Below are 115,343 nucleotides of genomic sequence, written 5' to 3'. Positions count from 1 at the left end.
AGGCGTTTTTTGTCACTTCAAGAAGCGTTGCAAGAATTCCTTGGTGCGGGCTTCTTGTGGGTTTTCAAAGATTTGAGCGGGGGTGCCTTCTTCGGCGATAAGTCCCTTGTCCATGAAGATGACACGGTCTGAAACATCGCGGGCAAACTCCATTTCATGGGTAACGATAATCATGGTCAATCCAGACTTGGCCAAATCTTGCATGGTCTTTAGGACTTCGTCAACCATTTCAGGGTCTAGGGCTGAAGTAGGTTCATCAAAGAGGACAGCCTCAGGGTCGACGGACAGGGCCCGAGCGATAGCCACACGCTGTTTTTGTCCACCGGAGAGTTGCTTGGGTTTGGCTTGCCAATATTGCTCGGTCATGCCGACACGGTTTAGGTTTTCCTTGGCGATGCGCTCAGCCTCAGAACGCTCTCGCTTGAGGACAGTCGTTTGGGCCACAATGGTATTTTCTAAGACGTTGAGGTTTTCAAAAAGGTTGAAAGATTGGAAAACCATGCCCATTTTTTCGCGATAGGTCGTCAAATCGAACCCTTTTTCAAGAACATTTTTTCCATGAAACAGAATCTGTCCATCGGTAGGTTCTTCTAGCAGGTTAATCGAACGCAAGAAGGTGGATTTTCCAGAACCTGATGACCCGATGATGGAGATGACTTCCCCCTGATTGACACTGAGGGAAATATCTTTAAGGACCTCGTTTTTACCGAAGGATTTTTTTAAATGTTTAATCTCTAAGATGTTAGCAGCCATTAGTTGCCTCCTTCGATGGTGTAGGTGTCTTGGTCAAAACGGCGCTCAACATAGCGCAAGAGGCGTGTGACCGTAAAGGTCAAGACAAAGTAAATCACAGCGATAATCATAAAGGTTTGGAAATATTGGTAGGTCTGTGTCGCCACGGTATTTCCTGCGAAATAAAGCTCGACCACGGAGATAACATTGAGGACGGAAGTGTCTTTGATGTTAATGACGAATTCATTCCCCGTTGCTGGTAAAATGTTGCGGACAACTTGTGGCAGGACAATCTTACGCATGGTTTGGTTGTGAGAAAATCCTAGAGCAGTAGCTGCTTCGAATTGTCCCTTATCCACAGCAAAGATTCCTCCACGGACGATTTCACTCATGTAAGCCCCTGTGTTGATGGAGACGATGACAATAGCCGCCCAGGTGCGGTCGATGGAAATGCCAAAAGCTTGAGCGGTGCCGTAGTAGATAACCATGGCTTGAACAATCATAGGCGTGCCACGGAAAATCTCGATATAGACATTGAGGAACCAACCAAAGGCAGTTTGTAGGCCAGCAAGAAACTTGTTCGCCGCTTTAGGTGCGGTGCGATAGACCCCGATAAGCAGACCGATGATGAGACCTGCGACAGTCCCAATGATGGAGATGAGCAGCGTAATCCCAGCCCCTCGTAGGAATTGACTCCAGTTGCCTTTAAGGATTGTCCACATTTGTTGGACGAAGTTGCTGCTGGCTTTGTCATCAGATGAGTTGTCAGCAGGTTGTTGGGCAATCATACGGTCCATGAGTTTGATGCGGTCTGATTCAGAAATCCCAGCCAAGACTTGGTTAACGGTTTCTAATGTTGCGGTTTCATCCTTACGGAGTCCGACAGCGATAGCTGTATCTGATTCAGAAACGCTGAAGCCCTTACCATCTGAAAAGGCAATCATTTTGAAATCTTTGTTGGCATTTTGGGCAGAGATGGCATCAGGTCGCTCGGAAATGTAACCATCAATAACACCAGAGGACAAGGCTTGTCGCATCTGAGCAAAGTCGCCCATAGCCGTTTGTTTTTTGACGTCGGGGATTTGGCTGATGAGATTATAGAGATAGACCCCTTGTTGTGAGGTGATTTTGGCGTCTTTGAAATCAGCTAGGCTAGTGGCTTTGGCATAGTTACCACTGCGTTTAACGACGATAACAGGATTGGAGGTGTAGTAGCTATTGGAAAAGGCAATTTCTTGACGGCGCTCAGCAGTTGGGCTCATCCCAGCCGCAATCATGTCAATTTTTCCAGACGTTAGAGCAGGAATCAGGCCAGACCAAGACGTTTTGACCACTAAGAGCTTTTTGCCCATCGCTTTGGCAATTTTTTTGGCGATTTGCACGTCATAGCCATTGGCGTATTGGTTGGTGCCATCAATTTTCACAGCGCCATTACTGTTGTCATTTTGCGTCCAGTTAAAAGGGGCGTAGGCTGCCTCCATGCCGACCCGTAGGTAATCGTCAGCTGAGACGCTGGTTGTCTGCATGCCCACTCCAAGGCCAAGGCCGATAAAGAGTAGACAGCTTAGGAAGAATTTCTTCATGGGAACTCCGTTCATTTTTAGGATGTCTAAAGTCAGTAACTTAGTAGCTTGCCTGACAAGCTAACTGATCGTATCTGTGATTATTCGGCGAATAGCCCCTTATTGCCTCCTGCTGAAAAAGTAAGGCTAGAGGAGGCGGGTAGCCGATCACCAAAATTTGACTCGTTTTATATTCTACTAAAAAACGGATAAGTATTCAATAAAGCTAGCTTTAAGATTAGAGCTAGGGTATAATAAAGAAAAAAGTCACGCATTTTAGAAAGGAATACAGGCGATGAAAAAGCAATGGTTTTTGTGGTTGCTGACGACCTTACTGCTTGGTTTTTTATGGACTGGCCAGGGCGTTTTAGCCGATGATGTAGACTACAGCATCCCACGTTACGAGGGCCACCTCATTATCCATGAGGACAATACGGCTAGCTACGTGGAGCAAGTCACGTATAACTTTGACTCCTCCTATAATGGCCAGTATCTGAGCTTGGGAACTGGAGGCAATATGCCACAGGGCTTTGCTATCGGTCGTACGCCAACGGTTCAAGTCCTTCGCAACGGGGAAAATATCACAGACAGTGTCAGAACAGAATTTGAAGACCTGTCTAAAGGCGTGCGATTGAAAATCTATAACGGGGGATCGTCAGGTGACCAAGTGCAAGTGACGGTGACTTGGACCTTGACCAATCTCTTAAATGTCTACCAGGATGTGGCCGAACTCAACTGGGTTCCTATCAGTAACTGGGATGAGACGCTAAGGGATGTACGTCTGACGGTGACGACAGATAAGAGCGTTTCAGAAAGCCAACTCTGGGGCCATCGGGGTGGGATGCATCCCAAGGCATCGGTGACAAAAGACGGGAATTCTTACACGCTCACAGCTAAAGATGTCTCTGGTCTTATCGAATTACACGCTTACTGGGACCGCAGTGTGGTCAGCGTGGCACCGACAAAGGCTGGTCAAGCTAAGGACAAGATACTAGCAACCGAACGAGGGATTGACCACAGGCGTGAGCTATTGATGGAGCTATTGACGCTATGGATTCCTTTAGGAGCTATACTTTTGACTGTTGTAGCAGTTTGGGTCTTTCATCGCGCGAAAAAACGCTTGCTACCTTTTTCTGAGGATAAGGGTTATTCCTTTGCATTGCCATCAGACTTATCGCCACTTTTGGTAGCCAAACAGGTCAATGGCTTGGAACTGGAAGAATTGTCACCGCCAGATGCGATACATGGGGCTGACATCAAATTGGAGAATTACATCCAAGCAGAACTCCTAGACCTGATAGCCCAAGGCAAATATGTCCTATCCTCTGATAAAAAGCAGTTGCTACAAAAGCCCGACAAAGCTTTGACTGCCTACGAGTCAGCGTTTTTGACCTATCTCTTTGGTGAGGTGAGAGAAAGCTATACCTTATCATCTGTATTTGATGACTATCAGGCTGACCGAAAGACTATCCTCGCTTCAGATCTTAAGGGAGCAGCTAAAAAGCATGAAATCACTGCCCGTGGCGCGGCTATCTTACGACGCTTGCAGAATCGCGTTACGAAAGTGGACCGGGCCGTGGCACAAGCCTTCCGAACAGAAGGTTTGCCAAACTACCGTAAGCCCTTGTCAGTTCAGGATAAGTACCCACTGATGCTGTCCAACGCTTTCCTTGTCGGTTCAGCCCTCTGTTCAGTTGGTGCAGCAGCCTATAGTTTATCTCAGGGCTATCTGAAAGGCATGGTCGTCAATGGCTTTATCTTAATCATCACTGCCCTGACTTTCTGGTATGTCATAAGCCAACAACAAATCCTCTCTCATGAAGGAAAGATTAATCTGGCCCATCAAACGGAGTACCGGCTCTGGTTGGGCTTCCGCCATATGTTGCAGGACATTAAGACCTTTGACCGTGCGGAGCTAGAAAGCATCATCGTCTGGGAAAAAGTCTTGGTTTATGCGACACTCTTTGGCTATGCCAAGCGTGTCCAAGAAGCCTTGACGGTGAAAGGTTTGACCTTACCAAGCGAGCAGTTGGCAAGTGTTGATGCCATGGATGTCATCACAACTGCTTACTTCAGTCATTCCCTCCAACGCATCAGTACCTACAGTCAAGCTGCTAATCAAGCCGTAAACTTCAACTTGCCATCGTCAGGTGGCGGAGGAGGCTTCTCTGGTGGTGGTGGTGGAGGTGGCGGCGGTGCCTTTTAAAGCTGCCTAACTTTTGCTATAATGAATCTACTTGTTTGAAAAGGAGACCTGCATGCTGTTTGATTTGCTTAAGGCTATCATCCTTGGAATTATCGAAGGTATCACGGAGTGGCTACCGATTTCAAGTACGGGCCATTTGATTTTAGCAGAAGAATTTATCAAATTTTCCGCTCAAAACCAAACCTTTATGGATATGTTCAATGTCGTCATCCAATTGGGAGCTATTTTAGCGGTTATCGTCATTTATTTTAAAAAACTCAACCCTTTCCAACCTGGAAAGACACCGCTAGAAGTGCGAAAGACCTGGCAGTTGTGGACTAAGGTGGTGATCGCCGTCTTGCCATCAGTTATCATTGGTTTGCCACTAGACGATTGGTTTGACGCGCATTTTTATAACTTTATTTCCATCGCCTGCATGTTAATCCTTTATGGCTTTATCTTCATTTGGGTGGAAAACCATATTGCGCGGGGCGGCCTAAAGCCCAAGGTAACCAGTTTGGCCAAACTCCCTTATAAAACGGCCCTGATTATCGGGCTCTTTCAAGTCTTGAGTCTCATGCCTGGGACCAGTCGTTCAGGGGCGACCATCATCGGGGGGCTTTTGGCGGGGACCAGTCGGAGTGTCGTGACGGAGTTTACCTTCTTTTTGGGGATTCCAACCATGTTTGGGGCCAGTCTGCTTAAAGTTGCGAAATTTGTGCTTAGTGGAAGCAGCTTAGCCTTAGGGCAATGGCTGGTCCTGTTGGTTGCTTGCTTGACAGCCTTTTTCGTGTCCATGTGGGCCATCCGCTTTTTGACCGACTATGTCAAGAATCATGACTTCAAGATTTTTGGGAAATACCGCATTATCTTGGGGATTGGTCTGCTCTTAGTGGCAGCCCTCCAAGCGATTTTCTAAAGATGCTGTCAACCGTTGTATGAGAGAGTGGGTTGTGCTTTTGGCCTGATCACACTCTCTTTTTTGCGGAGACTGAGTGCTTTCTTGCTTGCTTAGCGCTTTTACAGTATAATGAAAAGAACGATTGCTACGAGGTAAAGAGATGAAATTGACACAAGTAAATGATACGACTATTCGCATCACGCTCTCCATGGAGGATTTGGCGGAACATGGTATGGAGCTGATGGACTTTCTAGCGCCACAGGAAAAAACGGAAGATTTTTTCTATACTGTGATGCAGGAGTTGGACCTACCAGAAGGTTTTGGCGAAACAGGCATGCTCAGTTTTCGGGTGACCCCAAAACCAGACCGCATCGAAGTTTACGTCACGCAAGCTGAGGTGGGACAAGACATGGAGGATCTAGAAGAGTATGCGGATTTGACCAAGGCTCTGACTGACCCTGAAAATGTCACGCCGGAAGAAGCTTTGACCATGCTGGAAGACCTGTTGAAAAATACAGGAGCAACAGACGAAGACCTGGATGAACTCGACCGCCTCCGTAAGGAAGTCGATGCCTTCAAGGAAAAATCAGAAGAAACGGAAACCGCTGAATTGCCAGAATTTATCCACTATGTCTTGGGATTTTCCGACATCCCTGAAGCTGTTCGCTTTTCGCAAACCATCCAACTCCCTATCGAAGCTTCTGAACTGTATAAGTTGGATAAGGGGCACTATTACATGACTGTTTTGGTGAATGCCATGGACAAAGAAAAAGACTTTGCCAATGAGGCCCATGGCCTGCTGTTAGAATACGCCAAAGATGCCGATCGGACGAGGGCTTACCTACAAGAACATGCCACTGTCCTGATGACTGAGGGAGCTGTCGACTTTTTGAAACGGCTAAGGGTTGCATAAGATGACAGGCATTCAACAAGCAGCTCCGCTGATGATTGAAATCATCTTGGTTTTGATTGGGACTTTCTTAACCTCGCTCATCTTGACCCCTTTAGTGCGTTTTTTGGCTTTTCGGATTGGTGCCGTCGATAATCCCAATGCCAGACGGATCAATAAGGTTCCCATGCCAAGTGCAGGGGGGCTTGCCATTGTGGCGGCCTTTGCTCTGGCCTGTCTCGTATACATGCCTTGGGCCTTGCAAGGGCATGCGGCGGGCGGCCGTTTTCTGCACTATGTCGCTCCCATCCTTTTAGCCGGTGGCGTGATTGCCCTGACAGGTTTGGTTGATGATGTCAAAGAACTGGCACCACGGATGAAGTTAGCAGGTATTACCCTAGCAGCAGTGTTAATATGGTTTTTGACGGATTTTCATTTTGACAGTTTCAAGGTACCCTTTGGGGGGCCTATGTTGCACTTTGGTCCTTTTGTAAGTTTTTGCTTTACGATTTTGTGGATTGTTGGGATTACCAATGCCATTAATTTGATTGATGGTCTAGATGGCCTGGTCTGTGGGGTGTCGATGATTTCCCTAGGAACCATGGGCTTGGTATCCTACTTCTTCCTCTTTGGGAAAGACCTGATGCTGACCATGACCATCTTTTTACTCTTGTCAGCCATCTTAGGATTTTTCCCTTATAATTATCACCCAGCTATTATTTATCTAGGGGATACAGGGGCACTTTTTATTGGGTTTATGATTAGTGTCTTGTCCCTGCAGGGGCTAAAAAATGCAACAGCTGTGGCAGTCATTACCCCAGTCATCATCTTAGGGGTACCTGTTATTGATACGGCCTTTGCCATCTTAAGACGAAAATTGTCAGGCAGGAAAATCTCCGAAGCAGATAACCGCCATCTGCATCACCGCTTGTTAGCCATGGGCTTTACCCATCGCGGGGCAGTTTTGGTCGTCTATGGCATCTCAATCTTTTTCTCACTGGTTTCTCTCTTGCTCAATGTCTCTAGTCGTGTTGGCGGGGTGCTCTTGGTTATTGGCCTAGTTATCATGGTCGAACTATTCATTGAACAAGTTGAAATCATGGGACCTAATCGGACACCATTACTGAGTTGTCTGAAATTTATCGGAAATTCCAGCTACCGTCAAGAAGTGGTGGCTAAATGGAAGGCGAAACACTAGTTTTCAATCCACAATAAAGCCCTCTGGGGCTTTATTTGTTATAATGAAGAGTAAGGACTGAAAGGAGCTATTATGTCAACGTTAGAAATCAAAGACTTGCATGTCTCGATTGAGGAGAAAGAAATTTTAAAAGGGGTTAACCTGACGCTCAAAACGGGAGAAATTGCAGCGATTATGGGGCCAAATGGGACAGGGAAATCAACCTTGTCGGCTGCTATCATGGGAAATCCTGCCTACGAGGTGACCCGTGGTGAAATCCTTTTTGATGGCGAAAACATCCTGGAGATGGAAACGGATGAAAGGGCACGCTTGGGGCTCTTTTTGGCTATGCAGTACCCATCAGAAATTCCGGGGATTACCAACGCAGAATTTATCCGGTCAGCCATGAACGCTGGTAAAGCTGATGAGGATAAGGTCAATGTCATGGAGTTCATCACAAAATTAGATGAAAAAATGGCCTTTTTGGGAATGAAGGAAGAAATGGCTGAGCGTTACCTCAATGAAGGTTTCTCAGGTGGTGAGAAAAAACGCAATGAAATCCTGCAACTATTGATGCTTGAACCAACTTTTGCCCTCTTGGATGAGATTGACTCAGGTTTGGACATTGATGCCTTGAAGGTTGTCTCTAAAGGGGTTAATGCCATGCGTGGCGAAGGTTTTGGAGCGATGATTATCACCCATTACCAACGCTTGTTAAATTACATTACGCCAGATGTTGTTCATATCATGATGGACGGGCGGATTGTCGTCTCTGGCGATGCCAGCCTAGCGGCGCGCTTGGAGACTGAAGGTTATGCTCAAATCGCTGAAGAATTGGGACTGACTTATGAGGAAGACGTTTAAGCGGTTTTCACCATATAAATGACAGAGAAAGAAGGAGGAAATCGTGACACAAGAAGCTATTAAAGCCTATTCTCAAGCCCACGCAGAGCCAAGTTGGCTCCGTGATTTGCGGCTAAAGGCCTTTGAGCAAATCGACCACCTAGCGCTTCCCAAAATTGAGCGCGTGCGTTTTCACCGCTGGAATTTTGGCCAAGGGGAGTTGGCAGATAATGAGCCGTCAGGTCATGTCCCAGATTTTACGGTCTTGGGAGATGCCCCAAAATTAGTGCAAGTCGGGACACAGACTGTTTTGGAACAGCTAACGCCGGACTTAGTGGCTAAAGGTGTGATTTTCACGGACTTGTACAGTTTTATTGACAGCCATCCTGAGTTGGCAAAGGAATATTTTGGTGCTGCCCTGGCCTTTGACGAAGACAAGCTGGCGGCTTATCATTATGCCCATTGGAATAGTGCAGCTGTTCTTTATGTGCCTGATGCTGTCGAAGTTGACCAACCCATTGAAGGGCATTTCTATCAGGATTCTGATAGCGAGGTTCCTTTTAACAAGCATGTGCTGATTTTAGCGGGTAAAGACGCTAAGTTCTCTTATTTGGAGCGTTTTGAAAGTATTGGCAATGGCGATGTCAAGTCCACAGCAACCATCAGTGTGGAAGTCATCGCTCAAGCAGGTAGCCAAATCAAGTTTTCAGCTATTGACCGCTTGGGCAAACACCTGACGACCTACATGAGTCGCCGTGGGCGCCTAGGTAAGGATGCTCGGATTGACTGGGCCCTCGGTGTCATGAATGAGGGCAATGTTATCGCTGATTTTGATTCAGACTTGATGGGACAAGGTAGCCACGCTGAGCTAAAAGTGGTCGCTCTATCCAGTGGCCGTCAGACTCAAGGGATTGACACACGGGTGACCAATTATGGCCGTCATTCCGTTGGTCATATCTTGCAACATGGGGTAATTTTGGAAAGTGGTACCCTTACCTTCAATGGTATTGGGCACATTATCAAAGGAGCCAAGGGCTCTGATGCCCAACAAGAGAGCCGTGTCCTCATGTTGTCTGACAAGGCGCGAGCAGATGCCAACCCTATTTTGCTCATAGATGAAAATGATGTGACAGCAGGCCATGCGGCCTCTATCGGACAAATCGACGAACAAGATATGTACTATCTGATGAGTCGTGGCTTGGATAAGGAAACAGCAGAACGGTTGGTAATCCGTGGCTTCCTCGGTGGGGTTATTGCTGAGATTCCTGTCAAGGCTGTTCGAGAAGAGCTCATGACGGTTATTGACAAGCAGTTGGACAAACGATAGGAGTGTTTATGCCCTCAATTGATGCAGCAAACTTACGTAAAGATTTCCCTATTTTAGATCAACGCGTTAATGATGAGCCACTTGTCTATCTGGATAATGCGGCGACCACGCAAAAACCAGAGGCTGTGCTCCAGCGTTTGTTGGCCTACTACCACACAGACAATGCCAACGTGCACCGTGGGGTACATACGCTGGCAGAGCGGGCGACTGCTGATTATGAGGCCAGTCGGGAAAAAGTGCGTGCCTTTTTGCATGCTGCTTCGACCAAGGAAGTCCTCTTTACCAGGGGGACGACGACAGGGTTAAACTGGGTAGCTCAATTTGCCCGCCAGGTTTTACAACCAGGTGATGAAGTACTGATTTCGATCATGGAACACCATTCCAACATCATTCCTTGGCAGGAAGCCTGCCGTCTAACAGGTGCCAAACTCGTTTACGCCTATCTCAAGGATGGTCAGTTGGATATGGCAGACTTAAAAGCTAAGCTGAATGCCCGCACAAAGTTTGTCAGTCTAGCCCACGTTTCCAATGTTCTGGGGGCTATCAATCCTGTTAAGGAGATTGGCCAGTTGGCTCACGCTGTCGGTGCCTATATGGTGGTTGACGGGGCCCAATCTGCGCCACATATGCCAGTAGATGTTCAAGACCTGGATTGTGATTTCTACACCTTGTCTGGGCATAAAATGCTAGGTCCGACTGGTATCGGAGTCCTCTATGGAAAAGAAGCCATCCTTGAAGAGATGGCACCAGTCGAATTTGGCGGAGAGATGATTGACTTTGTCTACGAACAAGAAGCTAACTGGAAGGAACTTCCCTGGAAGTTTGAGGCGGGAACCCCTAATATTGCGGGGGCCATCGCTTTTGGCGCTGCCTTGGATTATTTGAACCATCTGGGTATGTCAGCTGTCCACGCCCACGAACAAGAACTGGTCGCTTATGTGTTACCCAAACTGCAAGCCATCGACGGTGTAACGGTTTATGGACCGCAAGACCCCAGTCAGCATGCAGCTGTTCTGGCATTTAATATCGACGGCCTCCACCCTCATGATGTCGCAACAGCGCTGGATTATGAGGGGGTTGCGGTGCGTGCAGGCCACCATTGTGCGCAACCTTTGATTCAGTATTTGGGGATATCTTCAGCGGTGCGTGCGAGCTTTTACCTATACAATACCAAAGAGGATTGTGACAAGTTGATTGACGCCATCCTCAAGACGAAGGAGTTTTTCAATGGCACTCTCTAGACTAGATAGTCTTTATATGGCCGTAGTGACCGACCATTCAAAGGCCCCCCACCACCATGGACGTATTGAAGATGTTAATCATATCAATATGAACAACCCCACTTGTGGAGATGTTATCAGCTTATCCGTGCAATTTGATGCAGATAGAATTGCTGACATCAAGTTTGCTGGTGAGGGCTGTTCGATTTCGACAGCTTCATCTTCCATGATGACGGATGCTGTTTTGGGTAAAACCAAGCAGGAAGCCCTTGAAATGGCAGATATTTTCTCCAAAATGGTGCAAGGCGAGCAAGACAGCCAGCAAAAAGTTTTGGGGGAAGCAGCCCTTCTTGCTGGTGTGGCTAAATTTCCCCAAAGGGTTAAATGTGCGATGCTAGGGTGGAATGCCCTAAAACGTGCCATCTCTGAAGATGATGCGACGAAAGAAAAGTAACCAAATAGAAAGGTAACCATGGCAGAAGAAAAAGAAGAATTATTAGCCAAGGATTTGGACTTTGGTGATTATAAGTATGGTTTCCATGACGATGTTAAGCCTGTTATTTCGACTGGGAAAGGGTTGAGTGAGGCTGTCGTTCGTGAAATGTCCGCTGAAAAAGGGGAACCTGAGTGGATGTTAGACTACCGTCTAAAGGCCCTAGAAGCATTTTACAAGCTTCCCATGCCAGACTTTGGGCCAGATTTGTCAGATATTGACTTTGACGATGTTATCTACTACCAAAAGGCCGCTGAACACGTGACACGAGACTGGGATGAGGTCCCTGAAAAAATCAAGGAAACCTTCGAACGTATCGGGATTCCTCAGGCCGAACGGGAGTACTTAGCGGGTACTGTCGCCCAGTATGAGTCTGAGGTAGTTTACCATAACATGAAGGACGAGTTTGAAAAACTCGGCATTATTTTTACAGATACGGATACAGCTCTCAAGGAATACCCAGAGCTCTTTAAGGAATATTTCTCGACGGTCATCTCACCCTTTGAGCACAAGTTTTCAGCGCTCAATAGTGCGGTCTGGTCAGGAGGGACTTTCATCTATGTTCCTAAGGGGGTACAGTGTGATTTCCCTGTGCAGACCTATTTCCGGATTAATAGTGAAAATGCCGGTCAGTTTGAGCGCTCCTTGATGATTGTGGATGAGGGAGCTTCTATCCACTACGTGGAAGGGTGTACCGCACCAGCTTATACGACCAATACCTTGCACGCGGCCAATGTTGAAATTATTGTTAAACGCGATGCGACTTTCCGCTACACGACCATGCAAAACTGGTCAGACAATGTCTACAATCTTGTCACAGAGCGTGGGACTGTAGAAGAAAATGGGACCTTGGAGTGGATTGACGGGAACTTAGGTTCCAAGGTAAATATGAAGTACCCTTGTTCGGTGCTCAATGGGCCTTACGCACGGACCTCAATCATTTCGATGGCTTTTGCCAATGAGGGTCAGCATTTAGATGCGGGTGCTAAGGTTTTCCACAATGCGCCTAACACTTCCTCAACCTTGATCTCAAAATCGGTTGCCAAGGATGGTGGTCGGACCGACTACCGTGGCCAGGTGAAGTTTGGACGTAATTCTAAAGGCTCCAAATCGCATATCGAGTGTGATACCATCCTGATGGATGACAAATCCAGCTCAGACACGATTCCTTACAATGAAATTCATAACTCCGATGTGACCTTGGAACACGAAGCTAAGGTGTCCAAGGTTTCCGAGGAACAACTCTACTACCTCATGAGTCGGGGAATTTCAGAAGAAGAAGCCACAGCGATGATTATCAATGGTTTCATGGAACCTATTTCTAAAGAATTACCGATGGAATACGCCGTCGAGCTCAACCAGCTGATTGGCATGAGTATGGAAGGTTCCGTTGGCTAACACCTAAGGATGAGTCTGAGACAATGTCTCAGGCTTTTTTCATGGTTTTTAGTCGGGGTAAAACAGGCATTCTCTATTCCCAAAAAGCTCTGTGCCAGTTGGTGTGACATTTTGCAACAATTCGTCAAAAAATTTCCCGGAAAAGTGGCATAAATCTCTCTGATTTGTCTTGAATTTGTTTGGACTTGTCGATATAATATAAAAGCAATATCATCATAAGACAAAGGAGCCTAAGATGGATGTTCTAAAGAGTGCCTCAGGTGGAGCGGTGCTGGGAGCGATAGCCGGTGGTGCGGGTGCACCCTTACTACAGCTGCAAGATTTTGTCTGCGTAGCAGTCGGTCTTGCCCTCGGTGGTTTGGCCGGTTACGCTTACCAAAAGGTCCGTGGTTAAGCTTGAAACTCTTGGAAGATTCACGAGGCTTTTTTGACGGAGAGGCCTATTGCACCATCGTGCTAGCCCGATAACTGACTAGCGAACGATTTGATAAGACACCGAAAAGACGTGATGTTTCATCACGTCTTTTCACTTTATGGTTTTATCAGGCGATGCTCACTCAGAAAAAGCTAGCCATGTAGCGGTTAAGCTGGTATTGACCCAGTTGACAAAATGGTTCCACCACACCTTAAGGAAAATGCTGCGTTTGACGCTTGTCTTGGTGACAAGTTTGACCTGTGGACGAGCGTTTTCTAGGTAGCCAGTCCCCACGAGGTCGCTATCTTCAAAGGTGAGGCTGCCTGCTGAGCTGCCTTTTTTAGCAGGTGCTTCTAAAGTTTTTGTTTTTAGGGTCAGTTTAGGGGCATCTGTGGCGTTCTTGCGTGTGACAACCTTAAAGTCATTTTGAGCGACAGCTGCGACACTGGCTTGTTTGCCATCAGTGATTTTGGCTTGAGACTTGTTGTAGCTAGCTCCTTTTTTGAGGAGGGTTTGCAGTTGCCAGGTGCTGTAGACATAATTCATCAAATCGTTGGTTGCACTAAAACGCGCCATGGTATTGTTATCGGCATCGTCAGCATGTAGGATAACAGTAATGATACGCATACCATTTTCAGTTGTCGTTGCGACAAAAGAAGCGCCAGCTAGTTCTGTGGTACCGGTCTTGAGGCCGTCAACGCCTTCGCGGGTGTAGGACATTCCGGAAAGCATTTCATTATAGGTTTGTAAAGTCGTTGACCCATCAAAGTCCATGCTGGTCTGACTAGTGATTTTTAGGACATCAGGGTAGTCAGTAATAAGGTGACGGGCAATAATAGCCACGTCTAGTGCGGACATGGTATTTTCATCTGAGGCAGAAGACCCCGGATAGATGTTGCTACCCAAATAGCTGTTGTTGAGCCCTGAAGCATTGACCAGGCGCGCATCGGTAATTCCCCAGGATTTGAGTTGAGCTGTCATCATATCGACAAACTTGGTTTCACTACCACCGATTTTTTCAGCGAGGGCAATCGCAGCACTATTGGCAGAGGCAATCATGGCGGCATCGACTAACTGCTTGACGCTATAGGAACGGGCTTCCATGGGAACATTTGAGGCATCGGAGTTGGCTGTCAGATTGTAGGCGTAGTCCGAAATAGCCACTTGGTCATCCCATTTGAGCTTGCCTTCATCAATTTGTTTGTAGACCAGGTAGACAGTCAGTATCTTAGTAATGGAGGCAATGCCAGCTGTACTGGTAGCGTCCTTTTCATAGAGGATTTTTCCTGTTGAAGCCTCGACGGCGATGGCATGGCTGGCTGCAGCATTGAAGTCATCTGCTTGAACAGTCAAACCAGTCAAGAGGAAAGCCAGCGAGGCCAGTAGGGCATAAAGTGTTTTAGACAAATAGTTCATGCCCTTATTATAGCATAAAGACTGCTGGGCTTGGCGGGCATTTTATGAGGACTTGTTCGCTTTTGTCGGCTGCCGTCTCTTTTGCTTTTTGTGGGTCCATAGGACAAAAATAAGGGCGAAAACAAGCGTCAAGAGTATCAGATAGACCTTAGAGAGATGGCTCCAGAGGGATAAGGCCAAAAGACAGAGTAAGAAGATGAGTAAGGTGAGAGTGTAATATTTCAACATCAAAAGCTCCTTAAGTGCAACTAGCTATAGTTTATGTCTAAGTAAAACCGCTGTCAATCCCTGTCTTAGTGACAATTTGGTGCATAATATGTTAAAATAGGTCTATCTTGAGGTATGCTGGTGGCGATTTTGCAACAAGCTGTCAAAAAAAGATGCGCTATTTGTAGTGCCATCAGCTGCTTGTATCTTAAGAGATGTCAAAAGGAGGCAACATGGCTAAAACGACACGACAACGTATTATCACCGCCTTCTTTCGTTTAGCGGAAAAAGAACCCCTACGCTCTAATTTTTCTTTTTCTGAAATTGCTAAGGAAGCAGGTATCGCAAGACAGACCATCTATCGCAACCACTACAATAGTTCTGAGGAAATCATCCTAGACATCCATCAGGAGATTGACCATAAGATTAGTAGTCGTCTGGCGCATTTTGAAGGTAATGGCAAAGAGGCTATCGCTTTTTTTGCCAGCGAGATTATCCCCTTGCTCTATCAGGACAAATTGTGGTTGCGTTACTTGTATTCAACGGCTGCTGACCCGACCTGGCGCCCTTTTTTGAAACGGCATTACCGTCATTGGCTCTCTCAGCACTTGCACATCAACGGTAACATGGCCGATTTAGACCAGCAGCTCGCACTGGATATCGTGGTGACGACCATGCTGGCCATCATAGAATCCTGGATTACACAACCCGTGCCTGTACCACCAGAACTCTTTGGCGAGCAATTTAAAAAAATTGTCGGCCATGCCTTGGTGGATTTTGTCAGTGAGGATGAAAAAGACTCGTGATTTTTTCCTTGAAGGAGCTGGTCTTGTCTGACGCCTTAGTGAGAAGGATTTGTGAATAGAAAAATGCGTTTGGTCGAAGGACCAAGCGCATTTTAGTTTTCGTGTAATTCTAAGGCGTAGGAGATGGCGCTGAGGGCATAAAGCGGTGCAGTCTCTGCCCGTAAGATGCGAGGACCAAGGCCGATAAGCTTAGCTCCCTGGTCTTGGAAAGCTTGGATTTCCTTTGGCGACAAGCCGCCCTCGGGACCAAAGATAAGCAAGATCTGCTGTCCTGCTTGAACTTGCTCCAAGGTTTGGGCCAGTTGACTGCTTTCCCCTTCCTTGGCGGACTCTTCGTAGGCGACCAGGACCTGATCAAAATCTGATAAACTGCTTAGAAAATCCTTTTTTTGATCAAAGAGTCGGACCTGAGGGACCTGGTTGCGTTTGGATTGTTGCGCTGCGCCCAGAGCGATTTTGGAAAATTTGTCTTGGCGTTTAGCCAGTTTTTTGCTGTCCCATTTGACCACAGACCAGTCACCCGGAAAGCCCCAGATAGCGCTAGCGCCCAGCTCTGTTGCCTTTTGGCTAATCAGGTCCAACTTGTCCCCTTTGGAAAAGCCACAGGCAATGGTGACCGCCACAGGCAGTTCATTGTTTTGGTCTAGGGGTTCCAGAAGGTCTAGCTGGCCCTCTTCGGGATTGGTGACGCAGTAGCGCCCCTTTTGACCATCCTGAGCCACCAGGGTGACCTCATCATCAGCTTTTAAGCGCATCACAGTAAACATATGCTTAAAACTGTCCTTGTCCGTGATAGTGACTGTTGTCGTGAGCTGGTCTTGGGGGATAAAGTATTGTTGCATCTTAGCCTCCAATCACACCTGACACGTCATCGGTTTTACGAAAAATGCAGGCGTTCCACTCGCCTTGAATCATATGGGTTTCAAGGAAAAGACCGGCCTTTTCAGCGCTGTCTTTGACCATTGGCCATTTTTCAGAGATAATCCCTGACATAATCAGAACACCTTCATCCTTGAGCAGGCGGTAAGCATCATCTGTGAGGTGGATGAGAATGTCAGCTAAAATATTGGCCACGATGACATCGGCTTTTTGGGTGACCCCACGGAGCAGGTCGCCTGTCGCCACCTGGATGTTACCCATGTTAGGGTTCATGGCGATATTTTCCTGAGCGACACGGACAGCGACTTCGTCCAAATCATAGGCGTAGATGTCCTTGGCCCCCAAGAGGGAACTGGCGATAGAGAGGACCCCAGAACCCGTTCCCACATCTAGAAGGGTTTCTCCGCCCCGCAGGACTTGTTCCAGAGCGTAGAGGCTCATCTTGGTCGTCGGGTGGGTCCCTGTCCCAAAGGCCATGCCTGGGTCCAGCGTGATAATCTTTTCCCCAGGGGCTGGGCTGTAGTCCGTCCAAGAGGGCACGATAGTCAGGTCATGGGTGATGCGAGCTGGCTGAAAGTATTGCTTCCAATTTTCTGCCCAGTCTTCTTCCGCTAGGTTTTCCTGTTGTAAGCTGACCGTTCCCGTCTTGAGACCGGCTTTCTCAAAATCCAGGATGGCAGCTCGGACGGCAGTCTCAATAGCTGGTAAATCGGCTGTATCTGGGAAATAGGCGGTTACCGTGACTTGGTCGCTGGGTGTGACCTCGGGAAGAATTTCACCGAAGGAGTCCTTGTGCCCTAAAATGTCCTGACTGTCTGAAATAGCCACCCCCTGAGAGCCCAGCTCAATCAAGCAGTTGGAGAGGGCCTCCTGCGCCTCTCGGTCAATCGAAATACAAAATTCTTGCCATGTGTCCATAAGCTTGCCTCCTAATATCTCGGATAAGGGTAACTATCCGTCTCAACCAGCTCTGCCTTGCCTTCTTCAAAGACAGCCGCATTCCAAGTTAGTTCAAAACTCTCAGCTTCAGGGTCAGCCAAAAAGTCCATCAGGTCGTCTAGACCTTGGGTGGCTGTGTCGTTGAGAAAATTGGCCAAGTAGGCCAAAAATTCACGGCTGAGTCCCTTTTTGCCATCAAAAGGAATGGTGGCTAGAAAATCTTCGCTGACAAAGCGACTCTTGCCTGTCTCGTAAAAGAGAATGGCGTCCTCAAAAGCAATATCCTGACTGTTTTCTTGGCCATCTTCATCGATCAAACTGATGCCTGCTTGGTTTTGCACATCTAGGATAAAACTCAGCTCTAGCGCATGGTTTTTCTTGTCCCATTCAAACGCATAGTCGTACTGGAAATGCTTGTCCATTTCCTCTTCTAATACTGTAAAAAAATCTAATTTTGCCATGCCCTTATTATACCACACCCATAGTCAATCCTTGGGGGCCAGGGCCAAAGGTGATATAATAAAAAGATAAGTGGCAAGCTGTTTGCTGGCCAAATCCGTAATTTCCCCTTGAAAGGAGGGCATAGTGACAGATAATCTCGCCCTGCGCATGCGCCCTAAAACCATCGACCAGGTAATCGGCCAAACGCATCTGGTCGGACCAGGAAAAATTATTCGTCGTATGGTGGAGGCCAATCGCCTGACGTCCATGATATTGTATGGGCCACCCGGTATCGGGAAAACCTCTATCGCCTCGGCTATTGCTGGTACGACTAAGTTTGCTTTTCGGACCTTCAATGCGACGACGGACAGTAAGAAACGCCTGCAGGAAATCGCTGAGGAAGCCAAGTTTTCAGGTGGTCTGGTCTTGTTGCTAGATGAGATTCATCGGTTGGACAAAGGCAAACAGGATTTCCTTTTGCCCTTGCTGGAGTCCGGCACCCTGACCATGATTGGAGCTACGACGGAAAATCCTTTCTTTTCAGTCACTCCGGCCATCCGCTCACGGGTGCAGATTTTTGAACTGGAACCCTTGTCAGTGGCAGATGTCAAAAGGGCGCTGGAGATTGCCCTAAGCGACCCTGAACGTGGTTTTACAGAGGCCGTCACCTATGATGAGGCGGTCTTGGATTTCATTGCCAACAGTACCAACGGCGACCTGCGAGCTGCCTTGAATTCTTTGGAACTGGCAGTTCTTTCGACCAAACCAGATGACAAAAAGGAACGCCATGTTCGGCTTGACGATGCTGAAAATAGCTTGCAACGGTCCTATGTCAGTATGGATAGAGATGGTGACGCCCATTATGACGTCTTATCGGCCCTGCAAAAATCCATTCGTGGTTCAGATGTTGATGCCAGTCTCCACTATGCGGCAAGGCTCATCGAAGCTGGGGATTTACCCAGTCTAGCAAGACGGCTAACCGTCATCGCCTATGAGGACATTGGCCTTGCCAATCCCGACTTGCAGGTGCGGGTGGTGACAGCACTAGAGGCGGCTCAGCGTATCGGGTTTCCAGAAGCACGGATTCCTATCGCTAACATCGTGGTCGACCTGGCTCTCTCACCCAAGTCCAACACAGCCTACCTTGCCATGGACCAGGCCTTGGCAGACTTGCGCTCATCAGGTGCTCTCCCCATTCCTCGGCATTTGCGGGATGGGCATTATAGTGGCAGTAAAGAACTGGGAAACGCCAAGGACTATCTGTACCCTCATCATTATCCCAACCACTGGGTGGCTCAGGATTACTTGCCAGAAAAGCTCAAAAAGGCGCGTTATTATCAGCCTGAGGCAACGGGTCGCTACGAGAATGCCTTGCTAGGAAGATACCAGCAAATTCAAGAATGGAAACGCCAACAAAAAAAGTGAACTTACCTCTTGAAATTTTCAAAAAATAGGATATAATAACAATAGTTGCTGTGGTATACGAATCTACACCAATGTGTTGACCGACTAAATCTTTGTATTTCGGGAGACAAAAGTCATCTAACAGTATGCAGGCCGTTTCACGCGGAGCAACTTCAGTTAGAGCGAGTCGCCCACCTGCTTAATTTTGCGGGTTCAATACAAAACGTAGATCACCGGTACCAATACAGCCTTAGCCTCCTTAGCTCAGTTGGTAGAGCAGTAGACTCTTAATCTATGGGTCGCAGGTTCGAGCCCTGCAGGGGGCATAGAAATAGAGAAGAAAAAGCCTGATTTGACGGGCTTTTTTTGCTTGTTCTGGTAAATTTTGTCACGTTTTACCAAAGAACTTTTAGTCGACACACGTCTTTTGGAAATTTTTCCAAGAAAGGGTTTACAAGTCTGTCATCCTGCGTTATAATAGAGACAGTTAACGCAAGCGTTTGCATAAATTCTAATTCAAAGGAGATGCTCTTATGAAGCAGATGTACAAAAATCTGACCAGTTTTGAATTTTGGCAAAAATTCGGGAAGTGTCTGATGGTCGTGATTGCCGTCATGCCTGCGGCTGGTTTGATGGTTTCTATTGGGAATTCCTTGCCGATGATTGACCCGACCAACACCATTTTAACAACGGTTGGGAATATGATTGCCCAGATTGGTTGGGGGGTCATTAACAACCTGCACATTTTATTTGCGCTGGCTATCGGTGGGAGTTGGGCCAAGGAAAAGGCTGGCGGTGCTTTTGCGGCTGGGATTGCCTTTATCCTCATCAACCTCATCACAGGGAACTTCTACAGTGTAACGCTGGACATGCTGTCTGATGACAAGGCCTATGTGCACAATATCTTCGGTGGGCAAATGCATGTTTCAGACTATTTTGTCAATGTGCTCAACCAACCAGCACTTAATATGGGGGTTTTCGTTGGGATTATAGCAGGTTTTGTGGGGGCTACTGCCTATAACAAATACTACAATTTCCGCAAACTGCCCGATGTGCTCTCTTTCTTTAATGGCAAACGCTTTGTGCCTTTCGTGGTGATTTTCCGTGCCACCTTGGTTGGTCTTTTTATGGCCATGTTCTGGCCTATCGTCCAATCTGGGATTAATGGGTTTGGCATGTGGATTGCCTCTTCTCAAGACACTGCTCCATTCTTGGCGCCATTTGTCTATGGAACGCTGGAACGCTTGCTCTTGCCATTTGGTTTGCACCACATGTTGACCATTCCGATGAACTATACCTCCTTGGGAGGCACCTATACAATCTTGACAGGGGCAACTAAGGGAGCTCAGGTCTTTGGTCAAGACCCACTGTGGTTGTCTTGGGTTACTGACCTGGTTAACTTCAAGAGCGCTGGTAACACGCAAGGCTACAATAACTTGCTGGCTAGCGTGACACCGGCTCGCTTTAAAGTTGGTCAAATGATTGGTTCAACGGGTACCTTGATGGGCTTAACCTTAGCCATGTACCGCAATGTTGACCCTGATAAGAAACAAAAATACAAAGCCATGTTCATCTCAGCGGCGGCGGCAACCTTCCTGACAGGGGTAACAGAGCCTATCGAGTACATGTTCATGTTCTCTGCTTTGCCACTTTATTTGGTCTATGCTGTTATCCAAGGGATTTCCTTTGGTTTTGCCGACTTGGTGTCTCTGCGTGTGCACTCATTTGGTAATATTGAACTCTTGACCAGAACGCCTGTAGCTATCCGAGCAGGCTTGACCATGGACCTGATTAACTTTGTTTGGGTTTCTCTGCTCTTTGGGGTATTGACCTACTTCATTGCAAACTTCATGATTAAGACCTTTAAATTGGCAACACCTGGACGTATGGGCAACTACGATGATGCTGACAACTCAGAAGAAACCGGTGAGCCAAAAGGGGTAACCGATGCGAATTCTCAAGTTGTGCAAATCATTAACCTTTTAGGTGGTAAGGCTAATATCGAAGATGTCGATGCTTGTATGACCCGCCTGCGTGTGACGGTTAAAGACATTGACCGTGTGGGACAAGAAGACCAATGGAAAAAAGCAGGGGCTATGGGGCTCATCCTCAAAGGTTCTGGCGTGCAGGCAGTCTATGGCCCTAAGGCAGATGTCCTCAAGTCTGACATCCAAGACCTCTTGGACTCAGGTGCAGACATTCCAGTTGTCGATTTGGCACAAGCGCCAGTAGCCAACGAAGTTCCTGAAAAGGTTAAGGGTGTGACCGATGAGGTGGCGACTGTTGCAGATGGTCAGGTCCTTCCAATTACGGAGGTGGACGACCCTGTCTTTTCTCAAAAAATGATGGGCGATGGCTTTGCTGTCCAACCAGCCAATGGGAACATCTATGCACCTGTCAGCGGTGTGGTTACCAGCGTCTTTCCGACCAAGCATGCCCTAGGAATTTTATCGGATAATGGCCTAGAGGTTTTGGTCCATGTTGGCTTAGATACTGTAGCGCTCAATGGCGTGCCATTTTCAGCCAAGGTAGCTGACGGGGACCGTGTCCAACGCGGGGACCTCCTCTTGGTAGCTGATTTAGAAGCGATTGTGTCAGCTGACCGAGAAACCACGACCATTGTGGCATTCACCAATACAGCTGAAATTCAAGCTGTCCATCTGGACAAGACGGGCGAGCAAAAGGCCAAGACTGTGGTCGCTCACGTTGATTTATAAAGCTAAAAATGAGAGTGTCCGACCGTTTCGTCACTCTCATTTGTTGTAGCAACACGGAAAGGTACTATGATGAAAATCCTCACCTTAAACACCCATAGCTGGATGGAGGAACATCCTCAAGAAAAGCTGGAGCAGTTAGTAGACACTTTAGCAGAAAAAGCCTGTGACTTGATTTTTCTACAGGAAATCAATCAACTCATCTCCAGTGAACCAGCAGAGGTTACCCCGGGCTATGTGGCGGTGTCAGACAGCCCAGCCATCCATGTCGATAACTATGCCTTGCTTTTGGTCACGGCCCTTCGTGAGCGGGGGCTTGATTATTACTGGTCTTGGGCTTATAACCATATCGGTTATGACAAATATCAGGAAGGCGTGGCCATCTTATCACTGACCCCTTTGCACCCTCGGCTTTTACGGGTGTCAGACAGTACAGATGAGACGGATTACCGCACCCGCTGTGTATTGTTGGCGCAAACGCATCTATCCGGTCACCCTTACCTGGTGGCCAGTGTCCACCTGTCATGGTGGGAAAAAGGGTTTGCAAGGGAATGGCTACGTCTAGAGCGGGCTTTGGAAGAAGCCCAGCTACCTGTCATTGTGGCGGGCGACTTTAACAACCCCGTTGCTGGTCCAGGCTATCAGCTCATGACCTCTGGCCCCTTAGAACTGGCAGACAGCCACAAGCAAGCGCGGGTGGTCAGTGGTGAGCATACCATTCAAGCGGCTATTGACGGTTGGGAAGGCAATCGTCAGCAGCTCAAAGTGGACCATATTTTACTCAGCCAAGGTATTCCTGTTAGTTTGTCGCAGGTAGTTTTTGATGGGGGAAATACCCCGCAAGTGAGCGACCATTTTGGAGTCTTTGCTGTGCTGGATGTGTAGTCAAAAAAACCGTTTAGAAGAGCCTTTCTAGACGGTTTTTCTCTGCTGGCAAACGTCCTATCCAAAATCTGGAGAAAAAAGCTTGGTGGGACTGTTTGACATAGTTGGTTTATGTGACAATTTGATGACAAAAATTTAGCTAAGCCCTTGAAACCCTTGAATAAGCTTGCTATACTTAATATATGGTAAGGTACAAGGCAACCATCGCCTATGATGGCACAGCATTTTCGGGTTTTCAAAAGCAACCAGGCCAGCGAACGGTTGAGGAAGAATTGACTAAGACCTTGGTCAAAATTTCTTCGGGGACTGCCCAAAAACTTTTTGCGGCAGGGCGCACCGATGCAGGGGTGCATGCCTATGGGCAAGTTGTGCACTTTGACCTCCCACAAGCCCGTGATGTGGAGAAATTACGCTTTGCCTTAGATACTCAGTCGGCTCCCGACATTGCTTGTGTGCGTGTCGAGCAGGTTTCGGATAGCTTTCATGCCCGCTATGACAAGCATGAAAAGACCTATGAATTTCTGGTTGACACTGGGCGCCCTAAGAATCCCATGATGCGTAATTATGCAACAGCTTACCCCTATGCTTTAGACTTAGAGGCGATGCAAGAGGCTATTCAGGCGGTTGTTGGACAGCATGACTTCACAGGCTTTACAGCTACAGGGACAGCGGTTCAAGATAAGGTCAGAACCATCAGCCAGGCCAGTGTCACTTATCAAGCAGACAAGCATCTGTATACGTTTCGCTTTACAGGAAATGGGTTTTTGTACAAACAGGTTCGCAACATGGTAGGCACCTTGCTAAAAATTGGGAATGGACGAATGCCTGTTGAACAGATGGCGCGTGTCATTCAAGAGAAAGACCGGCATTTGGCAGGGCCGACAGCAGGACCTCAGGGGCTTTATTTGAAAGAGATAAGATATGATCAATGATAACATTTTAACGATTTCAGGCTCTGATATCCTAAGCGGTGGTGGGGCGCAGACGGATTTATCTGTTTATGCCCACCATGGGCTTTTTGGTTTTTTGGCCTTGACCAGTCTGACGACCTTAGAAGACGAGCAACTAGTTCTCCATCCGGTAGCCAACCGTCTCTTTCGCCAAGAGCTGGATAGCCTGCTCAAAGTCCCTTTTGGAGCCATCAAGATTGGTCTTTTGCCAACTCCCGGGGCGGCTTCTAATGTCAAACGTTTCCTTAAAAAGAAAGTCAATACGCCAGTCGTGCTAGACCCTGTTTTGGTCTTTAAAGAAAATAAGGACGCGACTGTGACAGAAATGTCAGAGAAATTGCAGGAACTCTTTCCCTATGCAGACCTAGTGACCCCTAACCTGCGGGAGGCAGAAATTCTCACAGGACGCACGATTGCAACGGTCGCTGACTTGATTGCAGCGGCTTGGCAACTAAAAGATATGGGGGCTCGGCAGGTGGTCATCAAAGGGGGGATTCGTCTCGGACGAAATAAAGCCATTGACGTCTACTGTAACGGTCTTTTTTGTTACTTGATTGCCCGCCCTGTTTTGGAAAAAAACGCCAATGGTTCTGGCTGTGCTTTTTCATCAGCTCTGGCAGCGAATCTAGCCATGGGACGCGATGTCTACCGTGCTGTCCAAAATGCAAAAGAATACACTTATCAAGCGATTAACGCATCAAATGCCTATGGAGTAAACCCAAAATGAGAAATCAAACGGTTCAACGTATCAGTAGCCTTGCTGTTTTGACGGCACTTTCTGTCGTTCTAGGCTACTTTGTCAGAATTCCAACGCCGACAGGGATGTTAACACTTCTAGATGCCGGTATTTTTTTCACGGCTTTTACCTTGGGGAAAAAAGAAGCAGCGATTGTCGGTGGCTTGTCTGGTTTTCTGATTGACTTGATATCAGGCTATCCGCAATACATGCTGGTTTCTCTCTTGGCCCACGGTCTGCAGGGTTACTTTGCTGGCTGGACAGGCCTGCGTCGTCCTTTAGGTGCCTTCTTGGCCTGTCTTAGTATGGTAGTCATTTACCTGATTGCAGGAGCTTTACTGTATGGCATTGGCGCCTCTGTGGCAGGTGTTTGGGGCAATATTGGGCAAACGGTTTTCGGTCTCTTGGTTGGATTTACCGTCTCAAAGGCCTATGAAAAAGTAGCGCATTAAGGGAGGACAACATGGTGGTTGAAAAGCTAAGGCAAGAAACGCAAGCCATCGTAAGCGATTTGGTGCAACGCAGTGGCCTACAAAAAGGGCAGGTATTTGTCCTAGGCATGTCCTCTAGTGCAGTGGCGGGTGGCGTGATTGGCAAAGCCTCTAGCCGAGAGATTGGCCAGGTCATTGTCAAGGCGATTTTGGATACCCTCAGGCCACTCGGGATTTACTTGGCGGTTCAAGGTTGCGAGCATGTGAACCGCGCCCTGGTGGTTGAACGGGACTTAGCTCTGCGTGACCGACTAGAAATCGTCAGTGTCTTGCCGACACTTCATGCAGGAGGGTCTGGACAACTGGCAGCTTTTGACTATATGGTTGACCCTGTAGAGGTTGAATTCATTCAAGCGCAAGCAGGCCTTGATATTGGGGATACGGCGATTGGTATGCATGTCAAACATGTCCAAGTTCCCTTGTTGCCCCTGCAAAAAGAACTCGGTGGGGCCCATCTGTCTGCACTGGCCAGCCGGCCTAAGCTTATCGGAGGAAGCCGAGCAGCCTACCCAACCGATAGCATTCGAAAATTCTAATCAATTTTAAGGAATAAAACCCCTGAAAGATATGGCTTTCAGGGGTTGTTTGCTTATTGTCCAAAAAGAGAGGGTGAGGTGGCCAGGCTAATGCCCTGTGTCCGGAGGGCTTCTTGGTAGAGCTGGTAAAAGGTATGGTAAGTATCTATCTGCTTACCACTTTCTGTAAAAATAGCTACTCTAAAGAAGAATTGACCTGTTGTCGCTGAGGTTTGCGGTCCTAAAATGTTAGGAAAACCGACAATTTCAGGGTGGTTGGGAACTTCGACTTGGTTGACCTCTGTGATGATCTGGGTAACTTTTTGGAGGTCGACGTCAGCACTCAAGGGGAGGTCGATTAGTGCCCGCATATCGCCACGGGATTTGTTGCTTACGATGGTGATATTACGGTTGGGAATGAAATTCAAGGTACCATCAGCACTGCGAACTTGTGTGGTGCGGATACCGACGGATACCACATTCCCTGAGACAGTTCCGATTTCGACTGCGTCCCCGACATCGTATTGGTTTTCTAAAAGGATGAAAAAGCCATTTACCACATCTGTCAAAAACCCTTGGGCACCAAGGCCGATGGCGACCCCGGCAATTCCGGCACCAGCCAGTAGGCTAGAAACGGGTAGCCCAATCACATCTAGGGTCCAATACAGCAGGAGAAAATACAGGCAATAATTGATGAAACTATTGCTTAAGCGCAAGATGGTTTTTTGACGGCCTGAAGTTTGTTTGGTGAGCTGGACAGATTTTGAGAGGACCTTATCAAAAGAAAAGGTGATGGCGCGCTTGCCTAGAAAAAAGAAAAAGTAGAGAACAATCAGCGAAATTCCTTTTGAAATCAAGCTATTGACCAAACCCTCTAGGTTTAATGATGCGATGTAACGTTCGATAATGGCCATATCCTGCCTCCTTTGTGTAATACAGTTTACACAAAAAGTTAGGACTTGACAATTGCCGAAAGAAAAACTTTCAAACTGCTAGATTTTATGATAAACTAGAGTGAAATTATATTTTTTAAGGAGAATGAGATGTCTACGTCATTTGAAAATAAAGAGACAAACCATGGGGTAATTACCTTTACCATTGCTCAAGACAAAATCAAACCAGCTCTTGACCAAGTCTTCAACCGTGTGAAGAAAGATTTGCAAGTTCCAGGATTCCGTAAAGGTCACTTGCCACGTGCCGTTTTCAACCAACAATTTGGAGAAGAAGCTCTTTATCAAGACGCTTTAAATGCCTTGGTTCCAGAAGCATATGAAGCTGCTGTAGCTGAATTGGACTTGGATGTCGTGGCACAACCAAAAATTGATGTAACGTCAATGGAAAAAGGTCAAGAATGGGTCTTGACAGCAGAAGTTGTGACAAAACCTGAAGTAAAATTGGGTGACTACAAAGACTTGACGGTTTCAGTGGATGCTGTTAAAGAAGTCACAGACGCTGAAGTTGACGAACGTGTTGAACGTGAACGCAACAACTTGGCAGAGTTGGTGCTTAAAGACGCTGCTGCTGAAAACGGCGACACAGCTGTTATCGACTTCGTGGGTTCAATCGACGGTGTTGAGTTTGACGGTGGAAAAGGTGAAAACCACAGTTTGGAATTAGGCTCAGGTCAATTCATTCCAGGTTTTGAAGACCAATTGGTTGGCCACAAGGCTGGCGAAACAGTTGACGTTAAAGTCACTTTCCCAGAAGATTACCAAGCAGAAGACTTGGCTGGAAAAGAAGCCCTCTTTGTGACAACTATTCACGAAGTAAAAGCGAAAGAAGTTCCAGCCTTGGACGACGAGTTGGCTAAAGACATCGATGACGAAGTCGAAACTTTGGATGAGTTGAAAGCTAAATACCGCAAAGAACTCGAAGACCAAAAAGAAGCAGCTTACAAAGATGCTGTTGAAACAGCAGCTATCGATAAAGCTGTCGAAAATGCTGAAATTGTTGAATTGCCACAAGAAATGGTTGATGCTGAAGTTGATCGTGCCATGAACGAAATGTTGGGCAACATGCAACGTCAAGGTATTTCACCAGACATGTACTTCCAAATTACTGGTACAACAGAAGAAGACTTGCGTAAACAATACGCTGATGATGCAGACCGTCGCGTGAAGACTAACTTGGTCATCGAAGCAGTTGCTAAAGCAGAAGGTTTTGAAGCATCTGAAGAAGAAGTCAACAAAGAAATTGCTGACCTTGCTGCAGAATACAGCATGGATGAAGCACAAGTGCGCAACCTCTTGTCACCAGACATGTTGCAACATGACATCGCTGCGAAAAAAGCAATCGAATTGATTACAGGCACTGCAACAGTTGCCTAATGCCTAAATTGAAGGCAGAGAAAAGAAAGTTCAGTTTTCTGGCTTTCTTTTTTTGTCAATTGAAGAAAGTCTTTTGACTATTGGACCAAATTAAAGTAAAATAGGAATAACGACATTTTAAGGAGTAAGGACTTGGAATTAGAAGTATTTGCAGGACAAGACAAAAATGAGCTGTCAATGGTTGAGGTCGCTCACGCTATTTTAGAGACGCATGGACGCGGTCACGAAATGTACTTCAATGACCTGGTCAATGCCATTCAAAACTACCTCGGAAAGTCTGACGAAGCTATCCGTGAAGCTCTGCCAGGCTTTTATACCACATTGAATGTGGATGGAAGCTTCATCCCGCTAGGGGATAACAAATGGGGCTTGCGTTCTTGGTATGCGGTTGATGAGATTGATGAAGAAATTATCACCCTAGAAGACGAAGAGGAAGGCACTCCTAAACGTAAACCTAAACGGGTCAATGCCTTCATGGATGGGGATGAAAATGCCATCGACTACAACGACGATGACCCAGAAGACGAAGACTACACAGCGCCAGCAGCCGATGACAACTATGACGATGAAAATCCTGATGATGAGAAAGAAGAAGCAGAAAGCTACGACTCTGAAATCAACGAAATCATCCCTGAAGAGGCTGACTTAGAAGCGGTAGAGCTTGAAGAAGGCGACGAAGACGATTTAGACGAAGACTAAGCGTTTAGATATGTCACTTATAAAGACTTTTGTCTTTTAGCTGAATCAACAGTTAATCATTGACAAACGGTCTGCTTTGCGTTAATATATTTATCGGGCACCTCTTTAAGAGGTCAAGAAGGCTCCCTAGTTTTTAGGGGGCTGTTTTATTTTTTTGTAGGTAACCAGGGGTTAGCACTTGTTTCTGGCCCGGACCTGCAGGCTTCCCGACTAGTCTTTTCAAGGAGTTTTTGATGACAAAGTATATTTTTGTAACTGGTGGTGTGGTTTCTTCTATTGGTAAAGGGATTGTGGCGGCTTCCTTAGGGCGCTTGCTGAAAAATCGTGGTCTTAAGGTAACCATTCAAAAATTTGATCCCTACATCAATATCGACCCAGGTACCATGAGCCCTTATCAACATGGTGAAGTATATGTCACAGATGATGGAGCGGAAACCGATCTGGACTTGGGTCACTATGAGCGCTTTATCGATATCAACCTCAATAAATACTCTAACGTGACAACAGGGAAAATCTATGATGAAGTCCTGCGTAAAGAGCGTCGTGGGGAATACCTGGGAGCTACAGTGCAGGTTATCCCACATATCACAGATGCCCTCAAGGAAAAAATTAAGCGCGCAGCAACAACGACGGACTCTGATGTCATTATCACCGAAGTTGGTGGGACCGTGGGTGATATCGAAAGCTTGCCTTTCTTAGAAGCCCTGCGTCAAATGAAGGCTGATGTTGGCGCTGACAATGTGATGTACATTCACACCACGCTCCTTCCTTACCTGAAGGCTGCTGGCGAAATGAAGACTAAACCAACCCAACATTCCGTGAAGGAATTGCGCGGTTTGGGTATCCAACCCAATATGCTGGTTATTCGGACAGAAGAACCTGTAAGCCAAGGCATTAAGAACAAGTTGGCTCAGTTCTGTGACGTGCAACCTGAAGCTGTCATCGAGTCCTTGGATGTTGAGCACATTTACCAAGTGCCCCTCAACATGCAGGCTCAAGGCATGGACCAAATCGTTTGTGACCATCTCAAATTGGATGCGCCAGCAGCTGACATGACCGAATGGACAGCTATGGTAGACAAGGTTCTCAACCTTAAAAAGACGGTTAAAATCGCCTTGGTTGGTAAATATGTGGAATTGCCAGATGCCTACTTATCTGTGGTTGAAGCGCTCAAACACTCTGGTTATGTCAATGACTCTGCTATCGACCTCAACTGGGTCAATGCCAACGACCTGACAGCTGACAATGTTGCCCAAGTCTTGGGCGATGCAGACGGTATTATTGTACCAGGTGGTTTTGGACATCGAGGCACAGAGGGGAAAATCGAAGCGATTCGTTATGCCCGCGAAAACGATGTCCCAATGTTGGGGATTTGTCTTGGTATGCAATTGACCTGCGTTGAGTTTGCCCGTCATGTCTTGAACCTGGCCGATGCCAACTCAGCCGAGCTGAACCCAGAAACACCTTACCCAATCATCGACATCATGCGTGACCAGATTGACATTGAGGACATGGGGGGAACCTTGCGTTTGGGACTGTACCCATGTAAGTTGAAACCAGGTTCTAAGGCTGCACAAGCCTACGATAACCAAGAGGTTGTTCAACGCCGTCACCGTCACCGTTATGAGTTCAACACCAAGTTCCGTGAACAGTTCGAAGAAGCTGGTTTCGTCTTCTCAGGGGTATCTCCTGATAACCGTTTGATGGAAGTTGTTGAGTTGCCAGACAAGAAATTCTTTGTGGCAGCCCAATACCACCCTGAATTGTCAAGCCGACCAAATCGTCCAGAAGAACTCTACACCGCATTTGTAACAGCAGCGGTTGAAAATGCAACCAGCAAGTAAGCCCAGGTGGTCTGCTTGTAACTCATTAGCAAGGAAAGTCTAGAAAAAAGTTCTAGGCTTTTTTTGCTTGTCTCAGGGACTTTGTAGCACATCGACAAATTAAGCTCTTGCTCAACTAAAAACTTTATGTTATAGTTAAGGGGTCTTCAGGGCAGGGTGTAATTCCCTACCGGCGGTGACTAGGTTGTCTTCCTAGAAGTCCGCGAGCGCAAGCTGATGTGGTGCAAATCCACAACCGACAGTGATAGTCTGGATGGGAGGAGACGAAGAGTTGAATAACTTGGCGAGTGCTAGCTTTCCTGATTTCAGGATTTTTTGCGTACGCTAAACTAAATTGAACTCCTAGGCTCCTCCAATTTGTTAAAAATTGGAGGATTTTTTTATGACAAACACACGTAAGTTGGTGCTTATCGCCATTCTTTCAGCCCTTTCTTTTGTACTTTTATTTGTGCAATTTCAGTTGATTCCAGGGGCGAGCTTTTTAAAGCTGGACCTCAGTGTTCTGCCTGTTTTAGTGGCTTTGGTTCTCTTTGATTTAAAGAGTGCCTATGCTGTTCTTTTACTGCGGACGGTTCTGAAGTTCTTGCTGAATTTTGAAGGTCCCAACACTTGGATTGGGATGCCGATGAATGTGATTGCCCTGGGTATTTTTGTGACAGCTTTCGCCTACTTCTGGGTGAAAAAGCCAGGGCTAAAAAATTATACTTTGGCTGCGGTAATTGGGACTGTCGGTCTGACTCTGGGCATGATTCTTTTAAATATTGTTTACGCCGTGCCCTTATATGCACAGTTTGCAAATTTTGATATTAATACCTTTATTGGTTTGGGGAACTACATCTGGGGCATGGTGCTACCATTTAACCTCTTGGAGGGGGTTATCCTATCGATTATCATTTACCCCATCTATCTGGCTTGCAAACCTATTTTAGATAGCGTAAAATAGGGAGCATGAAAAATAAACGTTTTTACCATCTACAGGCAAGTTTTGCAGCGCTGATTTTTGTGATTTTGGGTTATGTGGTCAAATTTTACCCTGATGCTTTAAAACCGTTTGACCACATGATTCAAACCGCTGTTCGCGGGCAACTGCCAGCTATGGCAACAGCCTTCTTTAGCCATCTGACCGTTCTGGGAAATACCTCTACTCAGGTGGTGCTCATCGCTCTAATTGCCCTGCTGTTTGCTAGCCCTTGGGTCAAGTGGTATGCAGAGAGTCTTTACCTTCTGGCCAACGGGCTAGTAGGGGGTCTCTTGATTTTGACCTTGAAAAATATTTACCAACGGCCAAGGCCTAGTATCAGCCATTTGGTAGAAGCGTCGGGTTATTCCTTTCCGAGCGGACACTCCTTAGGTTCTATGGTGATTTTCGGAACGCTTGTCATTGTTTTTTGGCAACGTTTTGGCAAAAGTATCTGGGGCAAGTGTCTGGTCTTGTTATTTGCTAGCCTGATTGGCTTGATTGGCCTGTCTCGTATTTATGTCGGTGTGCACTACCCAAGTGATGTGCTAGCAGGCTTTGTTTTAGGCTACGGGCTTCTCTGTTTCGGTTTTCCGACCTATGACAGCTGGCGTTTCAAATGGCGCTTTCAATCAAAACAAAACTAATCAAAGGCTTCGCGATTCGTTTGCGGAGCTTTTTTGGCTTATCGATAGGGAGAAACATTGTGTCACATGGGTGCCCAAGTGATTTAAAATATGCTAAAATAGGACCATGCAAAAACGATACAATACGCTAAATGCCTATTACCGACAGGTTTTTGGTGAGAAAATTTTTAAGGTTCCGATTGATGCCGGTTTTGATTGCCCCAACCGTGACGGGACAGTGGCCCATGGGGGCTGTACCTTTTGCACCGTATCGGGTTCTGGAGATGCTATCGTTGCACCCGAGGCACCGATTCGTGAGCAATTTTACAAGGAAATCGACTTTATGCACCGCAAATGGCCACAGGTGAAAAAGTATCTGGTGTATTTTCAAAATTTCACAAACACGCATGACCGTGTCGAAGTTCTCAGGGAACGCTACGAACAAGCCATCAATGAACCAGGCGTTATCGGGATTAATATCGGTACGCGTCCAGATTGTCTCCCTGATGAGACCATTGCCTACTTAGCGGAGCTGGCTGAGCGCATGCATGTGACGGTGGAACTAGGATTGCAGACGACCTATGAAGACACCTCTGAGCTTATCAACCGCGCCCATTCTTACGACCTTTATGTGGAGACGGTCAAACGGCTGCGGGACTTGGCGCCTAAGGTTGAGATTGTCAGCCATCTCATCAACGGCTTGCCTGGGGAAAGCCATGAGATGATGGTGGAAAACGTTCGCCGTTGTGTGACGGATAATGCTATTAACGGTATCAAGCTCCACCTTCTCCACCTGATGACCAATACGCGCATGCAGCGCGATTACCATGAAGGGCGTCTGCGACTCCTCAGCCAGGAGGAATATGTCAAGGTCATCTGTGACCAATTGGAAATCATTCCTAAGCACATGGTCATCCACCGAATCACTGGGGATGCCCCTCGGGAGATGCTGATTGGCCCCATGTGGAGCCTGAATAAGTGGGAAGTCCTCAATGCCATTGACCGTGAAATGGAAAAACGTGGGAGCTGGCAAGGGTGTAAGGCCTAGACAAGTAGCCTAAGTTTCCGCAACTTTTTCACGAAGCTACCAGGCCTGTCCGCCCCCTTTTGACACACAAAGATAAGGAACATGTTATGATGAAGCGCCCTCTGGAATTATCCCATGATTTTTTGGCTCAGGTCTTAGATGACCAAAGTGTGGCCGTCGATGCGACCATGGGCAATGGCTACGACACGCTTTTTTTAGCCCAGCAGGCCGGCCAGGTCTATGCCTTTGATGTGCAAAAAAAAGCCTTGCAAAAAACGCAAGAACGTTTAGATAAAGCAGGGGTAACCAATGTTCAGCTGATTTTAGATGGCCACGAAAATCTGGGTCTTTACGTCCCCTCGGCTGTGACAGCAGCCATTTTTAATTTAGGCTACCTCCCTAGTGCAGATAAGTCTGTGGTGACGCAAGCGCAAACCACCTTATCGGCTATTGACCAGTTGCTAGAAAGATTGGTTTCTGGCGGAAGAATAGCACTTATGGTATACTATGGGCATCCTGGTGGGGAAAGTGAAAAGCAGGCTGTTTTGGCACATGTCTCAGCCTTGGACCAGCGGGTATTTACCGTGATGACCTATGGGCCCATCAACCAAATCAACACCCCGCCCTTTCTCGTTATGATTGAAAAAAAGTGAGGAAAAAATATGTTTAAAGAAATGTTGGCTTTTGTGCGAGCAGAAGACGATGCAACAGACCATCGAAAACTAGAACGGATGAAGAAAAAACTAGCTAACCTAGAGGTGGAACGTTGCCAACGCAAGCTAGCTCAAAAGGATTTGGCAGCTATTGATGACCGAATCAATAAAACAAAATTATTGTATACAAAATGTTGCGAAGAGACACACGTGTTCGACCAGGATGCTGGTAAATTGGCCCAACTCAAAAAGATTAAAGAGGCTTGCCAAGAAAAAGCACACCAGAAGGCGTGAGGTGAAGTGACATGCATTTGGCTGTCCTGGTATTAACCTATCTATTTGCTTTAATTATTTCTAATATACTCAATCGCATGTTTCCGCGCATTCCTCTGCCCTTGATTCAGATTGCTTTGGGGTCGCTGATTGCCTGGATAACCGCTACAGGGCTTATCGAGTTTGAGTCAGAAATCTTTTTGGCCTTTGTTATCGCCCCTTTACTCTTTCGTGAGGGGGAAGAAAGCGACATCACCAGTGTCTTGCGCCACTGGAAGCTCATTTTGTATCTCATTTTCCCCGTCGTCTTTGTGACGGCGGTCGCTATTGGCTGGTCGGTAGAGCGTCTCAGTCAAGGGGCTTTGCCTTTGGCTGCCTGTCTGGCTTTGGGAGCGGCTTTGGGCCCGACAGATTTGGTGGCCTTTAGTGCGATTTCAGAGCGCTTTAGCTTTCCTAAGTACATTGAAAATGTTTTACAGGGGGAAGGCCTACTTAATGATGCCAGCGGTTTGGTTTCTTTCCAGGTCGCTGTCACAGTGTTGACGACAGGTATTTTTTCGGTCACTCAAGCCAGCTTTAGCCTTTTTATCTCTGTAATGGGTGGCTTTTTGGTTGGGCTAGTGGTTGCTCTGGTCAACCGCCTGCTCTTGTCTGTTTTGGACAATGTGGATGCCGCGGATGTCCGCGGCGCCTTGTTGCTGGAGTTGGCCTTGCCGATTGTGGCCTATTTTTTGGCCGAAGAAATCCATGGGTCTGGGATTATTGCTGTTGTCGTTGCGGGCATCTCTCAGGCCAGCCGGTTCAAAAAAATCACGCTTTTTGATGCGCGGCTCGACCAGGTCACCACGACCATTTGGCGGACGGCAACCTTTATGTTAAATGGTTTGGTCTTCATTTTACTTGGAGAAGAGTTGACCATTTTGGCTCGCCCTGTTTTTGCCAACGAAGCGATTAGTACTTGGCGTATCCTTGGGCTGATTGGGATTGTCACCGTGATTTTGTTTACGACACGCTATCTCATGCTGAGTCTGTTTTTCTTTTGGCGGAGTAAGCGGAGTCATCGGCCTTTTCGCCGTTACCTCAGGGAGATTGCCATCTTGACTTTTTCAGGGGTCAAGGGAACTGTCTCAATTGCCACCATCTTGCTCTTACCAGCCATGGCGACCAACCAGTATAGTATCTTGCTCTTTATTGTGGCGGGGACGACCTTGTTGAGTTTCTTGACAGGGGTGCTGGTCTTGCCACATTTGGCTCAAGCCAAACAAGACGAACGCCCGATTTATGCGGAAATTGGAATTTTGACAGAGGTTGTTCAAGAATTGCACCGCGATATGGCAACAACGCTGGATAAGGTATCGCTTTATGCGGTCATTGATAGCTATAACCGGCGCATTGAGGACCTCATCATCGAACAAGAATCTCGAGAGATTAAGGCAGATATGGCCATGATTCGTTTGATGACCTTGGGGATTGAGAGCGATGGTTTGGAACACGCCTTTGTTTCTCAGGAATTGGGCATCAAGGAGTACCGTAGTTACCAACGTTATCTGCGGTCACTGGAGCGACAAATCAATCGCAATTTTGTCTCTAACCTCACCTATACGGTGGCGGTTGCTTTTCGAGCGATTCCAGCCCTTCTCCATGAGTTGGTGACTTTTGGTGCCAATATCCGCCGTTTCTTTCGTTTGCGAGAGTCAGGCGGTCTGCGCCTGACAGATGACGAACGGTCACGCATTCGTGATCTTTACCTGACCAATAGTCAGTTGATCATCGAATCTTTGGACCAGTTAGATGGGATCTATAACAGTGAATTGATTGCCTATCTCAAACGGGAACGTCGGCAAGAGATGGCTGTTGCGGGTTCTGTCAGCTTTCGTGACCGGATCTTGGCTCGGGTAACGCCACCGCAAAAGACCGAAGTGCTTCGTGGTTTTTACTTGGAGCGTAAGGCGATTGCAGAGTATGAAGCCAAAGAATTGATTTCTCACCGTTACAGTAAAGTCCTGCGACAACAGGTCAATGCTTTGGAAAACTATGCCCTGAGTGAAAAAGCCAACACCCTCACTTATGACATTATGAATTTTGCTCGCCAAAGATAGGCGACTGCTGGGCCTAGGACCTTGTCCTAGGCTTTTTTTTGAGCCAACAAACGGCTGAAAGACATCAAAGGGCCTGTTGACCGCATTAAAGTCATTGTGAGGAATTGGATAATTATGCTATACTAGTAAAAAATATATGAGGAAGCAGTGTATGAAAGAACCATTTATCAGCCGAGAAGCCTTAGCGGAGATTACTGAAAAGTTCCCGACGCCTTTTCATCTTTATGATGAAAAAGGGATTCGTGAGACAGCCCGAGCGCTCAATCGCGCCTTTTCTTGGAACAAGGGCTTTAAAGAATATTTTGCAGTGAAGGCAACGCCCAATCCTGCCATATTGAAAATTTTGCAAGAAGAAAATTGTGGGGTGGATTGTGCCACTGAGGTGGAATTACTGATGGCCCATAAATTAGCATTTAACGAGATTATGTTCTCATCCAACGATACCCAAGGTCGTGAATTTCGATATGCGCGTGAAGTGGGCGCCATTATCAATCTGGATGCCTATGAACACATTGCATTTTTAGAAGAGCAAGCGGGCCTTCCTGAAACGGTCTCTTTGCGCTACAATCCAGGCGGGGTCTTTGCCTTAGGCACAGACATTATGGATAACCCTGAAGAATCCAAGTTTGGTATGACCAAGGCTCAGATTTTGCAAGGTTTTGCGGAACTGAAGGCCAAGGGGGTCAAACGTTTTGGGCTACATTCCTTTTTAGCTTCCAATACGGTTACCAATGCCTACTACCCTGAGTTGGCCCGCCAACTCTTTGAACTCGCAGTGACTATCCAAGAAGAAACGGGTGTTGCTTTGAGTTTTATTAACTTGTCTGGTGGTGTAGGGGTAAATTACTTGCCTGACCAAGAGCCAAATGATATTGCCGCCATCGGTGCAGGTGTGCATCAGGCCTTTGACGATGTTTTGGTGCCGGCTGGTCTAGGAGATGTGGCCATCTTTACAGAGTTGGGCCGCTTTATGTTGGCACCGCATGGCCATCTGGTGACCAAGGTGTTGCATCGCAAAAAGACCTATCGGACTTATATCGGTGTCGATGCCTCAGCGGTCAACCTGTTACGGCCAGCGATGTATGGGGCCTACCATCACATTACCAATATGGACAATCCTGACGGTAGGCCAGAAGTTGTCGATGTGACCGGCTCCTTGTGTGAGAACAATGATAAGTTTGCTATCCAAAGGGAGTTGCCTGAGTCTCGAGTGGGGGATACCTTGGTGCTTCATGATACTGGAGCGCATGGTTTTTCGATGGGTTACCAGTACAATGGGCGTTTGCGGTCTGCAGAAATTCTTTACCAGGAGGACGGCAGTGCCCGCCTCATTCGTCGTGCCGAAAGACCCGAAGATTATTTTGCAACTTTGTATGGTTTTGACTTTGAAAAATAGTTGCAATAGCTAGCAAAAACCTGTATAATAGTTTTTTGTGAGTACACCTCACTTGCCTGCACAAGGGTGTAGGCCATTAGTCCAAAAGGAGGAGCATATCAATGGCTAAATACGAAATTCTTTATATCATTCGTCCAAACATTGAAGAAGAAGCAAAAAACGCTTTGGTAGCACGCTTTGACGCAATCTTGACTGACAATGGTGCCACTGTTGTTGAATCTAAAGATTGGGAAAAACGTCGCCTCGCATACGAAATCCAAGATTTCCGCGAAGGTCTTTACCACATCGTTAACGTTGAAGCAACTGACGCTGTCGCTCTTAACGAGTTTGACCGTTTGTCTAAAATCAACGGTGACATTCTTCGTCACATGATCGTTAAACTTGACGACTAAGAAGGTAGATTATGATTAACAATGTTGTTTTAGTAGGGCGGATGACGCGTGATGCCGAGCTTCGCTATACGGGAAATAACCAGGCCGTTGCAACGTTTACCTTGGCGGTTAACCGCAACTTTAAAAACGCTCAAGGAGAACGCGAAGCTGATTTCATTTCATGCGTGATTTGGCGTCAGCAGGCAGAAAACCTAGCGAACTGGGCTAAAAAAGGCACCTTGGTGGGAATCACAGGCCGTATCCAAACACGGAACTATGAAAACCAACAAGGGCAACGGGTCTATGTGACTGAAGTTGTGGCGGATAATTTCCAAGTACTTGAAAGCCGCACGCAACGTGAAGCGTCTGCTAATTCAGCTGGCTTTGGTGGCAATAGCTACGGCTCTGCTCCACAAGCCAATCCAACATCTGCTCAAAGCACACCTGATTTTTCACGGGATGCTAGCTCACCATTTGGTGGGAGCAATCCGATTGACATTTCAGATGACGATCTGCCGTTTTAAGGGTAGACGAATGACAGAAGAGGGCAATCCCCCTCACCTGAAAACTATAAAGGAGATATACTATGGCACAACAACGTCGTGGCGGTTTCAAACGCCGTAAAAAAGTTGACTACATCGCTGCTAATAAAATTGAATACGTTGATTACAAAGACACTGAATTGCTCAGTCGTTTTGTCTCAGAACGTGGTAAAATCTTGCCACGTCGCGTGACAGGAACATCAGCTAAAAACCAACGTAAAGTGACAACTGCTATTAAACGTGCACGTGTAATGGCTTTGATGCCTTACGTTAACGAAGACTAATCTTTGTTGAAGAAACCAGGCGAACGGTCCTGGTTTTTTTCTTGTTCTCAGCCTCAGCTTTAAGGGCAGTAAGGCTACCCAAGCCCCTAGGTTTGTGGTAAAATAAACAGGATAAGAAGGCTTCATTTGCCTTGAAAGGAATTGGAATTCATGACAGATAACACGTTCTACATTACGACACCGATTTATTACCCATCTGGGAAACTGCATATCGGTTCAGCCTATACGACCATTGCCTGTGACGTTTTGGCCCGCTACAAACGCTTGATGGGTTACGACGTCTTTTATTTGACGGGTTTGGATGAGCATGGCCAAAAGATTCAGTCTAAAGCTGAGCAGGCTGGTGTTAGCCCACAAGCTTATGTCGATGGGATGGCTGAGGGGGTCAAGGAACTCTGGAAACTGTTGGATATTTCTTATGATAAGTTCATTCGGACGACAGATGATTACCATGAAGCAGTTGTTGCAGACATCTTTGAACGGTTGCTAGCTCAAGGGGATATCTATCTTGGTGAGTATACCGGTTGGTACTCGGTGTCAGACGAGGAATTCTTTACAGAAAGCCAGCTTGCAGAAGTTTTTCGTGATGAATCAGGTCAGGTTATCGGTGGGATTGCGCCATCAGGTCACGAAGTGGAGTTGGTTTCTGAAGAGTCCTATTTCTTTAAACTGAGTAAATATGCGGATCGCTTGGTTGCTTTCTTTGAGGAACACCCAGAATTTATCACGCCTGCAGGGCGCATGAATGAAATGATAAAGAATTTCATCGAACCAGGTCTCGAAGACCTAGCTGTCTCTCGGACAACCTTTAGTTGGGGAGTTAAGGTCCCTTCTAATCCTAAGCACGTGGTCTACGTCTGGCTGGATGCCTTGGTCAACTATATCACGGCTCTGGGTTATGGTCAGGACGATGCGACCAAGTTTGAACAGTTTTGGCCTGCAGATATCCATATGATTGGTAAGGATATCTTGCGTTTTCACTCCATCTACTGGCCTATTATCCTCATGGCGCTAGACCTGCCTTTGCCAAAACGCTTGGTTGCCCATGGCTGGTTTGTCATGAAAGATGGAAAAATGTCTAAATCCAAGGGAAATGTGGTCTACCCTGAACCCCTTGTTGATCGCTTTGGTCTGGATCCGCTTCGTTATTACCTCATGCGCAGTCTTCCAGTCGGTTCTGATGGCACCTTTACACCTGAAGATTACGTCAACCGTATCAATTACGAGTTGGCCAATGACTTGGGTAACCTGCTCAACCGGACGGTTGCCATGGTCAACAAGTATTTCGACGGGCAAGTACCAAGCTATAGCTCAAGTGTGACCGCATTTGACGCTGACCTGGAAAGGGTTGTTTCAGACAATATCGCACGCTACCATGCTGAGATGGATGCCGTGGACTATCCACGCGCATTAGAAGCCGTTTGGAATATCATCGCTCGCACCAATAAATACATTGACGAGACAGCTCCATGGTTGTTGGCCAAAGATGAAGAAGAGCAGGAGGCTTTGAAAGCGGTGATGAGTCACTTGACTGCTAGCTTGCGTGTGGTCGCTCATCTTCTCCAACCCTTCATGATGGAAACGTCTAATGCCATTATGTCACAGCTCGGTCTGCCAGAAGTTCTGTCGATGGAAAACCTGGCTCTGTCTGACTTACCAAATGGCCTGCGTGTGGTTGCTAAGGGGACCCCTATCTTCCCACGTTTGGACATCGATGAAGAAGTTGCTTACATCAAAGGGCTCATGGACCCAGAGGAAAACCAAGCGACTGAATGGGATCCAGAAGCTATCGAACTGACGTCTGATAAAGAGACGATCAAATTTGACACCTTTGATGCCGTGGAAATCCGTGTGGCTCAAGTCAAAGCCGTTGAGAAAGTCGAAGGTTCCGATAAACTCTTGAAATTCCGTCTGGATGCTGGAGATCAAGGTGACCGACAAATCTTGTCTGGCATTGCCAATTATTATCCAAATGAACAGGAATTGGTAGGTCAAAAGGTTCAAATCGTGGCCAACTTGAAACCGCGTAAAATGATGAAAAAACACATCAGTCAAGGCATGATTCTTTCTGCAGAGCACGAGGGCAAACTAACCCTTTTAACGGTTGACCCAAGTGTGCCAAATGGAAGCATCATCGGCTAAGCTCTTCATAAGTGATCAGCCTATAAAAATCCGCTAATGCGGGTTTTTATTTTTTTGCGAGGGGCCCGTCCTGTGCCGACAATAATTGGAATCGGAAATAGGTTTCACGGCACCATAGATATGTCAACTTGAAAAACACTTAAAAATCATGTATAATAATACCGTTATGTCAAAAGATTTAAAACCATTAAACGCTTCATCTCAAGAGGATGAAGCACAAGAAAACAACGGCATGGTCCGTGGCTTACAAAACCGCCATGTGCAATTAATTGCCATCGCAGGAACTATTGGAACGGGTCTCTTTTTGGGGGCTGGTTCCTCCATTTCACTCACAGGACCCTCTATCATCTTGGTCTACCTCATAACGGGACTCTTCATGTTCTTTATGATGCGGGCTATGGGGGAAATGCTTTATCAAGACCCTTCGCAACACACCTTTATCAGTTTTATTACCAAACACGTAGGCCAAGGCTGGGGCTATTTTGCGGGTTGGTCCTACTGGTTGTCGCTGATTTTTATCGGGATGGCAGAGATTACGGCTGTTGGAAAATATTTCCAGTATTGGTTTCCGCAGGTGCCGTCTTGGTTGAGTCAATTGGGCTTTCTGGTCGTTTTGACAGGCGTCAACCTCATCGCTGTACGCTTGTTTGGGGAGCTAGAGTTCTGGTTTGCTATGATTAAGGTGGTGACCATTTTAGCCTTGATTGCAACCGCCTTGATGATGCTGGCCACCAATTTTAAAACCTCGGTTGGGACGGTCAGTCTGTCGAATCTGACCAATGGTTTTGGCCTCTTTCCAAACGGTGTTTTCAACTTTGTGGTCGCCTTCCAGATGGTATTTTTTGCCTATCAAACCATCGAGTTTGTCGGCATCACAACATCTGAGACGGCCAACCCACGTAAGGTCTTACCCAAGGCTATTCAGGAATTGCCGACACGCATTATCATTTTTTATGTGGGGGCCTTGTTGGCGATTATGGTCATTTACCCTTGGCGTCAAATTCCATCTAACAACTCACCATTTGTAACGGCCTTTCAGTTGGCTGGCTTCAAGTGGGCAGCCGCAGTTATTAACTTTGTCGTTTTGACAGCTGCAGCTTCGGCTTTGAACTCCACCCTTTTTTCAACGGGTCGCAACCTCTATCAACTGGCTAAAGAAAATCCTAACCGTTTGCTCCACAAGTTCGGTGTGGATAAGCTGTCACGCACAGGGGTCCCAGCCAATGCCATTTTGGCATCAGCGGTCATGATTGCCCTGTCAGCCCTCATCAATGTCATTCCTGGGGTTTCCAATGCCTTTGCCTTGATTACGGCTTCCTCTTCAGGTGTCTATATTGCGATTTATGTCCTTTTGATTCTGGCTCATATGAAATACCGTAAATCACAGGACTTTATGGCTGATGGCTACTTGATGCCAGCTTACAAACCGCTGGACAGTTTGACCATTGCCTTTATGATTTTTGTCTTTGCTATCCTCTTTTTGCAGGATTCGACTGTTGTCGGCGCTATCGGTGCCACCTTGTGGATTGTCGGGTTTGGTTTCTACAGCCAGTGGAAATACCGCAAAGCTAGGCAGTAATCATTCCTTGTAAATGAAAGAATAAGAAAAGGTTGAGATTTTGTCCCAGCCTTTTTTGTCTATTGAAAGCTCTTATGAGATGTGTTGTCTGATAAGCACCAGTAGCAGATGCTAGGGTCGGTAGTCTGGGGCTTTGGGACGTGGGCTAGTCCCGATTTTTGTGGTACAATAAGGAAGACTAACTCAGGAGGGGCTTATGCGTAAATTTCAACTGTTTTTGCTGGCTGAAGCTGTTCTCTTGACCTTGGGATTACTGAGTATTTTAGCGTCACAGGCAACTAACTTTATCATTTTGGTTGTGTTACTGCTTTTAATGGTGCGCTTTTACACTCAGGACCAAAGGGCCAATTTTTTCTTGTCGGTGGGCTTTTTATTCCTCTTTTTGGTCTTGATGCTTAATCCTTACATTATTTCGGCACTTGTTTTGGGGCTTGTTTATGTCATGATTAATCATTTCGCCCAGGTCAAAAAGACCAACCGTTATGCCCTCTTAACCTTTCAACGCACGGGACTGAAGGCGCGACCAATCCGCAACCAGTGGCTAGGGAGCAAGGAGTATACTGGGACAGATACCTATGCTTTTGATGATATCAATGTTTTACGGCTATCGGGTTCTGATGTGATTGACCTTAGTCGTGTGTTGATTGCTGGTCAGGACAATGTCGTTTTGATCAGAAAAATTTATGGCCCCACCAAAATCATAGTCCCTTTGGATGTGGCTGTTTATCTCGATGTATCAGCCTTGTATGGTAGCCTAAGGTATTTTGACCAGCCGATTTACGATTTGCGAAATACCAGTCTGAAACTCGGCCCAGACGATGCCAATCCAGCCCATAAACGCCGTGTTAAGCTCGTGGTCAATGTTTTGGCTGGCTATGTGGAGGTGAGTCGCCCATGAGACGTTCTCAGTATCTGGTCATTATTGGTTTTGCAGTGATGACCATGGGGAGTATTGTGCTCATGCTGCTGGACGGGTTTGGCATGACCTTTGCTGAACTGACTAAAGACCCTGTTCGCCTCATGCGCCTACTCTTTTCGCTTGTATTTTTAACCTTTTCTTTGGTGATTCTGTTGCTCTTTTTGTGTGTCATCATCCAAGAAGGGACACGCCTGCAATTTAATCGAAAGCTTAAGCGGATTCTCAATAACCAATCAATCACGACCGATGAGACGGAGATTGGGAAAAACCTCCAACGTTTATCCCGAAAGCTAAAGGAAACTACTAGCAATTTACAACGGACGCAAAATGAACGCATTGAAGATAGTCAGGTCATCATCGCCCAGGAAAGGACACGTTTAGCGCGTGACCTGCATGATACCGTATCCCAAGAACTTTTTGCGGCGAGTATGATGCTCTCTGGGTTGAGCGAGAACCTTGACCAGGTCCCCTTGGCGACGATAAAAGAGCAAATAACAGTCACCCGAGATGTGCTTGATAGCGCTCAAAATGATTTGCGGGTAATGCTCTTGCACTTGCGACCGACCGAATTGCAAGGGCGTAGCTTGGTTCAAGGCTTGGAGATGATTTTACAAGAACTACGTGACAAAAATGCCTTGAAAGTTTTATTTGAAGCTTCGGTGACGACGATTCCCAAGACGATTGAGGATAATCTCTTTCGGATTGCCCAGGAGTTTATCAGTAATACTCTCAAGCATGCTAAGGCCAGTCAGTTGGAAGTTTATGTGACCCAAGACGCACATCGCCTAACCTTAAAAATGGTTGACGATGGCCAAGGATTTGATCCTGTTAAGGTAGCACATGTGAGCTATGGCTTGAAAAATATTGAAGACCGTGTCAATGATATGGCAGGGCAACTTCGCTTTATCAGTACGCCGGGCAAGGGGACAGCCATGACAATTCAGGTCCCTCTCATAGAAGGAGATGACGATGACAGAGACAGTGACGACCGTATTATTAGTGGATGACCATGAGATGGTTCGCTTGGGCTTGAAAAGTTTTCTGGATTTGCAGCCGGACATTCAAGTCATCGGTGAGGCCAAAAATGGGGAAGAAGGCATTGCTAAGGCCTTGGACTTACGTCCCGACGTGGTGGTTATGGATATTGTCATGCCTGAGATGGATGGCGTCACTGCAACGCTGGCCCTTTTAAAGGCTTGGAAAAAGGCCAAGATTCTGGTGCTGACCAGCTACTTGGACTATGAGAAAATCTACCCGGTCATTGAAGCGGGCGCCAAGGGGTATATGTTAAAAACGTCGAGTTCTCAGGAGATTTTAAACAGTATTCGGAAGGTGGCTCAGGGAGAAGAGGCCATTGAATCCGAGGTAGACAACACTGTCCAATACCACAAAAACCACCCGCAGTTGCATGATAGTTTGACCAATCGTGAAAGGGACGTTTTAGCCCTTTTGGCCAAAGGGTATGATAATCAATCCATTAGCGAGGCGCTTTTTATCTCTTTGAAAACGGTCAAAACCCATGTGTCGAATATCTTGGCGAAACTTGAAGTGGAAGATAGGACTCAAGCGGTTGTCTATGCCTTTCAACATGGTCTTGTTGCCCACGATGAGACATAAGATGGTATAATGAAGGACAAACAGAGAGAGGAGAGACCATGGACGCTAAAACACGATATAAAGCCAAAAAAATTAAGGCTGTCTTTTTTGATATAGACGACACCCTGCGCCACAAGGCAAAAGCAACAATTCCTGCCTCTGTGACCCGAGTTTTTGCTGCGTTAAAGGAAAAAGGCATCAAAACTGGTATTGCCACAGGACGTGCCCCCTATGGGGTCGTTCCAGAAATTTTAGCGCTTAAGCCAGACTATTTTGTCACGATTAACGGCACCTATGTCTATGACCAGAAAGGAGAAGCTCTGGTCGATGAACCGCTACCACAGGAGCTGGTAGAGGCCTACGTTGCTTGGTGCAAAGAAGTCGGTATTGCCTATGGATTTGCGGGCAAGGAAGTAGCAGCAGTATCAGAAGCCTCTGAACTGGTTGACGAAGCCTTAAAGCCCGTCTACCCAGACTACATCGTTGCCCCAGATTTTTATCAGACCCATGCTGTTTACCACATGTGGACCTTTGAAACGGTGGGAGATACCTTGACCTTACCAGAGGATTTGAGTCAGGCCTTGCGTTTTGTGCGTTGGCACCCTCATTCGTCTGATGTTGTGGCCACCGGTTTTTCCAAAGCTTCTGGCCTGGCGCATCTGCTGGATGCCATCGGTTTGACCCCTGACCAAGTCCTCTTTTTCGGCGATGGCCTCAATGACATGGAAATGTTCGATTATGTGGGCTTGAAGGTTGCCATGGGAAATGCCGTGCCAGAAATTAAAGCAAAAGCAGACTTCGTGACAAAAGAAGTCTTAGAAGATGGCATTTTATATGCCTTAGAGGAGTTAGGAATGGTAGAAAAAGAAGTAACATATCCCCAATTAGACATCACCGGTCAAGAGTCGCCACGTGTGATTATGCACACAACAGCTGGTGACATGACCTTGGTCCTTTTTCCAGAAGAAGCACCAAAAACGGTAGCTAACTTTATCGCCTTAGCCAAGGATGGTTATTATGCCGGAATTATCTTCCACCGTGTGATCAATGATTTCATGATTCAAGGTGGCGATCCAACAGGAACAGGTATGGGTGGTGAGTCCATTTATGGTGAGTCTTTTGAAGACGAATTTTCAGAAAGCCTCTATAATATCCGTGGAGCCCTATCCATGGCTAATGCCGGGCCTAATACCAATGGTTCTCAGTTTTTCATCGTTCAAAACAAAACCTTGCCATACAATGCCAAGGAGTTAGAACGTGGTGGTTGGCCAAAACCTATTGCGGAACGTTATGCGGCTGAAGGAGGGACACCTCACTTAGATCGTCGTCATACGGTTTTTGGACAATTGGTGGGCGACGCTTCCTACCAAACCCTTGATGCTATTGCCACGGCTGAAGTAGGTCCACAGGACAAACCTGTCGAAGACATTGTCATCACTGGGATTGAGGTTGTTGAAGCATGAAAATCGGTGACAAAGTAGAGGGCGTCATCACTGGGATCAAGAGCTATGGTGCTTTTGTTGAGTTAGACAATGGCAGTACAGGTTTGGTCCACATATCAGAAATCAAAACAGGCTATGTGGACAATATTTTCGATCAGTTGAAAGTTGGGCAACGCCTGACCGTTCAGGTGATTGATGTGGACGAATTCACCCAGAAGGCTTCTTTGTCTCTGCGTACGCTAGAGGAAGAAAAGCACCGCTTTCATCACAAGCACCGCTTTTCAAATAATCGCTTGCATATTGGCTTTAAACCGCTGGCCGAAGCTATGCCAGGCTGGATTTCTGAAGGCTTAGACTATCTTAATCACCGTGAGACACAGCCCTAAGCCTTTAAACCGCTTGGCGTTTCTGCTGGTTTTTTAGAAAATGAACAAACAAAATGACCTGAGACAATCGTCTCAGGTCATTTGTGTCTTATCAATGATGTATTTTAGACCTCAAAATCATAGAGGGCTGTTGAGAGGTAACGTTCGCCGTTATCAGGTAAGAGGGCCAAGACTTTTTTGCCTTTGCCAAGTTTTTTCGCCAATTCAACCGCTGCCGCAATAGCTGCTCCTGAAGAAATACCAGGTAAGAAGCCTTCATTGGCACCGACAAAGCGAGCAGTCTGGATGGCATCTTCAGATGTCACACGCAGAATACCATCGTAGCTCTTTGTGTCCAAAGTATCTGGAATAAAGCCAGCTGAAATCCCCTGAATTTTATGTGGGCCAGGCTTTTCACCAGACAAGACAGCTGACTCGTCTGCTTCGACTGCATAGACTTGGATTTCTGGGTTGGCTTTTTTCAAGGCATGAGAGACACCTGAAACCGTTCCTCCAGTACCGACACCAGAAACAAAGGCATCTAAACCATCTTTGCCGAAAGCGTCAAGAATCTCAGCACCTGTTGTCGTCTCGTGGATAGCAGGGTTAGCAGGGTTGGCAAATTGCAATGGCACCCAGCCATTTTTTGCTTTGGCAATTTCTTGCGCCTTAGCAATCGCACCGTTCATGCCTTCGCTACCTGGTGTCAAGACGAGCTCAGCCCCATAGGCTTGGATCAACTTGCGACGTTCAACGCTCATGGTTTCTGGCATGACGATAATAACTTTGTAGCCTTTCGCGCTTCCCACCCAAGACAGGCCGATACCAGTGTTACCGGAAGTTGGTTCAACAATTGTATCACCGGGTTTGATGATGCCATCGCGCTCAGCTGCTTCAATCATGGCTAAAGCAATCCGGTCTTTCACAGAAGAACCAGGGTTGAAGGCTTCGATTTTTACGTAAACATCAGCGGCGTCTTCAGGTGCTGTGTGGTGAAGCTTAACGATAGGGGTTTGACCAATAAGGTCTGTGATAGATTCATAAATAGTTGCCATGTAAATACCTCTCTATAGCGTAATTGCTTATAGTATAAGGGTCTCGCATGGTCTTGTAAAATAGTTTTTTCTAATCACTACGATAGGAAAAACGTATCACAGAGGGATTTCGACCTCTTTCTTGCCGACAGAAGTGATGGGGATAGGGCCGTGATAAAGCTCCGTCAAGGCTTGTTTAAAGTCTGCTTCTCGCTCAGGAGAAAGGCTGATAGTGACCTGTACGTCTTGAGAAAAGGTTTGGTCTAGGATGGTCACTTCTTCTTGCTGGGCAAAACTCTCGAAATTTTGGTATTGGGAATAGCTTAAAGACAGCTCTAGGAGCTCTTGTTGCGTAACCATGACTCTCCCAAGGGCTAGGATGCCAGCAGCTAGGCTGCCTGAGTAAGCGCGAATGAGCCCTCCAGCGCCCAGTTTAATCCCACCGAAATACCGCACGACCACTGCGACCACATTGGTCAGCTCTTGTTTTTCAAGGACAGTCAGCATGGGGACTCCGGCAGTTCCACTGGGCTCTCCGTCATCGCTGGACCGCTTGATGTCTGCATTTTCGCCAATAATCATTGCAGAACAGGCATGAGAGGCCTTATGGTGTTGTTTTTTGAGGGTGGCAATGAAAGCTCGCCCCTCTTCTTCTGTTGTAATCCGTTTGAGGTAGCAGATAAACCGCGATTTTTTAATTTCTTCTTCGTAGCTACCGTCTGAGGCAATAGTGAAATAAGTCATACCTTAAGTCTACCATTTTTTAGTGCAGTTGACGAATAGACTAGTATGACAACCTATAATGAAAACCACTATGGCCGTTGGCTGACCAAAAGCGAGTTAGGCACAGCTTCTGGCCCCGCCTACCAGCAACTGAGTGCATTTAAAACGACCAAAAATCAGCTCCTCTGTCGGCGCTGTGGGGAAACTGTCAGTCCTGAAGGTCAACTTCCAGATGGACGTTTTTACTGCCGCCATTGCTTGGTTATGGGGCGATTAGTGTCAGAAGATTGCCTCTATCATTTGCCTCGGAAAGCTTTTGTGGCCCAGTCTTATTTGGTCTGGCAGGGAGAATTGACCCCTTATCAGAGAGAAGTTTCTGAGCGTCTCTGTCAAACTGTCTCGAAAGGGCAAGATTGCTTGGTTCATGCGGTGACGGGAGCGGGTAAGACAGAGATGATTTACCAAACGATTGACCAGGTGCTTAAGACAGGTGGTGCTTGTGCAGTTGTTAGCCCTAGGATTGACGTTTGTATCGAATTGCACAAGCGTCTGAAACGGGATTTTTCCTGTAAGGTAGGGCTCTTGCACGGTCATAGTGAGCCTTATACTCGCTGCCCTTTATTGGTGGCAACGGTTCACCAGCTCTATCGCTTTTATCAGGCATTTGATGTGATTATTATCGATGAGGTGGATGCCTTTCCATTCGTGGATGACGCTTCCCTTTACTATGCTGTGGAAACAGCGCTAGCTTTGGACGGCGTCCAAGTCTTTCTAACAGCAACCTCTACGGATGCTCTGGAAGCCAAGGTAAAAGCAGGTCAGCTCCTTCAGTTGGACCTACCTAGACGCTTTCACGGGCATCCCTTGGTTGTTCCCAGTTTTTCCTGGCTGAACGGTTTGGAAAAAGGGGTGAAAAAAGGCCTTCTCCCCCGCGCATTAGTTCGTGACATCAAAGCACAAAGAGCGACAGGCTTTCCCCTCTTATTGTTTTTTCCTCATATTGCATTAGGGGAACGCTTGGCCCAAAGTTTAAAAACTGCCCTGCCCCATCAAAAAATCGGCTATGTTTCCAGCCAGGAGGCACAGCGCTTGACCGTTGTCGAAGCCTTTCGTAGTGGTCAATTGGATATCTTGGTGACGACGACCATATTAGAGCGAGGGGTCACTTTTCCAGGCGTCGATGTTTTTGTGCTTTGGGCCCATCACAGGCTCTACACCAAAAGCAGTCTGGTCCAAATCGCAGGGCGTGTTGGGCGGAGTTCTGACCGCCCGGAGGGCCTCTTACGCTTTTACCACGAAGGCAAGACCCGAGCGATGGTCCGAGCGAGACAGGCCATCCAGGAGATGAATGCCAAGGGAGGTTTTTCATGAGGTGTTTGTATTGTTTTCAACCCATTAGCAGACCTTGGCGCTTTACCGACCTCTTGACCTTTTCGCCAGCGTCTCCCTCCTTATGCTCAGATTGTCAGGCCAGTTTTGTAAGGATTTCAGATTGCCATTGCCTGCGCTGTTACAAGGAAGGAGAGGCTGACATCTGTGAGGATTGTTCTGATTGGGAGGCAAGGGGCCGAGAAGTGGCGCACCAAGCCCTCTATCACTATAATGAGGCCATGAGGGCATTTTTTAGCCGCTACAAGTTTTTGGGAGACTATGCCTTGGCTCAGGTTTTCGCCCCTGATCTTCGTGAACTGTTGCAAAAAGAAAAGGAATGGACCTTGGTTGGCATTCCAACTAGTCCTGCCACCTATAAAGAACGAGGTTTTAATCAAGTGACGGCCCTCTTAGATGCTGCTGGCCTTGCCCATAAAGAGGTCTTGACCAAAATGGACAGTGCCAAACAATCCTCAAAAAATCGCACCCAACGTTTGGCCAGCCAGCAAGTGTTTGCAGTGAAAGATTCTGTTGATTTGCCAACAAAAATTTTACTGTGTGACGACATTTATACGACAGGAGCGACCCTACAATTGGCCAAGGAAGCCTTGCTAGAAGCGGGTGTAGCCCATGTGCGTAGCTTGTCTTTGTGTCGTTAGGGCGAGACTTGCATTTTGTGTTGAAAAGGTTATAATAATAGTAAAGAAAGCGCTTAGCGTTTAGAAAGAGGATTCTAATATGATTAAATATTACATCCGAGGAGAAAATATCGAAGTCACTGACAGCCTGCGTGCCTATGTCGAAGACAAGACAGCGAAGTTGGAAAAATACTTCAATGCTGATCGTGAGTTGACTGTTCGTGTGAATTTGAAAGTCTACCGTGAAAAATCCGCTAAGGTGGAATTGACCGTCTTTGTGGACTCATCAGTAACCTTGCGTGCTGAAGACGTTTCACAGGATATGTACGGATCCATTGACCTGGTTGTGGATAAGGTAGAACGTCAAATCCGTCGTAACAAGACAAAGATTGCTAAACGCACACGTGCGAAAGTTCCAACGAATCAGGTCTTTACGCCAGAGTTTGAACAAGAAAAAACCGAAGAAATCCCAAGTGCCAAGGTGGTTCGTACCAAGGTGGTTGACCTTGAACCGATGACATTGGATGAAGCTCTCCTACAAATGGAACTTTTGGGACATGACTTCTTCATCTATTCAGATGTTGAAACAACCAAAGCGCATGTGATTTATAAACGTGAAGATGGTGAAGTTGGTTTAATTGAAGCCAAATAAGCCCATTTTCCTTCAGGAAGGCCAGTTTTCTGGTCTTCTTTTTTTGACCTGATATTTGTCACTAAATAGGTCCAGGCATGATTTTTTAGCGTTTTGTAAGGGCTTTTGCTGACAAAAGTCCATTGACAATAATGATGATTATGATACACTAAATGTACCTTTAAGATTAGATTAGGAAAACTATGGTCATCAGACCGAGGAGGAGACAATTCATGAACCAACAAGATTGGCAAGAGTATTTTGAGGCGATTAACGGCCGACCGGCCACTGTTCAGGAAATTCAGCAAGCCATTGCTAGCGGAGAAATTGACGCCCCACAAAGCCAAGCGGTGCAAGGCTCCACAGCATCAGAATATGTTCAGCCACAAGGCCAAGCATTTACGCAACAAGCGCAAGCTAGTCAGACAGTTGCAGGGCAAGAGCCACCTGTTGGTGCTCAAGCAACGTTCGGTGGCCAAGCCTATGCGCACCCCGGTCAAGCAGGTTTTGACTATGCGGCCTTTGCCAAACAACCGAACCCAGTTGGTCAAGCTTTTGTCAATTATTTCAAGTGGTTTGCCAAAGGTTTCTACAAGCCTGAAGCGACGGATACGGAGTCTCACCCAGTCTTTGGGATTATTACGACGGTCATCATTGCTATCATCGGCGCAGGGGTACTACGTAATTTCTTCGTCACTATTTTTTCAGGTCTTTTGACTTCTCTGGCAACGAACTCGGTGAGTCTCTATAGTGGCATGGCCTCCTTGATCGGGCCAAGGGTCTTTGCTAATATTTTTGGTTTTGGGACTTATTTTGCCTTTTTGGCCTTGCTCCTGATTGGTTACTTTGGGCCTATTGCTCTCAGCCGTATTCTCAAAGACGCCAACTACCCAAATGACAACTACTGGCAACGTTTGGGACGTGCTTTTGGTTACTTCCCCTTGATTTTGGCGGTCAACTTCTTAGCCTTGTTGTTTAGTTTCATGGGAACGGCCAGTGTCCTTGTTTACATTTTGATTTTCTTACAGCTGGTTGTTTTCTCTATCTTCATGGCTTCGCTGGCTATTGGGGCCAACCAAGGGGTAGCTAAACTCTCTAAAGGTTTGACAACCTTGTTGACGATGGTGGCTGTTTCGCTAATCGTGACCCTTATTGTCGTCTTAGTCTTGGCAACCGTTGGTGCTTCTATCGGTAACTACCTCAATCAAGCAAGTAACACCTTTGCCCAATCTTTTAGCAGCCTTTTTGGTGCAGGAAACTAAGGAGGAAAACTATGGCAACACAACAAAAATGGACACAATTATTTGAGCAGGTCGTCGGCCGTAAACCAACAGCCAAAGAATTCATTCAAGGGAAACAAACTGGTTTTGATCCAAAATCCATCAAGGCAATTGCAGCGGTTTCTGATGACAGTGTTGCAATTTCTGAGGCGCCAGTAGCGGGCTCTACAGCCACTGTCAGCTATCAAAGCCCTACTTTTAAAGGGCAAGAAATTAATGCCCAGGAAGCCCGTTGGGTGGATGCTTTTCGTCAAGTTGTCGGTCGTGAACCAAGTGCTTCAGAAGTACAGGCAGCACGTTCAACACAATTTGACTTACAAGAAATTAACCTGATTGCTGGGGGTGTCCTGAAATCTTCTACACCAGCCTCCTTTGTGCAAGCTCAACCACAGTTACCAACTAAGAAGAAAAAAGGCCGTCGCCAAAAGCGCAAGGAGCAACAGTTGGCTCAAGAGGCTCAAGCTCAAGGGGCTTCACATCCAACAACTCCTCAAGCAGTTAAGCCGTCCAAAAAGAAAGCGTCTGGCAATTTCATAGTAACGGCTGTAGCACTATTGCTTGCATTTTTGGCCTTGGGAGTGAGTATTTATCAAACATCGGCCCTTTCTCAAGCGCGTCAAGAACTCAAAGAAGTTAAGACCTTACAAGACAACCAAGATAAAATTAATGTCTTTAGCAACTTTTTCTTGAGCACTTACGTCTCATCAAACAAGGTAGATTACCTCTCCTTGTATCTGGATGGTGATATCCAAAAGGATGTGCATCAAGTGATTGTCAAGTCTTATGCAGGTAGCACGCTAGAAAAAATCCGCCAAGATAAAAATGGCTTTGCTGTGGTCTACGTTGTTAGCTATCAAGCGGAAAATGGCACATGGAAAAAAGACCGTGTTAGCTTCAGTGTCAAAGAAGATGCCAAGAGCAACTTTGGCTATGTGGTGACAACTGTGCCAAAACACAGCAATTACTAAATCGAGTAATAGACAAAAAAGCTAGCATAGCTTTACGATTCGTATCAGAAAAGTTAAGCAAAAAGGCTACTTGTTGCATTGAAAACAAGTGGCCTTTCTTGTCAAAAAAGGAGAGAATATGGCAACACAGAATCGTTGGGTAGATTTGTTTCGGCAGATTGTTGGACGCGATCCCAAACCAGAGGAATTTCAGGCAGGAAAGGCATCAGGCTTTGACCCTAAGAGTATCAAACCAATCGCAGGGATTCCCTTTGATGATGCAAAAACGGAAGCCAATGGTGAAGAGCCTCTTGAAGAAGCGGTTTATGATCTGACCGAAGAAGCGGCCTATCTAGCTGAACAAGCGCCTGCTAGAGGATCAGAGACAGTCCCTGCTTCGAGCTCGGAGGCAGACCTTGCAACGACTCCTGAGGAAATTTGGGTGGAGAAATTTTTGACCTTTGTGGGGCGTTACCCAACAGAGGCAGAGATGGCACAAGGCCAGCAAGCGGATTATGCTTTGGAGTCCATTACGCCCTTTCTAGCAGGGACAGGGGAGGCAGCCTCTGCCAAATCAGCAGCCACTTACCAGAACCAAGTGCCCGTTGGTGGTCAAGTGCTACCACCACTTAAACCGAAAATGAATAAATGGAAGAAGCGTGGCCTCATTGCTTTGGTCATCTGTCTAGTGGCAGGTTTTGCTGGCTTCTTCTATGGGAGCTTCTATTTTTCCCGTGAGCAAGTGGCGACGCGTTACCTCAAGGCCGTTAAAGGCACAGTAGAAGACAGCTTAAGCTACGAAGTCTGGAGTGACACGAAAAAGACCATTTCCAGCAAGGAGCTGACCTATCAATCGAAGAAAACCATGGCACGGGTGACTAACAAAAAGCAATTGCTGTCTGGTGACAAGATGCAGGTGGTTGGTCGAGAATTCTTGATTTTTCCTAAGTGGGCTGTCCTTGTGGACCCTGTTGATATTACAGTGACCACTAATACCAAGGACTTGACCGTGTCAGCCAATGACCAAGAAGTTTTCAAGACAAGTGGAACGAATGATAAAAAGGAACTAAAACACCTCTACCCAGGTTCATACGCCTTTAGTGCTGTCGGCACAGTCAGTGGTCAGTCGATTAGCCTATCTCAGGATGTTGTTATCACTCGCAGTCAGACTGTCAAGATGAATGTGCAGTATGTCAGCTTTTCTGTGTCATCAAATATTAGTGACGGTGACCTCTATGTCGGTGCCAAAAAAGTAGGCAGTTTGGTCGACGGCGAAGCAGAAGTGAAAAACTTGGCTGTCGCAGGGGATGCCCTAGTTTATGTGAAGAAAACCTTCCAAGATAAAAGCTCGATTCAGTCAGATAACCAAGTGGCTGTATCCTCCATTACTGACGGGGAAAGCTTGACCTTAGATACTTCTAAGGAAATTTTAGACCGTGATACGGCTGATGACTTGGTTACTGTTGCTTACAGTAAATTAGAATCTTATGCAGACTATGAGGAAACCCCAAACGGCCTGACGGATGTCTTTAAAAACGGCAATCAAAATAAGTTTTACACAGACGTCAAAGCAACTATTGACAGTAATACGACAGGTGCCAAAAATCGTAGCGCTGATTACATCGATTTTAGTGACGTGGACGTGACCAAGGTTACCCAAGTTGGAAAAGATAGCTATCAGGTCGATTTTACGGTTGTCTATACCTTTGGCTACAGCTATAGTTCGCAACATCGGTCTTACGGAACGATTAAACAAAAGCTGTCTTGGTCTTGTACGGTATCGCTCAAAGAAAATCGCGATAAAAAGAAACAATCAGACTCAAACTACTATTACAGCAATAGCTATACTTACACTGACTACTACATCACAGGAACAAATGGTGACTCATCTGTGATATCAACAGAAAATACAGTCAGCTAAAGGAGAGGACATGGCAAACAGAGCTTATGGAATAGACCTTGGGACGACCAATTCTGTTTTAGCCACACGAGATGCCAGTGGGCAAACCGAAATCGTTCGTGTGGGAGCAAATGATGAGATTGTGCTACGTTCAGCCGTCTATTTTTCCAATATTGGTGGCAAAATGCGCGTGAGTGTTGGACGTGAGGCAATCAATAGAGGGCTATCCTCAGGGCATGTGGAAAATTTCCGCATGGACTTTAAGCGGGACATCGCAAAGAACGTTGTGACAAAAACACCAGACAATCGGCAAATTAACTCGGTGATTTTGTCGGCCATGGTTCTCAATGAATTTAAAAAACGCATTGGAAAATTGCAAGAGGAAGAAGGCCACGAAAAAACGGCGCCTCAAGTGGTCATCACCGTACCGGCTTATTTCACCTCCAAACAACGCGCGGCGACGAAAAATGCAGGGCGTTTGGCAGGATTTGAAGTGCTTCGGATTATCAATGAACCGACGGCAGCAGCCATTGCCTATGCGCATGACCGTGGCGTCAATGGCAATATCCTTGTTTATGACTTGGGGGGTGGCACCTTTGATGTGACTGTCCTACAGGTTGCTGGTCAGCATTACGATATCAAGGCAACAGATGGCAATCACCGATTGGGTGGGCTTGATTTTGATAAGCAGTTGGCGAAATTATTGATTCGTCGTTTGGAAGACCAAGGGGTCAATATGACCAAGCTAACAGCCCAACAAGAGACGCAACTCCTCTATGAAGCAGAAAAACTCAAGATTGCCCTATCTGTTAATGATGCGACCTACTTTGAATACATGACCGAAACGGCTGAGTATGAAGTTGAAATCACACAAAATGATTTTCAACGGGAAATTCAACCCTTACTAAAAGACACGCAAATCAAGTTGGAGACGACCCTGCGTTCATCTGGTTTGACTTGGAAGGACATTGACCATATCTTACTGGTGGGGGGCTCAACCCGTATGCCCGTCGTTCGCTTGATGATTGAAGCTCTTTCAGGTAAAAAACCAGAATATGACCTCAATCCAGATATTATTGTCGCTGAGGGAGCAGCGATTATCGCCGACTTGATGGTAAATCACGGGGTCACCTTTAGTGAAACGCAAGCTAGTGAAGATTTGGATGCGAAGACAGATGGTCTGGTGATTCGTGATGTGACTTCGCAGGGGTTAGGGATACTCTTGAAAAAGTCCAGTGCCCAATCCTATCCTTTTGTCGGGGATTACTATAACCGTATTATCGTCCCTCGTAATACGGTCATTCCAGCAACCTTTATCAAGGATGACCTGGTCGCGACGGTTGATGGCCAGACAAATTTTGGGCTGCGTTTGACAGAAGGAAATTATGAAAATCCTATGGATGTTGATATCATTCTCAATCGCGTAGAACCCTTAGCCACACCAAGACAGGCTGGGGAAAAGCTTATCAGCATACGCCTAGATTTTGACGAAGAGCAGATTGTCTACATCACTATTACCGATAGTGTGACGGGAGAAATCATCAACCAGTTAACCGTCAACACAACTTTGAGTCAATTTGTGGATGATGATTTAACCGAGTTACAAGCTATCTTTGACGCCTATACCTTATGATGATTGATTACTATAAAGGGCGAACGACCGATGGGCAGAAACTCGCCTTGCTAGCCCCTCTGGCTGAAAGCCTCAGACCAGATGCGTCGGCAAATGCTAATTTTATTCTCCTCAATCGTCTAAGTGAGGAGCTAAATAGTCGTGATGCGCATATTGGCTTATCAGCAGACGATACTGCTTTGCTGGCCCATATTGCAGAGGCCAAGAAGTGTTTTGTTGATTTTTCGGCCAAGGATGCTTACGACAAAGCCTTGGTGGCCGCCTATCAGGAAGAAGCGGCTAAAAGACAAAACCAAGCCTTTCTGGTAGCGCAGCCTGCTTTCCAAACACAAAGCCCTGACAGTTATCAAGGGCCAAAAAAGGCGGGTCTCTTGCGCTATTTGGGACTTTTAGGGACAGTCTTAGCGACTAGTCTAGTTCTTGTTTTTCACTTGAACCTGGTTTTACTACTCATTATTGCCTTAGTGGCCTTCATTTTGTTTTTACTTTATGCACATGAGGAGAAATCGTGACACCACATCAACTGACCTTTAACCATATTTGTTTTCAGTATAAGGGCAATGACCAAGCGCTCTTTAACCACCTAGATGTGACCATTCGTACAGGTGAGTTAGTCGGTATTCTGGGAGCGTCTGGTAGCGGTAAAACAACACTCACAGAGATTTTGCTAGGGCGCCTCAAACCGACCTGTCATCAGTTTGGCATGATTGAGGATGGCTATCGTGTGTCTCATCGGGAAACCCCTTGGGCATATGTGCCACAGAAAAATTTGTTGCGCGACTATTTGACGGTAGAAGAAACCTTTAAAACCTATGCAGATATCCATCTGAGGGGGCGCTCTCGTGCTGAAAAAGAAACGCAGGTGCACCGGGTGGTTGAGGACTTGGGATTGACCCCTTTCTGGCGCAAAAAAGTGTCAGAATTGTCAGGTGGTCAGCAAAGACGGGTTTCCATAGGCGTTGAGTTGTTGAGTGACTCCCGTTACTTTATCTTAGATGAGCCCTCCAGCGGCTTAGATGCCTTGAGTGACCGCAATCTGCTTCGAACCTTGCGCATTTTGGCACGCTCAGCTAACAAAGCCATTATCGTCATCACGCATAATACTGAGAATTTGAGTATTTTGGATCGTATGATTTTTATGTCACATGGCTTACCAACCTTTGTCGGCACCTATGAAGAATTACTGTTGGAATACAAGACGACTGACCCACATGACATTAGTAAATATTTGGATTTGAATCTAGCAGAGATTTACAAGGAGTTGGACCGTTCCAGCCGCGTCTATCGTATCTAGGAGATTTATGGCAAGTTTACGTTTATCTTTTTACAAGTTTAAGAATAGCTGGACAGACTTTGTCAAGGTATTGTTTGGCATTCTCTTGTTTGAAGTCTTAATTGTTTATATTCAGAAAAAAGACTTCTTGGAGCAATTTGAATCGACACGCATGACAACCTTTTTGTTGCTCTTTTCGTCAGCTCTACTTATTTTAGTCCAAAATGCCATTTATATTTCCAAGGAGCGCTCTGTCTTGGACCGTGATTTCTTCTCGGGTCTGTCGCGAACGGGCTTTGCAGTTGCCACTTTGCTCTTTAATACGGGCTATGCCATTATCGAAGCCCTAGTCTTTGTATTTGGCTACCATTGGGTGGCAAATGTCTTTGATAAGGACTTAAAAGCTAAGGGGATTGTTTTTGGGGCATTTGATAGTGATCTTTTTGTCACAGTGCTCTTAGTTTTCCTGTCGGCGCATTTTTTGGCTCTGGTGATTTCTAGCCTTGCGGGAACGAGTGAAATTTCTTCAGTGATTCTGGCTGTTGTTGTAGGAATTGTTCAATTTGCGCTGTCTGGGACCGTTTTGCAATTGCCCAAAGCGATTAACTGGACAGAAAAGGGCATCTTTTTAGGGGCAGGTCACAAGGCCTTTGGAGCCATTAATGGTTTGCGTGAGATCCCCTCTCAGATGGCAAAGTTTGGACTAGCTTTGCCCAAGGCACAGTTGGACCAATTCACCGCCAAGTCGTCAGCCCTAATGGATGCCTGGCAGGCCCTGTTTTGGCATGCTGTGGTTTACGCCTTGTGTTTTGTGCTTTTGTTACGTTACAAAAAAAGGTAGGTTATGATGAAGCGTTATTTCTTTTTTATCCTGGCGTTCTTTTGTTTCCTTCTGGGCTTAGTAGCAGGTGCCTGGCGACGGACGACAGCCTTTTCTTCCACCCAAGTGGTCTATCGCATCGAAACACAAAAGCTAAAAACGTCGCAACAGGTTTTCTTTGAGGTGCATCGGTTAGATAAGGATGTCTTTCAAATCAAAAATGAGGCTACGGGGGAAGTTTTTCAAGCCAGCCCTCAAATCACGGGAAAAGCCTCTCTGCGCATTGAGTTGCCAGGAAAAGAAGGCGCCTTAGTCCTGACACAAGGCTTCTTGCCTTGGCAAAAAGCCAAACTGACAGTTCAAGGGAATACCTATCGAACAGTGGGGGAGACCCAGTTGCTCAAGGCCAATGAAGATTGGGCCAAGGTTAGCCAAGCGCAGCCTAAGGTTGAGATGAAAAACATCAGTTTGACCGATGATGCCATTCGCCAAATCAACCAACATTTCGCCAACTGGCTGGCGACAAGTCGCTATGGCAAGGGAGCTATGGTCATTCAGACGCCACTTAATGTGACGGCCAGCTCCCAGGGGCTGTCCTGGACAACAGTGACTACGCCCGACGGGACCCTATTGGGACGCTTGGTCGGAACGCCGGTTGCTGATAGCTTGTCTGCTAATCAAGGGCCTTTTGCCATTGATCAGCAGACGGTAGACCGGGACCGTTTTGAGACTTACCCGTCAACTGTTGATCTCGCCGCCCTTGGCCTTGTGTTGGGCAGTGATGCTGTCAATGACTATCAGTCGACGTCGGTCTTTCGCGTGTATCATACCAGATCCAAAGAGCATGGAATCTTGACGCAGGAGCAAGAATTTGCGCAAAAAGTTAGCGCTTATGGCAGTTACCAAGACTATTATAGCCAGCAGGTGGATGCCAATCAGGCTTCTTACCAGATGGTTCTTGCAGACAATGGTGTCGTGTACGAAGTCAGCAACTATGGCTTGGAAGGTAAGTTTGATTTTGCACAGTATAAGGAAGCCCCAAGCGATATCCAAAAAGAATACCAAAAACTCTTAAATCAATTTGGACAATAAAAAAAGACCAGCAACCTGTCGTTGCTGGTCTTTGCTGTTGCCACTTGGCTTTTCTTTGGAGCCTTAGACGATGTGGCGTTCAAAGGGCTGGTCAGAAATCCCTTGAGAAAGAATGAGTTTCGCCCATTCTTGTGCAGAAAAGAGGCTGTGGTCTTTGTAGTTACCGCAGGATTCAATGGTTGTTCCTGGGACATCTTCCCAGCGAACGCCATTGGCAATTTCTTCCAGAGAAGATTTAATCACTTTGGCAATGGTAGTGGCGTCAGGTTCTCCCCACATAATCAAGTGAAAACCCGTGCGACAGCCAAAGGGTGAGCAGTCAATCATGCCATCGATGCGCTCACGAATGAGTTTCGCCAAGAGATGTTCGATGGTGTGTAGACCACCAGTTGGAATGGCATTTTCATTGGGCTGAACCAGTCGGACGTCAAAATTGGTAATAGTGTCGCCTTTAGGGCCACTTTCTGTGGCAATGAGGCGGACGTAAGGGGCTTTAACAGCAGTGTGATCAAGTTCAAAACTTTCGACAACGACTTCTTTGGTCATGGAAATCTCCTTTTAAATGGGCCTAAGCCTAAGGTATTTTTTCTTTATGGTAGCAAAAAAAGAAAACTCTGTCAGCTTTTAGATTGAGAAGGGGTCTAGATTATGATAGAATTAAAGATAGGTTTCTTTTAAGAAACTTTAGAATTTAGAGGTAAAAACATGTTCATTATCACTATAGTGGCAGCCCTTGTTTTTGCTCTCCTAGGTTGGATAATTGGATTTGTGCTTTCTAAAAATAGCCAAAAGGCTATCCAAGAAGAAGCCCAAATGACTCTTCAAAATGCGCAGGCTGAGTCCGAATTGTTGCGCCAACAAACGCAAGAAGATTTAGCCCATCAGCGTCGGGTAAACGAGCGTGACAATAAAGCACGCCAAAAAGAGCTCCTGCTCGAAGCCAAAGAAGAGGCCCGTAAATATCGTGTTGAGATACAAGAAGAATTTAAATCCGAACGCCATGAACTAAAAGAAATGGAAGTGCGCCTAACGCAGCGTGAGACTGTCTTAGACCGCAAGGATGAAAATTTATCAAACAAAGAACAGGTACTTGAGCGCAAAGAACAGAGTTTAACGGATAAAGCTAAACATTTAGATGACCGTGAAGACGCTGTAAGCCAGCTAGAAGCAAAACAGCAAGCCGAGTTAGAACGCATTGCGTCCTTAACCCAAGAAGAAGCCCAAGAACTCATTTTGGCTGAGACCAAAAAAGACTTGCGGCATGACATTGCCAACCGTATCCGTGAGGCTAACCAAGAAGTGCGTCGTACGGCAGACCGTGAGGCGAAAGAACTCTTGGCTCAGGCCATGCAACGTATGGCGGGGGATTTTGTTACCGAACAAACAGTGACAACGGTTCACCTACCAGATGATAGTATGAAAGGGCGGATTATTGGACGTGAAGGTCGAAATATCCGTACTTTTGAAAGCTTGACTGGTATTGACGTCATCATTGACGATACGCCAGAAGTTGTTGTCTTGTCGAGCTTTGACCCGATTAGGCGGGAAATTGCTCGCATGACCATGGAACAACTTATTCAAGATGGCCGGATTCATCCCGCTCGGATTGAAGAATTGGTTGAAAAGAATCGTCTGGAAATGGATAATCGTATCCGTGAGGCAGGTGAGGCAGCCGCCTTTGAAATTGGGGCAGTCAACATGCATCCAGATTTGATAAAAATCATGGGACGCCTGCAATTCCGCACATCCTATGGCCAAAATGTTCTCCAGCACTCTGTTGAAGTGGGTAAACTCGCTGGTCTTATGGCGAGTGAGATGGGGGAAAATGTTGACCTAGCTCGCCGGGCTGGCTTCCTCCATGACATGGGCAAGGCGATTGACCGCGAGGTGGAAGGTAGCCATGTGGAAATTGGCACAGAATTTGCCAAGAAATACAAGGAAAACCCAGTTGTGGTCAATGCGATAGCCAGTCACCATGGCGACGTTGAACCAACCAGTGTTATCGCTGTTTTAGTGGCTGCAGCGGATGCTTTAAGCTCTGCACGACCAGGCGCTCGAAACGAATCCATTGAAAATTACATCAAACGGTTACGCGACCTCGAGGAAATTGCAGGACAGTTTGATGGGGTTAAAACCAGTTATGCGCTACAAGCTGGACGTGAGATTCGAATTATGGTTGAACCAAATAAGGTGTCAGATGATGACATGACAATTTTGGCTCATCAGGTTCGTAAACAAATTGAAGACAATCTCGACTACCCAGGTAACATCAAGGTGACTCTGGTGCGGGAGCTTAGAGCTGTAGATTATGCCAAATAAAGGTTTGGGGCCTGACCCCAAACCTTTTTTATTCTCATTTTGAAAACATTAGCTTAGTGACAAGAATCCTAAAACTTAGTCAATGATACACCTTAAAACTAACTAAAAATAGATTGAGTTTTATGGCCGTAAATGCTATACTAATGACAGATTAAGACAAAAGAGGTGGCTTATGGATCGTAAAAGTTGGATTGATGACTTTACAGTATTGCATGGTAGAAAACCTACCGTGGCGGAACTACAACAGGGAGAAACGCAAAGGCTGGCCCCTCATCAAGTTGCGGTGGCGGATTTAGCAAAGAAACAGTCTTTCGCGTCGCAGTCGCAAGGACAGGCCCTTGCTGGGGCTAACCCTGCTATAAACGGTACCAAGCCAGCTGTCTCAAATTCCCGAGAGACTGCAGGGGCTCAAATGTATCAAGCCGGTTTTTCCCAGTCGCCTTTTTTAGCTAGCCAACCAGCGGTGAAAAAGCCCAAGACGCTTTGGAATACGCAGCTAACTGCCTTGGGTCTGCTTAGTCGTGGGGCAATTTTAATCCTTGTAGCCTTTGTCGGCTATGTGGTGGGTTACTTGTTTGCATAGGAGACCATATGATTGCACGATTGAAACAATTCAAATACCTTAACATGTTGATTGTCAGCCTGGTTGTCTTTCTGGCTTTCTTAATCCTTGGTAAGTATACGCAAAGTACAGCCTTGACCAATGCGCAAGTGGTTTATGCGACAGCGGTCGTGGATAAAAAGACCGGTCGCAAGGTACGTTATAAAATTGAAAAACGTAAGGACAATAGCTTTAAAGTCACCAACACGAAAACAGGTAAAAGTGTCGTCTCTCGGCCTCAGACACAGGTTGAAGGGCTCTTGAAAAAAGGCGACTATTACTACTACAGTAACTATCACCGTGAACTGTTTTATGTCAGCCATCATGAGGATGGAAGGGTAACACTTCGCCGAACTAGCAATGGGGCTACTTGGGACTTTGATAATGCCAAAAGCGCCAATGCTTACTTGAAAGATGGTTATGTAACATCTTCTAGCTACACGAATTCGTCTCGCCCTTGGTACCAGTTCTGGACGACTCATTACCATTACCAATACTTGCAAACGCCAGATAGAGGGGTCGTTTCTGTCAACTATACACCAAGTTACCGCAACATTATCCCTCAAACTCAGGTGACCACAAAAGTGTATGACAACAAGGGGCAAGCGTTAGAGACACAAACAGAAGTTCCTAAAGATAGCTCTGTCGTGGTACCCCAAGCTTCTAGTAGTCAAACGAGCGCTAGCGACTTGTCCAAAACCAGTCAGTCTTCCACAAGCACAGAAAACTCTGTGTCGGATGAAAAAGACGGGAAAGACCAGTCCAAGGCTTCGTCTGAGAGCGCTTCTCAATCCTCTAGCAGCGATAAGACAAAGGGGTCATCGTCTCGTTCAACTTCTAGCAGTTCCAGCAGTTCTTCCTCAGAAGAGGCGCCAACCTATACTGCAGCCGGTTTAACCAAGGAAGAACAAAGCCAAGTAATGGAAAGTTATGGCAAGTGGTTATATGACACCTTTAACACGAGTATCGTCGTGCAGGGTCAGTTTAATGCCATCGAAAACCTAGATACCACCAAACCTCAGGTGGTGACCTTCAAAACGGACACTCAAAAAGAAATTTTAGCAGGTGTGGCAGGTGTTAGTGGCAAAGAATTGCCATCTGACTTAGATGTCACCAGTAGCCAATACAAGGGAACTGTCTTGGGACTTGACGTGACAAGTAGAGCGACAGAAGATTACCAACCAAGTTCTAGTTATCGCGTGTATAGTCTGAAATCAGGTGAACATGCGCTTTATACGTCACTGGAGGAAGAAGCGGAAGCGTCCTTTGACGATAAAGCAGTGACCGCTACCAACTACAAAGCTCTTTACAAGGACAAAGTTGATGCCAAAAAGGCCTCTTATCAACTGGTTTTAGGAGCAGATGGTTTTGTCTACTATGTGGACAAATACGGTCTGTCAACTGATAAAAAGAAACAGGAAAAGGTCACCTACAAGAAAGCTGACAAAATCTATCAGGAAGCTTACCAAAAAGCCCTTAAAACAGCTACAGAAACCCAGGCAAGTTCATCATCCAGTTCCTCATCAAGCTCAAGTTCAACGCGTTCGTCTTCTAGTAAACCAAGTGCATCTTCTTCTAGCGTATCAAGGACTGAAGACGATGATTACGCTGACTACGACTATGATGACGAAGATAACTACGCTGAAGATACGCAAGCCAGCAGTTCCTATGACACGTCGACTGACTCGTCTTATGAAAGCTATAGCACAGAAGCCAGCAGTGGGGATTACTAGCCAAAAAACGAGTTATTCTCGTTTTTTTGTTTTAAAATTATTGAAAAACTTAAGCTAACGGAAATATCGCCTTTATGCTATACTAAAAGCATGGAACAAGAAGATTTAGTTTACGGTGTTCATGCCGTCACAGAAGCCCTCAAGGAAAAAAGGGGCAACAAACTCTACATACAAGATGACTTGCACGGTCGTAAGATTGATAGCCTAAAAGATTTGGCTGCCCAAGAAAAAGTGAGTATTTCTTGGACACCCAAGAAAAAATTAACAGAGATGGCTGCAGGTGGCGTTCACCAGGGGGTGGTTTTACGTGTCGCCGCTTTTGCCTATGCTGACCTTCAAGAGCTTCTAGACAAGGCAGGCCAAGAGGAAAACCCTCTCTTGCTTGTCCTAGATGGCTTGACCGACCCGCATAATCTAGGGTCTATTTTACGGACTGCGGATGCTACAGGTGTGACGGGTGTCATTATCCCCAAACACCGGTCGGTGGGAGTTACGCCGATTGTTGCCAAAACCTCAACGGGAGCAATCAGCCATGTCCCCATAGCTCGGGTCACCAATCTGTCTCAGGCGGTTGACCAGTTAAAGGCAGACGGATTTTGGGTTTTTGGAACAGATATGTCAGGAACACCAGCACATCAGTGGAATACGTCTGGCAAGTTGGCTTTGATTATCGGAAACGAGGGCAAGGGCATCTCACCTAACTTGAAAAAACAAGTGGATGAAATGGTGACTATCCCAATGGTTGGACACGTACAGAGCCTTAATGCCAGTGTTGCTGCAGCGGTGCTCATGTATGAAGTCTTAAGGAATCGCTTGTCATGAAGTCTCCCATTTTGCTTGTCGATGGGTATAACATGATCGCTTCTTGGAAGGCAACAGCCCCCTTTTTTAAGGGCCAGCAGTTGGATCAGGCGCGTGAGAAGTTGTTAAGCGCTCTTCATGATTACGCCCATTTCTCTCACATCCCCATCATCTGTGTCTTTGATGCGCAATTTGTGCCGGGGAGCCGCCAACATTATGACCAGTATGGGGTTGACGTGGTTTTTACCCAAGAAGATGAAACAGCGGATGCTTATATTGAACACTTGGCGCTAGAACTAAATGACGGCCCTTACATCGTTTCAGTCGCAACCAGCGATCTCAACGAACAATGGGGCGTCTTTGCCAAGGGTGCCTTGCGAGTCTCTGCGCGAGAACTAGAAGAGCGTGTTGGACAAAACCAAAAGAGCTTGTCCCATTTTGTGGACAAGAATGATTTGGCAAAACCCCCTTTGCGTCCTTGGGACGACCAACAGTTAGCTGACCTCAAGGGGTTGATGGAGGATTTAACATGACATTACGTCTTTTAACAGATTCGACAGCTGATTTGCCACATGAGTGGTTAAACCAGCATCAGGTAGATGTTTTGGGCTTGACAGTCACAGTGGCTGGAAAGACCTACGAGACCACAGGTCCGAATGCCTTGACGGCAGAGGCTTTGTTGGCAGAGATGGCCCAAGGGCAACAACCCACGACGAGTCAAATCAATGTGGGCCAATTCGAAACCTATTTTCGGCAAGTAGCCCAAGCAGGCGACCAAGTGCTTTATATCGGGTTTAATAGTGTTTTGTCTGGCACCTATCAAAGTGCTGTGATGGCGCGTGACCTCGTTTTAGAAGATTACCCAGATGCCTCCATTTTTCTCTATGATACCCTGGCGGCCTCCTGTGGGGAAGGCTACCTTGTGATGGCTGTTGATCGTTTGCGCCAAGAAGGCGCTAGCATCGAGGAGATGCTTGCCTGGTTAGATGATGCCTGTCCTCGCCTGCGCACCTTTTTTCTAGTGGATGATCTGTACCATCTCATGCGGGGAGGTCGTTTATCCAAGGCTTCAGCACTTATGGGGACCTTGGTCAATGTCAAACCCCTTTTATGGATTGACGGCGAAGGAAAACTCGTCCCCCTTGCAAAAAGCCGTGGCCGTAAAAAGGCCATTAAGGAAATGATGGCTCAGGCCACTCAAGACTTGGCAGAAGGGACTATCGTCCTTGCCTATGCCAATGACAAAGAAGCGGCTTTGGCCTTAAAAGAAGACCTCTTAAAGCAAGAGGGGGTAACCGAAGTCCTCGTCATGCCGCTAGGGCCAGTCATTTCCGCTCATGTGGGACCCAATACCCTGGCAGCCTTTAGTTTTGGGAAAAAGCCACGAAACTAAGTAATGTTCGGAATTTGTCCAGATAAAAGCCCAAGCAGAGCCTAGAAAGTTCTGCTTTCTTATGTTACAATAGGTAACAACACATTTTGGAGGCAAAAGATGAAAGCTATTATCACAGTTGTTGGCAAGGATAAGACAGGTATCGTGGCGGGGGTTTCCGCTAAGATTGCAGAACTTGGTCTCAATATTGACGACATTTCACAAACTGTTTTGGATGAATTCTTTACCATGATGGCTGTGGTGTCATCTGACGAGAAGCAGGATTTTACAGCCCTTCGAGGTGAATTTGAAGCTTTTGGCAATCAACTGAATGTCAAAATCAATATCCAAAGTGCCGCTATTTTTGATGCCATGCACAACCTATAAGAGAGGACGTTTTCATGGATATTAGACAAGTCACAGAAACCATCGCGATGATTGAAGAACAACACTTCGATATTCGAACCATCACGATGGGAATTTCTCTTTTAGACTGTATCGATTCGGATATTGACCGAGCGGCTGAAAAAGTTTATACAAAAATCACAACTAAGGCCAAAAACCTGGTAGCGGTTGGGGATGAGATTGCTGCCGAGTTAGGGATTCCGATTGTCAATAAGCGGGTCTCTGTTACGCCGATTGCCCTGATAGGGGCAGCAACCGATGCGACAGACTACCTGCCTTTAGCTCATGCCCTCAACCGTGCGGCGCACGAGATTGGTGTTGACTTCATCGGTGGCTTTTCTGCCTTGGTTCAAAAAGGTTACCAAAAAGGGGATGACATTCTTATCAACTCCATCCCAAGAGCCTTAGCTGAGACTGATAAGGTCTGTGCTTCGGTCAATATTGGTTCGACCAAGACCGGTATCAACATGACGGCCGTTGCAGATATGGGGCGTGTTATCAAAGAAACGGCCCAAGCTTCTGAAATGGGAGCCGCCAAACTGGTTGTTTTTGCCAATGCTGTTGAGGATAATCCTTTTATGGCCGGGGCCTTTCATGGGGTCGGTGAAGCTGACGTAGTCATCAATGTCGGTGTGTCTGGACCCGGTGTGGTCCAACGGGCAATCGAGAAGGTCAAAGGCGAGAGTTTCGATGTATTGGCTGAAACGGTTAAAAAGACAGCCTTCAAAATTACTCGTATTGGTCAGTTGGTCGGACAAATGGCTAGCCAACGCCTGGGTGTGAAATTTGGCATTGTGGACCTTAGTTTAGCTCCCACACCAGCAGTCGGTGATTCCGTGGCGCGTGTCTTAGAGGCGATGGGACTTGAGACTGTCGGTACCCACGGCACAACTGCGGCCTTAGCCCTGCTCAATGACCAAGTCAAAAAAGGCGGCGTCATGGCCTGTAACCAAGTCGGGGGGCTTTCAGGTGCTTTCATCCCCGTTTCTGAGGACGAGGGTATGATAGCAGCGGTTCAAAACGGTTCTCTCAATCTCGAAAAGTTAGAAGCCATGACAGCTATCTGCTCTGTCGGTTTGGATATGATTGCCATTCCAGAAGAAACACCGGCAGAAACAATTGCTGCCATGATTGCGGATGAAGCGGCTATTGGTGTGATTAACATGAAAACGACTGCAGTCCGCATTATTCCTAAAGGAAAAGAAGGGGATATGATTGAATTTGGAGGCCTTTTAGGAGTGGCGCCAGTCATGAAGGTCAACCAAGCCTCTTCAGCAGACTTTATCGGCCGTGGCGGTCAAATCCCTGCCCCAATCCATAGTTTTAAAAACTAGGTTCTCACATAAGACAGTCAAAAAATCTGAGGTTTTCCCTCGGATTTTTTATGTGGTGGGCCCCTTGCACAGAAATGTTTGGAGCGCCTGAGACTAGCTGAGGTCTTTCTAAAAACAGACGGTTTGTTTTTCCCTGCACTTTTAGGCCACAGATGGCATTTTTACAGGGAATGTGGTAAAATAAACCGATAACACTTTGAGAATAAAAGGAGTAATCTTCATGATTGAAGCAAGTAAATTAAAAGCTGGAATGACCTTTGAAACTTCTGATGGCAAACTGATCCGTGTCTTAGAAGCCAGCCACCACAAGCCAGGTAAAGGAAACACCGTCATGCGTATGAAATTGCGTGATGTCCGTACAGGGTCTACTTTTGATACGACTTATCGTCCAGAAGAAAAATTTGAACAAGCTATCATCGAAACTCGTGGGGCACAATACCTCTACAAAATGGATGACACAGCCTACTTCATGGATACTGAAAACTATGAACAGTACGAAATTCCTGTAGCAAATGTTGAACAAGAATTGCTCTACGTCTTGGAAAATGGTGAAGTTAAAATCCAATTTTACGGGACAGAGGTTATCGGTGTGACCGTTCCAACAACAGTAGAATTAACGGTTGCTGAAACACAACCGTCTATCAAGGGAGCTACGGTAACAGGTTCAGGAAAACCTGCTACAATGGAAACAGGATTGGTAGTCAATGTGCCTGACTTTATCGAAGCAGGTCAAAAATTGATTATCAATACCCAAGAAGGAACCTACGTGTCACGTGCCTAATCGGTACTGCCAGAAAGGAGAAGCTATGGCCACAGAATTGTTGGGAGACATTGTCATCTCCCCACGTGTTTTGGAAGTCATCACAGGGATTGCAACGACCAAGGTCGAAGGGGTGCACTCTCTGCAAAATAAAAGCGTCACAGATACAATTAGTAAAGATGCCTTTACTAAGGGAATCTATTTGACCAATGATGAAGCAGCTGGAACGCTGACAGCAGATATCTATGTCTATCTGCAGTATGGCGTAAATGTTCCAGCGGTTTCAATGGCCATCCAGAAAGCTGTCAAAGCAGCCGTTTACGACATGGCTGAAATTGAAGTCACAGATGTCAATATCCATGTTTTGGCCATCGTGCCTGAAAAGACACCTAAGCCTGACTATGAGCACTTGTTTGAAGAGGATTTCCTGAATGACTGAGCGTCAAACCTTTAATTCACGTCATGACTTGCGAGAAAGAGCTTTGCAGGCTCTCTTTGCCTTGGAATTTACAGGGGAACCCTTGGACCAAGCTTACTTCGCCTATACTTATGATAAGGCTACTGAAGCAGATGAGACCTATGATGTGCCTAGCTTTTTGTTGCAGCTGGTGACAGGTGTTGTCGGTGAGCAAAAAGCTCTGGATGAAGCCATTTCTGCTAAGCTCAAAAAAGGTTGGCGACTGGAACGGTTAAGTGTGATTGACCGCTGCCTCTTGCGCCTTGGCCTCTATGAAATTGCCTATTATGAAGGCACACCAGGCCGTGTTGCCATCAATGAAATTATTGAGCTCAGCAAGGGCTATTCAGAAGAAGAATCAAGCAAGTTTATTAATGGGATATTGACCCAGTTTGTAAAAGAGGACTAGCCTAGACAAGCAGTCTGGTAGAGTTGTCTTTTCTTTTACGATAACCTGTCCGTTTTGACAGGCAAAAGCACCTAGGACAAAGGTCCTAGGTGCTTTTCATTTGCTAGGTTACAGGCTGCTAGGTGCCTGTCAAAGACTGCCACCCGGAATCAAACTGATGGGTAAAACATAGTCTCGGTTGGTTTTTTCGTGGTGGATTTCCGCTAAAAGGACATCCACACAGAGGTCTGCAATTTCTTTGAGGGGTTGCTTGATGGTGGCTAGTTGTGGGTAGTAGGTTTCGATAAAACTAGTGCCATCATAGCCGATAATTTTTAAGTCATCGGGGACCTTACGGCCTAATTGTTGGGCGATTTTCATGGTTAGGATGGCTGTCAAATCGTCTGAAGCGAAAATCCCATCGGGTTCACAGCTTGCTAAAATAGAACGGATAGCCATCTCACGTCTCATCGGGGACAAGTTATTAGGCACTTTAACCACTTCGACCGTTTGGCTAGCCCCCTTGGTTTGATAGAGGAAACCTAGTTGCCGTAAGCCGGTTGGACTGTCAGAATTGTCATTTCCAGTCAACATCACAATGTGCTGGCAGCCATTTTTTTGCAGGGTAGCTGCCGCCAGTTTACCGCCCTCGAAGTTATCCGAAGAAATGATGGGGATATGGGGGGCCAAGTTGCGGTCAAAGGCCACAATAGGGGCTTCCACACGTTCGTAGGCTTCGATACCCAGGTTGTGACTGCTGGAAATGATGCCGGTCACTTGGTTGGCACCCAGCATGTCCAAGTATTCTTGCTCCTTTTGGGGGTCATCTTCACTATTACACAGAATAACCTTGTAGCCTTTTTTAAAGAGGGCCCGCTCAAGATACTCAATAAGTTCTGCATAGAAAATATTGCTGGTATTGGGGAAAATCAATCCCACCAAACGGCTGGATTTTCCTTGCAAACTGCGGGCCAGGCTGTTGGGTTGGTAGCCTAGTTCACGCATGGCAGCTTGAACTTTATCGATGGTTTTTTGAGAAAGATAGCCTTTTTTATTGATGACACGAGATACCGTTGTTGGACTGACCCCTGCTAAGGCTGCGACATCGGTTAGTTTTGCCACCATAAGTTTAGCCCTTTAAGTCATAGTAGTAACCAGACGCGTGGCCCTTCTCTGTACGAATACCTGTTTGGTCTGTCTCAGGGAAGACACGGCTGGTAAAGACTTGTTCACCATCGTTGACAAAAATTTCAACCACCGATTTGTCCACGAAAATACGGACTTTGGTTTCTTGTGGGGTGATCTGACAATGACGGCTAGTGCCGAAGTCAAGGGCGTATTGTTTCCCAGCTTTTGACCGATCGACGATTACTTGGCCAGTTGTGGTATCTACTCGAACTAAAAGCCCATTACCCGCTTCATCAGCAAAGAGGCGCAGGTCAAAGACTTGGTCCTTAGCTACCGTTAGGTCAAGCTCATAGCTGTTGCTGGTATGTGCTTTATCCGCAAAAACTTCTTGCTTTTGACGGAGGTCTTTCATGGCAGCGACAGGTGACTGGATGAGTTTTCCGTCACGTAGGGACAATTCCTTAACCAAACTCATGGCCCCTTGGTAATCGTAGCGGTCAGTCGGATAGTCAACATCTGGCAGACCAATCCAGCTAATAATGTAAACCTTACCATCTGGGGCATTGAAACCTTGGGTAGCATAGGCTTCAAAGCCATAGTCAAGGTTGTGGATTTGGGAAGCTCCGACTAATTTGGCTTCCTTTGTGTCAAACGATTGGCAGATTTTATAGGTGTTGGGATAAATGTTGTCATAGTCCAACTCTGCCTTGTCTAGACCTTGTGGGCTATACAAGAGAACAGGATGACCATCCACGAAAACAAGGTTAGGGCACTCAATCATGTATTCAGAACCTGTACCGCCAAAGTCCAGGTCGCCGACGAATTCCCAGTTGGTGACATCGTTATCTAAGGCCTTGTAGAGCTTGACAAAACCTTTCTTATCAAGGCTTTGAGCGCCTACGATAGCAAAATATTGGTCTTCATATTGGAAAATTTGTGGGTCACGGAAGTGCTCTGTAACATCTTCAGGTTGTGAAATCAGAACGTGGTCACATTTTTCAATCTGGCCGTCTTTGTCCATCCAAGCTCCGATTTGCAAGGGGTCACGGACCCAGTTTTCGTCACGAACATTTCCTGTATAAAAGAGGAAAAGCTTGTCGCCAATCTGATAAGCAGAACCAGAGTAGGCTCCGTGACTATCGTGGGCGTGGTCAGGCAAGAGCTTGCTACCTGTTTCTGTGAAATGAACCAAATCCGTACTGGTGGTGTGGACCCACTGTTTCAATCCGTGGGCTGCCCCAAATGGCCAGTTTTGATAGAAAAGTTGGAATTTTCCATCAAAAATTGAAAAACCGTTAGGGTCGTTAAGGAGTCCTGTTTTAGGTTCGAGGTGAAAAGTTGTATGCCAAGGAGATTGGGCCACACGTTCTGCGATAGCTTTCTTTTCTTCTTCGCTCCAATCAGCATACTTGCGGTAACGAATCTCTGTAGGTAGGTTCATAAGTGTCTCCTTTTATCAATTTAGCGCCTCAAGCAGGAGGCATTTCTTATTGTTATACTAAACGTTTCTCCCCTAAAAATCAACGATTTTACGAAAAAAATAAAAATTTCTGCAAAACGCTTGACATACTCTAGGGAAATGTTAAAATAGTGACCGTAAGCAATCATAAAACGCTTTCACGGCGTCTTACAAAAAGAAATTTTTTAAAGGAGTTTTTTTGCAAATGGATAACACTCAAATTGCAAAAGAAGTTGTTGCAGCCCTGGGTGGGCGTGACAACGTCCGCAGTGTCGCGCATTGTGCGACACGTCTGCGTGTCATGGTTGTCGATGAAGATAAGATCGACAAAAAGAAAGTTGAAGGACTTGACAAGGTTCAAGGGGCATTCTTTAACTCAGGTCAATACCAAATCATCTTCGGTACTGGTTTGGTAAACAAAATGTACGATGAAGTTGTCGCTTTGGGCTTGCCAACCGCTTCAAAAGACGACCAAAAAGCAGATGCTGCTAAACAAGGGAACTGGTTCCAACGCGCTATCCGTTCTTTCGGTGACGTTTTCGTTCCATTGCTTCCAGCTATCGTAGCGACAGGTCTTTTCATGGGGGTACGTGGTGCCATTAACAACGACACCATCTTGGGCCTTTTTGGAACAACTTCAGAAGCCTTCCAAGCTTCTAACTTCTATACTTATACGGTTGTCTTGACAGATACCGCCTTTGCCTTCTTCCCAGCATTGATCTCATGGTCAGCCTTCCGTGTCTTTGGGGGTAACCCAGTTATCGGTTTGGTCTTGGGTCTGATGATGGTTAACTCAGCCTTGCCAAATGCTTGGGACGTTGCTTCTGCAGCAGCCAAACCAATCTATTTCTTTGGCTTTATTCCAGTTGTTGGTTACCAAAACTCAGTCTTACCAGCTTTCTTCGTTGGTCTTCTGGGGGCTAAACTGGAAAAATGGTTGCATAAGAAGATTCCAGACGTTTTAGACCTCTTGGTAGTTCCATTCTTGACCTTTACCATCATGTCTGTCTTGGCGCTCTTTGTCATCGGACCAGTCTTCCACTCTGTCGAAAACTATGTCCTTGCCGCAACTAAATTCCTCTTGGCCTTGCCATTTGGTCTGTCAGGCTTGATTCTTGGTGGGGTACATCAGATTATCGTCGTGACTGGTGTTCACCACATCTTCAACCTCTTGGAAGCACAATTGATTGCAGCTGACGGCCGCGATCCATTTAACGCAATCATCACAGCAGCTATGACAGCTCAAGCAGGGGCTACTTTGGCTGTTGGTGTGAAAACAAAATCTGCAAAATTGAAAGCTTTGGCTTTCCCAGCTGCCTTGTCTGCAGGACTTGGTATCACAGAACCTGCTATCTTCGGGGTTAACTTACGTTTCGGGAAACCATTTGTGATGGGTCTGATTGCCGGTGCAGCTGGTGGTTGGTTAGCGTCAATCCTTAACTTGGCAGGTACTGGTTTTGGGATCACTATCATCCCAGGAACCTTGCTTTACCTGAATGGTCAAGTCCTTAAATACGTCATCATGGTTCTGGTAACTACTGCACTTGCCTTTGTCTTGACTTACATGTTTGGCTACAGTGACGAAGAAATGGAAGTAGAAGTTGCCTCTGAAGAAGCAACCACATCTGTTACTACTGCAGCAGCTAGCGAAGTGATGAACGAAGCGACTGATGTGACAAGCAAACCAGAAGCACAAACTATTGTGTCTCCATTGGACGGTGAAGTGGTTGCTCTGGCAGATGTCAATGACCCAGTCTTCTCATCAGGAGCTATGGGGAAAGGTGCTGCGGTAAAACCTAGCGGAAACACAGTTTACGCACCCGTTGACGGTACCGTTACAATTGCCTTTGAAACAGGTCATGCTTATGGCTTGAAGTCTGACAAAGGTGCCGAAATTCTTATCCACGTGGGGATTGATACGGTCTCTATGGAAGGAAAAGGATTTGACCAAAAAGTGAAAGCTGATCAAAAGGTAAAAGCTGGTGATGTTTTGGGAACCTTTGACTCAGCAGCCATCGCAGAAGCTGGTTTGGATGACACAACTATGGTCATCGTAACCAATACCGCTGACTTTGCAGCTGTTGAAGCAGTCGCAACAGCTACTGTCAGCCATGGTGATGCCCTGATTGATGTCAAATAATTCTTAAAAAACATATAGTACATAATACAGCAAGGGGCCTTGTGAAAACATGGGCCTTCTTGCTTTTAGAGGCGCTATTCGCTATAATTTATAAAAGACATATGATAAAACAAGGAGACGATTATGGCAAAGTTGTATGGTAGTTTGGAAGCTGGTGGCACAAAGTTTGTCTGTGCAGTCGGTGATGAGAACTTTAACATTGTCGAAAAGACACAATTTCCGACCACTACCCCTTATGAAACCATCGAACGCACGGTGGAATTTTTCAAGCGTTATGAAGCTGATTTGGTTGGTATCGCTGTTGGGTCTTTTGGACCGATCGATGTTGACCAAAACTCACAAACCTATGGATTTATCACGAGCACACCAAAAGAACACTGGGCGCACGTGGACCTTTTAGGCCTGATTGCTAAGGATTTCAATCTGCCTTTCTACTTTACGACGGATGTTAACTCGTCAGCCTACGGTGAGAGCTTGGTTCGCAAGGGTGTGGATAGCTTGGTTTACTATACCATTGGGACAGGTATCGGTGCTGGTGCCATCCAAAAAGGTGAATTTATCGGTGGTGTTGGCCATACTGAGGCTGGTCACGTCTATGTGGCACCACATCCACAAGATGTTGCCAATGAATTTTCAGGCACGTGTCCTTTCCACAGAGGTTGTTTGGAAGGTTTAGCTGCAGGGCCTTCCTTGGAAGCTCGGACAGGGATTCGTGGGGAAAACATTGAACAAAACTCAGAGGTTTGGGATATTCAAGCTTATTACATTGCCCAAGCTGCAGTCCAAGCGACTGTCTTGTACCGGCCTCAAGTTATTGTCTTTGGTGGTGGCGTTATGGCGCAAGAACACATGCTCAACCGTGTGCGAGAAAAATTCGCTGTCTTGCTCAATGATTACTTGCCAGTTCCTGATGTCAAAGAGTACATTGTCACACCTGCTGTGTCAGGCAACGGTTCTGCGACTCTCGGAAACTTTGCCTTGGCTAAAAAGGTATCTGAACGCTAAACAAGAAAAAAGGAAGCTAGGGCTTCCTTTTTTGCTTGGTCGAATGCTGGGAGCTAGCTATGAAAGCTAGTGTCAGACAAGAGAGGCTAGCTGTCTTGGGTCTAAACTAAACGAAAAAGCCCTCCAGCTAGGGAGCTGAAAAGGCAAGGGTTTAGTGCAAGTAAGTTCTGGCAACTTGAGCATCCCCAGGGTAGGCGACACGCTGGCCATTGACGATTTGAAAGGCATCTGCCCCTTTTCCAGCAATGATGAGGGCATCTTCTGGCTGGTGAAGTTGCGACACCCCGAGTTGAATAGCTTTTTCACGGTCGACTTCGATGGTGACTGGCCGTGTGATGTGGCTGGCAATTTCTTGAGCGATGGCTGCAGGGTCTTCTCTATTAGGGTCATCAGCAGTCAGGATGACAGCCAGCTGGGGATGCGCATTGATGACATCGGCAAAATCCTTGCGGCGACTTTCAGCCTTGTTGCCTGTTGAGCCGATGATGAGGCTGATGCGGCCCTGATGATGTGGCTCGACCACTGAGATAAGACTTTCTAGGCTGATACCATTATGAGCATAGTCAACAAAGATGCGCGCCCCGTTTGTAGCGGTCAAAATCTCCATGCGTCCAGGGACAGTCGTTTTGGCAATGCCAGCTTGAATAGCCGCTTGACTAGCCCCCAGTTTGTGACAGGCTAGGGCAGCAGCGACCGCATTTTCTTGGTTAAAGTCGCCCAATAGCTGGAGGCTGTAAGTACCTGCTAGTGAGCCAGTAAGGGTGAAGGATAAGGCCTGGCTGTCGGTCACGGCATTGTCTGACCCCTTACCGTAAAAAGCGTGTGGTTTCTCCTGGACTTGCTCTTTGAGGAGGTCAAAATGAGCCATCCCTTGGTTGACAATGGTGTAGCGGGCATTCTCTAATAGTTGCCGTTTGTGATAGAAATAGTCCTCAAAAGTGGGGTGTTCGATTGGCCCGATGTGGTCAGGGCTAATGTTGAGAAAAATCCCGACATCAAAGGTTAGTCCATAGACACGTTTGACCAGGTAAGCTTGGCTGGAAACCTCCATAATAAGATGTGTCATCCCGTTTGCGACGGCTTGAGCCATCATGGCAAAGAGGTCTAGGCTCTCAGGTGTGGTCAATTCTGATTTGAAAAAATGTTCGCCATCCAGAGTGGTTTGCATGGTTGATAGCATGGCTGGCTTATGGTTTTCCTTGAGAATATGATAGGCAAAATAAGCAGCGGTGGTCTTGCCTTTGGTACCTGTAAAACCAATCAGTTTTAACTTGTCTTGTGGCCTATCGTAAAAAGCCATAGCAATGAGGCTCATGGCCTGCTTGATATCATTGACCAGGATAACAGGAATAGCGACCTCGTAGTCCACCTCAGACACATAGTAGGTCAGCCCCTGTTCAACTGCCTTGTCCAAAAAAGCCTTCTTGAAATTGGCCCCTTTGACAAAAAAGAGTGTTTCCCCATCACAGGTTCGGCTATCGTAAGACAGCTTGGTAAAGCTTTTACCAGAGGCGTTGAAGTGGTAGTGACCAGCCTTAATCACTTCTCGGAAATTGTGGTCGTCTTTAAGGATTCGCAAAGCGGTTTCAATCGTAATCATACTCTTATTTTAGTCTTTTCAAAAAGGTTTTACAAGTCGCACTGAAAAGTTTATAATAAACTGATACTAAGACAGGAGAAAGAAGGCTATGCCTGAACAAGGACAAACTCAAGAACAAACCATGTTGCGGGGGACAGCCTGGCTGACTGCCGCTAATTTTATCAGCCGACTTTTGGGAGCGCTTTATATCATCCCTTGGTATATGTGGATGGGAAAATACGGTGCCCAAGGAAATGCGCTTTTTGGAATGGGCTACAATATCTATGCCCTTTTTCTACTGATTTCTACCGCTGGAATTCCCGTGGCTGTAGCCAAGCAGGTTTCCAAGTACAATACCCTGGGGCAAGAAGCGACCAGCTTTTATCTGATTCGAAAAATTTTGACCTTTATGCTGGGACTGGGTGCCATATTTGCTGTGATTATGTATCTCTTTTCCCCTGCCCTATCACGGATGAGCGGCGGTGGTGATGACCTCATCCCCGTCATGCACAGTTTGGCCCCGGCTGTCTTGATATTTCCCTGCATGAGTGTGCTGCGCGGTTATTTCCAAGGTTTTAATGATTTAAAACCCTATGCCGTCAGCCAGATTTGTGAGCAGGTCATCCGAGTTATCTGGATGCTTTTAGCCACCTTTTATATCATGCAGATTGGTTCTGGAAATTACCTGACTGCTGTGACGCAATCAACATTTGCAGCCTTTATTGGGATGCTGGCCAGTTTTGGAGTCCTTTTCTACTATCTTTGGCGCAAGGGCATGCTGGTGGCGATTTTTGGACCAAAGCCGGAAAATATCAGCCTGAGCGCTAACCGTCTGATTTTGGAAACCATTCGTGAAGCCATTCCTTTCATCATCACAGGGGCGGCCATTCAAATTTTCCAAATTATTGACCAGCTGACCTTTTCTAATGTCATGTCCTTTATGACGACCTATAGTCAAAAAGACTTGCAGGTGCAGTTTGCCTATATGACCTCAAATCCATCTAAGGTGACGATGATTTTGATTGCTGTGGCAACTTCTATCGCTGGGGCGGGAATTCCCTTGTTGACCCAGAACTTTGTTAACAAAGACTTTCATGCCTGTGCGCGGTTGATTATTAATACCTTTCAGATGCTTTTGGTGGTGTTGGTCCCTGCTATTTTTGGGGCCTTGGTCTTGGCTCGCCCTTTGTATACTATTTTTTATGGCTTGCCATCCGATTTGGCCTTGATGCTATTTGTTGCCTCGCTGGTTCAGGTTATCTTCTTGGCCCTATACTCCATGATTGCTCCGATGTTGCAGGCCCTCTTTGAAAACCGCAAAGCGATTTTGTATTTTGTTTATGGGCTTGTGGTTAAACTGATCTTGCAAGTGCCAGCCATTGTCTTTTTAGAAGCCTATGGTCCCATTTTGGCGACAGCGATTGGTCTGACGGTACCTATTGTGCTCATGTACAAACAGATGCAGCGCGTGACCCACTTTAATCGGCGCCTGATTTGGCGGCAAATTTTATTAATCCTCCTAATGACAGCTGTGATGACGCTAGTGATTTTGCCAATCAACTGGGGCTTGACCTTGCTGTTACCAGCTACGCGTTTGGGAGGTGGTCTGCAAGTGGCCCTTATTGGTGCTATCGGTATCCTTGTGTATGGGTATTTGGCCTTGAAAACACATGCAGCGGATAAACTCTTGGGCAGTCGGGCACAAGCCTTGAGAGACCGTTTCCATCTCTAAAAAGAATGCTTTATGAATAGCGAGCTTGGCTAGTGGTTGGTCAAGCTTGCTTTTTTTGTTATAGTTTCAAACTATAGCTAGCCCTAGTAAAATCCAAAGCCTCGCCCTGTCAAATAGTGCTAAAATAGAGGGAAAGACCAAGGAGGATGTTTATGACTGAGGAATACCAATTAGATACCATTTTGGCCCATGCAGGGATTAATTCAGACGAGGTTACGGGGGCTTTGACAGCACCCCTGTATTTTTCAACGACTTATCAACACCCTGAGTTTGGTAAATCGACAGGCTATGATTACACACGTACGAAAAATCCGACACGAGCGACTTTGGAGAAAACCCTAGCAGCCATTGAAAAGGCGCGTTTTGCTATTGCAACGAGCTCTGGCATGAGTGCCATTGTACTGGCTATGGAATATTTCCCAGTCGGTAGCAAGGTGGTGGCCTGTCGCGACCTCTACGGAGGCTCTTTCCGTTGGTTTAACGATATGGAAAAACAAGGGCGCTTTAGTTTTACCTATCACAATACCGAAGATGAGCTGCTGGCGGCTATCACGCAGGAGACAGATATTGTCTATCTTGAAACACCAACCAACCCCTTGATGGTAGAATTTGATATTGAAAAAGTAGCAGAAAAAGCCCATGCGAACGGGGCAAAATTGGTGGTGGACAATACCTTCTACAGTCCTGTTTACCAAACCCCAATCCCACTAGGCGCTGATGTGGTCTTACACTCTGCGACCAAGTACTTGTCAGGTCACAATGACGTTTTAGCGGGCGTGGTGGTGACAGATGACCCTGATATTCACGCTCAGTTGCTTTATGACCTCAACACAACAGGTCCTAACTTGTCACCTTTTGATTCCTACATGCTGATGCGGGGCTTGAAGACTTTGAAAATCAGAATGGAAAAATCCAGCGAGAACGCCAAGGCAGTGGTTGCTTTTCTAGAGGCTAGTCCTGCGGTCAAGGAAGTCCTTTACACTGGTAAGGGGGGCATGATTTCCTTTAAAGTTGCTGACGAGGGGCGGATTCCAGATATCTTGAACCGTCTGCGGGTCTTCACCTTTGCAGAGAGTCTTGGCGGGGTGGAGAGCTTGATTACCTACCCAACGACTCAAACCCATGCGGATATTCCAGCAGAGGTGAGAGCTTCGTATGGCTTGACCGATGATTTGTTGCGTTTATCCATCGGGATTGAGGATGCCAGTGACTTGATTGCAGATTTACAAAACGCCTTGGAAGCTTAGGAGGTAGCCTATGGGAAAATATGATTTCACAACCCTACCAGATCGTATTCGGACCAATTCTTACAAGTGGCAAGAAAGTCAAAAGGATGCGGAAGTTTTGCCTTTGTGGGTAGCGGATATGGATTTTGAGGTCTATCCAGAGTTCAATGCTGCCCTCGATGAATTGCGGTCCTACCAAGTGTATGGCTATCCTGTCGCCAGAGAAAGCCTTTATCAGGCTGTTATTGACTGGGAAAAAGAGCAACACGGTTACGAGGTCACTAAAGAAGCGATTGTCTTTATCTCTGGGGTTGTTCCAGCCATCGGAGTGGCAATTCAGGCGTTTTCGAAACCTGGTGAAGCCATTTTGATCAATACGCCTGTTTACCCTCCTTTTGCTCGCACGGTGACCCTCAACCAACGTCAGTTGGTGACGAATTCACTAGTGGAAAGACAGGGGCATTTTGAGATTGATTTTGACCAACTTGAAAAAGATTTGGTGGAGCAGGCCGTTAAAGTTTATGTTTTGTGTAGCCCGCATAATCCTGGAGGACGTGTCTGGTCGGAAGAGGAATTAAGACGCATCGGTGACCTCTGTCGCAAACATGGGGTTATCTTGGTCTCAGATGAGATTCACCAAGACTTGGCCTTGTTTGGGCACAAACACCACAGCTTTAATACCTTGTCTTCTGACTTTAAAGATTTCACCATTGTCTTATCGAGTGCGACCAAAACCTTCAATTTAGCAGGCATTAAAAATAGTTTTGCCTTGATTGAGAACCCTGACTTACGGGCGCGTTTTCAAAAGCAGGTTCTGGCTAATAACCAACACGAAATTTCAACCTTGGGGCTTTTAGGAACGGAAAATGCTTTCCGAGAAGGGTTGCCTTGGCTCTTAGAGTTTAAGGAATTGGTGGAAAAGCATGTGGACTTGGTGAGTGACCGGCTAAAAGACACCAAGATAGCTGTGATGAAACCAGAAGGCACCTACTTGGTTTGGCTGGATTTTTCAGCCTATGGTCTAGACCATCAAGACCTTCTCGAGAAGGTACGTTATGAGGCCAAGTTGGTGCTCAATGATGGGGCTACCTTTGGTAAGGAAGGGCGCCAACACTTGCGCCTCAATGTAGCCACTCCTACGCGTATTCTGGACGAAGCACTGAATCGCTTGGTGCGTGTTTTTGAAAATACCTGAGCTGACTAGCATAAAAAATAGCAAAAACAAGGAGACTGCCCATGAAAGGGGCAGTCTCTTTGTCATTAGAAAACGAAGGTCCTGAGGTAAGGGATAAGTGGCTTTTTACCGCTATGAGGGTATAAAAATAGATATTAAGATTATTTTTTTACTTTTCATGGTATACTAGTAGGAAGACAAAAAGAAAGAGGCAAGACATGGGGCACCAGCGTATCGTTTTTAAAGTAGGGACATCTTCTTTGACCAACCCCGATGGGAGTATCTCTCGGCAGAAAATCAAGGCCATCACCAATCAGTTAGCGGTCTTGCATGAGGCGGGGCATGACTTGGTTTTAGTGTCGTCAGGGGCCATTGCAGCAGGCTTTTCTTCTCTGGGGTTTAAAAAGCGACCGCTCAAAGTGGCCAATAAGCAAGCGGCGGCAGCTGTCGGTCAAGGACTCTTGCTGGAAGAGTATACCACCAACCTCCTGTTAAGAGAGATTGTTTCGGCGCAGATTTTGCTGACCCAGGATGACTTCCATGACCGTAGACGTTATAAAAATGCCCATCAAGCGATGGAAGTTTTGCTGAGCCGTGGCGCCATTCCTATTATCAATGAAAATGACAGTATCGCTATTGAGGAAATCAAGGTCGGAGATAACGATACCTTAAGTGCGCAGGTTGCTGCCATGGTTCAGGCGGATTTGTTGGTACTTTTAACTGATGTTGATGGTCTCTATACGGCAAATCCAGCCAAGGACCCGACAGCCAAACGATTGGATAAGGTCAAGGAAATCGATACTACCGTGGTGGCTATGGCTGGTGGGAGCGGTTCTGCTAATGGAACCGGTGGCATGTTGACCAAGCTAAGGGCAGCTGTTATCGCCACGCAGTCAGGCGTTCCGGTCTACATTTGCTCGTCCTTAAAGCCCGATGCGCTCATCGAGGCTGCCACACAACAGGGTGATGGCACGCTGTTTGAAGCCCGAAAAAAGGGACTAAAGACCCAAAAGCAATGGCTGGCTTTTTATGCACAAAGTCAAGGGCAAGTCGTGGTTGACGAGGGAGCCGCGGATGCCTTGGTGGGCCACGGCAAGAGCTTACTGTTATCGGGGGTCAGCCAAGTCTCAGGTGGTTTTAGCTATCACGATATTGTGACGGTGTGTGATAGCAAGGGCCGGATTCTAGGGAAAGGGCGCGTGCAGTTTGGCCAAGCAGCGATCAAGGATATGCTCCAGTCGGCTAGCCCAAAAGGCGTCTTGATTCACCGAGATGACTGGATCTCAATGACGGATGAGCTTCAGTCCATCTTTACAGATTTTTAGGAGGTAGGCATGTCAGAAACACAAGAACAGTTCAAGCGCGTTCAAGCTGTGAAACGCTCCATCAACACAGCGAGCGAAGAAGAGAAAAACCAAGCCCTGCTAGCCATAGCCGATGCGCTAGAAGCTCAAGTAGAGGACATCTTAGTAGCGAATGCTCAGGACATGGCTCTGGCCCGTGGGCATATTTCAGAAGTCATGCTAGACCGTTTGTACCTAGATCACGAGCGTGTGATCAGTATGGCGGCAGGTATTCGACAAGTAGCTCAACTGCCGGATCCCGTTGGAGAAATCTTAGATGAAACGACGCTAGACAATGGCTTGGTTCTGACAAAATGCCGAGTAGCAATGGGGGTTGTCGGGATCATTTACGAGAGCCGTCCCAATGTGACCTCTGATGCGGCGGCTTTGGCCCTCAAGAGCGGGAATGCGGTGGTTTTGCGCACGGGTAAAGATGCCTATCAATCGGCTTTTGCCATTGTACGGGCTATTCAATCTGCTCTAGCTCAGACGGCTATCTCGCCTGAGGTCGTTCAGCTCTTGTCAGATACCAGCCGTGAGAGCAGTTATGCGATGATGCGAGCCAAAGGCTATCTGGATGTGCTGATTCCACGAGGTGGTGCAGGACTTATTCAAGCCGTTGTGGAAAATGCTCTGGTTCCGGTCATCGAGACAGGGACAGGTATCGTCCATGTTTATATTGATGAGCAAGCTGATTTGGATAAGGCTCTAGCGATTGTGGCCAATGCTAAAACGAGTCGGCCCTCCGTCTGCAATGCCATGGAGGTCCTCTTGGTTCATGAAGCAGTGGCAGAAGCGTTTCTGCCAGCCATCTACCAGCGTTTGGTAAGCCAACGCCAAGCTCAAGGTTTAGAGCCGGTAAGGTTAAAATGTGATGCCAAGGCCCAAGCAATTATTCCAGGGCAGCTGGCCGGTCCAGACGACTTTGATACCGAATTTTTGGATTATGTCCTAGCTGTCAAAGTGGTTTCAAGTCTTCAAGAAGCGATTGACCACATTGAGCAACACAGCACTCACCATTCAGACGCTATTGTGACAGAGGATAAGGCACATGCGGCAATATTTACCCGTCAGGTTGATAGTGCTGCAGTTTATGTCAATGCTTCAACGCGGTTTACCGATGGTGGGCAGTTTGGCTTGGGTTGTGAAATGGGCATTTCCACCCAAAAACTGCATGCGCGTGGTCCAATGGGGCTAAAAGAGATGACGACTTACAAGTACATCATTCAAGGGAATGGACAAATAAGGGAGTAGGTATGGCAATTGGATTTATTGGTTTGGGGAATATGGGAGCAAGTCTGGCGCGTGCTGTTCGTCGGTCGCTTCCCGATGAGCGCTTGCTTTTAGCCAATCGTAGCCCAGAAAAAGTGACCCATTTCGTGGAGCAATATGGGGGAGAAGCTGCCAGTGTGGCCACTGTCTTTGAGGAGGCAGACTTGGTTGTGATTGGGGTGAAACCTCATCAATTTGAGGCCCTTTTGGCGCAAGCCAAAGACCTATTAAGTCATCGCCCGTCACTTGTGTTAGTCTCAATGGCGGCAGGCTTGGATTTAGAAACCTTGCGGTCTTACACAACGGATGCGACCCGCTGGATTCGCATGATGCCGAATACCCCCGTAGCAGTAGGGGCTGGTGTCGTAAGCTATACGGTAGGGCCAGGTGTGTCTTTTGACGAACAGATGTACTTTGAGCGTGTGTTTGCACAAGCAGGGGACTTGGTGCCCTTGGCTGAAAATCTGATAGATGCGGCTACTGCTCTGGCGGGTTGTGGACCGGCTTTTGTTTTTCGCTTTGCTGAGGCCTTGGCGGATGCGGGTGTCTTAGCAGGCCTGCCACGACAATTGGCCCAAGATATGGCCACTCAGACGCTTTTAGGTTCGGCGGAACTCTTGCGTCAGACCAAGGCGCATCCTGCTGTTTTAAAAGACCAAGTCACCAGCCCAGGTGGGTCGACTATCCTAGGGACTGCTACTTTGGACCAGGCAGGATTTTCAGGCATAGTCATCTCAGCAGTTCAAGCAGCCTTTGAGAAAACGCAGTCTCTTCGTCCTTAACGAGTGAGCGATTTTCCCAAGATTTGAAAATACTTGTGGAGCCTTTGGCCCGTTTTAACGGCTTGCTGAGGGCTTTTTACTTGCGTGAATTTGGGATGATGCGCGATGCAGGCGCTGTAGTATCTATACAAACAAAAGAACCTATCAGTCTTTCCTCAGATTAGGAAAGCTGATAGGTTCTTTGTGATGCCTTGTCAGCGGGATGTCCTAATGGACCTCTCACTGTTGCTTTTGTTTGCCAGCATTACGGCCTTGCTTGTTTTGCCCACTGGCTTTAGGCGTTGGCGCTAGATTCTTTTGCCCCTCATTGGTTTGTGGGGTCACATCTTTACGGGCACCTTGTGTGAAATCAGGGATTTTAGGCGGGTTTTCTTCGAATTCCTTGTCAATCCGTTCTTTCATGATTGGACGAATCCAGTACATGGTGATGACTTGTTGGATAATTCCCATAGCCCCACTGACCAGCCAGTAAATGGCCCCTCCGGCCGGTGCTGACCAGGTGAAGAAGACCATCATGATTGGCATGAGGAACATCATCTGGCGCATTTGCTTTTGCTGTTCCTCAGGAACCGTCAGCGTTGATAGCCAACCTTGGAAGAGGTAGAGTAACCCTGTCAAGGCCACTAAAACCAGGCTTGTTTCCCCGAGGTTCATCCCGAGGAAGCTATGTCCAGCAATCCCCTTGGTGTAACGGGTGGCGTAAAAAAGAGCAGAGAAGAATGGCCACTGGATGATGATGGGTAGGCAACCGATTCCACCGAGGAGACTGACCCCATTATCACGCTGAATTTGCATGATTTGCTGTTGGATAGCCAGTTTCTCTTCTTGAGCCTCGGCATTGCGCATCTTTTCGTTGAGCGGTTCGAGATGGGGTTGCAAGTAGTTGCGTTTTTCAGCTTGGTAAGTTGATTTCCAAGACTGAGACAAGCCCAAAGGCAAGATAATAACCACGCGCACCAAGAGGGTCACCAAGATGATGGCCCAACCATAGCCCAAGTGCCAGTCAAGGGCTAGGAATTGGATAACGTTCCCCATCGGACGAACCAAGAGGTTGTAAACCCAGCCGTCACCGGTAGGAACGCCATTTTTCGTCTGGACACAACCTGATAAGACGAAAAGAGATAAGGCTGTCACCAAGGACAGCAGGAGGTATTTGCTTTGTTTTCTCACAAGATTCTTCCTTTGTTAATTTTTTGAAAATACCAGTTTACTCTATCATTTTTGAGGCAATTACACAATAGATAACCCTAATTTGCCATCTTAAAATCATGATAGTCTTTGAAATTTCCAATATGGGCATCGACATAGGTCACCTTGGCAAAAGGTGTAGGCCCTTTTCGAATTTCTTGAACGAATTGGGCTAATTTGAGGCTGTCGGAAGATTGGGCGTAAATTTCAACCGTGCCATCATCATTGTTCCAGACACGGCCATAAATCTCTCCGATGTCCTGGGCGACCTGCATAGTTCCATAGCGAAAACCGACTCCCTGAACGCGTCCTGAAACGATTAAGTGAAGCTTTTTCATCCGAAGTCCTCCTCTTTTTGATATAATATTACCATGACCATTATAACCTCAAAAGACAATAATCGGATAAAAAAAGCCAGAAAATTACTGAAAAAAAAGTATCGGACAAATAGTTATTTGGTCGAGGGCTGGCATCTTTTAGATGAGGCGCTCGCACAAGGGGTAGAGGTCCGTCAGATTTTTGTAGAGGAGGCCTACCAGGAAAGGGTGGCCCATCTTCCTCATGTTTTAGTGGTCACACGTGAGGTCTTGGCTAGCTTGTCAGAAGTTCCAAGTCCGCAAGGTGTCATTGCAGAGCTGGCTTTTTCGCCTGTCGAAACCTGTGATTTATCCAAAGGGCGGTGGTTGCTTTTAGAAGAGGTCCAAGACCCGGGAAATGTTGGGACCATGATTCGTACGGGGGATGCTGCGGGCATCACGGGGGTTCTCTTGACCTCGGGTTGTGCGGATATTTACAACCAAAAGACCTTACGGGCCATGCAGGGCAGTCATTTTCATTTGCCTATTTATCGCATGCCACTTTCGGATATTTTAGATGGTTTGGCCCTGCCCCTTTTAGCGAGTACCTTGAGCCAAACATCGGTGGACTACCGTAACGTGTCACCTGGGACGGATTTTATCCTAGCCATGGGAAATGAAGGACAAGGGATTTCAACGAGTTTGGCAAAAGCCAGTAGCCAGCTGGTCCATATCCCTATGCCAGGTCAAGCGGAAAGTCTCAATGTGGCTATCGCCTGTGGTATTTTGCTTTTTAGCTATCTTTAAACTGCTTGTGAGATAATGGGGTGTTAAAAGTAGGAGAAGACTTATGACATACCGTAACGATAAAGAATATATGGCTATTGTTGGGCATTTGATTCGTCATCCACGCTTTCAAAAGCTAGAAGGCATTGTCCAGCATCACAACTCGACCCGCTTAGAACACTCGATTCATGTGAGCTATACCAGTTATCGTCTGGCCAAAAAATTAGGTTGGGATGCGAAAAGCACAGCACGTGGCGCCCTCCTGCATGATTTCTTTTATTACGACTGGCGAGAAACTAAGTTTAATAAGAGCCACGCTTGGGTGCATCCACGCATTGCTGTCAAAAATGCGCGAAAGCTCACGGCGCTTAACCGTCGTGAAGAAGACATCATCCTTAAACATATGTGGGGGGCTACCATTGCACCCCCACGCTTTAAGGAAGGCTATATTGTGACCTTGGTGGATAAATATTGGGCTGTCAAAGAGGCCAGTCTTCCGCTACGGTCTAAGTGGCAACGCACCCGACGTAAGTTTTTAGGAAGCCACAATCACTAAGTTATTTTTAAATAAAGGAGTTTTTATGTCATATCAAACGATTGAAAGTCGCACAGATGCGGGATTAAACCGCTTTTATGCCAAAATTTATAGCCTGGTAGGGATGGGAATCGGCTTGTCAGCCTTGATTTCTTTCTTGATGCTGACGGTATTTGTGCAAAATACCATAGCTCTTTTGCAGGCACCCATGATGATTTACATTGCTCTATTTGCAGAAATTGCCATTGTTTTTATGGCAGGACCAGCAGCAGCCAAAAATAGTCCGGCAGCCTTACCTCTCTTTCTGGTCTATTCGGCCTTGAATGGCTTCACCTTAACCTTTGTGATTTTAGGCTATACTGCACAAACCGTTCTATCAGCCTTTATCTCATCAGCGGTTCTCTTTTTCGTCATGTCAGCAGTCGGCATCATGGTTAAACGGGATTTATCTGGTATGGCCAAGGCCTTGATTGCTGGCGTAATTGGTATCTTGATTGCATCAGTGATTAACCTCTTTATGGGGTCATCAGCCTTGTCTTACTTGATTTCTATCGTAACTGTTCTTATCTTTTCAGGACTTATCGCTTATGACAATCAAGTCATTAAAAAAGTCTACTACCAATCGGGTGGTGTGACCACTGATGGTTGGGCAATCTCTATGGCCTTGAATCTTTATATTGACTTTATCAATATTTTCTTGAGCCTTTTGCGTATCTTTGGAAGTCGCGATTAAAACGGCAGTGCCCAGGGCACTGTTTTTTTATGACTAAAAGTGTCTGGTCTATCGGTGCTTTTGGAGAATCTCTCTGGGGCCTCTTGCCTAAATGACGCTTTTAGGTTAGTATGAAAGATAGAAAATCTAAAGGAGAACTTATGTCTTTACCAAATTGCCCAAAATGTCAATCAGAATACGTCTATGAGGACGGCATCCTCTTAGTTTGTCCAGAATGTGCCTATGAGTGGGACCCAAATGCTGCTGTTGAAGAAGAAGGACCGGTAGCTCTTGATGCGAACAGTACCCGTCTGGCAGACGGAGATAGCGTGACCTTGATTAAAAACCTAAAGGTAAAAGGTGCGCCAAAAGACCTTAAGCAAGGGACACGTGTCAAGAATATCCGCATCGTTGAAGGTGACCATAACATCGATTGTAAAATTGATGGTTTTGGGGCTATGAAACTGAAATCTGAATTTGTAAAGAAAAACTAGATGGCAGGTTGATGTCCGGTATCTTTCTGGCAAGCGAGTCCGTCGTCACAGAAAGGCATACAAAAAACAGAAGAAGTCTTCTTCTGTTTTTTTGTATGCTCTCAGTTAGTCGTGTTAATTGCTGACATTTAGGCTGATGGTTGCGGGTTCTTGAGACAAGTCAACCAAAGGAACAATCTGTAAGCTCAAACTACCAGAACTTGTCACGTTAAAATATTGGACAGCGCCTTGGTAGCTAGCTCCAGCATCTAGGGTGTCGATGGTACTATCGCTACCGTAATAACTCATCTTGGTACCACCAGCATAGAGGTCCATATCTGTTCCGATTGGGATTTCTTGACCAGAGAGGTTGGTCACGTTGTAGGTGACTTGAAGCACCCGGTTACCATCACCGGTATCGATAAATTGTGCGCCTGTAATGGTATAGGTTGCCGCACCTCCAAAGGTTGCAGTCTGTGTGCCATCGCTGTTGTCTGTGGTCGCTGTCGTCCCTGCAGGTACAGAAGCAGGGTCTGAGCTACTTGTGCTTGCATCGGTACTAGTCGCTGTATTTGTTGCATCAGAGCTAGCGTCTGTTGAGCCTGCCTGGGCTTGTGAGCTACTGCCAGAGACTTGACTGGAGCTGCTAGAAGACGCTGTACGTTTGCCTCCTGTCTCAGGGTCATAGTTGTTGATGCTGGTAGCAATCCAAACGATAACAGCTAAAACGATGGCAAGGCTACCAAAGACCATCAAGCGATTTTTGTGTTTTGCGTGTTTCATGTAAACTCCTTTTGATGACAAAACGTTTCAATTTCATGTGTAGGTCAAATTATACAGAGCCAAAGACCACTTGTCAATGTGAAAGCGTTCTGCAAAAAAAGAATTTATCCACCTTTGCGCCTTTGCCTAGTGGGTGTTGAGTTCGGGAAATAGTTTGTCCAAAATGCGTGGGGTAATGGCCTGTCCGGGACCCTTGGCACAATAGGTGTGCATGTACATCATAGGGTTAAAATTCAATTCGAGACAAACGGCATTTTGCCCATCATAGGCCTGACTGGCCTCTGGGATAATCAAATCAACACCGCAGACCCAAGCATCAATACTTTGCGCCATTTGTGCTGCTAATTGTTTGTAGGAAGGATGCATCTGGTCGGTCACATCGATGGAGTCGCCACCGGTAGAAACATTAGAATTTTCCCGCAGGTAAACGATTGCCCCTGGTTCTGGGACGCTGTCGGGGTTTAAGCCTGCCTGAGACAGGGTCAAGCGCTCAATGTCGCCTAGCTGGATGGTCTCTAGTGGTGAGCGGTGACCGCTGCTCCGTAGTGGGTTAGCATTTTTTTGGGCAACCAATTGGGCGATGGTCTGTTTGCCGTCCCCCACAACATTGGCTGGAACCCGTAGAAGGACAGCAATGGTCTCGCCGTCTAAGACAAAGAAACGGTATTCGGTGCCGGGATGATAGGTCTCGACTAGGATGCTAGTGTCTTCAGCAAAGGCGATATCGCAAGCTTTACGGTAGTCTTCCGGCTTGCTGCCATCCTTAAAAATGCTGATACCGAGTCCATAATTTGTGGATTTTGGCTTGATGACGATGCCTTTTTGCGCGACTTGTTGATGGTATGCATAGGCCTCATCTGGGGAGTTGAATTCTCGCCCTGCAGGCACAGGAAAACCTTGGGCGGTCAGGAGTTTTTTAGTGACGACCTTGTTTTCCATGGCAAGAGGGGTGACGTAATTGTCTTTGCTGGTCATGTTGCCATTTTTGACTAGCTCTGTGTGTTTGCCATAGCTGAGTTGGACAAATTGGTCCGTTTCGTCTAGTAGCGTCACTGTCAGCCCTTTTTGGATGGCGTCAAAGAGAAGCATCTGCGTGGAGAGTTCCATGCCCTCAAAGCCTTTGAGGCCATATGGGCGTGCTTGGTTTGCTTCATAGTTTTCATTGGCCAACTGCAGGGCTAAGCTTTCTTGACTGTCGGCGTCTTGCAGTTTTTGGAAATAACGGCCACCGATCGTTCGTTTGGGATCAGCGAGACTGGCTTTGATTCGGTCAAGGGCCGTGCTAAAGGCTTGGGGCAGACTCATTTTTTGAGCCAAGCTGTCGAGACTTGCTAGGAGCTTGTGGCTTTCCAGTTGAAGCCTATCAGGCAGTTCAGCCAAGGGATGGCTAAGGGCTACGCCTTCATTCCACTCTGCCCAAGTCTGGGTATCTGTCGGACTTTCTTCTAAAAAGAGAAGGCCTAGTAAGAGCGCATGAACGCTATCGAGCGTGTCTTGGTCAATGCCCAGTGGGTTTAGCGGGTCAATGTCAAAGGTGCGAAATTCCAGGTAGGCTACGCCTTTGGCGAGGTAATCCCGGTTTTTAGGACAACCACGAAAACGAACAGGCGCATAACATTCCTTTTCAGCGATAAGCTGTCCTTGGGCGATGGCTTCCTCAACAGAAGTAACAAAAGCTTCTAAACTGTCATAAGAAAAATGGACGTCGTCTTTATTGACATAACCGTAGGAACTGGACCGCAAACTACGGACAGGATGGTCTAGCGGAGAAGCATAGAGGCCGTCCTCAGCGAGAGGTGTTGCCCCAAAAAGGTAGGTGAACAGGTAGCGATAACGAAGAAATTGCCGAGCCAACTTAAAGTAGAAAGCGTTGCGCAAAGTCCTTGGGTCTGAAGTACTGTCTTGGGCCAGGAGATGGTTAATCAGATGGTCAAAACCGATGTTGACATGGATGCCTGACAAAGATTGGATACGCTTGCCGTAGACGGTTGCAAGGTGTTCCCTATAATGGCGCTCAAAGTCGCTGGCGAGTTTGGCGACATGGATATCTGCGTCGGTCAGTTTTGGTGGCATGGACAAGGGCCAAAGCCGTTCGTTTTCAGCTAGGGAACGCAGGGTCACATCAGTCAGGGCACGCAAATAACGGATGGTTTCTGCACTGCTCTGGCAGACAGGCGTAATGAGCTCCAGCTGAGCCTCGCTAAAGTCTGTTTGGATGTAGGGGTGAAAACTTCGATTTCCCAAACTGGCAGGGTGGTCGGTTTGAGCGATACGCGCCTGGTCGTCTTGGATACGGAGCGCTTCACGCTCAACTCCGAAAGAAGCCTCCCAGAGAGGCAGAGAGTCTATCGTTTGTTGCAAGATGTTGGTGAGATTCATGGCCAACTCCAATCTATCTAAAGGCAGGGAAAGTCTCTTTTGAGAAATTGTCGAAATATTTGTACTATTGTATCATGAAAGCAGTCGCTCGTCTGTTTTTTGAAATGGTTTGGGAGGACTTTTCTGTAAAAGGTTTGAAATTAAAGGGCATTTCTCCTATAATAGTAAGGTAAGATACACTAGCAGGTGAAACTCCTGCCTTGTTTGTAAGAAAGGATGCGAAGCGTCTGCTTCCAAGTTCGATATGACATCAGTAGTAGTTGTAGGAACCCAGTGGGGAGATGAGGGAAAAGGGAAAATCACCGATTTCCTCTCTCAAGATGCCGAAGTTATTGCACGTTACCAAGGGGGTGACAATGCGGGTCACACCATCGTTATCGACGGAAAAAAATTCAAGTTGCACTTGATTCCATCAGGGATTTTCTTTCCTGAAAAAATTTCTGTCATCGGTAACGGGATGGTCGTTAACCCCAAGTCTCTGGTAGAAGAACTAGACTATCTGCATGGAGAAGGGGTGTCAACGGATAACCTCCGCATCTCAGACCGTGCCCATGTCATCCTGCCTTACCACATCAAGTTGGACCAACTGCAGGAAGCTTCCAAGGGAGCGAACAAGATTGGAACCACCAATAAAGGGATTGGTCCTGCCTATATGGACAAGGCTGCCCGTGTCGGTATCCGGATTGCGGACCTCTTAGATAAGGAAATCTTTGCAGAACGCCTTAAAACCAACCTTGCCGAGAAAAACCGCCTCTTTAGCAAGATGTACGAGTGTGATGAGCTAGCTTTTGATGATATTTTTGAAGCTTACTATGCCTATGGGCAACGCATCAAGGATTATGTAACTGACACATCAGTCATCCTCAACGATGCCCTCGACCAAGGCAAACGTGTCCTCTTTGAAGGAGCCCAAGGGGTGATGTTAGATATTGACCAAGGGACCTATCCTTTCGTGACTTCTTCAAACCCTGTAGCTGGTGGGGTGACCATCGGTTCAGGTGTTGGGCCAAGCAAGATTAACAAAGTCGTCGGTGTCTGCAAGGCCTATACGAGCCGTGTTGGAGACGGGCCTTTCCCGACAGAATTGTTTGATGCTGTCGGCGACCGTATCCGTGAAATCGGGCATGAATATGGGACCACGACAGGACGTCCGCGTCGTGTCGGTTGGTTTGACTCTGTGGTCATGCGTCACAGCCGTCGGGTATCAGGGATTACCAACCTGTCGCTCAACTGTGTCGATGTTCTGAGTGGTTTAGAAACTGTCAAAATCTGTGTCGCCTATGATTTGGATGGTCAACGTATTGACCATTACCCAGCTAGTCTGGAACAACTCAAACGTTGCAAACCGATCTATGAAGAGTTACCAGGTTGGTCTGAAGATATTACGGCTTGTCGTTCCTTGGATGAATTGCCAGAAAATGCACGCAATTATGTTCGCCGTGTGGGCGAATTGGTTGGTGTTCGCATTTCAACCTTTTCTGTCGGACCAGACCGTGACCAAACCAATATCTTGGATAGCGTCTGGGGAGTTTAATAGCACAACACAAGAGGCCTTGGTGCCTCTTTTTTAGAAGGAGAGCTTGTGTTTTATCAATCAATATCAGGTGTTTTGGTGATTTTGGGGCTCATTGCTGTGGGCTATGTCTTGGCTTTGCGAGGCTGGTTCAGTGCGGAGACGAGTCAATTTCTCTCGCGTCTGGTGACGCAGCTGGCCTTACCCTGCTACATGGTCGTGACCATTGTCGAACGCTTTTCGGCTCGGGACTTGCTTGACATGTTGCCTAATCTGCGCTTTCCTGTCTTATCGATGGTTATTCTCTTGGCATTAGCCATGGCGCTGGCTCAAGTCTTTGCGGTTGACCCTTCCCATCGGGGGCTTTTTGTCTCCATGTTTTTTAATTCCAATACGGTTTTTGTTGGACTGCCCGTCAACCAAGCCTTGTTTGGCGACCAGAGCATTCCCTATGTCTTGGTCTATTACATGTGTAATACAACCTTCTTTTGGACCTTAGGGATTTACCTGATTCAGCGAGATGGGCAGGGGCAGGCTGGGCTAAAATTATCCGACAGCCTAAAAAAGATCTTCTCGCCACCCCTCCTGGGCTTTTTGCTTGGTTTGCTCCTGGTCCTTCTGGGCCTTGAGCTTCCCAAAGTCTTGCTGACGGATTTGACCTATTTGGGCAATTTGACCATTCCGCTATCCATGCTTTTTATTGGTATTGCCATCGCGCGTGCGGGAATGCGCAACCTTCGTCTGGGTAAGGACCATATCCTCATTCTTTTGGGCCGCTTTGTCATGGCTCCGCTAGTTATGGCAGCTATTTTAGCCCTAGTGGATGCACCAGCCCTCATGAAGCAAGTCTTCATCGTTCAGTCGGCCATGCCCGTCATGACCAATGCCCCAGTCGTAGCCAAGCTTTATGGCGCCGACAGCCAGTACGCCGCCATCATGGTAGCCGAAACCACCCTAGGCATGCTTGTCGTGGTGCCCCTGCTCATGGGGCTCATCGGGTGATTGTTTATCTTTACAACCTAGATGAAAAGCGTTGAGCAGGAAAAGTAAAGCATTATGGAAGGGTCATGACAATCGGCCGGGTTTTACGCGTATGTGAGTGTGTGGTTCGTCTCGTTTTGACTGACTTCAGGTGCTACAGTTGGCTCAAAATTCTATTTGCTGGTGCCTCCAGTGACGCCTTGGATGGTTTTCTGGGATGGCAGGACATAAATAAGAATGGCCTTGTAGCTAAGCGGGAACCCTACTCGCTCTTACGGGTGGGGAACTAGTGATTGCAGGGACTTACTTGATTTGATGGCATTTTGTGGGGAAGATTTGATGGTAAAGATGGTGGCTTAGTCCCTTCTATCTAGGAACTTTGAAAAAATGTCGTCAAGCAAACGGATGGAAAGGGAAGTTTTAGGACTTCCTTTTTGTCGTCCTAGCGTCGATAAGGGAAACCCATTTTGTCATTTAAATGGGATTTTGTGATGGCGAGTCTTGAAATCTTATTAAAGCGTATTGACAGCCTTGCTGTCATTTGATAGGGTAAAGGCATAACCTTCTTGAAGACTACTTTAAGCTTTCGCTTGGCTAAAGCTAGGGAACTTCTGGAGGGTTAATCGGTAACTAAAAGAGGTTGTATGAAGAAAAAGCATATCTTATGGGGGCTTTTAGCCCTGCTGATTTTTTTATCCTTATCAATTGGCTCCAATAACCAGTTTTCTTGGTTGGGCTTATTTGAAGGGCAAAAACAATCTCTAGAGCTCTTTGTCGAGTCACGCCTTCCAAGGACATTAGCCATTATCTTGGCTAGTTCGGCGATTAGTCTGTCGGGCTTGCTGATGCAAACCATCACGCAAAACCCTTACGCAGCGCCATCGACAACAGGGACAACAGAGGCGGCCCAACTGGGAATTTTAACTTCTTTGTTTTTCTTTAGTAAGGCGACTTTGTTTCAAAAGATGAGCTTTGCCTTTGTATCGGCCCTCTTATTTACCGGCATTTTCATCCAGGTTATCCGTCGTCTGCAGTTTAAGGAAAAATGGATTCTGCCTTTGGTAGGACTCATTTATAGCGGTATTATCGGTTCTTTTGCTCAGATGATAGCCTATCGTTTCAACTTGATCCAATCCATGACCTCATGGAGTCAAGGGTCTTTTTCCATGATTCAACGACACCAGTTTGAATGGCTTTTTTTGCTGATTCTCGTTTTTGTTGGTGTCTGGATATATTCCAATACTTTTTCCGTCATGGCCCTAGGTGAGGATACCAGTAAAAATCTGGGTCTTCCCTATCAGACTATGGAAAGCCTTGCTTTGGTATTGATTTCGCTAACCTCAGCGGTCACCATGATTACAGTGGGAGCTCTGCCTTTTTTAGGGGTGATTGTCCCCAATCTCGTCCGTCACTATGCGGGAGATTATTTTAAAAAGACACGGAGCCTGGTTGTCTTGGTGGGGGTGCTTCTGGTCTTGGCCTGCGATATCCTTGGACGGCTAGTGATTTGGCCTTATGAGGTATCGGTTTCCTTGATTTTAGGCATCGTGGGAACGATTGTCTTTATCAGCATTATTTGGAAAGGGGAACACGCATGACACTTGTCAAACGGTCGACTGTTTTCCTTTTCGTGACCTTAGGGCTTCTGGCTCTTCTTGCGACAGCTTTTTACCTTTTGGGCGCTGAGGGTGTGGTCAATAGCTATATCCTCAATCTGCGACTGAAAAAGCTCCTAACGTTTGGGATTGTAGCTGTTATCGCCAGTTTTGCAACCTTTAGTTTTCAAGCTGTCACGGGCAATCGTTTTTTGACACCGTCTGTCTTAGGTCTAGAGAGTTTTTATGTGCTCATGCAATCTCTTTTTCTGGCCATCTTTTGGCGGTGGTCACAAGGCGTTGCCCCACGGTCGGTGACGGAGTTTTTCATTGTCATGGGCTTGCAGTGTGGCTTCTTTTTGCTTTTGCAACCTGTGATTAAACGCTTGCTGGGAAAAGGCCTTGGGCTTATTCTGCTCATCTGCATGACCCTAGGAACCTTCTTTAGGAGTTTATCGACCTTTTTGCAGGTCCTTATGGATCCAAATGAGTACGACAAACTGCAATCGCGCCTGTTTGCTTCCTTGCAAAATGCCAATCAAGAAGTGCTCTATCTGGTGCTTGCCTTAACTTTGGTTCTTTGTCTGGTCTTGTACCGTAAGGGCAAGGTGCTAGATGTTTTTTATCTGGGCAAGGACAATGCCAGATTGCTGGGTATCCAAGTGGAAAAAGAACAACAAGTCATCCTGTGGCTGGTCGTCATCCTAGTGGCTGCGTCTACAGCTCTAGTCGGTCCCATGTCCTTTTTGGGCTTTATCTTGGTAAATCTCACCTATCAGTTGGTCAAAGATTACCGTCATCAAACCCTCTTTTTGGTGGGGAGCTTGCTGGGCTATGTGATTTTACTAGTGGCCCAGACTGTCGTTGAGCGTGTCTTTAACTTTAATGTTAGCATCGCGACGATGATTGAACTTGGCGGTGGGATTTTCTTCTTCTATCTCTTGTACAAGGAGCGTCGCACACTATGATTGATATCAGCAAGGTTTCAAAGACTTATGGGGACAGTCCTGTTTTGGATGGTGTTGATTTGGCTATCGCGCCTGGAAAATTTACGGCTTTTATAGGCCCTAATGGTGCAGGTAAATCGACCCTTTTGTCCTTAATTAGCCGTTTGATGCCCAAAGAAGATGGTTACTTGTACATCAAGGGGCAAGAAATCGATAGCTGGGATTCTGTGGATTTGGCCAAGGAACTTTCCATGCTCAAACAAAAAATTGATTATCAGGTCAAACTGACTGTGGAAGAATTGATTTCGTTTGGGCGCTACCCTTATAGCAAGGGACGGCTCTCAACTGAGGATTACCAGAAAATCGATCGCGCCATCAGCTACATGGATCTAGAGGCCTTTCGCCATAGACGCATCGATCAGCTTTCTGGTGGGCAGATGCAGCGGGTCAATATCGCTATGATCTTGGCGCAGGATACGGATATTATTCTCCTGGATGAACCGTTAAACAACCTAGACATCAAGCAAGGTATTCTGATGATGAAGACCTTGAGACGCCTAGTGGATGATTTGGGGAAGACGGTTGTCGTTGTTATTCATGACATCAACATAGCTAGCCAGTTTGTGGATGCCATGGTGGCTTTTAAAGACGGCAAGGTCTTTCGTCAAGGGACCCCAGATCAGGTCATGACAGCAGATGTTTTGGGAGAACTTTACGACATGACACTGACAATCGCAGATATCGATGGCAAGAAAATCTGCTTATATAGATAAGGATGGTTCCTATGAAAAAGAAACTGACAAGATTTGTCCTAGCCTTTGTCGCAATTTTTGCACTTGTTAGCCTAGCCGCTTGCTCAACAAATGCAACGAATAAGAGCAAGAGCACGGCTGATACCGTGACAATCAAAACTTCTACAGGTAAGACAAAAGTTCCAACAAACCCTAAGAAAATCGTGGTGCTAGACTATGGTGCTGCAGATACGATTCGTGCCCTGGGTAAAACAGACAGCATCGTTGGGATGCCAATGGACACTTTGCCTAGCTACCTCAGTGGCCTCAAAGACCAAAAAGGCATTACCAATGTGGGTAACCTCAAAGAAGTGGACTTGGAAAAAGTGGCTTCCCTCAATCCTGACTTGATTATCCTATCAGGACGGACACAAGCTCAGTTGGATGAATTCAAAAAAATTGCGCCGACAGTTTACTTTGAAACCAGCTCAACGGACTATTGGGGTTCTGTTAAGACCAACATTCAAGAGTTAGCTAAGGTCTTTGGTAGTGATGCTGAAAAAACAGCCCAAGACAAGATTGCAGACATTGATAAGATTGTTGAAAAAGCTAAAACAGCTAACAAAGACACCAAGTTGACCACCTTGACTGTGATGCTAAATGAAGGTAGCTTGGCAGGTATCTCCCCTGAAGGCCGTTTTTCATTCATTTACAATAGCCTTGGCTTTAAACCAACAAGCCTCAACATTCCAAATGAACAAGGCGGTGGCGGTAAGAAAGCCTCTGGTCAAAAGGACAAGAGCGCTCAAGGACAAAAATCAGGTGGCAATCACGGTACCTCACTGAGCTTTGAAAGCATTAGCCAGGTCAACCCTGATATTATCTTTGTTGTCGATCGTACCCTAGCTATCGGTGGGGATGACACGAAAAATTCTGATATTTTGAACAATACCCTCCTTCAAGAAACCAATGCAGGGAAAAATGGTCGTATCGTGACCTTGACACCTGACCTGTGGTATCTTTCAGGTGGTGGTTTGGAATCTACCAAACTCATGTTTGAAGAAGCGTCTAAATACGCTGGACAATAAGACAAGAGCCTAGAGTTAAAGACCCTCTAGGTTTTTGTTTTCCCCCTGCCTAGCCCTAACAAAGACCGAAACCTTAGTCTTGAAAGAGTGGGGAAATGCTCTTAAGCCTTTTGAGGAACTAAGCAGAAGAAGGGCATTAAAACAGTGTTTGACGCTGTCCTACAAGAAGTGCAAGCTTCTTTTTTTGTGGGCAAAACTAGAAAAAAGAGTTTTTTTCCAGAACCCTTACGAATAGAAGAAGTGAAGAGGCTTGAAGGCCTTTAAAAAAAGGAGAAGGAGTTGTAATGGTCGGCCACTGAGGGTCGCTTTTAGAAGAAATAAATTTTAGACTTTTTTATGGTAAAACGAGACTGTCTTTTAGGAGGCAGTATTTGTAGGAAGGAAAACATTATGGTTCAAATTAAATTAACCCCTGAAGAGCTACGTACCTCTGCTGTGAAATACACAGATGGCGCAACAGCAGTCCGTGACCTCTTGGCGTCTCTGACGACAGAACAAGGAATCATCTCTGAAAACTGGGATGGTACAGCCTTTGATGCCTTTGAACAACAGTTCAACGAGCTTTCACCAAAGGTAACCCAATTTGCTGAGCTCTTGGATTCTATCAATACCCAGCTCAATGGTGTCGCGACTACCATCGAAGATACCGATGCTTCTATCGCTTCACAAATCGGGTAAAGGAAAAGACACAAAGACGGGAGGAGGCTGAGATTTTCTCCCGTTTTTGCACGCCCCTAAACATTTCTCATAAGGAGTAAACATGACAGAGACCAGACGTGGCTGGCTTTCCCTTATTGTCCTAGTGGCCTTTTTGGTAGGTATTCTAGGGTTATCACTAGGTCTAGAAGAAAACCAGCGCCAGACGGCTGAAAATCAGAAATTATCGGTTGCCATTGTCAATGAAGACCAGCCGGTGAAAAGCGACGGTGAAAGCATCGCCCTAGGTGAAAGCTACATCAAGAGTTTAGAACAAGAGGATGACCAGAACTATAGTGTGGTCTCGCGCGCTCGCGCAAGTAGTGGGCTCAATCAAGGGGATTACCAGCTGATGCTTATCATCCCCTCAGACTTTTCAAAAAAAGTTCTAGCGGTCAATGACATTAACGTGGATAAGGCCACCATCACCTACAAGGTCAATGCCAAGGGAAACCAAGCCATAGAGACCGAAGCGACTAAGGTGGGTAAGGACATGGTGGCTTCCCTCAATAGCCGCTTAGTAGACATGTATATGGCATCTATCTTGTCCAATCTCTATACGGCTCAAGAAAATGTCAAGACTATGGCAGGCCTTGAGGCCGAAAATATCACAGCTTATAGTCAGAAAGTTCTGGGTCAAGCAAGCGATTTTCGCGCCAACCTGCCAGGCTTCGGTAGTTTTGCCTCTAATCTGCTCTCCCTCAATGACAGCTTGACAGCTTCTATCGACGGGACCACCTCCAGCCTGTCCTCTCTTTCAAGTGCCACCACAGACACCGCAACTAACCTGTCAGAACTCATCTTGGCCCGCCAGTCCGCTGACCTGAGTTACGGCGAATTTATGACTGGGCTCATGGGTTTAAATAGCGACCTGCTTTCTGGGGAGCTTGCGACCCTGACGGATTCACTGGCCACAACGCAAAAGGAACTTTCTGAAAGTCTGGCACCGAGCACAGAGAATGCCTCTACAGCTGAAGAAAATTACCAGAAAGAGATTGAAGCGCTGGATAAGCAGATCGCGGCCTTGGAAACGGCTGCTAAGGCACAAGAAACCGCACTTGCAAATCAGATTTCGTCAACGACAGATGGCGTGACGACTAGCTTAGAAACCTACTATGGCAAGGAAGTCAATAAGTTGACCTTGCGGGACTTTCTAGCCAAGGACCCGACCCTAGCAACAAGCATGACGGCCTATGAAACGACCATCAAGACCCTGGTCCAAAACAGCCTAAATGCTCTGCCACAAGCCAGCGCCAGCCAGGTGAATAGCCTTCTCATGACAGGTAGTGTCACCGAACCAAACCTTCCTGCCGGCTTTACTGGTGGGACAAGTAACCTCTACGCGGATTTGTCTGCCGCCAAGTCTGCCTACGATACGGCCCGCTCAACGGTGGTCACCGCCAGCAGTTCGACTCCCTCTACCAGCCCAGCCAGCGCTAGCCCCCTTAGTGTCACCGTCACCGTCAATGGCACAGAAACCAGTGACTACACCATCAATGGAAACGCCACCAACACCTTGGACCCAACGGTTTCTAATACCATAAGTTTAGGGTCTGATGTTCTCGCTAGTCAGGACGGGGCGTCGGCTAGTGTGACCATCCAGACATCGGCGGCTAACTCGAGCGCCAGTGGCCAAACCACCAGTGAAAGCATTGATTTAACCGACTATGCGACCAAGGCTGCGACCTTCGCCCGCCTCTCTCAAGAAGTGGTGGATGCCTATGCCCACGCCAACCAGATGCTAGACAGCCTTTACCCTAGCGGCCTGTCCTTGTCAGACAGCCTGCTCAATGCTTCAGTGGGCTCAGCCTTGACAGATTTGGTATCAGCTAGTGTCACGTCAAGTCTGACCAGCTATAGCGATGCCGTTGCTGCCAATACAGAGATACAAACCCAGTTGACGAAGCTTAAGGCCAACCGAGACCAGATGGCTAAGACTCTGGTCAGTCTTCAAACCTCAAACACCAAGCTAGCGACTCAGTTGGATAGCCAAATGACAGCTCTGACCAAGCTACAGGCTACAGCCAGTGACCTGATAAACCAAGGGAACCGTACATCGGAGGCTAATAGCCAGACCAGCACGGGGCTTTCTAATCTTTCTAGCCAATTGGCGAGCCTAATCAGTCAGTCGGATAGCACGCGGTCGGCCTCAGAAAGCAATGCCAGCCAGTCAGCCAGTGTGCGTCAACAGTTTGAGAGCTTTGACCGTAGCTTAGCCACTGCTCAAAGTCAGGCGGATGCCCTTGCCAACGATGCTCAGGGCCTCATGACTCAGTTCAACCAGGAGTTGGCATCGTCTCATGACTTTGTGGCGAGCTTTTCTAAAGTCTTTAACAATGCCTACCAAAATGGGGTGGCTAATGATGTTCTCATCGCCTTCTTATCTAGCCCTGTGGCTCAGGAATCCTCCTCCATTCAAGCGGCAGCCTTGTCCTATCGTCCCTTTATTTGGGTCTTGCTTTTAGCAGGTGTGGCCTTCTTTAGCGCTTATGTCTTTGAGAGTCACCGCTTTATCAAGCGCACAGTAGATAAGCTGACTCGGAAAACAATCTCATCAGAGCGTTTGATGGAGACCCTGCTTTTGACAGGTGTGGGCCTGCTTGAAGGCCTTGTCATTGGCATTCTTTCTGCTCGTCAGTTGGTGGTTCGCGCAGACTTGGTTCCAGTCTGGGTGCTTCTTATCAGCCTATTTGGTAGCCTTTTGGTGCAGGGGAACTTCCTCCTTATGCGTCAGCTCAAAACCTTAGGTCTTGGTTTGATCCTATTTGGTCTTTTATCCTATGTTTTTGTGACCAATTCCTTTGGGACTAGTCTGGTGCTTTCTGGATTTCCTGCCCAGATAAAACGCCTCAACCCACTGGTAAGCCTAGAAGCCCATCTCACCAGTTTTCTAGAAGGGCTTGCGACACGTGGGCATTACTATGGGCTACTTATCCTAGGGATTAGTCTACTTTGTGCCTGCAATGCTCTCTTTGACTGGAAACAGATCAGTCGTCTCTTGACCAGAAGACGTGAGGCCTAAGCCATGCGAAAATTCCTTCTGATGAGTTTGGTGACTTTGAGCTTTTTGATGGGTCATTCTGTTGAGGCCAAGGGTGTCGAGGATAATAGGCTGACCCTTAAAACCGACCGCATCACCCAGAAGACCGAAGCAGACACAGGCAGCTTGGACACTCGCACAGCCCACCTCTTTGACGCGGATGACCAAGCTGTGATTAGGGATAAGAGGGCCCAAAAGTTCAAGCAGGCAAGGAGCGAGGAAGCTAGCCTTTTTACCCGGGGGCAGGTTTCTTTGACTCAGCTGGCTTCGACACAGGACATTTTTGAGGAGGCAGATGGAACTTTTTTAAAAAAAGTCACCCAGCGCACGGCTAATTCTGATACAAGTCAAGACTGGACGGTGCTTTATACCTATCTGGCCTTGGTGGCCCTAGTGTTCCTTGGCTTAGCCTATGTATCTAGACTAAAAGGAGAAGACGATGACTGACCATATCCTGGTAACCCTAGAGATGCAAAAAGAAGACTATGATTTGAGTTTGCCCAAACACCTAGCCTTGTCTAAACTATTGGACAAGCTGGCTCAACTTTATGACTGGCAGGCCAGTGACCGGCTTGAGCTAAAGAGTAAGCAAACAGGCCAAATTTTGGATAAGGCAAAAAGCCTCGCCCAGTCAGGTATCGCTGATGGTGATTGCCTATTTGTCTTGATTAAAACACCTTAAGCAAACGAGTCTGGGACAACAGTCTCAAACTCCTTTGTTTTATCTTCTTTCGCTACATGCGCAGAGCCTTAGGCTTCGAGACATTTTCCTAGCTACATCATCCTATGACCGAAAAAGGAGACCTCATGACCTCAAAAAGACAAGAAAGTCTGATGCTGGGAGATGCCCAGCTGACCTATGACAAGACCCCTCATATCTGGCACTTACGCCTGTCACGGTCTTTTGTGAGTGCCCCGCTAGATAGTCTGCGCCTTTTGACCAAGCCCTACCCAGGCTTTTTGGAGGTAAGCTTGACAGAAGATGCGGATGACGTGATTTTGAAAGCCCAGCTGCCTGAGAAGGGCTATGACTTTGACCAGGTCAAGGCTATGGCGCCTTCAGACAAGCTTCGTTTTGCCTTGAATACCCTGCATTTGTCCAGCGCCTTGCGTTTGTCAATCAGCTTTTTTATGGCTCCTGAAAATATTTTCATCACGAGAAATTTAGAACCTCTTCTAGCCTATCGTGGGCTACCTGGGTCCATGCCGACAGAAGCGCTGACACCAGAGGACTTTAAGCGACAACTGACCTGCTTGATTGTGGCCCTCTTTAGCGAGCACGCTTATGCCGACCTTTATCAGGGCGGACTAGAGAGCAAGCAATTAGCGCCTCTCTTAGACCAGATAGGTCAGGCAGAAAGCCTGAAAGTGATTCAAGACCTCTTAGAAGAAGCCTATGAGGAAGCAAAGGCCAAGGAAGAAAGCACCCTTGTCCTTGTGCCCAAGCGGCGTTTTCGTTTCTATCGTCTCTTGTCCTGCTGGGGCTTGGGCCTGGCCCTTTTGGTTTTGCTTCCTTTGGGTTACTTGCTTTTCATTCGTGGCCCTCACCAGACCTTGTTACTTTCGGCGGACAGTCGCTATGTGGCTCAGGATTACTCCGGAGTCATCAACCAGCTGGAACATGTCAGCCTAAAAACTCTTCCAAGCACACAGAAATACGAGCTGGCCTACAGCTATATCCAGTCCTTGGACCTGACGGATAAACAACGCGAGGTCGTGCTCTCTGCCCTCTCTCTCAAGTCAGATGAGCGTTACCTAGACTATTGGATTCAGATTGGCCGTGGTCAGGGGCAAGAGGCCATTGACCTAGCCAAGCAACTCGACGACAGCGATCTGGTTCTTTATGCCATCAGCCAACGCATGGCAACTGTCCGCAATGACACGACTTTGTCAGGCGCTGAGCGAGAAAACACCCTGTCTAGTCTACAAAAAGACTACGATGACTATTGGAAAAACCGCAGTTCTGCCCTGTCAGAAGACAGCAGTAGCTCAATCAGCAAGGAGACCCCATGACCCTGATTTATTACCAGCAAGGGCATCGCTACAGCCAGTCACTAGAGCCCAAGAAAGTCTTCCAACTCAAGGAATCTGCTCCTCGTTTTTGGCAAGAGGGGGAGGCTATTTTTTATGAAAGTGACGGGGATAAAAAAGAGCTAACCGACCGTTTGACCCATGAAGGGGTCAACTATTATCCCGGCGGTCAGGACAGTCGCATCTACAGTATAGCGGGAGAAGAAGCCCTTTATCTGGCAAAGGCCAAGGGAGCAGACCTCTTTGCCTTTGACCTGACAGGTCAGGCCCTGCTTGAGCGCACTGGTAAGGGGTTTCGCCTTTGTATCCTATCGGGTTACCTCTATGTCAATAATTTCGAGTGTCAGGTGGGGATCTATGATTTGACCAAGGGCGATGAACTGGCCTTTGGAGCCAGTCTTTTGTCCCTCCAGCCTGAGGAAATCTGGGTCAGCGGTCAGGTGGTAGCAGGCCCTAGTCTGGTTCAGTTAGACCAGAGTGCCTACCAACGGCCGGTTGATTTTCCTGATTATCACCGCTCACCTCGCCTCATCTATCGTCCTGATGCAGCCAAGTTTGCTGTCACTAGCCCACCTGCCGAAATCACCAAACCCAAGGACGAACTCCTACGCCTTATCCTGCCCCCTCTGGCATCGGTGGGGCTGGTCGTCCTCATTTCCATCCTGCAACCCCGTGGCCTTTATATTCTTGTCACCATGGGCATGTCTGTCGTCACCCTATTTTTTTCTGTCAGCAATTATTTTAAAAATCGCAAGCAGTACGGCCTTGATGTCAAGGAACGTGAAAAGAGTTACGAGCGCTATTTGATGGACAAGGCTATCGAACTGCGCCAAGCTGACCTAGCTTATCAAAAGGGGCAGACCTATCACTACCCCGCTATTAGCGAGTTAGATAAGGCTGTGGATACCTATTCGCCACGTGTCTATGAGAAAAGGCTGTCAGACTTTGATGCGCTGACCTACCGCATTGGTCTTGCGGAACTCAAAAATCCTTATAGCTTGACCTACAACCAGATGGAGCGTTCAGGTCTTGTCGACCCTCTAGAGCAGCGGGGCTACCGCCTCTATCACAGCCACCTGACGCAGAAGGACTTGCCCTTGTCTGGTAGTCTGATGGAAGGTCAGGTCGGCTATGTGGGCGACCGCAAACTCGTTACCGAGCAACTCCAGCTCTTGGTCAGTCAGCTGGCTTTTTTCCACTCTTATCATGACCTCAACCTGATTGTAGTCCTACCTGAGAGGGAAAAAGACGATTGGGCCTGGGCTCGCTTTCTCCCTCATCTCAGACTCACTAACATCAATGTCCGAGGCCTAGTCTATAACCAGGCCACCCGTGACATGGTTTTGACCAGTCTGACGCAAATCCTCAAGGAACGCCAAAATCGTTTGGACCAAAAGGAGAAACTGCAGTTTTTGCCTCACTTTGTCCTCTTAGTCCTAGACGAGACTCTCATTCTTGACCACACCCTTATGGACTTTCTAGACCGTGACACGACACCGCTAGGGCTATCTGTCGTCTATGTCCAGGATGACCTGTCGGCTTTGTCAGAGGAGGTGACCACGGTCATCACCCTCAAGGACAAGCGTCTGGGGCAACTGGTCATGCGCCAAGGGGTGCTTCTTAATCAGATCTTCACATTGGACTATTTTCCAGAGGGTTTTGACAAGGAAAAGCTCCCACGCTACCTGGCAGGGCTCAACCATCTAGAAACCCTCAAATCCTCCATCCCTGATAGTGTGTCTTTTCTAGAGATGTATCAGGCAAAGGCGGTTGAGGACCTAGATATTCGTAATCGTTGGTCGAGTCATGCGCCCTATCAGAGTCTGGCGGTACCACTGGGTCTGAGAGGTAAGGACGACCTGGTCGAACTCAACCTCCATGAGAAGGCCCATGGCCCTCACGGTTTGATTGCAGGGACCACAGGATCTGGGAAGTCTGAGCTCATCCAGTCTTATATCCTATCGCTAGCAGTTAATTTCCATCCCCATGATGTAGGCTTTTTGCTTATCGACTACAAGGGTGGGGGCATGGCCAATCTCTTTAAGGACCTGCCACATCTTTTGGGGACCATTACCAACCTAGATGGCAACGCCTCCCTGCGTGCGCTGGCTTCTATCCGAGCAGAGCTGGCACGCCGTCAGGCCCTCTTTGCGGAGCAGGAGGTCAACCACATCAATCAATACCAGAAGAAGTTTAAGGAGGGGCAAGTCACAGAACCTCTGCCTCACCTTTTTATCATCTCAGATGAGTTCGCAGAACTCAAGGTCAACCAACCTGACTTTATGGCAGAACTAGTGTCAACGGCTCGGATTGGGCGCTCTCTGGGGGTACACCTGATCCTAGCCACCCAGAAGCCTGCAGGGGTTGTCAGCGACCAGATTTGGTCTAACTCTACCTTTCGCATCGCCCTTAAGGTGGCCGACCGTCAGGACTCCTCTGACGTCCTTCACACACCAGATGCGGCAGAAATCACCCAGACAGGGCGGGCCTATCTCCAAGTCGGCAACAACGAGGTCTATGAACTCTTTCAGTCGGCCTATTCAGGTGCCGACTATCAGCCAGACAAGGATTCCCAAGACATCCTAGATGAGACCATCTATGCGGTCAATGATCTGGGTCAACTCCAGCCCTTGACCCAGGACCTGTCAGGGCTAGACCAAGCCACGGCCATCAACCAAATCCCGACCGAACTAGAAGCCGTCGTCCAGGCCATCAAGACCATCGTCACTGACGACCAGATTACCCCAGTCGCCAGACCGTGGTTGGAGCCGTTGGGGGAGGAAATCTACCTTCAGACTATTTCACAACCATCAGCCAACTGGTCAGAGTCTGTTGATTATCAAGCCGTTTACGGTGTGGTAGATAGTCCGTCTAAGCAAGAACAATACCCTTTGGTGCATGATTTTGAAGACCGAGGCCATATCGCTCTCTTTTCTGGGCCAGGTATGGGGAAAACCACTTTCCTTGAGACAATAGTCATGGACATAGCGCGAAAGAATAGCCCTGCCCGAGCTCAATTTTATTTGATGGACTACGGTGCCAGTGGCCTCTTACGTTTGTTAAATCTCCCGCATGCTACAGATCTTGTATACACCGATGATATCGCTAAGACACGTAAACTTATCGAACGCATCCAAACAGAAATCAAGAAACGAAAAGCTCTTTTCACGCGTGAGATGGTATCTTCCTTATCAGCGTATGAATTTGCGACTAAGCAAAAACTTCCTCGTCTTTTCTTTGTTATTGACAGCTATGAGGGGATTAAGGGGACTGCTCTGGAAGCAGAAGTCGATAGCTTTTTAGCGACGATATCTCGAGATGGGACGAGTTTGGGGCTTTATCTGGTTATCAGTACAGGACGTTTGTATGGACTCAAAACGCCTATATCGTCAAATATCAAGACCAAGATTAGCCTTCTCTTTACCGATGAGACTGAGTCTCGTAATATTGTAGGGCGTCACGCCTATCCAATGGAGGATTTACCTGGTCGTGGGCTTATCAAACTGGACCAGGTAGAGGTGCTACAGATTGCTCTTTCTGTCTATGGAGAAAATGACTTAGAACGTCTGGCGAATCTTCGTCAGGAAATCAGTCAGATGGATGAGAACTGGGATGGTGCCCGACCTGAAACAGTTCCTATCGTCCCAGAAGTCTTGTCTGTCAAAGACTTCCTCAGCCGGTCACAAACCAAGGGGGCCATCAAACAAGGAGCTTTGCCATTGGGGCTCGAGTACGAAGAAGTCTCAACAGTTTCTATTGCAGCGTCTCTCCTTAAGCATCTGCATCTAGTTTGGGAGAAAAAGGTTGTTCGCCGTGGGACATTTTGTCACTTGGTTGAGATGATTGACGCTGTTTACCCTCAAGCAGAGATAGTAGTCTATGACAATGACCAAACTTTTGATGAAGACCAACAATGGGCGAGCTCTTTTATCACAGAAAGTCATGATTTAAAAGCTTCGCTTCATGGCCTAAAAAATCAGATGATACGAGAACGGCAACAAGGAAACTTTGAGCGACGATTTATCTTCTTTACAGATTTGGTTGGTCTTATCGAGCAGACAGGGCTTAGTGAACAAGAATTTGCCATGATGTATGAGGAAGGCCTCAAGGTTGGCATGCACTTTATTTTTGCGACAACCAGAGCCTATACGCACAAGCGTGACACACTGGCACGATACCTCCTTGACCGTCAAGACATGGCCCTCATCACCTGCAAGATGACCGAGCAGAGTTTCTATCAGCGCTCGCAGACAGGTGCTGAGCCAGTCTTCCAGCCTGACCAGATGTATTTCCATGCAAATGACGAACAAGTCATTATCAAAATCACTAAATAGGAGCATTTTATGGATTATGAACAATTAGAACATGAGCGCAAGCGCCTTATCATCCCATCGGTTGGGCTGATGCTTTTAGTATGTGTGGCGATTGGCCTGCTTTTTGTCCTCTACAGCCGACAGGCTTCTTATGGCCATGTTGGCAGTTACATCATGTTAGCCTTTATGGCGCCTTTTCCGCTGTATTTACTGATGATTCTCCCCTACCTCAAAAAATTTGACTGGGTACGGAAAAACGGCGACGTCCACTGGCGTCAATCCTTGACGAAAAAGGTCTCTTTGACAGGTTTTGATATTCTGTTGGGGCTGGCTATCGTTGCCCTTTACGCCGGCGTGCTTATCTTTGCCTTTAGCAGCAACAATGTCCCCAATACTGTGCCAAGCACAGAGAGGACCAGCATCCAAAAGCTCCCAAGTGCATTCTACGACCCGTCAGTCTCTAACGCCTTGACAGAGTCGATGCAATCAGGGACACAAAACAAAGGAGGTCAGTAAATGAGTGATGCCAGTTTGCGTGCCAGTGTCCAAAAGAACGAAGCTTTAAAAAGTAAGTATCAATCCGTGCAAAATAGTATTGCCTGGAATGGTCTGAGCACAAAAAGAGGCCTAGCCTCAGCCAACGCCTTGGTTGATAAGTGTAAAGACTATCTAGACAAGATAGATGGTAACGATGGTTACGGTTATTTATCAAATTTCCGTGACAAGCTCAGTACTGACTACGAAACTCTAAAGGGCTATCGGGACTTTGTTCGTGATTCCAATAAGGCTTTCATGGCTATGTATGAGGAATTGGGTAATCATATAACGGCACTAAATAGCGCGATAAGTCGGGATAAGAATGCCTATAATAAAGGCAAGAAATTCTGGGAAAGAATTTAGCGGAGGACAGCCATGGCTGAAGACATAATGAACTCAGAGATTAACTCGTCTAGTGGCGAGTGGCACGGTAGTGCTGACACCATAACACTGGATGATAGTGCGATTTCAGGGCTTAAGACCAATCTGTCACATGCCTTGACAGCTTTGAGAGATATGAAAACTTATATGACTGAGATGGACTCTTCTTCTGTATCTTGGTCAGGCAAGGCGAAGAAGACTTACGAAGATTTGATGACGATCATGACGACCTACCAAAAGGATTACTACCGAGCAGTCAAAGCCCTTGGAAAAGTGGTGGAAGGTTATGAAAAATTATTAAACGATACTCCCAATGCCAAACCCCTAAAGGAGATTGATGAAGCATGACGGCAATTAGTTTAGAAGCCTTGTATACAATTTCTCTTATGAATAATCAGGCAAAGCGTGATGATATCCCTCTCATCCCCCTACCAACTGACCTTAAACTTGGTCGAAAAGAAACCTTGAAAGTTGCCCTTACCAAGGGTTATAAGGAACTAGAGGCGTTAGGTTTTCTCACAGATGAGGTTCCTAGTGAAGCCTTTATAGCGACGGGGTTGAAACTGGATGCTTATCTGACGGCTGACTACCATGTGGTCGTGGATGAACGGCATTTCATTGCCCCTGCAGTTGACACAAACGGTTGGTGTTCTGTGGTTATCACTCTCTTGGATGACGGAACTTACGTCCTTGACTACCTCAACTCTGTTTTTCTTTTGGGGTATCTCATCCGAGATAATCCTGTTCTTGAAAATCTGGATAAGCAAGAAAAAAATTATCTCAAATCCCTCTGGTCGCCCTATATGTTTAGTCGCCTGATGGCTTTTTATGGAGACAAGCCAAGTTTACGCATCTGTCGGGAAGAGGCTGGACGTCTCCTAAGTGATGAGATTTTTATCCAGACGGACAAGAGTGGCCTTCTCCAGTATGATCTAACCGGTGAACGCATCCGTTCTTTGTCTCCTGATGAAATCAAGGAATATATTAATGACTACCTCAAGGTGAAAGTAGAGGTGATTTCATGACCAAAGAGACCATCAAAATCGATTTGACAGCGCATGAAGGGCTCATGGTTTCGGCCAGCAATGCGACGCTAAATGCGCAGCTAGCGATGCAGTCCATCAGTTCAGTTGTCTCTAGTATCACGGAGATTTCTAGTCAGGGTTTGACTAATGACTATATCACTGATGAAGACTTCCAGATTTTTGATATCAAGGCTCAGGAGCTTTATACCCTATCATCGGTTATCTATCAACTCATCTCGGATACCTATAGCGCGCTTATCGATGCGGATAAGGTCTCAGCTGTCGAGGTAGCCAATCTCTTGCTTAATAGTTCAGGCGTCTCACAAGAGGATAAGGAGGCTATCAAGGCTGACCCCAACCAGGCAGTCTCCAACATCCAAAAGCATATGAAGGAGTCAAACCAATGACTAAATTCTATACGAACAAGGATGATTTTGATGCAGGAAACTTGGCGACTTGGGGGAATGAACTGACTTCTGACAATGGTAGTATGGTGACAAACCTGCTTACGGCCATTACCAATGTGACTGAGGTTGTAAATGACAATGACTGTTCTGATTTTTACCATCAGGTGGGTGATGCCAGTCTAGGTAAGGAAATGCCTGGAAAGACTTACATGGAGGCCTATAATCGTGTTCACAAGATGATGGCCTCTGCTCGTGTTATCCACGAGAAAGTGGTTGAACGGATAGATCGAAAGGTGACTCAAGGCCTTGACAATGCCTTGAGAAAAGCTGACAATGTTAACGGGAAGAAGAACACCTACAAGACTCAACAGCTAACTTATACAAAAAGCCACAAGGGCCAGACGTCCAATAGTGGCTACAGTCAAGAGTATAGCTATACGACCCAAGAACACTATACGCTGGCGGAACTGCTAGATAACCAGAAGTCTCCCATCCAGTCAACCAAAAACTATTATGATAAGGCTCTGAGCGCCCTCAAGTCTCGTATTGCCAATTTGAGTGAGGAAGAGGTCAATCAAGTTCAAGACATGAAAAACATGTCTGATCAGGAGCTGATAGACACCTACCTCAAGCCACATCAGCTGTCTTATGAGGGGCTCAAATACACCCAGTTTCAAGAGGACAATAAGGAAGTCCTGAGTTATGTCGAGACAGGCCTAGCCATCGGGCTTTTTGCGGTCACGGTCGTGGCAGGGACAGCTCTGGCTATTGGCTCAGGAGGGACAGCTGTTCCCCTGGTGGCAGGCCTTGCGCTCAAGGGTGCAACAGTTGTAGGAACCACCTACGCTGTGGGGGAGGGGGTGTCTGCGGCGACAACGGGTTCTAGTCTCATCACGGGGACTCGGATGACGGAGAGTCAGAAGAACTTTGCGCTAGCAAATGCGGTTGTCTCCGCAGCTAGCTTTGGGCTTAGCTCGAGGCTGTCTAGCGCCAAGGATACACTGACTAGGATGGCTCAGGGGGCTGAAGGCTTTCAGGTAGCCAGCGCTAAGGTCAAGAACTTGAGTACTGTGACACGTGGTCTCAATTATGCCGATGATGCCCTAGCCGCCACTGAACTCAGCTACAACACGGTGGTCAAGGGTGAGGACCCGACCATGGCTATCGCCAGCTTTGCCATGAGCAAGCTTGCAGGTAAGATAGCCGATGTCGGCATGGCCCGGCAGAAGAGCCTTTCCGGCGTCGCTACCGATGTAGACTTCTCTGCCAAAGGTAGCGACCTTGACAGTGCGGTTGTCGAAGTGCCCAAGTATAACCGTGATCAGGTTCGGAAGAATCTGGAAGAAAGCAGGCTTGCGAGGGAGTCCAGTAACTTTGGCCAATATTTGGCGAAGGAGAAATTCCAGCAAACCTTGAATAGTATGGATTCTATAGATCGTCAGAGATATCTTCAATGGCATGACTACACGGAGTCGGGGCTAATGGCTGAGGATCGAGTAAAACTGTTATTTTGGGATAGGTCAGTTAATTCAAAACTATATCTTGAAAATAAGACAGTGTATGATAATCCAAAATATTTTGATCAACTAACAGGTAACGAGAACTGGCCAGGTCAAAAAGGCGATTCAAATATTGATGGCTTTGTAGAAGGTGAATATCAGAAAACAACGCTATCCCCTGGAAATAGAATTGACCGATTTGGCTCTGACTATGGACATTTTTTTGGAAATATCGGTGAATCTAAAGAGATGAGAGCGATGTCTCCAAACTCGGATTTTAAGAACTATAATCAATATGAAATATTGGTGGATTTACCTGTTTTAAAAGGAGAAATAGCCCCATGGTTTGATCAACCAGGTGGAGGAATACAGTTTAAATTAGATTCACTCTTTGCTAAACAGGTAATGTCTATCCCTTCTGATGAGACAGCTATTATAAAGAAACTAATTGAATTTGGTTATTTGAGGAAAATATAATGCTTGATAATGAATATATTGTAAGTTTGAAAAAGTTTATCAGTAATGTCGAAATTGTTTCAAAAAATAACAAGATACAGGCATATGACAACGTGGATATTATTTATATTCTAGAAAAAAGAGAGGGTGAATTTTTTATTTTACTAGATGAAAGAGGTGCCATTTCAGAGTATTGTAGAATTAGTAACAAGGAGTTGGCACAACTCTATTTTGCTATATTTGTTAAAAGAGGGGTTACAGATTTTGAATTCCCGTTGATGACTCTAATAAATGATATAGAGGATGTTGAAATATTAAAAGAATACTTAACTAGAGAAAAATTCGATAACTTTTTTTCAGTTGATTCCAGGACTAAAGGAAAAATAAATTTTTTTTCAGAATTAAACAAAATTTGTTACATAGATGCAAATGATAATGAATACAATCTATTCTTCCTACCAGAAAGAATATTTCAAACCTTCTATGCATCAATCGTAAAATTAAAAACAATAAGGGAGTGGTTGATTCAACTAAATGATGCTAATGGATTTGGATATGAATATGACGCTACTTTGTTAGGATATAGTTCAGAGGGTATAGAGAAGTTTTAAAATGAAGCATCTTGCTGTAAAACGGGAGTCATAAAGGAGGTTGTCAAATAATGGTTAGCTTAGAAAAAGAGCGATTGGAACTTTTATCAGATATTCACAATCTCTATTAAACTTAGATACAGGTAAATGGATAAAACTTGCTTTAACATATTAAAGTGAACACTAGAGACATCAAGTTCAATTTTATAAAATTTTCACCGTAGAACTTCTATCATTTGAAGATTAAGGGGAAGGTGAAGTCGTACAAAAACCAATAGAGAAAAAATGTGGTAATAGATAGTTAGCACATTTTTTTGCTAGGAAATAAGGGTTTTAGTAAGAAACTTACGAATAAAAAAGATGATGTGCTAGAGACGGTAAACACATGTTAAGTATGATGGCTTTAAAGGGGTTGAAGACTATGGCTTTGGTAGCTTCTCGTTCGGCGGATGATCTATCTAAAGCAAGTCTCTATCTGGAAAAATTATCAGTAGCAGGGACGACTATTGCGGCTGCTATTTCAGCGGGGGCCACCCAACTGCTGCCAGAAGTTACCTATGACGAAGACAAATACAAAAGAGAGTGGAAGGCATTAAAAGACTCAGGCACACTTGAGGAGATGAGGGAAAAACTTGTTAATATGGGTCACCTTAATTCCTTATTTGAAGCGGCAATGATTGCTGGGATTGGCGTTTACGCTGATTCACACAATGAATCTGTCGTTACGAAGATGGAAAAGCTGACAAAGGAAAAAGGCGGAGGGTACAGCTGGGAAGCTGCCACCTATCAGACATGGGATAATAGAGAGAGGAAGCGTGAAAGGGTCAATGACTACTATACGGATTCAAAAGTAGAAAATGATTTTAATCAATCTTCCGAGAAATACCGGCAATTAGAAAAGAAAAAACGAGAAGTGCTAGACAATCTTGCAAAGGATGCCCTAGTATCGGCAACCAATATAGTGGTCCCGGGTTTCTCAAGTGTTGCTTCGCTGGCAAGTAGTATTTTTGAGTCCGGTAAACTGAGCTCAGTCGTATCATCTGGAAACGATTTGTCCGCTACGGTCATCGGAGAACAATACAGTAAGGTATTGAGTGGTGGTGCCAAGGCTACGAGCAGATTGGCTAGTTATTTTGAAACATTAGGAGATATTGATGATGAAAAGATGGGGCTTTCCAATCAAGCAAAGGGAGACCTGTTTGGTGTTGGTGGTAGTAGCGTTATCGTCGATGATACGACCACTAGTTCTCAAAGTAATATCGCTTTTGACTTGTCTGCTAGCCTACAATCCTATGACTTCCAAGAAAATGGGGTTAGGGGTTATATCTTGAGGCAGTATGAT

Annotated in this window: 109 protein-coding genes, 1 tRNA gene, 1 other RNA gene and 1 riboswitch (1 of these 112 cut by a window edge); of the genes, 94 read left to right on the top strand and 17 right to left on the bottom strand. The window is 46.6% G+C overall.

The window, feature by feature from the left end; all coding sequences use genetic code 11:
* Nucleotides 1-12: 12 nt before the first annotated feature.
* Nucleotides 13-753 carry an amino acid ABC transporter ATP-binding protein gene (locus STRDD12_RS05540; RefSeq protein ID WP_066915940.1) on the bottom strand — a complete coding sequence of 247 codons (741 nt, stop codon included), beginning with the start codon at nucleotides 751-753 and terminating at the stop codon, nucleotides 13-15.
* A complete protein-coding gene (locus STRDD12_RS05535) occupies nucleotides 753-2,315 on the bottom strand; it encodes an ABC transporter permease subunit (protein ID WP_066915938.1) in 1,563 nt (520 codons plus the stop codon). Before STRDD12_RS05535 ends, STRDD12_RS05540 begins: the two co-directional genes overlap by 1 nt.
* A gap of 274 nt (nucleotides 2,316-2,589) precedes the next feature.
* Here STRDD12_RS05535 and STRDD12_RS05530 point away from each other — a divergent pair, with 274 nt between their 5' ends.
* The 10 genes from STRDD12_RS05530 to STRDD12_RS08235 all read left to right on the top strand — a co-directional run bounded on the left by STRDD12_RS05530 (nucleotide 2,590) and on the right by STRDD12_RS08235 (nucleotide 13,121).
* A complete protein-coding gene (locus tag STRDD12_RS05530) occupies nucleotides 2,590-4,500 on the top strand; it encodes a DUF2207 domain-containing protein (RefSeq protein WP_066915936.1) in 1,911 nt (636 codons plus the stop codon).
* 52 nt (nucleotides 4,501-4,552) lie between these two features.
* Entirely contained in the window at nucleotides 4,553-5,398 is an 846-nt protein-coding gene (locus STRDD12_RS05525) for an undecaprenyl-diphosphate phosphatase (protein WP_066915934.1), read from the top strand.
* Between the two features lie 142 nt (nucleotides 5,399-5,540).
* Nucleotides 5,541-6,293 (top strand): adaptor protein MecA, encoded by a 753-nt coding sequence (locus tag STRDD12_RS05520; protein WP_066915932.1) that lies wholly within the window; start codon nucleotides 5,541-5,543, stop codon nucleotides 6,291-6,293.
* A gap of 31 nt (nucleotides 6,294-6,324) precedes the next feature.
* Nucleotides 6,325-7,467, top strand: coding sequence for a glycosyltransferase family 4 protein (locus tag STRDD12_RS05515; RefSeq protein ID WP_443031055.1), 1,143 nt, complete (start codon nucleotides 6,325-6,327; stop codon nucleotides 7,465-7,467).
* Between the two features lie 72 nt (nucleotides 7,468-7,539).
* Nucleotides 7,540-8,310 (top strand): Fe-S cluster assembly ATPase SufC, encoded by a 771-nt coding sequence (sufC, locus tag STRDD12_RS05510; RefSeq protein ID WP_066915929.1) that lies wholly within the window; start codon nucleotides 7,540-7,542, stop codon nucleotides 8,308-8,310.
* Nucleotides 8,311-8,353: 43 nt separating this feature from the next.
* A complete protein-coding gene (sufD, locus tag STRDD12_RS05505; protein ID WP_066915927.1) occupies nucleotides 8,354-9,616 on the top strand; it encodes a Fe-S cluster assembly protein SufD in 1,263 nt (420 codons plus the stop codon).
* An 8-nt stretch (nucleotides 9,617-9,624) separates the two neighbouring features.
* Nucleotides 9,625-10,857, top strand: coding sequence for a cysteine desulfurase (locus STRDD12_RS05500; protein ID WP_066915925.1), 1,233 nt, complete (start codon nucleotides 9,625-9,627; stop codon nucleotides 10,855-10,857).
* Nucleotides 10,844-11,290 (top strand): Fe-S cluster assembly sulfur transfer protein SufU, encoded by a 447-nt coding sequence (sufU, locus tag STRDD12_RS05495; RefSeq protein WP_066915923.1) that lies wholly within the window; start codon nucleotides 10,844-10,846, stop codon nucleotides 11,288-11,290. The genes STRDD12_RS05500 and sufU overlap by 14 nt, the downstream gene beginning before the upstream one ends.
* Nucleotides 11,291-11,308: 18 nt before the next feature.
* On the top strand, nucleotides 11,309-12,727 hold the full coding sequence (gene sufB, locus STRDD12_RS05490) for a Fe-S cluster assembly protein SufB (RefSeq protein WP_066915921.1): 1,419 nt from the start codon (nucleotides 11,309-11,311) through the stop codon (nucleotides 12,725-12,727).
* A 235-nt stretch (nucleotides 12,728-12,962) separates the two neighbouring features.
* Nucleotides 12,963-13,121 (top strand): hypothetical protein, encoded by a 159-nt coding sequence (locus STRDD12_RS08235; protein ID WP_156471446.1) that lies wholly within the window; start codon nucleotides 12,963-12,965, stop codon nucleotides 13,119-13,121.
* A 159-nt stretch (nucleotides 13,122-13,280) separates the two neighbouring features.
* Here the strand turns inward: STRDD12_RS08235 and pbp3 are convergent, their stop codons facing one another.
* A complete protein-coding gene (pbp3, locus tag STRDD12_RS05485; RefSeq protein ID WP_443031054.1) occupies nucleotides 13,281-14,549 on the bottom strand; it encodes a D-alanyl-D-alanine carboxypeptidase PBP3 in 1,269 nt (422 codons plus the stop codon).
* 449 nt (nucleotides 14,550-14,998) lie between these two features.
* On the opposite strand from pbp3, the gene STRDD12_RS05475 reads away from it, so the two are divergent.
* Nucleotides 14,999-15,571 carry a TetR/AcrR family transcriptional regulator gene (locus tag STRDD12_RS05475; protein ID WP_066915915.1) on the top strand — a complete coding sequence of 191 codons (573 nt, stop codon included), beginning with the start codon at nucleotides 14,999-15,001 and terminating at the stop codon, nucleotides 15,569-15,571.
* A 92-nt stretch (nucleotides 15,572-15,663) separates the two neighbouring features.
* On the opposite strand, the gene STRDD12_RS05470 is transcribed toward STRDD12_RS05475, so the two are convergent.
* Genes STRDD12_RS05470 through STRDD12_RS05460 form a run of 3 tightly spaced genes read right to left on the bottom strand, consistent with a single transcriptional unit; the run spans nucleotide 15,664 to nucleotide 17,850 of the window.
* Nucleotides 15,664-16,413, bottom strand: coding sequence for a 16S rRNA (uracil(1498)-N(3))-methyltransferase (locus tag STRDD12_RS05470; RefSeq protein WP_066915913.1), 750 nt, complete (start codon nucleotides 16,411-16,413; stop codon nucleotides 15,664-15,666).
* Between the two features lies 1 nt (nucleotide 16,414).
* On the bottom strand, nucleotides 16,415-17,368 hold the full coding sequence (gene prmA, locus STRDD12_RS05465; RefSeq protein WP_066915911.1) for a 50S ribosomal protein L11 methyltransferase: 954 nt from the start codon (nucleotides 17,366-17,368) through the stop codon (nucleotides 16,415-16,417).
* Between the two features lie 11 nt (nucleotides 17,369-17,379).
* Nucleotides 17,380-17,850 (bottom strand): DUF3013 family protein, encoded by a 471-nt coding sequence (locus STRDD12_RS05460; protein ID WP_066915909.1) that lies wholly within the window; start codon nucleotides 17,848-17,850, stop codon nucleotides 17,380-17,382.
* Nucleotides 17,851-17,974: 124 nt separating this feature from the next.
* Between STRDD12_RS05460 and STRDD12_RS05455 the strand changes: the two genes are divergently transcribed.
* The 9 genes from STRDD12_RS05455 to STRDD12_RS05415 all read left to right on the top strand — a co-directional run bounded on the left by STRDD12_RS05455 (nucleotide 17,975) and on the right by STRDD12_RS05415 (nucleotide 25,546).
* On the top strand, nucleotides 17,975-19,255 hold the full coding sequence (locus STRDD12_RS05455; RefSeq protein WP_066915907.1) for a replication-associated recombination protein A: 1,281 nt from the start codon (nucleotides 17,975-17,977) through the stop codon (nucleotides 19,253-19,255).
* Between the two features lie 42 nt (nucleotides 19,256-19,297).
* Nucleotides 19,298-19,487: non-coding RNA, 6S RNA (gene ssrS / locus STRDD12_RS05450), on the top strand.
* Nucleotides 19,488-19,560 (top strand) — tRNA-Lys (locus tag STRDD12_RS05445).
* Nucleotides 19,561-19,767: 207 nt separating this feature from the next.
* Nucleotides 19,768-21,951 (top strand): PTS transporter subunit IIBC, encoded by a 2,184-nt coding sequence (locus STRDD12_RS05440; protein WP_066915905.1) that lies wholly within the window; start codon nucleotides 19,768-19,770, stop codon nucleotides 21,949-21,951.
* Nucleotides 21,952-22,017: 66 nt separating this feature from the next.
* A complete protein-coding gene (locus tag STRDD12_RS05435) occupies nucleotides 22,018-22,833 on the top strand; it encodes an endonuclease/exonuclease/phosphatase family protein (RefSeq protein ID WP_066915903.1) in 816 nt (271 codons plus the stop codon).
* 182 nt (nucleotides 22,834-23,015) lie between these two features.
* Nucleotides 23,016-23,765: a tRNA pseudouridine(38-40) synthase TruA gene (gene truA / locus STRDD12_RS05430; protein ID WP_066915901.1), complete on the top strand. Its 750-nt coding sequence runs from the start codon at nucleotides 23,016-23,018 to the stop codon at nucleotides 23,763-23,765.
* Entirely contained in the window at nucleotides 23,755-24,510 is a 756-nt protein-coding gene (locus STRDD12_RS05425) for a bifunctional hydroxymethylpyrimidine kinase/phosphomethylpyrimidine kinase (RefSeq protein WP_066915899.1), read from the top strand. The genes truA and STRDD12_RS05425 overlap by 11 nt, the downstream gene beginning before the upstream one ends.
* Nucleotides 24,507-24,971 carry an ECF transporter S component gene (locus STRDD12_RS05420; protein WP_066915897.1) on the top strand — a complete coding sequence of 155 codons (465 nt, stop codon included), beginning with the start codon at nucleotides 24,507-24,509 and terminating at the stop codon, nucleotides 24,969-24,971. Before STRDD12_RS05425 ends, STRDD12_RS05420 begins: the two co-directional genes overlap by 4 nt.
* Nucleotides 24,972-24,982: 11 nt before the next feature.
* Complete coding sequence (locus STRDD12_RS05415) at nucleotides 24,983-25,546, top strand: TIGR01440 family protein (protein ID WP_066915895.1); 564 nt, start codon at nucleotides 24,983-24,985, stop codon at nucleotides 25,544-25,546.
* Nucleotides 25,547-25,599: 53 nt separating this feature from the next.
* On the opposite strand, the gene STRDD12_RS05410 is transcribed toward STRDD12_RS05415, so the two are convergent.
* Nucleotides 25,600-26,439: a mechanosensitive ion channel family protein gene (locus tag STRDD12_RS05410; protein ID WP_066915893.1), complete on the bottom strand. Its 840-nt coding sequence runs from the start codon at nucleotides 26,437-26,439 to the stop codon at nucleotides 25,600-25,602.
* A gap of 129 nt (nucleotides 26,440-26,568) precedes the next feature.
* Between STRDD12_RS05410 and tig the strand changes: the two genes are divergently transcribed.
* The 20 genes from tig (at nucleotide 26,569) to STRDD12_RS05310 (ending at nucleotide 46,688) form a co-directional block, all read left to right on the top strand.
* A complete protein-coding gene (gene tig / locus STRDD12_RS05405) occupies nucleotides 26,569-27,852 on the top strand; it encodes a trigger factor (protein ID WP_066915891.1) in 1,284 nt (427 codons plus the stop codon).
* 132 nt (nucleotides 27,853-27,984) lie between these two features.
* The gene (gene rpoE / locus STRDD12_RS05400; protein ID WP_066915889.1) at nucleotides 27,985-28,551 is read left to right on the top strand and encodes a DNA-directed RNA polymerase subunit delta; all 567 of its coding nucleotides are present in this window, start codon (nucleotides 27,985-27,987) and stop codon (nucleotides 28,549-28,551) included.
* A gap of 233 nt (nucleotides 28,552-28,784) precedes the next feature.
* Nucleotides 28,785-30,395: a CTP synthase gene (locus STRDD12_RS05395; protein WP_066915887.1), complete on the top strand. Its 1,611-nt coding sequence runs from the start codon at nucleotides 28,785-28,787 to the stop codon at nucleotides 30,393-30,395.
* Between the two features lie 138 nt (nucleotides 30,396-30,533).
* Nucleotides 30,534-30,664: riboswitch (FMN riboswitch) on the top strand.
* A 113-nt stretch (nucleotides 30,665-30,777) separates the two neighbouring features.
* Nucleotides 30,778-31,338 (top strand): ECF transporter S component, encoded by a 561-nt coding sequence (locus STRDD12_RS05390; protein ID WP_066915885.1) that lies wholly within the window; start codon nucleotides 30,778-30,780, stop codon nucleotides 31,336-31,338.
* Between the two features lie 5 nt (nucleotides 31,339-31,343).
* On the top strand, nucleotides 31,344-32,000 hold the full coding sequence (locus tag STRDD12_RS05385; RefSeq protein ID WP_066915883.1) for a phosphatase PAP2 family protein: 657 nt from the start codon (nucleotides 31,344-31,346) through the stop codon (nucleotides 31,998-32,000).
* Between the two features lie 106 nt (nucleotides 32,001-32,106).
* Complete coding sequence (locus tag STRDD12_RS05380; protein ID WP_066915881.1) at nucleotides 32,107-33,027, top strand: tRNA modification radical SAM protein MnmL/YtqA; 921 nt, start codon at nucleotides 32,107-32,109, stop codon at nucleotides 33,025-33,027.
* 86 nt (nucleotides 33,028-33,113) lie between these two features.
* Nucleotides 33,114-33,659 (top strand): tRNA 5-(aminomethyl)-2-thiouridylate-methyltransferase MnmM, encoded by a 546-nt coding sequence (locus tag STRDD12_RS05375; RefSeq protein ID WP_066915879.1) that lies wholly within the window; start codon nucleotides 33,114-33,116, stop codon nucleotides 33,657-33,659.
* 9 nt (nucleotides 33,660-33,668) lie between these two features.
* Complete coding sequence (locus STRDD12_RS05370; protein WP_066915877.1) at nucleotides 33,669-33,953, top strand: hypothetical protein; 285 nt, start codon at nucleotides 33,669-33,671, stop codon at nucleotides 33,951-33,953.
* 11 nt (nucleotides 33,954-33,964) lie between these two features.
* Entirely contained in the window at nucleotides 33,965-36,031 is a 2,067-nt protein-coding gene (locus STRDD12_RS05365; protein ID WP_066915875.1) for a cation:proton antiporter, read from the top strand.
* A gap of 151 nt (nucleotides 36,032-36,182) precedes the next feature.
* Nucleotides 36,183-37,427, top strand: a complete 1,245-nt coding sequence (locus STRDD12_RS05360; protein ID WP_066915873.1) for a diaminopimelate decarboxylase — start codon at nucleotides 36,183-36,185, stop codon at nucleotides 37,425-37,427.
* Between the two features lie 101 nt (nucleotides 37,428-37,528).
* Nucleotides 37,529-37,819 (top strand): 30S ribosomal protein S6, encoded by a 291-nt coding sequence (gene rpsF, locus STRDD12_RS05355; protein WP_066915871.1) that lies wholly within the window; start codon nucleotides 37,529-37,531, stop codon nucleotides 37,817-37,819.
* Nucleotides 37,820-37,830: 11 nt separating this feature from the next.
* Nucleotides 37,831-38,322 carry a single-stranded DNA-binding protein gene (locus STRDD12_RS05350; RefSeq protein ID WP_066915869.1) on the top strand — a complete coding sequence of 164 codons (492 nt, stop codon included), beginning with the start codon at nucleotides 37,831-37,833 and terminating at the stop codon, nucleotides 38,320-38,322.
* 62 nt (nucleotides 38,323-38,384) lie between these two features.
* Nucleotides 38,385-38,624 (top strand): 30S ribosomal protein S18, encoded by a 240-nt coding sequence (rpsR, locus tag STRDD12_RS05345; protein WP_000068665.1) that lies wholly within the window; start codon nucleotides 38,385-38,387, stop codon nucleotides 38,622-38,624.
* 150 nt (nucleotides 38,625-38,774) lie between these two features.
* Nucleotides 38,775-40,766, top strand: a complete 1,992-nt coding sequence (gene metG, locus STRDD12_RS05340) for a methionine--tRNA ligase (protein WP_066915867.1) — start codon at nucleotides 38,775-38,777, stop codon at nucleotides 40,764-40,766.
* 166 nt (nucleotides 40,767-40,932) lie between these two features.
* Nucleotides 40,933-42,345, top strand: coding sequence for an amino acid permease (locus STRDD12_RS05335; RefSeq protein ID WP_066915865.1), 1,413 nt, complete (start codon nucleotides 40,933-40,935; stop codon nucleotides 42,343-42,345).
* A 196-nt stretch (nucleotides 42,346-42,541) separates the two neighbouring features.
* Nucleotides 42,542-43,243: a cell wall-active antibiotics response protein LiaF gene (gene liaF / locus STRDD12_RS05330; RefSeq protein ID WP_066915863.1), complete on the top strand. Its 702-nt coding sequence runs from the start codon at nucleotides 42,542-42,544 to the stop codon at nucleotides 43,241-43,243.
* Nucleotides 43,240-44,271, top strand: coding sequence for a sensor histidine kinase (locus tag STRDD12_RS05325; protein ID WP_066915861.1), 1,032 nt, complete (start codon nucleotides 43,240-43,242; stop codon nucleotides 44,269-44,271). The genes liaF and STRDD12_RS05325 overlap by 4 nt, the downstream gene beginning before the upstream one ends.
* Nucleotides 44,234-44,881: a response regulator transcription factor gene (locus tag STRDD12_RS05320; protein ID WP_066915859.1), complete on the top strand. Its 648-nt coding sequence runs from the start codon at nucleotides 44,234-44,236 to the stop codon at nucleotides 44,879-44,881. Before STRDD12_RS05325 ends, STRDD12_RS05320 begins: the two co-directional genes overlap by 38 nt.
* Nucleotides 44,882-44,919: 38 nt before the next feature.
* Nucleotides 44,920-46,323, top strand: coding sequence for a bifunctional Cof-type HAD-IIB family hydrolase/peptidylprolyl isomerase (locus STRDD12_RS05315; protein WP_066915857.1), 1,404 nt, complete (start codon nucleotides 44,920-44,922; stop codon nucleotides 46,321-46,323).
* Entirely contained in the window at nucleotides 46,320-46,688 is a 369-nt protein-coding gene (locus STRDD12_RS05310; protein ID WP_066915855.1) for a S1 RNA-binding domain-containing protein, read from the top strand. The genes STRDD12_RS05315 and STRDD12_RS05310 overlap by 4 nt, the downstream gene beginning before the upstream one ends.
* Nucleotides 46,689-46,792: 104 nt before the next feature.
* Here the strand turns inward: STRDD12_RS05310 and cysK are convergent, their stop codons facing one another.
* Both cysK and STRDD12_RS05300 read right to left on the bottom strand, forming a co-directional pair.
* Nucleotides 46,793-47,722, bottom strand: coding sequence for a cysteine synthase A (gene cysK, locus STRDD12_RS05305; RefSeq protein ID WP_066915853.1), 930 nt, complete (start codon nucleotides 47,720-47,722; stop codon nucleotides 46,793-46,795).
* A gap of 96 nt (nucleotides 47,723-47,818) precedes the next feature.
* Entirely contained in the window at nucleotides 47,819-48,445 is a 627-nt protein-coding gene (locus STRDD12_RS05300; RefSeq protein ID WP_066915851.1) for a YigZ family protein, read from the bottom strand.
* Between the two features lie 45 nt (nucleotides 48,446-48,490).
* On the opposite strand from STRDD12_RS05300, the gene STRDD12_RS05295 reads away from it, so the two are divergent.
* From STRDD12_RS05295 to STRDD12_RS05245, 11 genes are all read left to right on the top strand, one after another.
* Nucleotides 48,491-49,795, top strand: coding sequence for an ATP-dependent helicase ComFA (locus STRDD12_RS05295; RefSeq protein ID WP_066915849.1), 1,305 nt, complete (start codon nucleotides 48,491-48,493; stop codon nucleotides 49,793-49,795).
* A gap of 239 nt (nucleotides 49,796-50,034) precedes the next feature.
* On the top strand, nucleotides 50,035-50,454 hold the full coding sequence (locus STRDD12_RS08445) for a ComF family protein (RefSeq protein WP_231853445.1): 420 nt from the start codon (nucleotides 50,035-50,037) through the stop codon (nucleotides 50,452-50,454).
* 79 nt (nucleotides 50,455-50,533) lie between these two features.
* Nucleotides 50,534-51,085 (top strand): ribosome hibernation-promoting factor, HPF/YfiA family, encoded by a 552-nt coding sequence (gene hpf / locus STRDD12_RS05285; RefSeq protein WP_066915845.1) that lies wholly within the window; start codon nucleotides 50,534-50,536, stop codon nucleotides 51,083-51,085.
* A 212-nt stretch (nucleotides 51,086-51,297) separates the two neighbouring features.
* A complete protein-coding gene (locus tag STRDD12_RS05280) occupies nucleotides 51,298-52,326 on the top strand; it encodes a hypothetical protein (protein ID WP_066915843.1) in 1,029 nt (342 codons plus the stop codon).
* Nucleotides 52,327-52,337: 11 nt separating this feature from the next.
* Nucleotides 52,338-53,312: a hypothetical protein gene (locus STRDD12_RS05275; protein WP_066915841.1), complete on the top strand. Its 975-nt coding sequence runs from the start codon at nucleotides 52,338-52,340 to the stop codon at nucleotides 53,310-53,312.
* A gap of 118 nt (nucleotides 53,313-53,430) precedes the next feature.
* The gene (locus tag STRDD12_RS05270; protein ID WP_066915839.1) at nucleotides 53,431-55,212 is read left to right on the top strand and encodes a zinc ribbon domain-containing protein; all 1,782 of its coding nucleotides are present in this window, start codon (nucleotides 53,431-53,433) and stop codon (nucleotides 55,210-55,212) included.
* A gap of 10 nt (nucleotides 55,213-55,222) precedes the next feature.
* On the top strand, nucleotides 55,223-56,824 hold the full coding sequence (locus STRDD12_RS05265) for an Hsp70 family protein (RefSeq protein ID WP_066915837.1): 1,602 nt from the start codon (nucleotides 55,223-55,225) through the stop codon (nucleotides 56,822-56,824).
* On the top strand, nucleotides 56,821-57,336 hold the full coding sequence (locus tag STRDD12_RS05260; protein ID WP_066915835.1) for a hypothetical protein: 516 nt from the start codon (nucleotides 56,821-56,823) through the stop codon (nucleotides 57,334-57,336). Before STRDD12_RS05265 ends, STRDD12_RS05260 begins: the two co-directional genes overlap by 4 nt.
* Nucleotides 57,333-58,118 (top strand): ATP-binding cassette domain-containing protein, encoded by a 786-nt coding sequence (locus STRDD12_RS05255; protein WP_066915833.1) that lies wholly within the window; start codon nucleotides 57,333-57,335, stop codon nucleotides 58,116-58,118. Before STRDD12_RS05260 ends, STRDD12_RS05255 begins: the two co-directional genes overlap by 4 nt.
* A 7-nt stretch (nucleotides 58,119-58,125) precedes the next feature.
* The gene (locus STRDD12_RS05250) at nucleotides 58,126-58,938 is read left to right on the top strand and encodes an ABC transporter permease (RefSeq protein ID WP_066915831.1); all 813 of its coding nucleotides are present in this window, start codon (nucleotides 58,126-58,128) and stop codon (nucleotides 58,936-58,938) included.
* A gap of 3 nt (nucleotides 58,939-58,941) precedes the next feature.
* Nucleotides 58,942-60,009, top strand: a complete 1,068-nt coding sequence (locus tag STRDD12_RS05245) for a hypothetical protein (RefSeq protein WP_066915829.1) — start codon at nucleotides 58,942-58,944, stop codon at nucleotides 60,007-60,009.
* A 63-nt stretch (nucleotides 60,010-60,072) separates the two neighbouring features.
* Here the strand turns inward: STRDD12_RS05245 and STRDD12_RS05240 are convergent, their stop codons facing one another.
* Nucleotides 60,073-60,555, bottom strand: coding sequence for an S-ribosylhomocysteine lyase (locus STRDD12_RS05240; protein ID WP_066915827.1), 483 nt, complete (start codon nucleotides 60,553-60,555; stop codon nucleotides 60,073-60,075).
* Nucleotides 60,556-60,720: 165 nt separating this feature from the next.
* Between STRDD12_RS05240 and STRDD12_RS05235 the strand changes: the two genes are divergently transcribed.
* The 11 genes from STRDD12_RS05235 (at nucleotide 60,721) to nusB (ending at nucleotide 70,200) form a co-directional block, all read left to right on the top strand.
* The gene (locus STRDD12_RS05235; RefSeq protein ID WP_066916239.1) at nucleotides 60,721-62,328 is read left to right on the top strand and encodes a ribonuclease Y; all 1,608 of its coding nucleotides are present in this window, start codon (nucleotides 60,721-60,723) and stop codon (nucleotides 62,326-62,328) included.
* A gap of 172 nt (nucleotides 62,329-62,500) precedes the next feature.
* The gene (locus STRDD12_RS05230) at nucleotides 62,501-62,911 is read left to right on the top strand and encodes a hypothetical protein (protein WP_066915825.1); all 411 of its coding nucleotides are present in this window, start codon (nucleotides 62,501-62,503) and stop codon (nucleotides 62,909-62,911) included.
* Nucleotides 62,912-62,919: 8 nt separating this feature from the next.
* Nucleotides 62,920-64,662 carry a hypothetical protein gene (locus tag STRDD12_RS08355; protein ID WP_066915823.1) on the top strand — a complete coding sequence of 581 codons (1,743 nt, stop codon included), beginning with the start codon at nucleotides 62,920-62,922 and terminating at the stop codon, nucleotides 64,660-64,662.
* Between the two features lie 90 nt (nucleotides 64,663-64,752).
* On the top strand, nucleotides 64,753-65,484 hold the full coding sequence (gene rlmB / locus STRDD12_RS05220) for a 23S rRNA (guanosine(2251)-2'-O)-methyltransferase RlmB (RefSeq protein WP_066915821.1): 732 nt from the start codon (nucleotides 64,753-64,755) through the stop codon (nucleotides 65,482-65,484).
* A complete protein-coding gene (locus STRDD12_RS05215) occupies nucleotides 65,481-65,996 on the top strand; it encodes an NYN domain-containing protein (RefSeq protein WP_066915819.1) in 516 nt (171 codons plus the stop codon). Before rlmB ends, STRDD12_RS05215 begins: the two co-directional genes overlap by 4 nt.
* Nucleotides 65,993-66,856: a DegV family protein gene (locus tag STRDD12_RS05210; RefSeq protein ID WP_066915817.1), complete on the top strand. Its 864-nt coding sequence runs from the start codon at nucleotides 65,993-65,995 to the stop codon at nucleotides 66,854-66,856. Before STRDD12_RS05215 ends, STRDD12_RS05210 begins: the two co-directional genes overlap by 4 nt.
* 99 nt (nucleotides 66,857-66,955) lie before the next feature.
* Nucleotides 66,956-67,222 (top strand): ACT domain-containing protein, encoded by a 267-nt coding sequence (locus tag STRDD12_RS05205; RefSeq protein WP_066915815.1) that lies wholly within the window; start codon nucleotides 66,956-66,958, stop codon nucleotides 67,220-67,222.
* Between the two features lie 14 nt (nucleotides 67,223-67,236).
* Nucleotides 67,237-68,574 carry a PFL family protein gene (locus tag STRDD12_RS05200; RefSeq protein ID WP_066915813.1) on the top strand — a complete coding sequence of 446 codons (1,338 nt, stop codon included), beginning with the start codon at nucleotides 67,237-67,239 and terminating at the stop codon, nucleotides 68,572-68,574.
* Between the two features lie 220 nt (nucleotides 68,575-68,794).
* Nucleotides 68,795-69,355 carry an elongation factor P gene (gene efp, locus STRDD12_RS05195; RefSeq protein WP_066915811.1) on the top strand — a complete coding sequence of 187 codons (561 nt, stop codon included), beginning with the start codon at nucleotides 68,795-68,797 and terminating at the stop codon, nucleotides 69,353-69,355.
* A gap of 25 nt (nucleotides 69,356-69,380) precedes the next feature.
* Nucleotides 69,381-69,773 carry an Asp23/Gls24 family envelope stress response protein gene (locus STRDD12_RS05190; protein WP_066915808.1) on the top strand — a complete coding sequence of 131 codons (393 nt, stop codon included), beginning with the start codon at nucleotides 69,381-69,383 and terminating at the stop codon, nucleotides 69,771-69,773.
* Entirely contained in the window at nucleotides 69,766-70,200 is a 435-nt protein-coding gene (gene nusB / locus STRDD12_RS05185; RefSeq protein ID WP_066915806.1) for a transcription antitermination factor NusB, read from the top strand. Before STRDD12_RS05190 ends, nusB begins: the two co-directional genes overlap by 8 nt.
* 129 nt (nucleotides 70,201-70,329) lie before the next feature.
* On the opposite strand, the gene STRDD12_RS05180 is transcribed toward nusB, so the two are convergent.
* Both STRDD12_RS05180 and STRDD12_RS05175 read right to left on the bottom strand, forming a co-directional pair.
* Entirely contained in the window at nucleotides 70,330-71,304 is a 975-nt protein-coding gene (locus STRDD12_RS05180) for a LacI family DNA-binding transcriptional regulator (RefSeq protein WP_066915804.1), read from the bottom strand.
* A gap of 4 nt (nucleotides 71,305-71,308) precedes the next feature.
* Nucleotides 71,309-72,748 (bottom strand): sucrose-6-phosphate hydrolase, encoded by a 1,440-nt coding sequence (locus tag STRDD12_RS05175; protein WP_066915802.1) that lies wholly within the window; start codon nucleotides 72,746-72,748, stop codon nucleotides 71,309-71,311.
* 223 nt (nucleotides 72,749-72,971) lie between these two features.
* Between STRDD12_RS05175 and STRDD12_RS05170 the strand changes: the two genes are divergently transcribed.
* Both STRDD12_RS05170 and scrK read left to right on the top strand, forming a co-directional pair.
* On the top strand, nucleotides 72,972-74,906 hold the full coding sequence (locus STRDD12_RS05170; RefSeq protein ID WP_066915800.1) for a sucrose-specific PTS transporter subunit IIBC: 1,935 nt from the start codon (nucleotides 72,972-72,974) through the stop codon (nucleotides 74,904-74,906).
* Nucleotides 74,907-75,029: 123 nt separating this feature from the next.
* Nucleotides 75,030-75,911, top strand: coding sequence for a fructokinase ScrK (scrK, locus tag STRDD12_RS05165; RefSeq protein WP_066915798.1), 882 nt, complete (start codon nucleotides 75,030-75,032; stop codon nucleotides 75,909-75,911).
* Between the two features lie 151 nt (nucleotides 75,912-76,062).
* Here scrK and STRDD12_RS05160 read toward each other — a convergent pair whose 3' ends face one another.
* The gene (locus STRDD12_RS05160; RefSeq protein WP_066915796.1) at nucleotides 76,063-77,511 is read right to left on the bottom strand and encodes a UDP-N-acetylmuramoyl-L-alanyl-D-glutamate--L-lysine ligase; all 1,449 of its coding nucleotides are present in this window, start codon (nucleotides 77,509-77,511) and stop codon (nucleotides 76,063-76,065) included.
* An 88-nt stretch (nucleotides 77,512-77,599) separates the two neighbouring features.
* Here STRDD12_RS05160 and STRDD12_RS05155 point away from each other — a divergent pair, with 88 nt between their 5' ends.
* From STRDD12_RS05155 to proC, 6 genes are all read left to right on the top strand, one after another.
* Nucleotides 77,600-79,222: a putative polysaccharide biosynthesis protein gene (locus tag STRDD12_RS05155; protein WP_066915794.1), complete on the top strand. Its 1,623-nt coding sequence runs from the start codon at nucleotides 77,600-77,602 to the stop codon at nucleotides 79,220-79,222.
* A gap of 152 nt (nucleotides 79,223-79,374) precedes the next feature.
* Nucleotides 79,375-80,469, top strand: a complete 1,095-nt coding sequence (locus STRDD12_RS05150; protein WP_066915792.1) for a cystathionine gamma-synthase — start codon at nucleotides 79,375-79,377, stop codon at nucleotides 80,467-80,469.
* Nucleotides 80,470-80,479: 10 nt separating this feature from the next.
* Complete coding sequence (locus STRDD12_RS05145; RefSeq protein WP_066915790.1) at nucleotides 80,480-81,643, top strand: MalY/PatB family protein; 1,164 nt, start codon at nucleotides 80,480-80,482, stop codon at nucleotides 81,641-81,643.
* Between the two features lie 197 nt (nucleotides 81,644-81,840).
* On the top strand, nucleotides 81,841-82,947 hold the full coding sequence (proB, locus tag STRDD12_RS05140) for a glutamate 5-kinase (RefSeq protein WP_066915788.1): 1,107 nt from the start codon (nucleotides 81,841-81,843) through the stop codon (nucleotides 82,945-82,947).
* Between the two features lie 9 nt (nucleotides 82,948-82,956).
* Nucleotides 82,957-84,219: a glutamate-5-semialdehyde dehydrogenase gene (locus tag STRDD12_RS05135; protein WP_066915786.1), complete on the top strand. Its 1,263-nt coding sequence runs from the start codon at nucleotides 82,957-82,959 to the stop codon at nucleotides 84,217-84,219.
* Nucleotides 84,220-84,221: 2 nt separating this feature from the next.
* Nucleotides 84,222-85,019 carry a pyrroline-5-carboxylate reductase gene (gene proC / locus STRDD12_RS05130; protein WP_066915784.1) on the top strand — a complete coding sequence of 266 codons (798 nt, stop codon included), beginning with the start codon at nucleotides 84,222-84,224 and terminating at the stop codon, nucleotides 85,017-85,019.
* Between the two features lie 219 nt (nucleotides 85,020-85,238).
* Here the strand turns inward: proC and yidC are convergent, their stop codons facing one another.
* Together yidC and STRDD12_RS05120 are read right to left on the bottom strand one after the other, a co-directional pair.
* Nucleotides 85,239-86,189, bottom strand: a complete 951-nt coding sequence (gene yidC, locus STRDD12_RS05125) for a membrane protein insertase YidC (RefSeq protein WP_066915782.1) — start codon at nucleotides 86,187-86,189, stop codon at nucleotides 85,239-85,241.
* A 77-nt stretch (nucleotides 86,190-86,266) separates the two neighbouring features.
* On the bottom strand, nucleotides 86,267-86,545 hold the full coding sequence (locus STRDD12_RS05120; RefSeq protein WP_066915780.1) for an acylphosphatase: 279 nt from the start codon (nucleotides 86,543-86,545) through the stop codon (nucleotides 86,267-86,269).
* A 33-nt stretch (nucleotides 86,546-86,578) separates the two neighbouring features.
* On the opposite strand from STRDD12_RS05120, the gene STRDD12_RS05115 reads away from it, so the two are divergent.
* The 4 genes from STRDD12_RS05115 (at nucleotide 86,579) to STRDD12_RS05100 (ending at nucleotide 89,030) form a co-directional block, all read left to right on the top strand.
* Nucleotides 86,579-87,310, top strand: a complete 732-nt coding sequence (locus STRDD12_RS05115; protein WP_066915778.1) for a TrmH family RNA methyltransferase — start codon at nucleotides 86,579-86,581, stop codon at nucleotides 87,308-87,310.
* Nucleotides 87,311-87,353: 43 nt separating this feature from the next.
* Nucleotides 87,354-87,845 (top strand): HDIG domain-containing metalloprotein, encoded by a 492-nt coding sequence (locus STRDD12_RS05110; protein ID WP_066915776.1) that lies wholly within the window; start codon nucleotides 87,354-87,356, stop codon nucleotides 87,843-87,845.
* A gap of 25 nt (nucleotides 87,846-87,870) precedes the next feature.
* A complete protein-coding gene (locus tag STRDD12_RS05105) occupies nucleotides 87,871-88,557 on the top strand; it encodes a Bax inhibitor-1/YccA family protein (RefSeq protein ID WP_066915774.1) in 687 nt (228 codons plus the stop codon).
* Between the two features lie 140 nt (nucleotides 88,558-88,697).
* Nucleotides 88,698-89,030: a zinc ribbon domain-containing protein YjdM gene (locus STRDD12_RS05100; RefSeq protein ID WP_066915772.1), complete on the top strand. Its 333-nt coding sequence runs from the start codon at nucleotides 88,698-88,700 to the stop codon at nucleotides 89,028-89,030.
* A 114-nt stretch (nucleotides 89,031-89,144) separates the two neighbouring features.
* Here the strand turns inward: STRDD12_RS05100 and STRDD12_RS05095 are convergent, their stop codons facing one another.
* Together STRDD12_RS05095 and gshAB are read right to left on the bottom strand one after the other, a co-directional pair.
* Nucleotides 89,145-89,792 (bottom strand): DUF4352 domain-containing protein, encoded by a 648-nt coding sequence (locus STRDD12_RS05095; protein ID WP_066915770.1) that lies wholly within the window; start codon nucleotides 89,790-89,792, stop codon nucleotides 89,145-89,147.
* Between the two features lie 126 nt (nucleotides 89,793-89,918).
* Nucleotides 89,919-92,171 carry a bifunctional glutamate--cysteine ligase GshA/glutathione synthetase GshB gene (gene gshAB / locus STRDD12_RS05090; RefSeq protein ID WP_066915768.1) on the bottom strand — a complete coding sequence of 751 codons (2,253 nt, stop codon included), beginning with the start codon at nucleotides 92,169-92,171 and terminating at the stop codon, nucleotides 89,919-89,921.
* A gap of 244 nt (nucleotides 92,172-92,415) precedes the next feature.
* Here gshAB and STRDD12_RS05085 point away from each other — a divergent pair, with 244 nt between their 5' ends.
* From STRDD12_RS05085 to STRDD12_RS04985, 20 genes are all read left to right on the top strand, one after another.
* Nucleotides 92,416-93,705, top strand: a complete 1,290-nt coding sequence (locus STRDD12_RS05085) for an adenylosuccinate synthase (RefSeq protein ID WP_066915766.1) — start codon at nucleotides 92,416-92,418, stop codon at nucleotides 93,703-93,705.
* A 48-nt stretch (nucleotides 93,706-93,753) separates the two neighbouring features.
* Entirely contained in the window at nucleotides 93,754-94,686 is a 933-nt protein-coding gene (locus STRDD12_RS05080) for an AEC family transporter (RefSeq protein WP_066915764.1), read from the top strand.
* 623 nt (nucleotides 94,687-95,309) lie between these two features.
* Nucleotides 95,310-96,263, top strand: coding sequence for an ABC transporter permease (locus STRDD12_RS05070; RefSeq protein ID WP_066915760.1), 954 nt, complete (start codon nucleotides 95,310-95,312; stop codon nucleotides 96,261-96,263).
* Nucleotides 96,260-97,228, top strand: coding sequence for an iron chelate uptake ABC transporter family permease subunit (locus STRDD12_RS05065; RefSeq protein WP_066915758.1), 969 nt, complete (start codon nucleotides 96,260-96,262; stop codon nucleotides 97,226-97,228). Before STRDD12_RS05070 ends, STRDD12_RS05065 begins: the two co-directional genes overlap by 4 nt.
* Nucleotides 97,225-97,980, top strand: coding sequence for an iron ABC transporter ATP-binding protein (locus STRDD12_RS05060; RefSeq protein WP_066915756.1), 756 nt, complete (start codon nucleotides 97,225-97,227; stop codon nucleotides 97,978-97,980). The genes STRDD12_RS05065 and STRDD12_RS05060 overlap by 4 nt, the downstream gene beginning before the upstream one ends.
* A gap of 11 nt (nucleotides 97,981-97,991) precedes the next feature.
* Nucleotides 97,992-99,026: a siderophore ABC transporter substrate-binding protein gene (locus STRDD12_RS05055; protein ID WP_066915754.1), complete on the top strand. Its 1,035-nt coding sequence runs from the start codon at nucleotides 97,992-97,994 to the stop codon at nucleotides 99,024-99,026.
* Nucleotides 99,027-99,416: 390 nt separating this feature from the next.
* The gene (locus STRDD12_RS05050; protein WP_066915751.1) at nucleotides 99,417-99,704 is read left to right on the top strand and encodes a WXG100 family type VII secretion target; all 288 of its coding nucleotides are present in this window, start codon (nucleotides 99,417-99,419) and stop codon (nucleotides 99,702-99,704) included.
* A gap of 82 nt (nucleotides 99,705-99,786) precedes the next feature.
* Entirely contained in the window at nucleotides 99,787-102,744 is a 2,958-nt protein-coding gene (gene esaA / locus STRDD12_RS05045) for a type VII secretion protein EsaA (protein WP_066915750.1), read from the top strand.
* A gap of 3 nt (nucleotides 102,745-102,747) precedes the next feature.
* Nucleotides 102,748-103,209: a hypothetical protein gene (locus tag STRDD12_RS05040; RefSeq protein WP_156471444.1), complete on the top strand. Its 462-nt coding sequence runs from the start codon at nucleotides 102,748-102,750 to the stop codon at nucleotides 103,207-103,209.
* Nucleotides 103,202-103,444 carry an EsaB/YukD family protein gene (locus STRDD12_RS05035; protein WP_066915746.1) on the top strand — a complete coding sequence of 81 codons (243 nt, stop codon included), beginning with the start codon at nucleotides 103,202-103,204 and terminating at the stop codon, nucleotides 103,442-103,444. Before STRDD12_RS05040 ends, STRDD12_RS05035 begins: the two co-directional genes overlap by 8 nt.
* Before the next feature lie 125 nt (nucleotides 103,445-103,569).
* Nucleotides 103,570-104,775: a type VII secretion protein EssB gene (essB, locus tag STRDD12_RS05030; protein WP_066915744.1), complete on the top strand. Its 1,206-nt coding sequence runs from the start codon at nucleotides 103,570-103,572 to the stop codon at nucleotides 104,773-104,775.
* Complete coding sequence (essC, locus tag STRDD12_RS05025; protein WP_066915743.1) at nucleotides 104,772-109,127, top strand: type VII secretion protein EssC; 4,356 nt, start codon at nucleotides 104,772-104,774, stop codon at nucleotides 109,125-109,127. The genes essB and essC overlap by 4 nt, the downstream gene beginning before the upstream one ends.
* A gap of 9 nt (nucleotides 109,128-109,136) precedes the next feature.
* Nucleotides 109,137-109,622: a hypothetical protein gene (locus STRDD12_RS05020; protein ID WP_066915742.1), complete on the top strand. Its 486-nt coding sequence runs from the start codon at nucleotides 109,137-109,139 to the stop codon at nucleotides 109,620-109,622.
* The gene (locus tag STRDD12_RS05015) at nucleotides 109,623-110,006 is read left to right on the top strand and encodes a hypothetical protein (RefSeq protein WP_066915740.1); all 384 of its coding nucleotides are present in this window, start codon (nucleotides 109,623-109,625) and stop codon (nucleotides 110,004-110,006) included.
* 12 nt (nucleotides 110,007-110,018) lie between these two features.
* Nucleotides 110,019-110,372, top strand: coding sequence for a hypothetical protein (locus STRDD12_RS05010; RefSeq protein WP_066915739.1), 354 nt, complete (start codon nucleotides 110,019-110,021; stop codon nucleotides 110,370-110,372).
* Nucleotides 110,369-111,049 (top strand): hypothetical protein, encoded by a 681-nt coding sequence (locus tag STRDD12_RS05005; RefSeq protein WP_066915737.1) that lies wholly within the window; start codon nucleotides 110,369-110,371, stop codon nucleotides 111,047-111,049. Before STRDD12_RS05010 ends, STRDD12_RS05005 begins: the two co-directional genes overlap by 4 nt.
* Nucleotides 111,046-111,456: a hypothetical protein gene (locus STRDD12_RS05000; protein WP_066915735.1), complete on the top strand. Its 411-nt coding sequence runs from the start codon at nucleotides 111,046-111,048 to the stop codon at nucleotides 111,454-111,456. The genes STRDD12_RS05005 and STRDD12_RS05000 overlap by 4 nt, the downstream gene beginning before the upstream one ends.
* Nucleotides 111,453-113,432 (top strand): TNT domain-containing protein, encoded by a 1,980-nt coding sequence (locus STRDD12_RS08440; RefSeq protein WP_231853444.1) that lies wholly within the window; start codon nucleotides 111,453-111,455, stop codon nucleotides 113,430-113,432. The genes STRDD12_RS05000 and STRDD12_RS08440 overlap by 4 nt, the downstream gene beginning before the upstream one ends.
* Nucleotides 113,432-114,022 carry a hypothetical protein gene (locus STRDD12_RS04990; RefSeq protein WP_066915733.1) on the top strand — a complete coding sequence of 197 codons (591 nt, stop codon included), beginning with the start codon at nucleotides 113,432-113,434 and terminating at the stop codon, nucleotides 114,020-114,022. The genes STRDD12_RS08440 and STRDD12_RS04990 overlap by 1 nt, the downstream gene beginning before the upstream one ends.
* A 400-nt stretch (nucleotides 114,023-114,422) precedes the next feature.
* Nucleotides 114,423-115,343, top strand: partial view of a hypothetical protein gene (locus STRDD12_RS04985; protein ID WP_066915731.1) — the 5' portion only. It continues 276 nt past the right edge of the window; 921 of the gene's 1,197 nt are visible here — the first part of the coding sequence; it begins with the start codon at nucleotides 114,423-114,425; the stop codon falls past the right edge of the window.

Source organism: Streptococcus sp. DD12 (assembly GCF_001578885.1).
In the GTDB taxonomy this organism is placed as follows: domain Bacteria; phylum Bacillota; class Bacilli; order Lactobacillales; family Streptococcaceae; genus Streptococcus.
The sequence above is the reverse complement of the archived record's forward strand: the minus strand, read 5'-3'. Positions and strand labels throughout refer to the sequence as shown.

Bases quoted from the DNA above. Each gene is read 5' to 3' on its own strand.
- STRDD12_RS05115 (WP_066915778.1), top strand. From the start codon at position 86,579: ATGACCATTATAACCTCAAAAGACAATAATCGGATAAAAAAAGCCAGA.
- STRDD12_RS05325 (WP_066915861.1), top strand. From the start codon at position 43,240: ATGAGACGTTCTCAGTATCTGGTCATTATTGGTTTTGCAGTGATGACC.
- STRDD12_RS05390 (WP_066915885.1), top strand. From the start codon at position 30,778: ATGACAAACACACGTAAGTTGGTGCTTATCGCCATTCTTTCAGCCCTT.
- STRDD12_RS05250 (WP_066915831.1), top strand. From the start codon at position 58,126: ATGGCAAGTTTACGTTTATCTTTTTACAAGTTTAAGAATAGCTGGACA.
- STRDD12_RS05070 (WP_066915760.1), top strand. From the start codon at position 95,310: ATGAAGAAAAAGCATATCTTATGGGGGCTTTTAGCCCTGCTGATTTTT.
- STRDD12_RS05540 (WP_066915940.1), bottom strand. From the start codon at position 753: ATGGCTGCTAACATCTTAGAGATTAAACATTTAAAAAAATCCTTCGGT.
- STRDD12_RS05395 (WP_066915887.1), top strand. From the start codon at position 28,785: ATGACAAAGTATATTTTTGTAACTGGTGGTGTGGTTTCTTCTATTGGT.
- STRDD12_RS05280 (WP_066915843.1), top strand. From the start codon at position 51,298: ATGAACCAACAAGATTGGCAAGAGTATTTTGAGGCGATTAACGGCCGA.
- STRDD12_RS05535 (WP_066915938.1), bottom strand. From the start codon at position 2,315: ATGAAGAAATTCTTCCTAAGCTGTCTACTCTTTATCGGCCTTGGCCTT.
- STRDD12_RS05105 (WP_066915774.1), top strand. From the start codon at position 87,871: ATGTCATATCAAACGATTGAAAGTCGCACAGATGCGGGATTAAACCGC.
- STRDD12_RS05170 (WP_066915800.1), top strand. From the start codon at position 72,972: ATGGATAACACTCAAATTGCAAAAGAAGTTGTTGCAGCCCTGGGTGGG.
- tig (WP_066915891.1), top strand. From the start codon at position 26,569: ATGTCTACGTCATTTGAAAATAAAGAGACAAACCATGGGGTAATTACC.
- sufB (WP_066915921.1), top strand. From the start codon at position 11,309: ATGGCAGAAGAAAAAGAAGAATTATTAGCCAAGGATTTGGACTTTGGT.
- STRDD12_RS05425 (WP_066915899.1), top strand. From the start codon at position 23,755: ATGATCAATGATAACATTTTAACGATTTCAGGCTCTGATATCCTAAGC.
- STRDD12_RS05160 (WP_066915796.1), bottom strand. From the start codon at position 77,511: ATGATTACGATTGAAACCGCTTTGCGAATCCTTAAAGACGACCACAAT.
- STRDD12_RS05260 (WP_066915835.1), top strand. From the start codon at position 56,821: ATGATGATTGATTACTATAAAGGGCGAACGACCGATGGGCAGAAACTC.
- nusB (WP_066915806.1), top strand. From the start codon at position 69,766: ATGACTGAGCGTCAAACCTTTAATTCACGTCATGACTTGCGAGAAAGA.
- STRDD12_RS05375 (WP_066915879.1), top strand. From the start codon at position 33,114: ATGATGAAGCGCCCTCTGGAATTATCCCATGATTTTTTGGCTCAGGTC.
- essB (WP_066915744.1), top strand. From the start codon at position 103,570: ATGACCTCAAAAAGACAAGAAAGTCTGATGCTGGGAGATGCCCAGCTG.
- rpsR (WP_000068665.1), top strand. From the start codon at position 38,385: ATGGCACAACAACGTCGTGGCGGTTTCAAACGCCGTAAAAAAGTTGAC.
- STRDD12_RS05420 (WP_066915897.1), top strand. From the start codon at position 24,507: ATGAGAAATCAAACGGTTCAACGTATCAGTAGCCTTGCTGTTTTGACG.
- STRDD12_RS05500 (WP_066915925.1), top strand. From the start codon at position 9,625: ATGCCCTCAATTGATGCAGCAAACTTACGTAAAGATTTCCCTATTTTA.
- STRDD12_RS05515 (WP_443031055.1), top strand. From the start codon at position 6,325: ATGATTGAAATCATCTTGGTTTTGATTGGGACTTTCTTAACCTCGCTC.
- STRDD12_RS05020 (WP_066915742.1), top strand. From the start codon at position 109,137: ATGGATTATGAACAATTAGAACATGAGCGCAAGCGCCTTATCATCCCA.
- STRDD12_RS05530 (WP_066915936.1), top strand. From the start codon at position 2,590: ATGAAAAAGCAATGGTTTTTGTGGTTGCTGACGACCTTACTGCTTGGT.
- gshAB (WP_066915768.1), bottom strand. From the start codon at position 92,171: ATGAATCTCACCAACATCTTGCAACAAACGATAGACTCTCTGCCTCTC.
- sufU (WP_066915923.1), top strand. From the start codon at position 10,844: ATGGCACTCTCTAGACTAGATAGTCTTTATATGGCCGTAGTGACCGAC.
- scrK (WP_066915798.1), top strand. From the start codon at position 75,030: ATGGCAAAGTTGTATGGTAGTTTGGAAGCTGGTGGCACAAAGTTTGTC.
- STRDD12_RS05065 (WP_066915758.1), top strand. From the start codon at position 96,260: ATGACACTTGTCAAACGGTCGACTGTTTTCCTTTTCGTGACCTTAGGG.
- STRDD12_RS05380 (WP_066915881.1), top strand. From the start codon at position 32,107: ATGCAAAAACGATACAATACGCTAAATGCCTATTACCGACAGGTTTTT.
- proC (WP_066915784.1), top strand. From the start codon at position 84,222: ATGGCAATTGGATTTATTGGTTTGGGGAATATGGGAGCAAGTCTGGCG.
- hpf (WP_066915845.1), top strand. From the start codon at position 50,534: ATGATTAAATATTACATCCGAGGAGAAAATATCGAAGTCACTGACAGC.
- prmA (WP_066915911.1), bottom strand. From the start codon at position 17,368: ATGGACACATGGCAAGAATTTTGTATTTCGATTGACCGAGAGGCGCAG.
- STRDD12_RS05350 (WP_066915869.1), top strand. From the start codon at position 37,831: ATGATTAACAATGTTGTTTTAGTAGGGCGGATGACGCGTGATGCCGAG.
- cysK (WP_066915853.1), bottom strand. From the start codon at position 47,722: ATGGCAACTATTTATGAATCTATCACAGACCTTATTGGTCAAACCCCT.
- STRDD12_RS05385 (WP_066915883.1), top strand. From the start codon at position 31,344: ATGAAAAATAAACGTTTTTACCATCTACAGGCAAGTTTTGCAGCGCTG.
- STRDD12_RS05360 (WP_066915873.1), top strand. From the start codon at position 36,183: ATGAAAGAACCATTTATCAGCCGAGAAGCCTTAGCGGAGATTACTGAA.
- essC (WP_066915743.1), top strand. From the start codon at position 104,772: ATGACCCTGATTTATTACCAGCAAGGGCATCGCTACAGCCAGTCACTA.
- STRDD12_RS05370 (WP_066915877.1), top strand. From the start codon at position 33,669: ATGTTTAAAGAAATGTTGGCTTTTGTGCGAGCAGAAGACGATGCAACA.
- STRDD12_RS05120 (WP_066915780.1), bottom strand. From the start codon at position 86,545: ATGAAAAAGCTTCACTTAATCGTTTCAGGACGCGTTCAGGGAGTCGGT.
- proB (WP_066915788.1), top strand. From the start codon at position 81,841: ATGGGGCACCAGCGTATCGTTTTTAAAGTAGGGACATCTTCTTTGACC.
- STRDD12_RS05300 (WP_066915851.1), bottom strand. From the start codon at position 48,445: ATGACTTATTTCACTATTGCCTCAGACGGTAGCTACGAAGAAGAAATT.
- STRDD12_RS05040 (WP_156471444.1), top strand. From the start codon at position 102,748: ATGCGAAAATTCCTTCTGATGAGTTTGGTGACTTTGAGCTTTTTGATG.
- STRDD12_RS05275 (WP_066915841.1), top strand. From the start codon at position 52,338: ATGGCAACACAACAAAAATGGACACAATTATTTGAGCAGGTCGTCGGC.
- rpsF (WP_066915871.1), top strand. From the start codon at position 37,529: ATGGCTAAATACGAAATTCTTTATATCATTCGTCCAAACATTGAAGAA.
- STRDD12_RS05295 (WP_066915849.1), top strand. From the start codon at position 48,491: ATGACAACCTATAATGAAAACCACTATGGCCGTTGGCTGACCAAAAGC.
- STRDD12_RS05175 (WP_066915802.1), bottom strand. From the start codon at position 72,748: ATGAACCTACCTACAGAGATTCGTTACCGCAAGTATGCTGATTGGAGC.
- STRDD12_RS08235 (WP_156471446.1), top strand. From the start codon at position 12,963: ATGGATGTTCTAAAGAGTGCCTCAGGTGGAGCGGTGCTGGGAGCGATA.
- STRDD12_RS04990 (WP_066915733.1), top strand. From the start codon at position 113,432: ATGCTTGATAATGAATATATTGTAAGTTTGAAAAAGTTTATCAGTAAT.
- STRDD12_RS05145 (WP_066915790.1), top strand. From the start codon at position 80,480: ATGGGAAAATATGATTTCACAACCCTACCAGATCGTATTCGGACCAAT.
- rlmB (WP_066915821.1), top strand. From the start codon at position 64,753: ATGGAACAAGAAGATTTAGTTTACGGTGTTCATGCCGTCACAGAAGCC.
- STRDD12_RS05135 (WP_066915786.1), top strand. From the start codon at position 82,957: ATGTCAGAAACACAAGAACAGTTCAAGCGCGTTCAAGCTGTGAAACGC.
- STRDD12_RS05320 (WP_066915859.1), top strand. From the start codon at position 44,234: ATGACAGAGACAGTGACGACCGTATTATTAGTGGATGACCATGAGATG.
- STRDD12_RS05015 (WP_066915740.1), top strand. From the start codon at position 109,623: ATGAGTGATGCCAGTTTGCGTGCCAGTGTCCAAAAGAACGAAGCTTTA.
- STRDD12_RS05240 (WP_066915827.1), bottom strand. From the start codon at position 60,555: ATGACCAAAGAAGTCGTTGTCGAAAGTTTTGAACTTGATCACACTGCT.
- STRDD12_RS05005 (WP_066915737.1), top strand. From the start codon at position 110,369: ATGACGGCAATTAGTTTAGAAGCCTTGTATACAATTTCTCTTATGAAT.
- efp (WP_066915811.1), top strand. From the start codon at position 68,795: ATGATTGAAGCAAGTAAATTAAAAGCTGGAATGACCTTTGAAACTTCT.
- truA (WP_066915901.1), top strand. From the start codon at position 23,016: ATGGTAAGGTACAAGGCAACCATCGCCTATGATGGCACAGCATTTTCG.
- STRDD12_RS08355 (WP_066915823.1), top strand. From the start codon at position 62,920: ATGATTGCACGATTGAAACAATTCAAATACCTTAACATGTTGATTGTC.
- STRDD12_RS05215 (WP_066915819.1), top strand. From the start codon at position 65,481: ATGAAGTCTCCCATTTTGCTTGTCGATGGGTATAACATGATCGCTTCT.
- STRDD12_RS05100 (WP_066915772.1), top strand. From the start codon at position 88,698: ATGTCTTTACCAAATTGCCCAAAATGTCAATCAGAATACGTCTATGAG.
- STRDD12_RS05520 (WP_066915932.1), top strand. From the start codon at position 5,541: ATGAAATTGACACAAGTAAATGATACGACTATTCGCATCACGCTCTCC.
- esaA (WP_066915750.1), top strand. From the start codon at position 99,787: ATGACAGAGACCAGACGTGGCTGGCTTTCCCTTATTGTCCTAGTGGCC.
- STRDD12_RS05310 (WP_066915855.1), top strand. From the start codon at position 46,320: ATGAAAATCGGTGACAAAGTAGAGGGCGTCATCACTGGGATCAAGAGC.
- STRDD12_RS05475 (WP_066915915.1), top strand. From the start codon at position 14,999: ATGGCTAAAACGACACGACAACGTATTATCACCGCCTTCTTTCGTTTA.
- STRDD12_RS05060 (WP_066915756.1), top strand. From the start codon at position 97,225: ATGATTGATATCAGCAAGGTTTCAAAGACTTATGGGGACAGTCCTGTT.
- STRDD12_RS05200 (WP_066915813.1), top strand. From the start codon at position 67,237: ATGGATATTAGACAAGTCACAGAAACCATCGCGATGATTGAAGAACAA.
- STRDD12_RS05010 (WP_066915739.1), top strand. From the start codon at position 110,019: ATGGCTGAAGACATAATGAACTCAGAGATTAACTCGTCTAGTGGCGAG.
- STRDD12_RS05190 (WP_066915808.1), top strand. From the start codon at position 69,381: ATGGCCACAGAATTGTTGGGAGACATTGTCATCTCCCCACGTGTTTTG.
- STRDD12_RS05415 (WP_066915895.1), top strand. From the start codon at position 24,983: ATGGTGGTTGAAAAGCTAAGGCAAGAAACGCAAGCCATCGTAAGCGAT.
- STRDD12_RS05460 (WP_066915909.1), bottom strand. From the start codon at position 17,850: ATGGCAAAATTAGATTTTTTTACAGTATTAGAAGAGGAAATGGACAAG.
- STRDD12_RS05155 (WP_066915794.1), top strand. From the start codon at position 77,600: ATGCCTGAACAAGGACAAACTCAAGAACAAACCATGTTGCGGGGGACA.
- STRDD12_RS05265 (WP_066915837.1), top strand. From the start codon at position 55,223: ATGGCAAACAGAGCTTATGGAATAGACCTTGGGACGACCAATTCTGTT.
- STRDD12_RS05410 (WP_066915893.1), bottom strand. From the start codon at position 26,439: ATGGCCATTATCGAACGTTACATCGCATCATTAAACCTAGAGGGTTTG.
- STRDD12_RS05435 (WP_066915903.1), top strand. From the start codon at position 22,018: ATGATGAAAATCCTCACCTTAAACACCCATAGCTGGATGGAGGAACAT.
- STRDD12_RS05180 (WP_066915804.1), bottom strand. From the start codon at position 71,304: ATGGTGGCAAAACTAACCGATGTCGCAGCCTTAGCAGGGGTCAGTCCA.
- STRDD12_RS05230 (WP_066915825.1), top strand. From the start codon at position 62,501: ATGGATCGTAAAAGTTGGATTGATGACTTTACAGTATTGCATGGTAGA.
- STRDD12_RS05085 (WP_066915766.1), top strand. From the start codon at position 92,416: ATGACATCAGTAGTAGTTGTAGGAACCCAGTGGGGAGATGAGGGAAAA.
- STRDD12_RS05150 (WP_066915792.1), top strand. From the start codon at position 79,375: ATGACTGAGGAATACCAATTAGATACCATTTTGGCCCATGCAGGGATT.
- STRDD12_RS05110 (WP_066915776.1), top strand. From the start codon at position 87,354: ATGACATACCGTAACGATAAAGAATATATGGCTATTGTTGGGCATTTG.
- STRDD12_RS05315 (WP_066915857.1), top strand. From the start codon at position 44,920: ATGGACGCTAAAACACGATATAAAGCCAAAAAAATTAAGGCTGTCTTT.
- STRDD12_RS05270 (WP_066915839.1), top strand. From the start codon at position 53,431: ATGGCAACACAGAATCGTTGGGTAGATTTGTTTCGGCAGATTGTTGGA.
- sufC (WP_066915929.1), top strand. From the start codon at position 7,540: ATGTCAACGTTAGAAATCAAAGACTTGCATGTCTCGATTGAGGAGAAA.
- STRDD12_RS05050 (WP_066915751.1), top strand. From the start codon at position 99,417: ATGGTTCAAATTAAATTAACCCCTGAAGAGCTACGTACCTCTGCTGTG.
- STRDD12_RS05245 (WP_066915829.1), top strand. From the start codon at position 58,942: ATGATGAAGCGTTATTTCTTTTTTATCCTGGCGTTCTTTTGTTTCCTT.
- STRDD12_RS05335 (WP_066915865.1), top strand. From the start codon at position 40,933: ATGTCAAAAGATTTAAAACCATTAAACGCTTCATCTCAAGAGGATGAA.
- STRDD12_RS05365 (WP_066915875.1), top strand. From the start codon at position 33,965: ATGCATTTGGCTGTCCTGGTATTAACCTATCTATTTGCTTTAATTATT.
- STRDD12_RS05035 (WP_066915746.1), top strand. From the start codon at position 103,202: ATGACTGACCATATCCTGGTAACCCTAGAGATGCAAAAAGAAGACTAT.
- STRDD12_RS05525 (WP_066915934.1), top strand. From the start codon at position 4,553: ATGCTGTTTGATTTGCTTAAGGCTATCATCCTTGGAATTATCGAAGGT.
- liaF (WP_066915863.1), top strand. From the start codon at position 42,542: ATGCGTAAATTTCAACTGTTTTTGCTGGCTGAAGCTGTTCTCTTGACC.
- STRDD12_RS05205 (WP_066915815.1), top strand. From the start codon at position 66,956: ATGAAAGCTATTATCACAGTTGTTGGCAAGGATAAGACAGGTATCGTG.
- STRDD12_RS05095 (WP_066915770.1), bottom strand. From the start codon at position 89,792: ATGAAACACGCAAAACACAAAAATCGCTTGATGGTCTTTGGTAGCCTT.
- STRDD12_RS05210 (WP_066915817.1), top strand. From the start codon at position 65,993: ATGACATTACGTCTTTTAACAGATTCGACAGCTGATTTGCCACATGAG.
- STRDD12_RS05470 (WP_066915913.1), bottom strand. From the start codon at position 16,413: ATGCAACAATACTTTATCCCCCAAGACCAGCTCACGACAACAGTCACT.
- metG (WP_066915867.1), top strand. From the start codon at position 38,775: ATGACAGATAACACGTTCTACATTACGACACCGATTTATTACCCATCT.
- STRDD12_RS08440 (WP_231853444.1), top strand. From the start codon at position 111,453: ATGACTAAATTCTATACGAACAAGGATGATTTTGATGCAGGAAACTTG.
- STRDD12_RS05000 (WP_066915735.1), top strand. From the start codon at position 111,046: ATGACCAAAGAGACCATCAAAATCGATTTGACAGCGCATGAAGGGCTC.
- STRDD12_RS05440 (WP_066915905.1), top strand. From the start codon at position 19,768: ATGAAGCAGATGTACAAAAATCTGACCAGTTTTGAATTTTGGCAAAAA.
- STRDD12_RS05055 (WP_066915754.1), top strand. From the start codon at position 97,992: ATGAAAAAGAAACTGACAAGATTTGTCCTAGCCTTTGTCGCAATTTTT.
- STRDD12_RS08445 (WP_231853445.1), top strand. From the start codon at position 50,035: ATGAGGGCATTTTTTAGCCGCTACAAGTTTTTGGGAGACTATGCCTTG.